We start from the raw sequence: 115343 nt of genomic DNA on the forward strand, positions 1-115343 counted from the left end.
ACTCTCTATAGCATTGATAGTCTCTCTGATATGGGGATATAATCAATATAAATTAAAAAATAAATACGAGATATCTTTATCAAATCAATATCAAAGGTTATTTTACGATGTGAAAAAGCATGTGGAAAACGTTCAGATAGATCTTTCAAAAGCTTTATTGTCGAACTCCAGAGATCAAAATGTTCTTATGCTTTCGCAGATAATGAGTGAATCCAGTTCTGCACAGGATAAGTTATCTCAAATGCCCATAAATCATTCAGATGTGGGCAAAACTGAAAAATTTTTAAGCCAAGTTGCAGACTATAGTTATTATTTGATTCAGACTCATTTAAAGGGAGAGGAACTGACAAGCAAACAAAGAGAAACATTGTTTAACCTTCAGGGAAGTTCCTCAAATTTTAACAAAGAATTATCGGAAGCCCAGAATAAAATTGCCCAATCAATGGAAAATACAACCACAGCTCAGCTTAGTAAAGTTGAAGAAGCCAATCAAAGTGTATTGAATACACAGCTTTTAAACTTGGAAAAGAAAATGGGCAAATCTCCTGAACTCATATATGACGGACCTTTTTCGGAGCAAAATCTTGGGAAAAAGCCTGTAGGGCTTGGGACTAAGAAAGTTACATTAAAAGAAGCCCAGAAAATAGCGACAGATTTTATAGGAGTAAAAAAGGTGGAGGAAATAAGCACCTATGAGAATGGAAAGGACATATCTTTGGTTAAAATTCCATCATATACCTTTAATATTGTTCCCGAAAACACATCGAAGGATAGGGCAATATATATAGGAGTATCTCAAAAGGGAGGAAACGTAGTATGGATGTCGAATCCGAGGGCCGTTTCAAAAGTTAATATATCTATGAAACAAGCGGAACAAAAAGCAGCAGCTTTCTTAAAAGAAAAAGGCATGGAAAATATGGAACCTAATTATTCTTTAAGATATGACGGAGTGGGAATATTTAACTTTGCATATAAGAAGGATGACGTGACTATATACTCGGATTTGATAAAAGTGAGTGTAGCCTTGGATAATGGTGAAATAGTGGGATATGATGCAAATACCTATTTAATGAATCATCAGGAAAGGGATATTCCGGAACCTAAGTTGACTCAAGAAGCTGCCAGGGAAAAAGTTAAAGTTGATTACGATATAGATTCCATCAGATTGGCAATAATACCCAAAGGGAGCAGGGAACCTTTATGCTATGAGTTTAAAGGAAAATATAGAGGCTCGGATTTCATCATTTATATAAATGCAGTAACAGGAGATGAAGAAGAAATACTCCAGATAATTAAAAATGAAAACGGAACTCTTACATTTTAAAATATAACAGTTGTAAATTTCCCCTTTTATTTATAAAATAATATAGAAGGGGGAATTTTATTTATGGACTCAAGACCTATCGGAGTATTTGATTCAGGAATAGGAGGTCTGACAGTATTACAAGAGATAATAGAAAAACTTCCGGGAGAAGATATAATATATTTTGGGGATACGGCCAGAATTCCATATGGATCAAGATCTAAAGAAATAGTTATAAAATATACTTTTCAATGCATTAGATTTCTTTTAAGCAAAAATATCAAAGCTATAGTCATAGCCTGTAATACGGCCAGTGCATTAGCTTTGGAAGAAGCAAAAAAGGTATTTGAAATACCTATGATGGGAGTAATAGAACCGGGCGCCAAAGCAGCAGCAGCTAAAACGAAAAACGGAAGAATAGGAGTTATAGGTACGATAGGAACTATAAACAGCGAATCCTATCAAAAAAAGATTAGAAGGATTCAGCCTTCCGCAGATGTTATAGGGATACCTTGCCCCCTTTTTGTTCCACTGGTAGAAGAAGGATGGGAGGATACGGATGTAGCGCTTATGACAGCAAGAAAATACCTTCTGGAATTGAAAGAACATCATATAGATACTTTAGTAATGGGATGTACCCATTATCCTATATTGAGATATACGATAAATAAGGTGATGGGAGAGGAAGTAACCCTTGTAAATCCTGCTTATGAAACGGCGAAAGTCGTTAAGGACATGTTGAAAGAAATGAATTTTCTTTCGGACAAATATGAAAATGGGAAATATCAGTTCTACGTAAGTGACGATCCCGAGAAATTCATAAGAATAGGAGGTAGTTTCTTAAAAAAGGAAATTTCTTCAGTTCGAAAAATCAATATTGAAATGTTATAGGCACTGAAACAGTGCCTGATTTTTAGCAACAGATGCCTAATTTTAGGCACTAATTAGAAAAATATTTATATAGGAGGGATAGAATGGAAGACTTATTTCTCAAAGAGAATATTTTTAAGATACTTGACTACCTTGAAGAAGGAATTCACATCATAGATAAAAGCGGAAAAATAATATATTATAATAAATTTGCCCAAAAGATAGATGGAATTGATAAAAGCAGTTCTATCGGAAAGCACCTTTTGGAAATATATCCCTCATTAACTCATGACAGCAGTACTCTCCTGAGAGTTATGGAAACAGGGAAACCCATATTTAATGTAGAACAGACATTTTTAAATTATAAGGGTAAAAATATTACCACAATTAATTCCTCCATTCCAATTAAATCAAAAAATAAAATATTGGGGGCATTAGAGATATCCAAGGATATTACTCATGTAAGAAAAATGTCTGAAAAAATCGTAGATTTGGAAAATGAATTATATAATAACGGCAAGGAGAATAAAAGCGCGGCAAAGGGAGGGGCGAAGTATACATTTTCAGATATAATAGGAGAAAGCAAAGAAATGTCGAAACTGAAATCCTATGCTTCAAAGGCGGCTGCAACAGATTCTCCCGTACTCATATACGGAGATACGGGGACGGGAAAGGAGTTGTTTGTTCAAGCTATTCATAACAGCAGCTTGAGAAGATACAAACCCTTTATTGCCCAAAACTGTGCCGCTATTCCCGCAAATTTACTCGAAGGAATATTATTCGGAACTTTAAAGGGAGGATTTACGGGAGCTGAAAACAGACCCGGATTATTTGAACTTGCTGAAGGAGGAACATTATTTTTGGATGAAATAAACTCTATGCCTCTGGAACTTCAATCAAAGCTTTTAAGAGTATTACAGGATTGGACTATAAGGAGAGTGGGAGGAACTAAAGTTATAGATATCAACGTAAGGATAATATCGGCAACTAATGTTCCCCCGGAAGAAGCAGTTAATAATAAGCAGCTGAGGAGAGATTTATATTATAGGCTGAATGTAATAAACTTCGGGATTCCTCCTTTAAGGGATAGAAAAGAGGATATTCCTATTTTGGCAGATCATTTTATTAAAAAATTTAATAAAAAATTCAATCATCGGACTGCCGGAGTATCGAAAGACGTGATGAAAATATTCTATAATTATAAATGGCCCGGAAATGTAAGAGAATTAGAAAATTTAATGGAAGGGATAATGAGCATTTATGATGTAGATCTTATTGATAGGGATAAACTCCCTCCCAAATTTAGAGAAGAAAATACGGTATCGGAGAAAGATTCCCTTCCGGAGATATTGGAAGAGACAGAAAAACGTATAATTACGGAGGCATTGATAAAAAATCAATGGAATATTACATATACAGCTCAGGACCTTAAAATACCACGACAGACTCTTCAATACAAGATAAGTAAATATGATTTGAAGAAACAGATGCCGGAAAACGGGCATATATTTTCACTTATATAAGGAGAAATGGCATATATTCAATGGCATAATATTTGCATTAATAATTTCTGCTGAACTTTTGATTTAACATTATAAGGAGGTAAGAAATTATGAAAAAAGGAAACCCCTATGGTATTCACAGAGTATTGGAACCAAAAGGAGTATTGCCTCAGCCTGCGCTCAAGATCGACAACAATATGGAAATATATGATAATGAAATCCTTATTGATGTTCAAACATTGAATATCGATTCTGCCAGTTTTACTCAAATTGAAAAACAAGCCAACGGAGACGTGGAAGAAATTAAAAAAATAATGAAAGGCATAGTAGCCGAAAGGGGAAAACACCAAAATCCTGTTACGGGCTCCGGGGGTATGTTAATAGGAACTGTAGAGGAAATCGGACCTGCGCTGAAAGACAAAACAGACCTTAAAGTTGGAGATAAGATAGCAACTTTGGTATCTTTATCTTTAACCCCTTTGAGAATTGACGAAATACTGGATGTAAGAAAAGAAATAGATCAAGTGGATATCAAGGGGAAAGCGATTTTATTTGAAAGCGGGATTTATGCCAAAATTAGTAAAGACCTGCCTGAAAATTTAGTTTTATCAGTCCTCGATGTAGCAGGAGCGCCTGCTCAAACGGCAAAACTTGTTAAGCCGGGAGATACGGTGGTAGTACTTGGAGGAACGGGAAAATCAGGGATGCTTTGCTTATATGAAGCAAAGAAAAGAGCGGGAATTACAGGGAAAGTTATATGTATAGGTTCTCGGGATGAGACAATAGAAAGGGCTAAAAAGGCAAATCTTGCGGATGTATATATTAAAGCAAACGCAACGGATGCCATAGAGGTAATGGAAAAAGTATCAAAAGCCACAAATGGGAAAATGGCGGATATAGTGATAAATGTGGTTAATATTCCAAATACCGAGATGTCAAGCATACTATCGGCAAAAGACGACGGAGTGGTATACTTTTTCAGTATGGCAACAAGTTTTACAAAAGCGGCTTTGGGAGCCGAAGGAGTCGGAAAAGATGTAACCATGATAATCGGAAATGGTTATACCAAAGGGCATGCGGAAATTTCTCTTCAGATAATGCGGGAAAGCCCGGTACTTAGAAGAATATTTGAAGAGCTGTACGCTTAAAAGGGGGAGGCTGTATAAATGAGGTCATATAAGGATATTGAATTATGGAAAAATGTAACTTATGAACGGTGGAACGATTGGCATTGGCAGGTAAGAAACAGGATTACTACTGTAGAGGAATTGAAAAAAATTGTTAATATCACAGATCAGGAAGCAGATGATATAAACCAGGTACTGAAAAAATTCAGAATGGGAATTACTCCTTATTATGCATCCCTTATGGATCCTGAAGATCCCGGATGTCCTGTTAGAAAGCAGGCGATTCCCACTATTTACGAAACTCACTATAGTGAAGCCGATATGGTAGACCCTCTTCATGAAGAAGGGGATTCTCCGGTGCCGGGTCTTACTCATAGGTATCCGGACAGGGTATTGTTTCTCATAACGGATCAATGTTCTATGTACTGCAGACATTGTACCAGAAGAAGATTTGCAGGACAGCATGATATGGGAGCTCCCTTGGACAGAATAGATAGGGGCATAGAATATATAAGGGATACTCCTCAGGTAAGAGACGTGCTTCTTTCGGGCGGAGACTGCCTTTTGGTGGAGGACGACAGGCTTGAATATATTATCAGGAAATTAAGGGAGATTCCTCATGTTGAAATAATAAGGCTGGGGACCCGTACGCCTGTAGTCATGCCGATGAGGATTACCGATGATTTGGTTAATATGCTTAAGAAGTACCATCCGATATGGTTAAATACTCATTTTAATCACCCGAAGGAAATTACTCCCGAAGCGGCGGAGGCCTGTAGAAAATTAGCTGACGGGGGGATACCTCTCGGAAATCAATCGGTACTTTTAAGGGGAATAAACGATTCTCCCGAAATTATGATGAAATTAGTGCACGAACTTGTTAAAATAAGAGTTAGACCTTATTATATTTATCAATGTGACTTATCCATGGGCATTGAACATTTCAGGACGAAAGTATCAAAAGGACTGGAAATAATGGAATCATTAAGAGGTCATACTTCAGGTTATGCAGTACCTACTTTTGTAGTCGATGCTCCGGGAGGGGGAGGAAAAATTCCCGTTATGCCTCAATATTTAATCAGCATGAGTCCTACAAAGGTTGTTCTCAGAAACTATGAGGGAGTAATCACTACTTATACGGAACCTCAATATATTGAAGAGCCTTCTTCTTGTCATGAAGGTAAACATCTCTCTGGAGTAGCCGGGATACTTGAGGGAGAAGAAATCAAATCCCTTGAACCAACCAAAATGGAAAGAAGGGATAGAGCAGCATTAAGAAAAAGTAAAAAATAAAAAGCGGTAGAAAAGAGGTATTTTCATGTCTCTGATAGATCTCATCAAGGATAAATACAAAACAATATCGATAGTTGGAATGGCAAAAAATACAGGAAAAACGGTTACCATGAATCATATTCTCTTTGAGACTTTTGAAAAAGGATTGACGGCGGGAGTTACTTCCACGGGAAGAGATGGGGAAAACTTGGACATTGTTACGGAAACGGAAAAACCCAGAGTATTCTTGGAGGAAGGAACTATAGTGGCTACTACCACAAAAGTCTTGCCCTTGGAAGATGCTAAGGTGGAGATCTTGAAAGTTACGGATTACAGAACTCCTATGGGGTCAATAGTTATAGGGCGTGTGAAGGACAGAGGATATATTCAGATAGCGGGTCCTCAGAGAGTTAATGAAATAAAAGAAGTTTCTCAGATAATGCTAAATTTTGGTGCTGATTTTGTTATAATAGACGGGGCAATAGACAGAAGATCTTCGGCAGCACCTTTTATTTCGGATGGGACTATCCTCTCTACAGGGGCTGTACTCAATAGAGATATGAACAGAGTAATAGAAGAAACTGCCCATGTGGTGAACCTCTTTAATATTCCGCAAATCAGAGACGAAAAACTTTTTGCCTTATCGGAAAGAATTATGAGAGAAGGCAAAGTTTGTTTAATAGATAAAGATTATAATACAAGCTATGTAAATATAAAGACAGCTTTAAACAGTGGAAACATAATAGGGGACAATATAAAAGAATCTACAGAATATATAGTAATCCCAGGAAGTCTAAGTAAGAATACAATAGAAGAAATGCTTATAAATACAAGAAAATATAAAGACGTAAAAATTATAATCAAGGATGGAACCAAAGTTTTTATATCCCCCAAGGACTGGCTTAGGTTTATACATTACGGGGTTAAAATCGAAGTGATGTATAAAATTAACCTTCTGGCAATTACAGCAAACCCTTATTCTCCAAAGGGATATTATTTTGATCCGGAAAAATTCTTATATAAACTGAAAAAATATATAAAAGATATTCCAATATATGATTTGGTCTTAAGGGGGGATTAAAATGGAATTTATGGATAAATATACGGAAGAAAGCTTGGACTTTTTATATATATTAAAAAGAATAGATGTTCTTACTCCTTACGGAAAAATTTACAGAGATCGGATTAGACCTTATGTTTCAGGACAGGAAGAAGAATTAAAAGAAGAATTGGAGAAAGTGGAAAAAATTTTGGGTTATCTGAAACACAGAAAATTTTACCATGAGATTAAAAATATACTTATTCATGTTAAAGATTTGAGAAATTCTGTGGAAAGAGCAGCAGAAGGCAGCGTTCTTACAGAAATAGAACTCTTTGAAATAAAAATTTTTGTGTTGCTGATAAAGGATTTAGATGATTTTTTAAATAAGTATGAAGTGGAAACATGGGATGATATAAAAATCGAAAGAATGGAAGAATTGGAATATTTGTTGGATCCCGAAAAAACGGGTATTCCTACTTTTTACATCTATGATTCTTATTCTGAAGAGCTTTTGAAAATAAGAAAAGAAAAGAAAGGTATTGAAAAGGAAATAAAAATAAAAAAATCAACCCTAAAAGACAAAATTAAGAAAGATATAGGTTTAAACTTTCGTCCCGACGGAACGATAACAGTTCAAAGGGATGATGAAGAAACAGTTCAAAAGCTACAAGCTCACCCTTATCTGTCCCGTGTTTCCGAAACATATTTGACTATTAAATTCTCCGTAAAATCTACGGAAGAAATAGTATTTCTTGACAGAAAACTTTTCTTTATAAAAGAGAAGGAAGAAGAAGAAGAATATAAAATCATAGAGATGCTGACTCAAAAAATAGCATCAAATAAAAAGAAAATTTTTAGGAATATGGCATCAATAGGGAAACTTGATTTCCTCTTAGGGAAAGCCCATTTTGCAGAAAAAATAAACGGAGTAAAACCTGTCATACTTCATGAACACATGATCCTTATCGAAGAGGGAAGACATCCGAAAGTAGAAGAAAACTTAAGAGAGAGAGAATTAAAATTTACTCCTGTAACAATTTCCATAAAAGAAGGAGTATCCTGTATTACAGGGGCTAATATGGGAGGGAAAACTGTAAGCCTTAAGCTTGTAGGATTATTGTGCGCAATGGCCCAATACGGGCTCTTTGTCCCTGCCGAAAAGATGGAGATAGGGCTTAATAACTTTATAAATGCATCTATCGGAGATATGCAGTCTACTGATAGAGGTCTGAGTACTTTTGGCTCTGAGATACAAATGGTAAAAGAGGCAGTAAAACAATCAAAAAATAAAGGACTTATACTTATAGACGAATTGGCAAGAGGAACGAATCCGGAAGAAGGATTTGCCATATCAAAAGCTGTAGTAAATTATTTAAAAGATAAAAATTCGATTACCTTAATTACTACTCACTACGATAATATAGCAAATATGGAGGATATAGGACATCTTCAAGTAGTAGGTCTTTCAAATATAGATTTTGAGAAATTAAAAATTACTTTGGAAAATTATGATGGAACGGATTTGATAAATAAATATATGGATTATAGATTAATAGAAGTGAAAAATAAAAAAGAAGTTCCCAGAGATGCTTTAAATATAGCAAGGCTTATGGGATTAGATGAGGATATTATTAAAGAAGCGGAGAAAATATTGGAATTATAAGGGAGGTTGTATAGCGGTGATAAGTAAACTAAACCTTAATCCTGAAATCATTGATAGTGCAAGAAATTCCGCAAGGAATATTGCCGAAGATGTCCAGAGCTTTATAGATGTTCATACCACCGTATCTACAGAAAGAACTGTAGCAAGGCTTATGGGAATAGACGGGATTGACGAAATTGAAAAACCACTTCCCAATGTAATAGTGGATAATATTGGAGAAGGAGGAGGGTTGAGAAGAGGTGCGGCTTATTGGATAGGTAATGCTATGCTGAATACCGGTGATAATCCCCAGACTATTGCGGAAAGGATTTCAAAAGGAGAATTGGATATTACCAGAATTCCTATGGCATCTGAAGAGAAAATCAGAGATACCGTATTTTTGGTAGCACGAGAAACAGTTGAAAGGATAAGAAAAAATCGGAAACAAAGAGAAAGATATTTAAAGGAATTGGGAGAAGGAACTCAGCCTTATATATATGTAATAGTTGCTACGGGAAATATATATGAGGATATTATACAAGCTAAGGCAGCGGCAAAACAGGGGGCAGACATTATAGCAGTCATCAGAACTACGGGACAAAGCCTTCTTGATTATGTGCCTTATGGGCCTACAACAGAAGGATTTGGCGGGACATATGCTACTCAGGCAAATTTTAAGCTTATGAGAAAAGCCTTAGATGAAGTAGGAGAAGAAATAGGAAGATACATAAGGCTTTGTAATTACTGTTCCGGACTTTGTATGCCGGAAATTGCAGCCATGGGGGCTATTGAGAGGCTTGATGTGATGCTCAATGATGCTCTGTATGGAATACTTTTTAGAGATATAAATATGCAGAGAACTTTGGTAGATCAGTTCTTCTCGAGAGTAATCAACGGATTTTCGGGAGTAATCATAAATACCGGGGAAGATAATTATCTTACGACAGACGACGCCGTAGAAGCGGCCCATACCGTATTGGCATCTCAGCTTATAAATGAACAGTTTGCACTGAAAGCCGGCCTTCCAGAAGAACAAATGGGGCTTGGTCATGCTTTTGAAATGGATCCTTATTTAAAAGACGGCTTTCTCTTGGAATTGGCTCAGGCTCAAATGGCACGGGAGATATTTCCCGATGCGCCTTTAAAATATATGCCTCCTACGAAATATATGACGGGAAATATATTCAGAGGACATGTTCAGGATGCAATGTTTAATATGATTTCCATAATGACTCATCAGGGTATCCAGCTCCTGGGAATGATGACGGAAGCCATTCATACTCCCCATCTTCACGACAGATTTTTGGCAATAGAAAATGCTAAATATATATTTAATAATGCCAAGGATCTGGGAGACGAAATAACCTTCAAAGAAAACGGTATAATAATGAGCAGAGCGCAAGAGGTATTGGCAAAGGCAGAGAAACTTTTAAAACAAATAGAAAAAGAGGGGCTTTACTCCACAATAGAACAGGGGAAATTCGGCGGAGTCAAGAGATCAAGAACGGGCGGTAAAGGCCTTGAAGGCGTGACAACAAAAGATTCGGGGTATTTCAATCCCTTTATCTCTTTAATGCTTGGAGGTGACAGGAAATGACGGGAGTTGCGAAAGTTGATTTGACAAAAGTAAGACCCTATGGAGATACGATGGATGACGGCATGATCCAATTAGGGTTTACATTACCTGTTCCCGACGGAGATGAAGCCGTGGAGGCGGCAAAGCAGTTGGTAAAAAAGATGGGCGTTAATGAACCCAATGTAGTTCATCATGCGGATTTGGGCGTAGGATATACCTATTTTGTAGTATACGGCAAGTGCCAGCATACGGTAGATTATTCAAAGATAGAAGTTCCCAAAATAGATGTGGAAGTGATGTCAAAAGAACAAGTGGAACGATATATTAAGGACAATATAAAGAGGAAAATCGTTATAGTAGGGGCATGTACGGGAACAGATGCTCATACCGTAGGAATAGATGCGATAATGAATATGAAGGGATACAATCATCATTTTGGACTGGAAAGATATGAGGGGATAGAAGCAATAAACATGGGCAGCCAAGTTCCCAACGAAGACCTTATAGCAAAGGCCATAGAAACAAATGCCGATGCCATACTTGTTTCTCAGGTGGTAACTCAAAAAGACGTTCACATTCCAAATTTAACTCAGCTCGTAGAGCTTCTTGAAGCCGAGGGAATAAGAGATAAAGTAATATTGGTATGCGGAGGCCCGAGGATTTCTCACGAACTTGCAAAGGAATTAGGTTATGACGCAGGCTTTGGCTCCGGCAGCTATGCGGAAGATGTAGCCAGCTTTGTAGTCACGGAAATAGTAAACAGAAAGTTGGTAGAAGCTTAATAATCGCAGGGACGGTTCTTTTTGTTTGAAAAATCAAACAAAAAGAACCGTCCCTGCGATTTTTCTATTCTATGTCGTCACTTACAAATTTCCATGTTTTGCCGTAATCCGAAGAAATATAATGTATAAGTGTATAAATAGGATCTCCGTTTCCGTTATTGTTTTGAAGTCTGACGGGCAGTACTCCGTTTTTTCCGTTAAAAACAGGCGATAGGGCAGTGGCATAATCTGTGGTTGACTTATATATATCGGGGATTAAAATATCACATTTTGTCCAAGTCTTTCCTGCGTCATCAGTGCGCAGAAGAACCGGGTCCGGAGTATCGTAGCCGTCGTAACGGAAGGAGAGAAAGCCGATTTTATCATTGATAAAGAAGGCGCCTGTAACTACTCGCGGATAGACCTCATTGGTATTGCCGATTTCATGCCATGTTTTTCCGCCGTCAGAAGTCAAAAATATATGATTTTTTTCATTTCCCATGGCTGGGCCGCTTACGGTAACAAGGTATCCGTCATTCTGGGTTGTAAAACCAATAAATTCCGGTGAATATACCGATTCTCCCAAAACAGAGTAGGGGTTCCATGTCTTTCCCATATTATCGCTTGTGAGTACTTGGATTTGTGATTCTTCTTCTCCGTTTCTATAGGCGATAGCGGTTTTTTCTTCCGATACATAGAATGCGGCTTCATATTCTTTAATTTCAGAGGCCAAAGGTACCTTAGATTTATCTTTACCGTTGTGATATGAAACGGTCACATTTCCATTATCATCAACAGAATAGGAATTACTTTCATCCAGCAGTCCTATGTTATCAATGGTCTTTTTGTTGTCCGGTGTAGGAGATCTGCCTAAGACACACTCAGCGGTCAAAAATATTAAAATAAATAAACTCAATTTTTTCAAATTGTTCTCTCCTTACTTATTGAAATTTTTATATTTTTTATTTATAAACCCATAACCCTTTTGACTATTATTTTATATAATTTGATTATAAAAGTAGTTACATCTCGGTTACAAATGAGTTACAAATCTGTATAAACAAATCCTTCAGGGAAAATATTTTTGTGCCGATAAAAATAGTAGAATATCAAGGAGGTGCTTTTTTTGAAAACCGTTAAAGAAAGAGTTATTGCATTTATAATATTATTTAGTATGATCCTTATAATGGTTCCTCGGAAAACGGAAGCAAAAGGATATACGAATAATATTGATGTAGGATTGGCAGGAATGGGGATATCGGTGGAAGGTAAAAAAATATCAACTACCAAAGAACCCTTTATATATGAAGGAGAAATATGGGTACCCTTAGGAGAAGTTGGGAAAGGGTTGGAAATGAGGGTGACTTTCAGTTCTAATCATCGAACCGTATACCTGAATTCAAATGGAAAATTAAATACATCTGAAAATTCAAAAGAACTTTCATCCTTTATAAAGGGATATGAAATAGAAAATAAAGAGAAAAGAGTCAAGAATATAGATAAGGAATTGGAAAGCATTGAAAATGATAAGAAATATATATCGGAAGATGAATTTCCCGTAATTAAAACGGAAAAAAATATTTCCGTTTATTTTGGGGATGTGTCTGTAATATTGGACGGAAGAAATCTGAAATTTGACAAAGAACCTTTAATATATAATGATGATGTTTATGTGCCGATAATTTCTATTGCCGGTTTTCTTTACATAACTCCAAGCTATAACCCTGAAGCAAATACTTTGGAAATAGATTCAAACGGAGTACTTATAAATAAAAAAATATATTCCTCATTGGATAAGCTTTCTGTATTCAGAAACAGCAGAGACATTGCCCTTGATATGAAACTTGTGGAAATGGAAGAAAGAAAGTGGGTAGCAGAAGGGCTGGGTATTCCCTATAAGAATATATCAACCGTGGAAACACTTCAGAGTTATTTAAATAACTATATGTATAAATTAGGTAATATATCTCCTACAATTAAAGTGGAGAAAACAATGGGAAAATGGCTTTATGTGGCAGTATCCTTTCCTCAAAATCAAAATTCCAATTGGAACAAACTTCAGAGAAGAGATGTGGAGAATTGGATTTGGGATTTGTATTCAATTATAAATAATCTTTACCGGGAAAGTCCTTATGTGTACGGAGTTATAAGAAACCCCTATTATGATGAGTATTCTTCTTCCGTCTACAAAAATTACGTTATGTTTGAAACTACGGAAGACAATATAGATTTTGATTTTTCCAAGAGTAATCTGAAAAAGGATTACAGAGTGGATATATCTTATTTGGTAGATGCATTGATAAGAAACCTTGAAAAATATAAGAAAATTGAATTTTCCTATGATGGGAATATGAATGAGAATGAAGTGAATTTGGAAATTACTCCTAATTCCGATGATATGTACTCTTGGAAGGTATCCGATAAGATTGCTTATCTGAAAAGGCTTAATTCCGAAATATCAAAAGTGAAATCCGGATTGATCGTCAACGGGAAAATAATATTTTCCGATGAAGATAAAGAGCCTATAAGGTTTTCTATAGAAGACGGGAAAATAATATCGGAAGACTTATTGAGAGAAACAGAAGAATATTTAAACAGTAATTACGGAAGTTTTGACTATAAAGATTATTCATATAATCTAAACTACAGTATTTATCAGGAGGATTCCGAAAACTTGAGACTTGTGGCAGAAGGAGATTTTTCCCTTCAGGATAAAGGATGGAAGAGCTATGAAGAGAAACTATCGGGAAGGATGAAAATCGAAGTAGAGAATGCCATCAGCTATACTATGTCCTTATGGGCAAGAAATATATTTACAGAAGTATATGACAATGAAATGAACCCTATAGATCAAATTGATATATACAACAAAACCGTAGGACCCGTATATGCTAATCCCTCTGAAGGAGAAATAGAAAAAGGCACGAAGGTATACCTTTATACGGACACATCGGATGCACGTATATTCTATACATTAGATGGCAGCGAACCAAACACGGGCAGCTCTCTATACACAGCCCCTATAGAAGTAACACGGGATCTGGAAATAAGAGCATTTGGTTGGAGAGACGGGTATGGTTCAGGCCCCATATCTTCCTTTGAATATAAAATTGAAAAAGAAGAATAGATATTAAAGTAAAGCAGGACTTATATAAAAAGATCCTGCTTTACTTTTTTAATCTGAATTATTAGGTATTCCGGTACAAAAATTCTGAATAATATGATAAAATATATATAAAGAAATAATAATGCGAATGGAGGATGATGTATTTGGAGATGTTAAGCCCAATGCTTGATTTTGTCTTCAAGGCTTTATTCGGGAAAGAAGATAATACAAGCAAAAAATTATTGATATCCCTGTTAAATGACATATTCGTCAATGCGGGAGAGGACAGGATAACGAGCATAACATATTTAAATCCATTCAACTATAGGGACTTTATGAATGATAAATTATCTATATTGGACATAAAGGCAAAGACGGAAAAAGAAGAACTGATAAACGTAGAAGTACAGGTTAAAAATGATTATAATTATAGAAAAAGGATATTATATTATTGGTCGAAAATCTATGGGGAAACAATAAAGAAATCGGAAGATTATTCTACTTTAAAGAAAACAATATCCGTGAACATAACGGATTATAATGCTATTCCGGAAAGTAAAAAACTTCACAGCAGTTTTAAAATATTGGAAAAGGACGAATATTTTCCGCTGACGGAAGACCTTCAGATTCACTTTGTGGAATTACCCAAATTAAAACAAAAAGAAATAAAAGAATTAAGCGGAATAGAATTATGGGCGGAATTTTTAAAGGAAGCGGGTAAAGAAGGAAGCGAAAAGAAAATAAAAGAATTGATGGAAAGGAGTGAGATCATGAAAGACGCAGTAGAAAACTTAGGGAAAATAAGTGAAGACGATAGAATGAGAGAAATAGCATGGGCAAGGGAAAAAGCAAGATTAGATGAAATATCAAGGATTAAATATGCGGAAAGGAAAGCGACAGAACAAGGTATGGAGAAAGGTATGGAGAAAGGTATGGAGAAAGGTATGGAGAAAGGTATGGAGAAAGGCATGAAGGAAGGAATGGAAAAAGGAATAGAAAAAGGCTTATTGCTTGGAAAGAAAAAGATAGCCCAAAATCTGCTGAAGTTGGGCCTTAGTCCGGAGAAAGCAGCAGAAGCAGCGGAACTTTCAATAGAAGAAATAATGGAACTTAAAAGAGAAATAGAAAAATAAAATGGTATAGTATAATAAGGAGGGAAAATACATCGCCTTCCTTATTTTTTTTATTCTTTTTATGTATTATAATATTAAAGTAGTATAAAGTTAATATTTGAGCCATTTTGTCGATATAAATTACATAACTTATAAAATAACGGAGAGGTGAAGCTGATGAGAAGGAAGAAGATTAAGGCTGTAATTACATATATTATACTATGGTGCATGCTCTTTAACGGAGTTATATTTGATACTCCCAAATCCTACGGAGCAGGTGAAAAAAAATTAACGTTGACAAATGTTTATGAAGGATTCAGCCGAACTGAAAAGAGAATAGAAATAGAAGATCCGGCTATGACAGATTTTCAGAACAAAAAAGTTCAGATAAGAATTGATGAGGGCTGGAAATCTCCAAAGAATACTCTCATAGTAGGTCAGACTATCATTCAGGCGGAACTTGAACCTATATGGGATATTACAGACGTAATGGTTCAGGGTACAGTTCCCGAAGGCGATCCGCCTCAAAATAAAGATAAAGAAATCAAATACAGCGGTATACATGAATCAGGTATTCCCGAAATCTTAAATGTGGATAAACCAATAGTTAAGACAAACGAAGCCATAATACTTAACGGAAAAGATAACATCGGACAATTGACAAGCGGAGACTATAAAATAACAGTAGGAGGAATAGAAGCCAAAGCAACATCTGTCGGTACCAATCAGGTTAAGTTGGAGCCCGCTTCGGGACAGTTTCCCAGAGGAATAAGAAATATTGTAGTTTCAAAATCCGAAACGGCAGGAGAAGGAAGCAATACGTATGTCTTGGAAACATCGTTTATATACAAAAATGCTGTAAGAATAGTAGGAGAACTGGGAATAGACGGCATATCCATGTTTCCGACCATGGGGGAACCGAACTCAAGAGTCACCTTTTCAAGAAAAAATTTCCCCAACATTGACGGATATGATATATACTTTATCAAGGATTTAAACGACCAAAAAAGTTTTAATCAAAACAATATGATGAAGAATATAAGCATTACTCAATCTCAGGATGAAAGCAAGGATTCTACCATAACGGCCAATGTACCTCAGGTAAATTCAGGCCCTTATTACGTAGTATTTACAAACAAGGATTCCTTGAAAAACGGCATAGAGAGTATGTATGTTCTGCCCCAAAAATTTCAGGTAGTCACCATATCTCAGAAGCCGACAATAGACAGTATACAGCCAAACAGAGCGCCTTCCATGACACCTACTACGGTTCAGATAGAAGGAAATTATTTCGTGAACCACAATATTCCCGGATTTACTCCGGATAATAACGGTCCGACTATTGCCGATGTAGACGAGGGAGACAAACAGGTGGTTATCGATTATGGTTCGGGTAAACTGGAAATACCTGACGAGTCGGGAACGATAAAGGAATATAACGTATCGGTGAAAAGAACGATTGAAGTTGATATAGGAAGGGTACTGGGTTTTGAATCGGGAGGATTTAAAGCCGAGCTTGGAAACTCCTCGGACCCCAATACTTTTAAAATAAGAACGGAGACATTTACCCTTGATCAAACTCAGGTTGAAGATGCAATCGTAAGAGTACAGACCAATATAACGGGTGAATTTAATGCTACAATGGAACAGGAAGTTACGGTCAAAGACGGATTTACATACTATCCTCCTTCGGAGACGCCAAAAGTCAGCGAAGTAGTGCCTAACATTATTCCTATTGAAGAAGACAGCGGAGGATTTTATCTGGACAATACAATGGAAAGACTCCTTTTATCCGTTGAAGGAAGTAATTTTCTTGTTACGAGATACACTGACCCGGCAGACGGCACAGAAAAAATCAATTATCCCAAAGTTACAATCGGAGGGGTAATCATAAATCCCAATGATAACAGATTAGCAAGCGAATACAAACCATATAAATTTGAAGTGCTGAATAACGGGAAATTGGTTGACGGAACATTGGGAAATGAAATAGGAAACAGAATACTTATAGAACTTAAAGCAGGGTCTGAAGGCTTTAAGGTGGAAAACAAAGACAGCAGAAACGTAAATATAAGAAATCCCATCAGGCAGAGCAGCCAGCATGGAGTTACAGATTGGATATTTGAAGATAAAGTTAAATTTGAACTCATAGACAAAAATAATTTTCCTGTTATAGAAAGTGTTACTCCCAGCCTTGTTTCCATAGACGGAGGAGAAAATGTAGTTGTCAAAGGTTCAAATTTCAGGCCCGGTGCAAAAGTGTATATTGAAAACAAACTGGTTCCGGGAGTAACCATTTCGGGAGATACAAAGACGATTACGTTCAAGGCGCCGAAAGGTTCAAGAGCCGGAGAAACCTTACTTCAGATAGTAAATCCCGAAGGAGGATTGGCAAGCTACGCCTTTACCTATACCCAGACATATACTGAACCGAAGCTTTCCTATATAAACCCTTCTTCCGGCACGGAGAATACATTGGTTACGGTTAAAGGAGAAAACTTTTTAGCTCCGGACCCCACTGTAGTAATCAATAATATAGACGAAGTGGATGAAGGATTGATATACAGGCTTATCGGGACACGAATACTTATGGACAATCAAGATATAAACCAGTATAACAGAGGAGAACAGAACAGAATAAAACTTACACCCTTCAACGGAGGGAATATATTTGAATATAATGACGTTGAAAATAAGATAGTATTGGGAGAAGGATATGACAGCGTCATACTTTATAACGAAAGTACCAATAAATTTTTTGCCCTGCGCAAAGACGTAAAGAATGATTTCTCCATAGAAGGAGGAGAAGGAATTCTTTATAAAATTACTTATAATAAAAATACAGGAGAATTCAAAGCAAATGATTATGTAATCACACAAGAAGACGGGAAAATATCCTTTAACAGTTTAGAGCTTCAGGCTTATACCCCCTATCTTATCAGAGACGGGAAAATAGTAGGAAATAATGTGAGGTTTATAGATTCGAATACCCTTACCTTTAAAGTGCCGAATCTGTCAAATTCCCCTTGGACAGGAGAGGGCTATTATAATGTAACGGTAGTCAATCCGGACACAAAGAAGCAAACCATAAATAAAGGATTTTACTATTTTGCCGCGTCCGCTACAAAGCCGGTTATAGCCGACGTAGTACCTGATACTGGACCTGATTCCGGAGGAAACATCATCACTTTGATTGGTCCGTCGAAAGATCCTTCCGATCCTAATGATAAAAATATAGGTTTTTCGGATATAGGCTCGGATAAGACAAAGATATTTATAGGGGGGCAGAGAGTGCCTGCCGAAGATATAACCATTTCTCCCGACGGAAGAGAGATGAAATTAAAAGTTCCCCCTACGATTGAAAACATAAAGGAAAAGGGAACGGACAGGATTACGGTGCCTATAGTAGCGGTTAACCCTGACGGGGGAACATTCAGCATATCCTATGAAAACCCTCTGATAGTAAATGATAACGGAGTAGAAAAGATCATCAGAGGATATACTTACGTCGTTCCCACCAGCCATCCTAAGATATCGGAAGTAGTTCCCAAGGAAGGTTCAACGGCGGGAGGATATATAGTAGAAATATTCGGTTCCGATTTCAGGAACTTTAAGATAGTAAAAGATGAAGACGGAAAAGAAGAAAGAATCTCTGCCTCAACGGATAAGGAAAAATCCAGGTACAATGATTCCTACGAAAGATTGACGGATCCTTTGTATCCAAAGGTATACTTCGGTTCAAAGGAAGCAGACTTAGTTGAGTTCAGCTCAGGTTATCTGCAGGTAGTGGTTCCTCCGAATAATTCGGGCTCCACGGATTTATATGTAGTCAACAACGATGCCGGAATTTCAGATAAAGCCCAATTCAATTACCTGACATCCGCGATATCCGTTTCCGCCATAGTTCCCAATGTGGGGATAAAAAACGGAGGACAGAAAATAGATATTCACGGTTCGGGATTTGAAGTAGGAAAGGTGTCCTTAGTTGAAAAGGACAATCCGGATAAAATAACAGAAAAACAACTGCCCTTAGTTGTATTCGGAACCAGAACAAATGAGAATATTCCGAGAGAAAGCGAAAACAGCGGAGTTATTCGTTCGTCACGGGCAACGGTAAAATTGGACGGCGGATTGGAAGTTAAATATGATGCTGTAAACAGTACTCTTGATATGAAAATAGAAGAGAACAAAAAAGTTTATTCCTTTACCTACAATAACTATAACGGAGAAAAGATATTTATAAATACCAATAACTTCAAAACCGATGAGGGAGTTTATTACCCCCATGAAGAACTTATAAAAGCAGAAGTAAAGGATAACAGACTATTGGCAGAAGGGGGTTATGCTCCTGACGGAGAATACAGAAACAAAACTCAGATATCGGTTACTACACCTTGTTACTATACAGTAGGTCAGGTTCCCGTATTTGTCGTAAATCCTGACGGAGCCAAAGGCGGCGGAACTTTTGAATACAAAAATCCCAACAGTGTTCCTGCAATTACTAATGTCACAAGAGACAGCAGGAACCCTGTGGAAGAATACAGAGAAGAAATAGGCGGAAACGCGAAGATATTGAAAGTGAATTATAACGGGGGAAGTATAATCAGCGTTTACGGTACTGACTTCAGAGAAGGGGCAGTTATTAAAGTATCCAATCTTCTTACCATAGGAGAAGGAAATATAGATTATTCTCTTCCCACTAAGTTATCTTTTGTCATCCCGGCTGTACCTGAAACGGAAGTAGGAAAGCTTTACAGGGTAGTGGTGGAGAACAAAGACGGCGGAGTTGCTTCTTCAGACACCTTAAATCCTCCTATATTCATAGAATTTACTAAAGGTGAGACAAACCCCGTAGTAAACACGATCACACCGGATAAAGGGCCGGCGACGGGAGGTACGAAAGTAGAAATTACGGGAGACGACTTCCGAAAGACCATGGAAGGATACGAAGGAGAAAGCATCAAAGTATATTTCGGAGAAAAAGAAGTAGATGAAGGCAATATAAAATTTATAGATTATCAACACCTTGAAGTTACGGCACCGTCAAGTGAAAAACTGGGCAATGTCTCTGTAAGAGTTGAAAACCCTGACGGATCATTGACTTCGGGAGATATTTCCTTTACTTATATAAGCAAGCCCACCATATCAACAGTCAGTCCTAACAAAATATTTACCAACGATACCGATACGGAAGTTACAATTACGGGAAATATGTTTCAATCGGGAGCAAAGGTAATCGTAGGAGGAAAGATTTTAGATAAAGATGATTTGACAAAAGATATGGAAGTCACCGGAGAGGGAATCATAGGAGTGGATTCCACAGGTAAAAACAGGGAAGTATATGTAGTAGGCGGAATACCGGCAGCTTCCGTTACAGTTGAGGGGGACAAGGTATTGAAGGTGAAATTCCAAGAAGCTGCCGATTTGGAGAATACTCACCTGATAATAGTAAACCCAGACGGCGGAGTTTCGGACCCTTACGACAGGTTTACTTATGAAAAGCCTATACCATTAAAACCCTTTGTACTGGAAGGCATACCCGGATACGAGTCCACAGTCAAACTTATATGGTCGAAGTCCGACGAAGATATTTTAAACAAAGCCACTCGATACGAAATATACGGAAAAGAAGACGGAGATGCGGAATATGCTTTAGTGGGAGATACGACGGAAGCGGAATTCTTAGTCAAGGGATTAAAAGTTAATACGTCATATACCTTCATGGTAAGGGCTTTGAACCAATACGGAGGGGCAATAGATTTTGCAACGGTTAAAGTGAAAACTTTAACTTTACATGAGGATGAAAAACTTAAAGAAAAAGAAGAACAGCTTGAAAAGGAAAAAAAGGAACTTGAAGAGAAAGGCAAAGAAGAAATTTCAAACGGCAGCCTCCTAAGGATTGTGGGTTCGGATGAAATAAGAGGAGGAGTAGGTTCGATAGATCTCTCCTTATCTAAATACAAAAATTTAAATAAATTTACTATAGCGGTACCTTTATCACTGGCAAGGAACGATTCCCAAATTACCATTAAAGACGGCACATTAAACCTTATGATTAATCCAAAGGCAATGTATACCCTTGAAGTGAGCAAGAAAGATAAGGGAGACGAGGACTCCTATGTAAGGATAAATATTGTAAGGGCAAATGAATCCCATGTTCCGAGGAATAAAAAAGCCGCATCCAAGTCCTACGATATATCCTTTGATTTTCAGTATGGCAAGGATATTTTAGAGATAAATACATTGATGAAAAGCGGAAAGATAAATATGAATCTTAATGCTGCCGGCTATTCAAATGCGAGAAATGTGTACATGGCAGTACTGGACAAAAATACAGGACAGTATGTAAAAAATACGGAAAGCGGGAGTATAAAGGAAGAAGGAAAATATATTCTCCTGTGCGACAGATAAAAAGAAGGGAGGGAAGGCATCTGCCTGAATATTTATGAACAAAAGATTAATATCAACAGTAATTTTTATACTATTAATAATGACATGTATCAGCACGGCCTTTGCCGTGTCTACCGTGTCCGGCACAATTCAATATATAGACTTAAAAAACAATTCCGTCACCGTCTTGGATTTTCAAAACAATATCCACCGGGCTTATATTGATAAAAACACGGATATCCTTACGGAGGGGAAAGAATCGGGTCTTAAGGATTTGTACTTCGGCCAGTATGTGGAGGTGTCATTATCGGGAAACAGGGCATTAAAGATAAATGCATCTTTACAAATAGAACCGGACAGACAGGGTTATATTGTTCCCGGAAGCAGGTTCAGACGGGGAGAGGTTTTTTCCATAGACAACAAGTCCATTGAAATCAAAGGAGAAAGGGGAAGAGAAAAATATGCCCTGACATCTTCCACCGAGGTATATAAAAAAGGAGAAGAAACAGGGCTGTCAAGGATCAAAGAAGGGGATAAGGTACTTCTTACCTTTGACGATATATATTCTTCAAACGTTTCTCAGATATCAATAGAAGATGAAGAAAAGCATATAGAAGGAGTACTGAAAGGGAAAATTGAATTCTTAGATGAAAACAAGAAGGACATCCAGTTAAATGAAGTCAGCATCTATAACAACGGAAAATGGGACAAGAATTCATCCTACAGCCTGAAATTAAAAATTCAAAACGATGAAATCTACTATAAAGGAGAAAAGATTTCTCTCAAAAGCTTAAAAGCAAAGGGGAAAAAGGAAGTATACATTGCCTTTGAAAAGAGCTTCGGGGAGATGACCGCATCTAAGCTTTTAGTAAAAGAAGGCTCTTCCTTCCAATATACGGACAAGATAAAAAGCATAGAATACGGAACAGGGAGAATGGTAGTGGATAACAATTCGCTGTATTTCAACCAGGGAACCATAGCAATCAAGGACAACAGGCTTATAGATCCTTTGAACATGAACAGGGGGCAGGACGTGTCCCTTTACGGAGAATTTTCTTCAGGGAATAAATTGACGTCTCTGGTATTCGTTCAGGGAACAGGGATACTGAACGACAGGGCTGATGATACCAAGATATTGGTGTACAGAGGAAAGATAGAGGATATATATGACTATCAGGTGAAAATAGGAAATATCAACTACAGGCTTGATTATATGCTTCTTGATGACAACAGATGGAAGGAAATGTCCGAAGGAGAAAGGTTCACCGTTACGGAAGATACGTATATATATGACAGTGATTTGAGGCTTACCGTTCCAACGGACGGATTTATTTCTTCCCGATATATAGATTTAAATGATGTTGAAGATAAAACATTGAGAGACAGAATCAAAAACAACTTCTATAAAGGGAAAATCGCTTATTTTGTTGTTAAGGAATCACCTTACGGCAAAGAAGTGCTTGGAATGAACATCACTCCTCAATTATCTCAATACAGACAAAATGTTACCTTGGATTATTCCTCCATAGGAGAAATAAAGAGTGTGGATTATGACAATAACACCATTAAGATAACCAAGATGAAAAATTACAATACCCTGAACAATCAATGGGAAAGTACGTCGGATGAAAGTATAAGCCTGAATAAAACATTGGTTCTTCTCAATGATAAACCGCTGAAAAATGATGAATTGTACAAGCTCAGCGAAAAAAATACGGTATATATAATCAGAAACAAATCAACTTCTCAGGACGGAGTATATGTCCTTCTGGTAGAAGATTAAAGAAAGGGAAAGACAATGAAAAAAATTATATCTGTTATATCCATAATACTGATTATCATCATTCCTCTTCAGTCCTTTGCCATCAATGTCCCGGGCTACGAAGGGGGAATACAAAATGAAAACACCTATAAGGAAGTCATATTTGTTACGGGAGAACCTATAGTCATGGAAGGCACTCTCACTGTAAAGACAAAGGAAAAGGACAATACGATAAGCGAGCAGTATACATATAAACTTAAAAATATTGCCAAAGATGCGGAGCTTTCGCGAACAATCAAAATGACGGAAACATTAACTTCAAACGGAGGTCAGACATCTTCCTCCAAAACATTGGACTCCTATAAGGAAACAATAGAAATAGGAGATAAAAAATATGAAGCCAAAGATGATGCTTACCAGTGGAATCAGGGAAGTATATCCACCGATACTCCTTTGAACAGCTATTATGCGGGAGACTGGTCGGGAAGGAAGACATATGTGGTGGATAAAAGCAACGAAGTAGTCAATGTGGAAACCACGGGAAGTCTTGTGGGGTACGACAGCCCTTGGTCAGCAACGGAAACCCAGACAGTTCATATGACGGTAAATTATGAAAACAAAGAAGCAGCCGGCATTAAGTGGGGAGGAAGCGCAACAATCGAAACCTCCTACAACAGAACAAAGGATTATGCCTACGGGGAAAATCCGGTAAAACAGATAAGTTTTTCGGGAGGATACAGGATCACCGAAAAGGAGGAGAATGTCCTGAAATATTCCTATGATCTTCCCAATATCAAAAATAATGCCGTATCTAAAGGGAGAAATACAGGAACAAACAGCTTCTCCCTTGATACGAACCCCATTATCACGAGGCTTAACATACCCGAAGTGAGAGATGTAGAAGGGCATCCTTATGAAGATGCAATTCTTCTTCTTGCCAGTATGGGAGCTTTTCCCTTAAACAGTACTTCCTTAGGACCCGATTCACCCATGAGCAGGGGAGAATTTGCCAAGGCCATATGCCTCTCCATGGGAGTTGAACCTGAAAAGGAAGAAGAAACCACTTCATCAAGAAGAAAGAAAAATCAGGCTGTAAAAGTTCCCACTTATACGGATGTGGGGAAAACTCACACCTATTATCCTTATATTGAAGGGGTAACCAAAAGAGGAATAATGGAAGGCGTGGGGAAGGGCAGATTTGATCCCAACAGAGCTCTTACAAAAGCAGAAGCGACAACCATCATCATAAGGCTTCTGGGATTTAAAAGCCTTGCACCCATTGGAAATTACTATACAGGATATACCGATGATAAAAATATTCCTTTATGGGCAAAAGATTCTATTTATGTAGCGAAAGAACTTGGTATAATAGAAAGAGGAGGATATTTTTACCCCAACAAAGAAATAACCAAAGGAGAAGCAGCAGAACTATTGGTTAATTTCATCAACTATCTTCAAAACAATTTGAAATATGATTACAGGGAAAATATACTCAACAATTAAAAGCCTAAGGGGGAATTTTTATGACACAAAGGAAGTTTTTCAGGAGGTTTACGGCACTTGCACTGGTGCTATTTATTTTCATCATTCAGTTACCTTCCTTTGGACAAGCGGCTGATTTTCAGTATAACACTGAGTATCTGCAGGAAGTAGAGGAATTTATTAAGGAATACTATCTTCACGACGTAACGGACGAACAGCTTATGAAGGGGGCAGTAAAGGGCCTTTTCTATAATCTCGACGATTACAGCGAATATTATACAAAGGATGAGTTCGATAAACTCATAGAAGACGTAAGCGGGAGTTTTGTAGGCATAGGTATTTATATGGGGGATGATAACGGCCATGTAACCGTATTTTCTCCCATCAAAGACGGACCGGCCTATAAGGCGGGATTGAAAGCCGGAGATATAATAGTTTCCGTTGACGGAAAAGATGTGACTTCCTATTCTTCGGCGGATGTCTCCGATTTAATAAGAGGAAAGATTGGAACAAAAGTTAAGCTGGGGATAAAAAGAAATGATTCAAAGGATACATTATATTTTAATATCACGAGAGACGAAGTAAAAGTAAACCCCGTTTCTTATGATACCGTAAATAAGTCGTTAGGTTATTTGAATATTTCTCAATTTAATGATTATACGGTAGAAAATGTAGATAAAGCATTAAATTATTTTGACCAGCACTCCATAAAAAACTTGATAATCGATTTAAGAAACAATCCCGGAGGGTCGGTGGACCAGGTAGTAGATGTTTTAAAAAAATTTATTCCGGCAGGAAGCATAGTTCATATAAAATATAAAGACGGAACAATCCGGACTTATTCTTCGTCTTTGAAAACTCCGAAATATAAGCTGGCCGTACTGATAAATGAGAACTCTGCCAGCGCATCGGAAATCTTTGCGGGTGCGGTTAAAGACAGAAAAGCCGGGACTCTGGTAGGGGTTACTACTTACGGCAAAGGAGTGGTTCAGGAAATAATTCCTTTGGATAACGGAGACGGGATCAAACTCACTATTGCGGAATATTTAACGCCGAACAAAATATCAATCGACGGAAAGGGAATAACTCCGGACATAGTAGTGAAGAACACGGATCCGACAAAGGATTTACAGATGGAAAAAGCAATATCTTTATTCAAATAAAATTTCCTGTATTTTACTTGTAATTTACTTGTAACATAATTGTAATGGTATTTTTAAATTAACTGATATATAATATATATCATGAAGGGTTAAGATATAAGATCAATAAAAATCTTATATTACAATTTAATTACATTAGTATCAATATAGTTGACCTGTAAAAGGGATGATGCTATAATACTCTATAGAATGCAAGTCTCATTAAGATTTTGCAATCTATAAATTTTACAATAATTAAACATATATTAAAAGGAGGTCTTTGAAAAATGAAGAAAACCCTATCTTTACTGTTGGTACTGGCAATGGTGCTAACAAGCTTCACAGCCGTTTTCGCAGCTGATGAAACTGAAAAAACTCCGGGTGAAATATTGGAACAAATAGGAGTTTTGAAAGGAAATACGGAAGGCGGCTTGATGCTGGACAAAGAAGTTTCAAGACGAGACATGGTAGTTTTACTTAGCCGTTTATTAGGCCAAGAAGACGAGGCAAAGAATTTCTCAGGTGATACAACGTTCAAGGATGTAAAAGATACAACCGACCCTGACTATGATTCTTACTATGTATCATATATAGCATGGGCACAAGCTAACAAACTTACAAACGGTGTTGACGAATCAGGAGAAGTTTTCAGTCCTAAGAGATCACAAACAGAACAAGAAGTTTTGGCTTACTTATTGAGAGCTCTTGGCTACGGATTTGACGAAGTTAAATGGGAAGACGTAGTAGCTAAAGCAGCTGAACTTAAATTAATTGATGACGCCAAAGCAGATTACAGCAAAGCAGCAACAAGAGAAGTATTAGCAAAATTATCATTACAAGCTCTTAAGACAAAAGTTAAAGATTCAGACAAAACTTTAGCAGAAAAATTAGAGATTACATTACCGGAAGCAGCAAAATTGGAAGTTAAAGAAGTTAAAGCTGACAATTTGAAAGAAATCAAAGTTGTATTCAACAAATCAGTTGATGAAGAATCAGCAGTTGATGAAAATAATTATGAGACGGATGCTGGAAATATAGCAGATATAAACTATTCAGCAGATGATCACACAGCTACTATATTATTAGATGAAGCTATGAAGAATAAAGAAGAATATGAGTTAACTATTGACGGAGTTAAAGATGCTAAGACTGTTCTTGATGTTACAAAGGACTTTACAGTAGCTGACAATGCTATACCGGAAGTAGTAGATGTAGTGGGACTTGGAACTAAGGCAGTTAAAGTAGTTATGTCAGAACCTGTTGATGGAGCTAAGGCAACTAACTTTAAACTTGATGGTAAATCAGCTTACGGTTCAGTTGAAGTAGCAGCAGGCAGAGATATAATTCTTAAGACATATTCAGATGTATCGGTTGGAGACCATGAATTGACAGTTAGCGGATTAAAAGATTTTGCTGGTTTCAAATTGGTAGAATCCAAACATTCATTCACTGTAGTAGAAGATAAGGATGCTCCGACAGTAACAGAAACAAGAGCAACTCTTGAAAAAGTAGTTGTTACTTTCAGCGAAGACATAGACACAGTTTCAAAGAACAATGTATATTGGAAGAATGGTTCAACAAAGAACTATGCTGACAGCGCAAAGAGATTAGCTGGAAATAAATTCGAGTTTACTTTTGAAGGCAATAAGGGACTTCCTGTATATGAAACTACTCTTTATATAGAAGGAGTTAAAGACTATTCAGGAAACAAAATGGCAACAACAGAAGTAGTTGTTAAAGCTTCAATCGATGAAACGAGACCTACAGTTAGAAAAGTTGAAGTAAAAAGTAGCGGAAAAGTTATAGTTGTTACATTCAGTAAATCAGTAAATACAAGCAGTTCAAAGGATGAAAAAGGTAGTGCATTAAATAGGGATAATTACAAAATTACCGATTCGGATGATAATAAACAAACTATTAGTGATATAACTAATCCGAAAAAAGACAATAAGACAATTGAAATTGAACTTGGAACAGCTTTGAAATCAAGTAAGGATTATACTATAAAGATTTCGGGAATCAAAGATAACAATAAATATCCAAACTACATGGTTGATTATTCAGAAACATTATCAGCAACTGAATACAATGCACCTAAGCTTGCGCGTGTATCAGTAAAGCAAGAAGATGAAAAAGATGAAAGAACGTTTAAGGTTTCATTATATTTTGACAAAGCTATGGATTTAGCAACATTGTCGGATCCTGCCAACTATTTGATAGCTACAAAAAAAGCTGGTGCAAGTGATGATACTGCTACTAATAAATTGCTTTCAAAATTTGATGATTATGATGTAGATATTAAAGATTCTGATGGAAAGATAGTTTTATTGACTATCGTTACTGATAAGGATGATGATTTAGCTGTAGCAGGAGTCGCTGGATTAGGAATTAAAGGAAGCAACGGAAAAGAAATATCAAATTATGGCAGAATTGTACCTGATACAGAGGGTGAAGAGTTTGTATTAAAAACTGCAAAAGCAACTGATAGAGATGAAGTTGAGTTAGTATTTAATTTAGAAGTAGGAGAAGCTCCAACATCTGCTTTTTCAGTAACAGGAGTAGGAATTGAAGATGTTGATGTAGATGGGGATACAGTAACAATAAAACTTTCAAGTGATTTGGATGCTGATGTAACTAATAAGTTATCAATAACTAAGAGTAAAGTATTAGCATATGATGGAACTGAACTAATAGCTACGACTGGTCAAGATCTAACTGACTTAGAGTTAAAAGATGAAGTTTCTCCAAAGATAAAAGCAGCTGATATCTTGAAAGAGGATGTAGTTGGAACTACAATAAAGATAACTGTAACATTTGATGAAAAATTAGGGACATATGCTTCTAATTGGGATGATGATTTAAGTGTTAAAGCAATAAACGGTGGAAAAGATATAACATTTACAGGAGAACCAGTTCTAGATAGTGGTAACCCTACTAATAAATTAAAATTAACTGTAGATCTTACACAAGAAAATCTTAAAAATATAGATAAAACTGCATTTGAAGTATCAACAGAAGATGCAAGATATATAGAAGATGCTCATCAAAATGTAGCGGCAGATTCATCTGCAAGAACAGGGATATTTGAAGGAATCCAGGATAGAGTTAAAAATGGAGGTAATGAAGCAGCAGCAGAGGCCGCAGTGAAAGCATTAGAGGTAGCAGCAGAGAAAGACTTAACAGCTAAAGAAAACTTAGAAGCAGCAGAAAAAGCAGTTACTGATGCAAAAGTAGCAGTAGATAAGGTTAGTGATACAACTGTAAAAGCAGGTTTGAATGCAAGAATAGTTGTTGCAGAAAATAAAGTAAAAGAAGCTAGAACAAAATTTGACGATGAGTTAGCAGTTGCTGCAGCTAGAACAACAGTTGAGAAAGCAACATATGCTAAGGCACCAAATACAGTAATCAATGAAGACTTAGCAAAAACATACGTTGATGACATAATAAAAGGATTAGATCTAAAGGGTGTAACATATGAAATAAACAAAGTAGGCTTTACTGCACCGACAGTAGGAGGAGATGGAAGTTATATATTTAATGTAAAACTTTCAAAAGGTGTAGCAACAGTTACAACTAATAACATTACGTTAGAAATTACTGCTCAATAATAAAAGTGCGAAATGTTGCTCTATAAGTCAAGATGACGAAATGAGCGGAAGATGAAAATACATACAGGGACGGTTTTTTAACCGCCCCTGTATGTTTATCATCATCTAACTATTTTACCAATCCGACAGGTGAAACCCCTGTCCCAACTCAACAGCTTATCATACACAAATCACACACGGGGACGGTTCTTCTGTGTTGTTTTGAAAATTGACATTTTAGGATTTTAAGTATGATTCCTTTTATGTGATAAAAAATAGAGTTGGTGTCTGATCCCCCTGCACAGGTTTTAAGCCTGCTTTTCTTAAAATCTGTGAAGCCAGGTAAGGTCGTAATCCGTGGAATTCGGATGTGGGACTCCTTAAAAGACTGTCACGGTAAACATTATGCTAATCCATGTTGATGCGGTTTATAAAAAGTAGTTCATACTGTTAAAATATCGGCGTGCTTTGAGCTTGGTATGAACCTGTGAAATTGAAATATTTCATAAGGCTTAGGCACAATTAAAGCTGTTAAACCTAAGTAAAGTAAATCGTTAGTGGATGCCTAAAACAGTCAAAAAAAAAGGGATAGGTAAAACGGAACATTTGATGCTGTATATAGGGAGGGAGAGCAGCCCGAAGATATATATACAGGCTCAGCGGATTCATAGTAGCGATGACCTCTTGCCGTTATTACCGTATTGGCAACAACACGGGAGGAGAAAACAAGAGCAGCCAAGGAATCCAGTCGGCAGAAAGGGATTGAAGAATAAAATAATTTTTTTTTAACCTTCGTCCGGAAAAACGTGGAATAACAGGAATCCAATGTAGGACTTAGGAACTATAAACCATTAGGACCAACTAATTCTTCCCAATCCCCTAATGTCGATAGAACGCCGTATGCGGTGAAAGCCGCACGTACGGTGTGGACCAAGCGAAATCCGTAAGGATAGCAAGGGATAGCGTACCGGTAGAGAAATTTACATTAACTTTAGATGGAGAAGGTTTATCATCAACTCCAATTGCTGGAGAGATTGAAAAAAATACAGAAGTGACAATAAAAGTGAAAGTTCCGGAAAATAATGAAATAGATACATTTACGGTTGGCGGAGTAGATAAAAAATCTGAATTAGTTAATAATGAATACAAGTTCAATATTATTTCAGATACAACAGTAGAAGTAACATATAAAGAAATACCATTGGGAATTAAGACAGTAGAAAAATTAGAGAATAATGATATTGAAGGATTATCTGAAAATGAAAGCATAACGGTAAATTATCAAGAGTCACAAAATAAAATAGTCATAGGAGGCACCATTCCCAAATATTCACAAAGCATTTTGGGGCATGACACAAACAGTAATTTGTTTGGAATTAAAATAACTCTAAATAGTGTTAATAAAGAAACAGCAGCATGCAAAATAGTAGGGACTAAAGCTAACACTTATCCAGCAGAAGATAACTGGATAGATGATCCAGCGGGGAATTACTTCTATTTTGTGGGAGCAGTGAAGGATACCAGTAGTACTTTTACAATTACTATTGACAATGATGGTGATTGGGATAATACCAAAGATGATCAAGTCAGTTATAATATTGTAATTGCATCTAATACTACAATAGAATAAGTAACATGGGGACATTTTCAAAGAGGACGGAGGACGTGGGGACGTTTCACTTGTCTGCATAGTTCATCTGCCTAAGTGATAAAGTATTTTCTCTGCCAACAATTGCGATAATTGTCGGCAGAGATTTTTTTACTTTATTATAATTTAAAAAATCAATAAAAATAAATTGAAAATTATAATTATTATGATATTATTATACAAGAACATATGTTTTATATAATAATCGATAAGGGGGATTAATTTGAAAACCAAGATTACGTATCATGCCAAAGATGTATTATTTAAATCTTTAAGTGAAGTATATAAGGATCAGGCTTTGACATCTTATGGGCTGGACTTTCCCAAAATAGTAAGGATGCTTCCCAATGAATTTCCACAGGTTAAAGCAGATGAAAAGAAGGCAGACAGCGTATTTCTATTGGAAGATGATTCTGTTTTATTATTAGAATATGAAAGCAACAATAGAATTAAAGAAAATTTTGTAAAATACGGAGAATATATAATAAGAATAATTAATAGGTATTATAGGGAATCAAGGGAAATAAAGACAGTAAATATGGCAGTAATATATGCAAGCGATATAGTAGAAGCTGAAAATAAAATAAGTTTTGGAAGTTTGAGTATAGGTGTTCAGTCGGTGTTTATGAAAAATTTTGACGGGGAATTGGCATTAAGGAATATTCATGATAAAATAAAATCAGGATAAGAGTTGACGAACGAAGAAATAATAAGGCTTATACTCCTACCATTGATGAAGAGCAAAAAGAAAAGGCAGGAAATAATAGAGGAGAGTATGGACTTAGCAAAGAATATAAAAAGACGGAAAGAAGCAGCTGGCGGTAATAGCGGGATTGTTGACGGTGACTGACAAATTTATAGATGAGGAATATGCTAAAAATATAAGGGAGTGGTTGAGAATGACGAAAGTAGAGAAGATATACGAAGAAGAAAAGCAAAAACTTATTGAAGAGAAAGAAAAGGAAAAACAAAAACTTCTTAAAGAAAAGGAAAAAGAGAAGACATTGGAAATAGCAAAAAATTTATTGGATGTTTTAGTACCTGAACAAATAGCGAAAAAAACAGGGCTGACATTAGATGAGGTTTTAAAACTAAAAAATTTATAAGACAAAAGAGATAGTTATTTTTGGAGGACGAGAATGTAGTTAATTTTGTGCGAATATGAATAATCTGGTAAAATAGAATAAAGGTAATCGGGAAAAGTAGGGTGTGGATTGCCACCTCATTTCACAAACGGAAGGAGGTGGTAGGTATGATGAATACATATCAAGCAATATCATTAATGATTATGTTTGGCATGTTCGTTATATCACTAATCTCCTTAATAGTTAGCCTAAAGGATAACATTAAGAGAAAAAAATAGCCACCCTGCTGACACCAGGGTGGTAAAATTTTTTTAAACACTTTGGTGGCAACCGCACCGTTGCGGTGCCGATTACCTTATTAACATTATACCATAAATATATAAAAAGTAAACATATGTATTTAAATTTTACACTTGGGACGTGGGGACGTTTCGGGACCAGTGAAAAAGCTTGGATTCAAAAATATTAATGAATTTAGGGACTTTTTAAAACAATTATAAAGAATAAGCGGGACAAGGGAACAGATTTTTTGTCCCAATCAGACTTTTTGAATCCCAATGTATAAGCAATAGGAATAATCCATCTGTTCATATAGGGAAACATTTTTATATCGGCAGTTATTACAATCGCTGGCATAGATTTTTTTGTACGACATGAAGGGACAATTTGAAGTAGACCGGTATATGTAGGGGTGTATATTTGGTAATTATAATAAACATAAAAGGCATATAAGCATATAATTATATAGCAAGAAATATACCCTTGAAGAGGAATGAGAAAATTGTGATTATCCCTGAGAGGCTGATAAAAGAAAGAATGGGGAAGTTAAAATCTTAAATAAATCGACGATACGAGGGGATGATTTGAGATCGCTTCAGGCAGAAAGAGAACCGCTGCAAAACTAATTTACTCTGTTAGTTTTGTGGGCGGTCCCTATTGTTGTATTAAGAATAAAGAAACAAATTTCATGGAAATAGGAGTGCCTTCTACGGGTACCCGTTCTGCTTTTAATATAAGAATACCGGGTTCAACTATATAATTGCTTTTCGGCTGTATTACTCCATTTATGAAAAGGTTCAAATAAGAAATTTGCTGAGGATCAAGGATTCCTCTGTTGCCATACACGGTTAATTCGTCTGTATTTGTATAAACTTTTTTTCCAGATGCAAGAGTGTTATACTGATAAGTTTCCGCTTTCATAAGCCGATTATTTTCTCCCTTTATTTTTAAATACTGAAGGATAATCGGCACACCTTCCCGAGGGATATCTTCTGTTTTTAGTGTCAAGAGACCTGGTTCTAATGCGTAGTTAATCTCGGGCTGCAATACCCCATTAATAAAAAGATTAAAAAAGGAGACTTCATTTGGATTAGGAATTCCTTCATCGGTAAATTCTCTTTTTATTCCGTCTGAATTAGTATTATATTGATTGTTTTCCGCGCTGATAATCTTATTGTCTTTACTGTTAAAGGATCCGGCGACCTCTGCCGTTAGTACAACCGTAGTACCGGAATTTAAAGTCCCGATATTCCAGATAATTTGGCTGTTTTGTTGGAAAGCAGTACCTTGAGTAAGGCTGATAATATTAAGGTCAACTAAATTATCTAAAAACAAAGTATCTGTCATAACAACATTACTTACGGGAACATGATTGTCATTAGATACACAAATTTCTATTCTCCACATATTGATGGCATTATTACTGACTTCTAAAGGCCCTGATGTGATATACTTTTTGATGGTTAAATTATCAAATTCAATGGGGTACTGGTCATTATTACCGAACCTTGCCGGTTTTCTATGAACATATAAATTATCCTGCAATGGATAAAAGTTAGGAAAATTCTTAAATTGAAAAATATCACAGCTTGAACTTTCTATAAATTCCCGACAGCAAGGAGGCTCTTGACAGATTCCGAAGTTAGGTATTAATAGCTGAACCTTTCCTACTGCTTTAATAATAAGCACAGCACCTACTGAGAAGTTTAATTGATTATTAAATATAATAGGGGTATCTAAAAGTTTTGAGCTGGTTTCTACTGCAATATCAAATGAAAACTTATCTCTTGCTTCCGGTATAAACATGATAATATCATTAACTATATCGGGTAGATATCCTCTTATTATATCCTTATTCATAGTAGTAATTTGAAATGGTATTCTCAATAGAAATTGAACTCTCTTGAAATTTGGCCTATTATTTATATCAGTTATTTTTAGAGTACCTTCTATAATAAATCCCGGCTTAAATGTAATACTTCCGAATTTACTATTGCCTATATCTGTTTTTATACATTCAAAGCAATCTTTCTGTTGATATTGAGAATAAACCTTGTTGGCAATAATACATGTATTTTTTAAATTATGTATATAATCTAAAACTTTTATTGATGCTCCGGAAGATATATCTGATAGTATATAGGTATCTGAATTTGAATTTAAAACTGATACAATGGCTCTGCCAAGAGAACGTAACCCGGGAGTATTGAAAAGGCCTTTGATTTCAAAAGTGGCCGTTAATGTCCTGCCGGGGGGAAGTTCTTCAATATTCCAAATAATAACGTTGTGGTATATGGAGATATTTCCTGAAGATACAAACAGAGTATTGATATTGTCAAATTTATCAAACAGGATATAATCTGTTACAATGATATTTTTTAAAACGTCATTTGTTAAATTGGTAACCTTCAGAGAAAAATTCCACCTCATAAATTTACCTAAAAAGGCAACTAAAGGTCTATTTAAGATGGATTTTTGCAGCAGCAATTGTTTTTTTACCGGTTTTTCAGATGAAATTACCATGATTTGAATATCCTGCGAAGGTCCCGCAAATATTTTACCGGAAGGCATATTTCCGATTGCCGAAGCGGTGTCTAAATTTCTGAATCCGTCTATAGCAAATGAGCCGATAATATTTGCTACCAAAATGGAAATTTCCGATTTTTTCAGTGTACTGATTTTCCAGAGAATTTTATCGCCTGATAAGGAAGCATTTCCGTGAGATATGCTGATAATTTTAATATTACTGATATTTTCAATAAGCAAAGTATCTGTCACAAGGATATCCGATATAGCACCGCCGCTAAGATTGGTTATCTTTATTTCCACTCTCCAGGTGCTGATTTTTCCGATATTTATTTTTATCGGGCCTGACGTAATGGTTTTAGTAATATCCAATCCTTTAACAACTTCGATTGAGTTTCCGGAAACAATATCGGATATTATACTTCCTAAAGAATTATTGCCGGTTGATAGGCCACGACTAATGAATCGAATGCCGTCAGCTTTAAAAAAACCTTTTATTTTAAAACTTACAGTGGCAGATTCTGATGTATTCAGAACATCTACATTCCAAATAATCGTTTCATCATTTATAATAATATTACCTTGAGACGGAGGAGAGTTTTTTATGTTTAAAACAGAATCTATCAGAATATTATCTGTCACAACAATATTGTTAATCGTCGTATTTCCTATATTGCTTATTACTATTGCAAATTCCCAAGTGGCTGTATGGCCTATGGGAACAGATGTGGGGCCGGATATAATAATTTTTTCTAACTTCAGATAAGGCTGTAAAGTTTCTCTGATATTAATATTTTTATCCGATATAGGGCCAGCGGATATATGTCCATAAGGTAAGATGCCTTCAGCTATAGCAGAATTAAGATTAGCCGACCATTCCTCTTTAATGGTAACAAAGGTGATGATAATAGAGACATCTTTCGAAGGAATATCTTCTGTTTTCAGCAGGAGCAGTCCCTTTTCAATTTCATAGTTAGTCTTTGGCTGTAATACTCCGTTAATAAACAAGTCAAAGTAAGAAACATCATTAGGATCGAGGATACCCCTGTCTCCATATTCTATTAATTCATCATCATTTGTATAAGTCCTCTTTATACCGTCAGACAATGCGTTATATTGATAAATACCGGCATCCAGTAGTTTTTCCTTATACGGATATCGGGTGTTTTTATTTTTTAAATGAGGAGTAATCTTAGAAAGTTTATCTTTGGACATAACTATCACTCCCAGAATGAATATATTTTCCTTCAATTATTCTATGCTTATAACAAAAAGGATGTGCCAATAGGCACATCCTCGAATATATTTATTAAGTTGTTATTGTAGTTGTAGAAGTAGAAATTGGATTGAAGTTATTTACAGTTAAGGTAATTGGTGTACCAACAGGGATTGTAGATGCTTGATTAATGACAACTTGAGAACCGTCGGTACTAACTGTAAACAAACTGGATTGTTGTAATACACCATTTATAAATAACAGATAATATCCATTATCTGTAGATACAGTTGTCAGATTACCAGTCATGATATTGCCGGCATCGTCTGTGAATTGAGTAGCCGGAATAGTGAGTACATCATCAGTTCTTTCATCTTCCCTTAATTCATAAAAGTATTTGCTGATTTCCGGATTAATATCAACATCTGTTGTAGTGACAGCACTCATCACTAATTTTAATAATTTTGTAGCCATTATTTGTCCTCCTTTTTATTGGATTTTAAACCTGTTTACATAGTAATATATTAGACAAGTTTTTAATTTGTTACTTATTTGAACTGTATTTATACTTTTTTACGGCTGCCTTTATCATCTCCCTCTACTTCTTATATATAAAATAAAACGAAATTTTACTATTGTAATTTAAAAAAAGTGATTGAAATTAAAAAATAAATTTTAAATATTGAAACCCAAAGATGATTTTGTATACAAGAATGCAGTTACTATGTGTATATTGCAAATTGGAGAATTGTCAGGATATTTATCAGATGATTTTAAAAACAAATATGATGGAGTATCATGGAGAAACATTAAGGGAATGCGAAATGTTGTAGCACATAATTACGGAAGTTTGGATGCACAACAAAGGCCCCGCATTATACCGCAAACCTTTTAAGGTTTATTTACAATATTTTAATTATAAAATCATTTTATATTAAATATAATATCCATAGAAATATTTGTGAAAAGTTTTCCTTTAGTATATAATATAAATATATACAATATGAGGCGGGGAGAGGTGAATATCTGTGACCAACGAAGAGTTTCAGGAGATAGTCCTACAGGAGCTGAAAAGCTTAAGAGAAGGCCAGAATAGCTTAGAGGGAAGGCAGAAAAACTTAGAAGAAAGTCAGAAGGACTTAATAGAAGGACAGAAGACCTTACTTGAAGGCCAGATAAGGTTGGAAGAGCGGCAGACAAGATTGGAAGAAGGCCAGACGAAGTTGGAAGAGCGGCAGACAAGACTTGAAGAAGGCCAGACGAAGTTGGAAGAGCGACAGACAAGACTTGAAGAAAGACAGGGTAACTTAGAAGAGGAGATAAAAGATATCAAGAGGGACTTAAAAGCTGTAATCGATCAAACCGCTGATTTAACTGAATTTAGAGAAGAAGCAAATAAAAAGCTTGATTTTTTAATTGAAGATAACAGATCCATACATGAAATTTTAGGCGAACATGAAATTTCAATCAGAACTTTACGAAGAAGGCCTGTGGTTTAATAAAAGCCCTTTGAATTTGAGGATTTCCCAAATTCAAAGGGCTTTTATGTTAAGTTACAATATGCGTATAAACTTCTTCTTAACATATGAAAATGATATTGTATTATTCCCGATGTTATGATAATATTAATATCGATGATAATGATAATCATTATCGACGTGTTAATATAACGTTAATTATAAAATTAAGGGGAGGTGAAATAATTATTATCTTAACGTTATGTTAAACCATTATGTTAAGGAGGAGATAATTTGATCAATAGAGCAGTTAAGCAAATATTGATATTTACATTGGTTTTCTCAATGATATTTACAGGTGTGATTCCTGGAATTGTAAATAATACGGTGAGAGCGGAAGAAACCGAAGCGGTATCCGATGAACAAGAGAAAAATATAATACCCGGGGAAGAAAAAACGGGAGAAGATACGTCTGAAAAAGAAGATGAAGTTAATCAGGAAGAAGAGAATAATTTGCCGGAAGAATCCGAAGAAGAAAATGCGGAACCTTCCGAGAAATTAACGGCAGACATTATAAATTTGAGCCTTGGAGGAAAAGGCTACAGCACAACTATGGCAGAAGCCGTGGAATACGCTCAGGATCAGGGAGTCCTTGTAGTTGCTGCTGCAGGAAATGAAGGAGAAGATGCTTCAAGATATTATCCCGCAGGACTTCCGGGAGTTTTAACTGCAGGTGCTGTGGACAGAAGCGGGAATATAACAAGTTTCTCCAATATAGGCAGCAGAGTTGATATATTTGCTCCCGGGGTGGATATTGTATCCACATCTATAAAGGGAAGCGGAACAATGGGTAATGATGAAAAAGGATATTATGAAAAAGCAAATGGCACTTCTTTTTCTTCGCCATATACGGCAGGAGTGGCGGCAGTTTATAAGATCAAAAATCCCGATGCAAGTGCTGGTCAGATAATAGAAGTTATCAAGAATTCGGCCGTTCAAGGTAAAAAGTGTATAAAACTGAATATGTACAATGCTGTTGTTTTAGGGGAAAGTCATGAAAGCTACATACAGTTTCTTACTCCTAAGAAGGATAGCTATATATCGGATGTTGTAGAGATTAAGGCCCGAATTATAAAGAATTCCGACCAGATAGGGAAAGTAGGATTTTATTTGGATTCTGTCTCGGATAAAAATAAGATTGCCGAAATAGAAAATGACGGGAATAAAGAAATATATGAATACGAGTGGAATACAGAAAAAGTGGAAGAAGGCAAACATAATATAATAGCCGTTGTTTATGATACTGCCGGCGATATAAAAAATAAAGTGGAAACATCAATATATGTTATAAACGAAGTAAATTCCGGCTTGATATTGAAAGTAAAAGATCCAAGGGGAAATGTAGCTGTAAACGCACAAATACAGCTATATGATAAAAAAACCGAAGACGAAAAGGAAAGCTATGAGGAAATATGGGAAGGAACAACGGACGATCAAGGTCTGGTTCGTATACCGAATACTATAATAGACGATATGACTAAATATTATGTTCTTATAAATGGAGTATTTGATTTTGAAGGGTCCCCTGCGGGAAGTACTTTGTTTATTTACAGAAGAGAAGTGGAGGGGCCGAATACTGTTGAAATAAATGGGGAAGGCACTGTCCCAGTCAAATTCAATATAAACGACAAGAAAGGTGATACTATTTCCGAAGCACAGTATTATGCTACTGCAGTTGATGAAAACGGGTTAAAAATAGGAAGTACAAGTTCCTTAAATTCTAAGACATATAATTCCCCTACCATTTATATGGATAAGGGAAAATATGATTTGTTTGCATACAGCAAAACCGACAACGAGACATATTTCTTAAGTGAATTTGGAAAGAACATAGATAATTCGGACAAGGAACTGATATTTGACGGAAAGAAAACAGGGTCCGTTTCTTTGGATTTGAATTATCCTGAAAATATAGAAGTGGTAAACAGTTATCTGTATTTGTACAATAAGTATACTGAAGCCTCCATAGGAATATCCGCAGATGAAGAAATTGCAGGGAAGGATATATTGGTATCTGCGGGAGATTATAGCTATACAACTGAAATTGAGATAAAGGTTCCCGGCTATGATACCAATTGGGTTTATGTATTTGACAGCTTGGGAGATTCGAAGAATATAAAGGAAAATATGGATAATAAGATAACTCTCGGCGGAAATATTAAATTGGATGTTTATGAACTTGATAAGGATACCATGAAGAATTATGTTGAAGGAATAGGCGGAACTTTTAACGAATCCGATATTAAATATTCCGAAAGAGACGGAGTAAAGGTATACAAAATTCCGAGGGGTTACAATATGGAATATACGAAACACAGATTTACGGATGAAAATAATAACGGACTGGTGGCTATATATAAGGGAAGTCTCGGAGAAGATTCCGTAAATATATATGGAAATGTTCAGGCTTCAAGTTTGGAAGAAGTAAATCCGTATTATTGTATAACGAGGCTTTCGGACGGATATCAACCTTATAACATGGCATTTAATTTGTTCTATCAATATGCTTTCTGGTATATCGGAAATCCTGCCTTGACCGTAGGGGAATATGATGTTGATTTAATTCTTGAAAAAAACCCTCTGGCCGAAAACGGAATCAAAGGCCACATGATTCAGAATATATATGATGAAGATGTCAAGGTATTGAAGTTAAAAGACGAAAAGGGAAATGTCCTTAAGCCTTATACTTGGATATACAGGTTGGAAAAAGACGAGGAAGGCAATAGTTATTGGGAACAAAGCTACGGATTGTGGTGCGATAGGACCGGCAAGGATATTGGCGCCATAGTTATAGATTCCGGTACGAAACTTTCGGAAAAGAAAGACGGGAATATGGCGGTATTTTATTACACGGATGAAAAAACGGATAAGAATGTGTTTATATTTAGAACCTTTACGACTTTGGATGAATTGGAAAAGAACATGACTATAAATATAGAAGACCTTCAACTGGTCAGATTCAATCCGGTGGACAGCAAGGGCCACAAACTTGATGCTATGGATTTAAGCCAAAGTATAATAATCGAAAATGATAATTTGGCAATTCCTTTTAGCCATAACATAGATATGTTATATACGGACGGAATTTATATGGAACCGGGAGAATATGGGTTTAACGGCATATATATTACTCCAAAGGATAATGGGGGCAAATACAACTGTTATTATTTAATTAACACGGGTGTAGATATAACAAAGGATGGGAAAAACAATGAAGTAAAATTGGACGGATCAAATACCGCCAAGATAAACGTAGAAGTGGATAAAGGAAAATATGAAAGCATAAGAGGCATACAGCTTTTGCCATTTAACAAATATCAGTACAGCATCAGTGAGGCCCAGCTTCAAGGAAATGTATTCTATGTTTCTGCTGGAATTAAATATGATGATGTCAAATTGGTATACGTGTTAGGTGATCCTGAAGATTCTTCTTATCTTTGGAATTACTTTGTTGACAAGGATGATTGGAAGGGAAAAGAATTTAAAAAAGGTGAAGAATATACTTTGAATTATGGGGCCAAGCTCAATTCTTCAATCAAATTGAATAAGAATCTGATAAATACGGGAGACAGCATATCGGGGATATCGAGTATTACTGACCAGTACGGCAATAGAATAAGCCAAGTGGAAGTGACTTCAAATCCCTATTGGATAATGGATTCGGAGAATACGTCTGATTATAATCAAGTATATACTTATCTTCCGAACGGGAAGGTATCCATAGTACCATATCAGTTTAAAGATGATGTTTATGGAATTAATCATGATGACGACAGCTCATTTGAAATAAGGCATGTAAATCCTCATTTGAAGGTATATAAATTAACCGAAGGCAAAGAACAAACGGTACTTAATGAAGCTAAAGAAGAATATTACAACGGATTTAATGAAAGCACTAAAAACATGACACTCGGAGAATACAGGGCAGAATTATCATTAGTACGGGGCCTGACGGAATTATTTCTACGGGAAGCAAAGACGGCTTGTTTACTATAGCTAAAAAGGAAATAACCCCTCCGACAGACGACGATGACGACAACGACAATAATGACGATAATGATAGTGGCAAAAAAGAAAGCAAGGACGGAAGTCCATCTAATACTCAAACAGCGGAGAATAAAGAAATTACATCTGATCAAACTTCGGTCGAATTGCTAAACGGCGAAATTAAGATGAAATTTGATAAGGGACTTTTAGGTGAGAAGGCTAAGGTATCGGCAAGCGTAATAGATGAGAAAAATGTATCTGTTCCTAAGGCACAAGATATGGAAAAATTGAGTTTGGCGGGAAAGATATACAAAATTGATTCCTCTGTTAATAAGTTTGACAATCATATTTCCCTAACTTTGAAATATGATAAGGAAAAAGTGAAGGATGTAAATAAATTGGGGATATATCGATATGATGAGAAGGATAAACAATGGATATATGCAGGCGGAAAGGTAAGCTCCGACGGAACAGGAATAACGGCCGAAATAGAGAACTTCGGCATATATGCGGTTATGGAATATGAGAAAACATTTAAAGATATACAAAATCATTGGGCTAAGGAAGATATAGAGATATTGGCATCCAAGCATATAGTGGAGGGAACAGGAGAGGATTTCCTTCCAAATGAGAAGATAACAAGAAAGGAATTTGCGGTATTGTTGTCAAGGGCACTTAGAGTTAAAGGTACGGATTTGGATAATAGCAAATTTACGGATGTTTCCTCAGATGAATGGTATGCACCTTATATAAACGGGGTATATGAAGCGGGGATAATAAAGGGTACGGATGAAAATAAATTTGAACCTGACAAAGAGATAACGAGGGAACAAATGATAACAATGATAATGAGATGCTATAACAATCTTACAAATAGTGATTACAATGAGATGATGGCAACATCTCAACTGAGGTTTAAAGATGAGGAAACCATAAGTGAGTGGGCATATCAGGCGGCTGTAATAGGAAATTCTTTGGGGATTGTAAAAGGAAAAGAAGGAGAAGTGTTTGCTCCGAAGGATACTGCAACAACACGCAGGGACGGTTCTTCTGTGTTAAAAACACAGAAGAACCGTCCCCGCGTGTTTAAATTAATTTTTATTTAAATAAAAATTAATTCTTGAAATACCATTTCATAAGATATATAATATTTATGAAATGGTATTTCAAGAATTGGGGGTATAAAATGTTGATAAAAGAAATGATTTCTAAATTATCTCCTTCAGAGAAAAAAGTTGCGGAATATATAATGGCAAATCCGGAGGAATCGTTAAAGCTCAGCGTTGAACAACTGTCCAAGGCTTGCGGGACAAGCGGAGCCACCGTAGTAAGATTTTGCAAGACTATGGGTTTGAACAGTTTTCAAAATTTAAAGTTAAGGATTTGTTCCGATTTGAACAAGGAAAACGATCTATTTTATACTGATATAGTTCCTGACGAGAAAAAAGAAGTGATTGTAAAGAAAATCACCGATAACAACATAAAGGCAATAGTGGATACAAGTAACACAATCGACATGAATGAACTTGAAAAAGCTGTTGAAGCAATAAAAAAGGCGGATAGGATAGTTTTCTTCGGAGTCGGGGCTTCTTATATAGTTACAGAAGATGCGGCCCAGAAATTTTTAAGAATAGGCAAAAATTGTTTTTCACCTTCGGAAACTCAACTGGCGGCAGCCATAATAGGTACTTTAAAGGAGAATGATTTGGTGTTTGGAGTATCCTTTTCAGGAGAGACGGAAGAAGTTTTGGGGATATTGAATCTTGCAAGGAATAAGAATCTGAAAACAATATCTTTAACCCAGTTAGGTAAATCAAAGGTGGCAAATGCGGGAGATATAAAATTATTTACGGCACCTTCCATTGAAGCTCCCCTCAGAAGTGCCGCCACATCTTCAAGGATGGCCCAACTCCATGTAATAGATATTTTGTTTATGTGCGTAGCTGCTTCGGATTTTGATGAAACAATTAATTCCCTTGAAAAAACGAAAGAATCTATCCGTTCCCTTAAGAATATGACATACAAAAAAATTAAATGAAGAGGGACGCTGAATAATAAAGATGTTTTGATATTAGGATTGGTTCAGAGAAAGATAAATATAATACGAAAGGTGATGATAAAGGAAAATAATAGCATTTAAAGAACTACGGGAAATTGTTTCTTAAAAAAAAGACAGGAGGGAGAAAATTTTGGAATTATCACTTATGCAGATTCTTTTAATAAGCTTATATGCTTTTATTTCAGATGTTGACGGACTTACCTTCCAGATGGGATTGTCAAATGCCATCTTTGCAGGAGCTTTTACCGGAATTGTTGTCGGAGACATTAAACTTGGACTGGCTATCGGTGCTACTTTGCAGTTAATGGGACTTGGAGTGGCAACTTATGGAGGAGCTTCCGTACCTAATTATAAAGCTGCCGCTATGTTGGGGACTGCTTTTGCTGCCATAACAGGGCAAAGTATTGAATTTGCCATTGGTATTGCTGTTCCCGTTGGTATATTGCTTACACATATGGGAACTTTGGTAAGATTCGTAAATGTATTTTTCCAACATAAAGCGGAAAAATATGCGGATGAAGCAAACCTGACGGGAGTTTCGAGGTCTAATGCTCTCTGTTGCCTTACTTGGGGTTTCGGAGCTGCTATTCCCGTATTTTTAGGATTATATTTTGGCAGTGAGGTTGTAGGGTTTGTAACGGATAAAATACCGGTATGGCTTCTAACCGGACTGAAAGTATCCGGAAAAATACTTCCTGCGATGGGTATTGCCATTTTGATGAGATATCTTCCTCTTAAAAAGTTTTACCCATTTATGATTTTGGGTTTTGCCATAGCCGCATTTTTAAACGTAAGTTTAGTCGGCGTAGCAATAATAGGATTTGCTATAGCGGCAATATGGCTGATGATTAAAAACCAGGGGCTGCAAGTTCAATCCCAGGATGAAGGAGGAGATATTGATGACTGACAGTACACAGATAAAGAAAATAGATAAAAGCGATATGAGAAAAGTATATTGGAGACAGTTATTCGGTATTCAGGTAGGATGGAATTATGAGAAAATGATGGGATTAGGTTATTGTTACAGTATGATACCCGTAATTAAGAAATTGTATAATACAAAGGAGAAGATATCGGAAGCATTAAAACTACATCTTCAATTCTTTAATACAAATCCCACAATGGCACCTTTTATTCTCGGGGCTGATATAGCTTTGGAAGAAAAAATGGGTTTGGAAAATAAGGATGCCGTTAACAGTATGAAAATAGGTCTTATGGGACCTTTTGCAGGAATAGGGGATACCATATTTGTGGCGATTTATAGGGCTATAGTTTTCAGTATAAGTGCTTACCTTGCATTGGAAGGCAATATCTTCGGAGCAATTTTTCCTATAATAACGGCTGTTGCTATGTGGTGGGTAAAATATAAGTTTTTGTGGATAGGCTATCACCAAGGACAGAAAATTGCTTCGGGATTTTCAAATTCTCTTCAAAGACTGAATGAAGCAGCTACCATACTGGGATTGATCGTAATAGGAGCCCTTATACCTTCCGTTATAACCGTCGGTGTTCCTTATGTATATAAGAGAGGGGAAGTTACGATGGAACTTCAAGGTATGCTTGATAAGATCATGCCTTCTATGGTTCCTGTAGCGGTTGTATTGCTGTCTTACTGGTTATTAGGCAGAAAAAATATGACTTCCACGAAACTTATTTTTATCCTTTTATTCTTGGGAATAATATTGGGAGCATTGAATATCTTAGGATAACAGGGTACGGTCAAAGATCGTGCCCGGCAAATATAGGATGGGGTGGTAGATAATGAGTATAATTCATGTGAGAATTGACGATAGGTTAATTCATGGTCAAGTAGCCGTTGTATGGACGAATACTTTGCAGGCCAGCCGCATAATGGTAGTTAATAATAATGCTGCGGGAGACGATATGCAGAAGAGCATATTGAAAATGGCAACTCCTCCGGGAGTAAAACTTTCGGTACTGTCCGTAGACAAAGCTGTGGACAGGATAAAAGAAGGGAGATACGATTCGGACAGAGTTTTTATGATTCTAAAAAACCCTTCGGATGTATTGGAATTAATAAAAAGAGAAATTGACATAAAAGAAGTTAATGTAGGAAATATGGCGAATAGAGGAGGAACCACTCAAATAAAAAAATCCATAAGCATCTCTGAAGAAGATTTAAAGGCATTCTTGGAACTTAATAAGATGGGGGTTAAATTGACTGCCCGCATGATTCCCAATGAAGGAGAAAATGATTTGATGGATTTTATTAAACAGAAGGGACTTGTATAATATGATTCTTCAGCACAGAATAGATCTTCTTGATGATTATTTGAAAGACTGTATCGATAAAAGGGTGTTTCCGGGAGTTTCCTATGCTGTTGTTACTAAGGATGAATCCCATATAAACTCTCTTGGTTTTTCTCAGATAATGCCGGATAAATTACCTTTGGAACCTAATCCCATATATGATATTGCTTCACTAACTAAGGTAGTGGGAACTGTTTCGGGGATTTTATTTTTAATGGAAGACGGAAAGGTAAGTTTAAGTACTAAAATTAAGGACATTATACCTGAGTTCAAACACGACGATATTACAATTTTGAATTTATTAACCCACACATCAGGTCTTCCGAGTCTTAAAAAATATTATGAGGAATGTAAGGACAAATACGAGCTGATCTATCAGGTTTGCAATGCTGATTTGGTTTACGCTACAGGTTCTAAAGTTGAATATTCCGACTTGGGGTTTATGGTTCTGGGATTTGTTATAGAAAAAACAACAGGATCTCTTGAAAAATTTATTAAGGAAAGATTATTTGTTCCTCTCGGCATGAAGGATACGGGGTTTAACCCCGGAGAAGAAAAGATAAAAAGATGTGCCGCTACTGAAAAAAAGGAAGGACGAGGAATAGTAAAGGGAAAGGTTCATGACGGAAATGCCTATTTTATGGGAGGAATATCGGGACATGCAGGTCTTTTTTCTACTGCAGAAGATCTGTCTCATTTTGTAAAGACGATTATACGGGATGGTTTTTATGAAGAAAAGAATGTATTGAATTATAAAAGTATCAGGCTTATGACTCATTCATTTACTGAAAATTTAAATGAAAGCCGAGGGATGGGATGGCAGATTAACAGAGGTTTTTCTTATTGCGACTTGGCTTCGGAGAATGCCATATATCATACGGGGTTTACAGGGACATCCATATTAATAGATAAAGATTTTGGTTTTGTTCTTCTCACAAACAGGGTACATCCCGATAGAAATAATATGAAGCTGATAGGTTTGAGAAAGATGATAAATAATCTGGCTTCTGCAGCCGTTTCAGTATAAAAGAAGATTATACTTAAGCAAGATATGAAGAAAAATTCAGATTTAGGAGAGATGAAATTTTGAATACGGAAAAGGCGATTACTGAGGAAAGAAATCCTGATACAATGGACATTGATTTGCTTTCTACAGAAGATATGTTAAAAAAAATAAATGATGAAGATAAAAAAGTGGCCTATGCGGTGGAAAGAGAGATTCCCAATATTGCTAAAGCGGTAGATGAAATTGGAAATAGATTACAGAATGGAGGAAGGCTTATATATATAGGAGCAGGAACCAGCGGAAGATTGGGAGTGCTGGATGCTTCCGAATGTCCTCCGACCTTTAGCACCGACCCCCAATTGGTTCAGGGAATAATAGCCGGTGGGGACAGTGCCCTAAGGATTTCTGCTGAAGGGGCCGAAGATGATTATAGTGGAGGGAAGATAGATTTAAAGGATAAAAATATTACTTCAAAGGACGCTATAGTGGGGATTGCTGCCAGCGGGACAACTCCTTATGTTATTGGTGCCCTGGAGTATGCAAAAGGGATAGGGGCTTATACCTCAGGCATATGCTGTATAAAAGAGACTCCTATGAGCCGGTTTACCGATGTTATGATAACTCCCATTGTAGGACCTGAAGCTATAGCCGGTTCTACAAGAATGAAAGCGGGAACGGCACAAAAACTCGTATTAAATATGATTTCAACGGGAGTGATGATAAAACTTGGGAAAGTATGCGGCAACTTAATGGTTAACGTAAAAGCATCAAATAAAAAACTCGTGAAGAGAGCAGAAGGAATAGTTAAGCAGGTAACCGATGCAGATGAAGAATATATACAAAAAGTATTGGAAGAGAATAATTATGACGTGAAACTTGCAATAGTAATGATTCTTGCAAACATAGACAGCAAGGAAGCTCAAAGAATATTAAACAGGGAAGGGAATATAAGAAAAGCATTAAAGTGGAGCAAGTAATTGTATCTAAGAGGATAAAGTTAGGACAGGTACACTGTTTTTTTACCTGTCCTTTATTTATTATATGAGATAAAAAATATTTACAATTGTTTTTTCAATTTTTTTAATGCGGTTGTTTTGGTGTTTATCACAGTCCTATATGATATTTTCAAAATATCGGATATTTCACTTATGCTTTTGTTTTTTATATAATAATAAAAGATTACATCTCTTTGTCTTTTAGTTAATATGCTCATTGCTTTTTTTAAATGTATTTTTTCTTCTTTGTCTAAAATTTTATCTAAGGGAGATTTGTCCATACTTGGAATCAAATCCAACATTTCATCTTCCTCTTCCCCGATATGCTCGTTCAAAGAAAATATTCTTTTTTCCTTATAGTTATCTTTAAGTTTCTTGAGATAATGAAATTTAAGGAGCATCTTTATATATCCTAAAAAATTTACATCTCTTTTTTCATCAAAGCTGTCTATTCCCTTGAGAATTACTTCATATCCCTGCTGGATTAAATCCTCATATTGGGAGAATTTGTTGCAATATCTTCTGATACTTTTTATAATTAAGGGTTTGAGTTTCATTAAAAGTTCTTCTTTTTTATGGTCATTCCCGTCTTTAACTGATTTGAATAATCTTTCTATATATGAACTCATCTTAATTTCCTCCTATGCAGTATTAAGAAGACTTCTTCATTAAGTTATATATTAAGTGATCTCAACATTTGTTCCATATTTATCGAGCAAACGCGAGGGAACACGCGGGGACGGTTCTTCTGTGTCAAAGGCACAGAAGAACCGTCCCCGCGTGTTTGTTGAAACAATATAGGTTTATATGCTAATATATTTTTATATGAACGAATTTAAAATGAAGGTGATTATGTTGCAGGACATGATATTAGCTGTAATAGTTGATTTTTTACTGGGAGATCCGTATAATTTTCCTCATCCGGTGAAATTTATGGGTAAAATTATTTATTATGAGGAAAAGATTGTAAGAAGGTATTTTAAAAGTAATATAGGACTTAAAGTGGGAGGATTTCTTATTGTTATAATAAATATGGGAATAGGTTTTTTTGTTCCTTATTTTTTATTAAAAGTCCTCAGAGGATATAATATGGTTTACCATATCGTTAATATTTACCTTATATATATTTGTATATCTGCTAAGTGTCTTCATATTGAGGCAAAGAAGGTATACGATGCTTTAAGCAGAGGAATAGACGAGGCAAGAGACAGACTCTCCTATATCGTAGGAAGGGATACAAAGAATTTAGATGAAGGGGAAATAATCAGAGCGGATGTGGAGACTGTGGCGGAAAATACTTCCGACGGAATTATAGCGCCTCTTTTTTATATAATGATATTTGGAGCTTCCGGGGGAATGATGTACAAGATGGTGAATACCATGGATTCTATGTTGGGATATAAAAATGAAAAATATAAAGATATAGGATATTTTCCCGCTAAGAATGATGATCTGTTTAATTTGATACCTTCGAGATTATCAGGTATACTTATGTGCATTTCCTCTGTCTTCAGGTTTGATGTGAAAAATGGGTTCAAAATAATGTTTAGGGACAGAAAAAATCATAAAAGTCCCAATAGTGCTTATCCTGAAGGAGCTGCAGCGGGACTCTTGAATATTCAATTAGGGGGAAATAATTATTATTCGGGAGAATTAGTTGAAAAACCTACTATAGGAGATAAAACAAAGGTTTTGGAAAAGAAGGATATAATAAGGACTATAGAAATAATGTATAGAGCAGAAATACTGTTTCTGTTGATTTATATAGTTATAAAAATAGTTTAATAAGAATTGATTCCTAAAAAGGCTTCCATTAAAACATTAAATTAATGAAGCCTTTTTTTAAACCTATTTAGTTCAGATATAAGTTAAAAGAAATATAATTTTTCTATGGGTTAAAAAATATTAGGATTTTATAGTATAAAATGACGATTTTGTTCATTTTTTTGTATCAAAAAAAATTTTTTTCAAAATATTAAATTTTTTTTTGTAAAGAAGAAGGATTTTTTTTAAAGACATAGAATAATAAAAATATTAAAATATTTCACAAAAGAAAATTCATTTCTAATTCACTACTCGTTAAAAAGATTTATATAAAATGCATAAAGAAAATATTTGCCGAATAAAACATAGAGTTGTATGGGTTTAAGGTTATGTTTATATGAACATAACTTTAAACTGTGATTTTAACATTACATAATTATAGACTCATGACATCTTAAGCTAAATTTAATTTGCTTAAAGGATAGATGCCAAATATATAAGAAAGGAGGTTCTAAATAGTAAGGGCAGATATCTTTTAAAATAAAGGGGATTAGGAGTGATTAGAAAAAAATGGGTATTAAGGGAAAAGTAAAAAGAAGAATTGCTATCTCAGTATTCCTTTTAATGGTTCTAAGTTCATTCTCGGCTTTTGCAGAAAATGGTTCTTCTCTTCCGGTTTCTTCCGTGAAGCAAGAGCTAAAAACGGAATCAGTTAATAAGATAGAAGATAACTTTATTGATTCCATTTCTCAGGGGGATTATGCAGAAGCCATAGTTTATATGAAGAGCCAGGTAGACAGTATGGAAGTTGCCAAGGAAGCCGAAACCAAACTTTCATCGGCATTGACTCCATATAAAACTAAAATTGAAACAAGAAAAGCTGTAATCAATGCTTTAAAAGATAATGCAGAAGATACTCAGCAAAAGTTATTGAAGTATTTGGCTCAGGAAGAGGAAAAAGGAAATGTAGCAGAATATAAACCCTATTATATAATCAATGGAGTTTATGTAAAAGCTACAAAAGACGTAATTGAAAATATTTCCTATATGAGTGAAGTAGAGAAAATATATGAAAATAAACTTATCCAATTGGATGAGCCTGAAATTACATCAGGGGAAATTCAGGCAAATGAAGATGGAGTAGAATGGAATATAGAGAAAATAAATGCAGATGCAGCATGGGATCTTGGAGTAGACGGAACCGGAGTTGTTGTAGGAACCATAGATACAGGGGCAACCTGGAATCATCCTGCACTTCAGGCAAAATGGAGAGGATACAATGCTGACGGTACAACAAATCCTGACGGTAACTGGTTTGATCCTATAAACGGAACTACGATGCCTGTTGATGAGCCTACTATTCCTCACGGGACTCATGTTCTGGGGACAATATTAGGTCAGGAACCGGATGGAAGCAACAAAGTAGGAGCAGCACCGGGAGCGAAATGGATAACAGCAAAAGCATTTACTCCTCAGGGAGGATATGATAATGATATATTAGCTGCAGCACAGTGGATGTTGGCACCCGGCGGAGACGCTACAAAAACACCTGATATAATAAACAACTCATGGGGTGGAGGCCCAGGATTAGACGAATGGTTCAGACCTATGGTACAATCTTGGAGAGCAGCTGGAATACTTCCAGTATTCTCAGCAGGGAATCAAGGACAGGGAGAACCTCCTGCACCACCAAGTTCAGTAAGTGCACCGGCAAATTATCCTGAAAGTTTTGCTGTAGGAGCAATAGACATAAATAATCAGAGACCAGATTTTTCAAGAAGAGGCCCGGGGCCATATGATAATTTAAAACCTGAAGTTTCGGCTCCTGGAGTAAACATCCGTTCATCAGTACCAGGGGGATATGAAAGCGGATGGAGTGGAACAAGTATGTCAGCACCGGCAGTTACAGGAACTGCAGCATTGATATTATCAGCAAATAATTCTCTTTCAATAGAAGATGTGGAGAATTTATTGAAGGATACGGCAGTACCATTGGAAGATGCTGATGACTCGGGACATCCTAACAACGGTTACGGATACGGGCTTATAGATGCCTTTGAAGCGGTATCGAGAGTAGCAAGCGGTACTGGAATAATAGAAGGAAAGGTATTGAAAGAAGGAGAAGATTTAGAAAATCCTGTAATAGTTCACGAACAAGAAGTATTTGATGCTTATGTAGGTTCTGATATAGACATAAGTGCACAAATTTCAGACGATGTTTCCATTACTGATGTAGAGCTGCTTGTAAAGGTAACAGGAAGATCATATTGGATAACACTGCCTATGACGAGGACATCAGGAGATTATAAATCCGGAGAATATACGGGAACTATAACTGCCGATATAATAGAACAACCCGGATTCTCATATAAGATAAAAGTAAGGGATTATGACGGAAACGTAGTAGCTACGGATGAATACAATGTAGAAGTTAAATTCGGAGTTGTACCTGATGAATATATAACAGATTTTGAAACTTATCCGTCAGGTTGGATATTAGACGGAGACTGGCAATGGGGAGAACCTGCAGAAGGTATAGGACCTACCCCATTGAGCGGAACTAAACTTATAGGTACAAACTTAAGCGGAAATTATGCCAACAACGGAGATAATTATTTAATATCGGTACCGTTGGATTTAAGAAATCCGGAATTGAATCTTGCACAATTCAGAATAAATCAGTGGTATGATTTAGAAAACAATTATGATAAAGGTTTTGTATATGTAACAAATGATTATGGGGAAACATGGACTCAGGTAGGGCCTACCTACACGGGTACACAAACCGAGTGGAAGGAAATTGTTATAAACTTGAATGAATATATAGGGTCACCTAATCCTGTATTCATAGCTTTCAGGATGACTACAAATGCTTCTGGGCAAAGAGCAGGTTGGTATTTGGATGATGCAAAGCTTATAGCAACTGATGAAGTGGTTCCATCCGCACCGACTAATTTAAATGGTAGATTTATATTGAATACCGTAACATTAAATTGGGATGCAGCACCCGATAATGACATAGCGGGATATAAAGTTTACCGTTCCGATTTAATAGACGGAGAATATATAGCTTTAGGAGAGACTTCAGGAACTTCTTATGGAGATAGGGATATTTTACCGGAGACCACATATTATTATAAAGTTTCATCTTATGATTATGCGGGAAATGAAAGTGAATTATCACTTCCGTTGACTATAGAAGTACCGGCATTGGGAGATTATACTTTCTTGACTGATTTTGAAGCTGATAATGGAGGCTTTACAACCGGCGGAGATAATAATAGCTGGGAGTGGGGAATACCTACATCAGGTCCCGGAGCGGGATTCTATGGTGAAAAAGTTTGGGCTACCAGTCTTGCGGGAACTTACCTCAATTACAGTAATAGCTGGATAGAATCTCCTGAAATTAACTTACCTGCGGACCAAAACAGCGTATTAACTGTTGGACAATGGTATGAATTTGAGAACAATTATGACAAGGCATATATTCAAATATCTCAGAAGAATGGTGAAGAGTGGTCTGAGTGGGCGAATTTGCTTCCAGGAACAGGATATATAACAGGAAGCGGAACTACATGGACTGATTTTGAACTTCCATTGCCTTCTTCATATGCAGGGCAAACAGTTAAAATCAGATTCCTATTGACTACCGATGTTTCTGTTGTGAAAGCAGGTTGGTATATAGATTATGTTATGATTGATTCGTCTGACGAGCCTGCACCGGAAGTAAAACCGGCAGAAAGAAAGAAATTAGGACTTGATGTTGACTTGACTGCTCCAAAGAAAGAAATTGAGGAAAAACCATTCGATCTCAATTTGGAAACGAAACAGTCAGTTAATAATGTAAAATACGAAACTATAAGTGATAATGAAGTTCAATCCATTCCTTCAGTAACAACAGGATTACCTGTTGATGCAGTGGTAACCGTTCTTGAAACAGGAAGAAGTGCAAGGACTAATCCTGTAGACGGAAAGTTCAAATTGAAACATGCTGTTAATGAAGGGGACGACACATGGACATTAAGAGCAGAAGCTTATGGATTCTATCCTGCAGAAGCTCAGGTTCATTTGGAAGAAGATCAAACAGTTAAGAATAACTTCGTATTGGAAGAAATGCCTAAAGGAACTATAGTAGGAAGAGTATTTGATAGATATTCTCACGATCCGGCACCATTTGCAACTATAAGAGTTAAAGAAGATCCGAATGTACCGGTTGTTACTGCCGATGAAAACGGAGAGTTTACAATACCGAACGTATACGTTGGAGATTATACTCTTAAGGTAATAGCAGACGGATTTGAACCGGGAGAAGTAAGCGTAACAGTAGCAGGAAATGAAACTACCGAGATAGAGGTACCGTTGAAGAGATTCGTAGGCTATGAAGAAGAAATAGTTTACGATGACGGAACGGCAGAAAATGCTCTTGTATTAAATGCAGCAGGTAACGGTTTGGCAATAAGAGTGACTCCGTCTCAATACGGAAAAGTAAAAGGAGCAAACATATTCTTCTGGGGAACCGACTGGCCAAGTCCGGGAGGAAATCAAATAGGAGTAACCTTGTATGATACTGATGAGAACGGAAATCCTGTAAAACTTGATATTCAGCCTAAGATGGTTGATATAGTAAGAGGAGAATGGAACTATATTGATTTATCGGAATTTGGATTCTCAACGGACAGAGATTTCTTTGTAGCAACTTATCAGGCTGTAATAGGAACTTCTTCACCTGGAACAGGAATAGATGAAGCAAGCCCCTATGCAGACAGATCATATCTGTATGTAGGAGATACATTCAGTCCTTTAGCAGATGAAGATATAGCCGGCGGATTGATGATAAGAGCAAGAATGGAATATTCCGTTGACACTCCTGAAATCACTAATTTGGAAGATGTTAACTATATAAATACCGATACCATATTAGTAGAAGGAAGAGTAACAGCAGACGGAAAAGTAAACATATATGCAAATGGAGTTAAAATTGACGAAGTAAATGCTGTAAATAAGGTATTTTCGAAGGAAGTAACCTTGACCGAAGATGAAAGTGTAATTACGGCAACTTCGGAAATGGACGGCAGAGAAACCGAACCATCAGCAGGAAAGACCGTAATAAAAGATAAAGTTGCACCGGAATTGATAATTACGGCACCGGCAGATGGGTTAATAACAAATGAAAGAGTAGTGGATATAGTAGGAACTGTTACAGATGCTCATTTCGGAAGATTGGAAATAAACGGGAAGGTTGTTCCGGTTGTAGAAGGAGCTTTCCATTCTGAAGAGATAATCCATGAAGGGGAAAATATATTCAACGTAAAAGCATATGACTTGGCAGGCAATATTATCGAAAGCTCAATAAGAGTTATCGTTAGAAACGAACTGCCCGTTATAACTGATTTGGAACCTTCGGAAGATGTTAATCTGACAGAAGGAGAGACTCTTACCGTAAGCTTCAGAAGCGAAGCAGGCGGAGCAGGATATTTCAGAGTAGCATTCCCAAGCGGAATTTCAACTCAAAGCAGTATGATTCCAATGGAAGAAGTAGAAGAGGGATACTATGTAGGAACATGGACAGCACCGGATGTAAGAGCAGGCGGGCTTATAGTTGAAGTTGAATTTACAGATATCGCAGGAAATAAGATATCCGCTACGGCAGACGGAAGAGTTAATATAGGAGAAGATGAAGAAGAAGGTATAGTAGATTTAGAACCATCACAGGATGTTACATTAGAATGGGGAGAAACATTGACCGTAAGCTTCAGAAGCGGAGAAGGAGGAGCAGCATCCTTCAGAATGGCTTTCCCAGGCTATAATGTTAATAAATCGGTTATGGTTTCCATGAGAGAAGTATCACCGGGGTATTATGAGGGGACATGGACAGCTCCTAATAATACGGTAGTGAGCGGTATATTAGTAGAAGTAACATATACCGGTACTGACGGAACTACATTAACTGCTACTGCAAATGGTAGAGTTAATGTAGTTGCACCTGACGGAGGAGCAGGAAATCCGTTGAAACCTGTGAAACCCGGGCAACCGATAAAACCCACATTACCAAGTAATCCAACTAATCCTATAAATCCTGTAGAACCTAAGGATATATTTTAAGTAGTCAATTCAGGAAAGGGCGAGAAATTTTTTCTCTGCCCTTTCTTTTTCTTATAACTGATCTCTATATTTTATGTTATAATTATTTTTAGTTGAAGGAGGGGTTTAAGATTGCATCAATATAGTGGAAAACTTATTGTACATACAGGATCAATGTTTTCGGGAAAAACATCAAATTTGGAAAATGATGTAAAACGATTTAAGATTGCAGGATATAATACTGTCGCTTTTAAACCTGCTATAGAAAACAGATATTCTGAAAGCCAAATAGTTACTCATGACCATACATCTATAAATGCTATTTCGGTAAAAAACATTGAGGAAATAAATGAATATTTAAGTGAATTTAATCCTAATGTGATTGCGATAGATGAGATTCAATTTTTAGGCGGAAAGATAGACGATATAGTAGAGAGCATAAATGGGTTTTTAAAAAAAGGGATTACGGTAGTTGTGGCAGGATTGGACATGGACTATACGGGGAAACCCTTTGAAATTGTCAAGGAATTAATGCCCATATCGGATTATCTTTATAAACATCATGCCGTCTGTGTAAAATGCGGAGGCGATGCGTGGATAAGCCATAGAAAATCCGGAGGAAAAGAAAGAATAAAGATAGGTGCTGACAAAGATTATGAACCCTTATGTCGAAAGTGTTTTTTGAGGGAAAAATAACTTAGCAATATGGCTAAGTTATTTTTTTATTGTTTTTTTCCCGGGAAATATGTAGAAACATAAAATAAAATTTATATAAAAATTTACATTTAATTAACATACCAATTATAATTTTAAGAGGATTTTTGTTTTTATTGTAGAAATATTTAGATATCAAAAGGGAGGGGATTTAGTGATGAGTTTAAAAGGTAGAAAAGTTTTCAGTTTGATGTTGGTCTTTATGCTAATTGTAGGAATATTTATAACACCCGGTTATAATTCCTATGCTGAGGAGTCAAAGATTACGGACATAACAGTGGTTCATACAAATGATACTCATGGAAGAGTGGAACCAGGGGATAACGATGGTATGGGCTTTGCAAGAATTGCCGCAAAGGTTAAAGAATTAAGAGAACAAAATCAAAATTTGATACTTCTTGATGCAGGAGATACTCTTCATGGACTGCCAATAGCTACGTTGTCAGAGGGAGAATCCATAATTAAATTGATGAATGAAATGGGTTATGATACTATGGCTTTGGGAAATCATGATTTCAACTATGGATATGACAGAATTGAAGAACTTTCTAAAATCGCTAATTTTTCAATGTTGGGAGCAAATATAGAGAAAAAGGACGGTTCACCTAAACCATTAAAGGATTATATTATAAAAGAGGTGAATGGTATTAAAATAGGGATATTCGGGTTAAGCACTCCCGAAACTAAATATAAAGCAAACCCTGTTTATACTGAAGAAATAAATATCTTAGATCCTGTTGAAGTCGGGAAAGAAATAGTTAAAGAATTAAAAGAACAAAATGTAAATATGATTATAGCGGTAACACATCTGGGAATAGATAAATCCAGTGTTGATACAAGCGAAAAGCTGGCGAAAGAAGTAGACGGAATAGATTTAATAGTGGACGGTCACAGCCACAGCGAATTGAAAGAAGGACTTCAGGTTAATAACACCCTGATTGTTCAAACGGGAGAATACGATAAAAATCTTGGAATAGTTAATTTGGAATTTACCGATGGAAAGTTGACTAAAAAAGAAGCAACTTTGTTTCCTAAAGAAGAAGGAATGAAATTAGAACCGGATAAACAAGTACAAGCTATAATTGATGAAATAAACGAGGAAAATGAACCTATTCTTAAAGAAGTAATAGGAAAAACAACGGTTCTTCTTGACGGAGAAAGGGAAACAAATAGGACTCAAGAAACTAATTTGGGAAATTTGATGACAGATGCAATGCTTGATGTAAGCGGGGCTGATGTTGCCTTGACTAACGGAGGAGGAATAAGGGCGACTATCAATATAGGAGATATTACACGGGGAGATACGGTTAAAACTTTTCCATTCGGCAATTATTTAGTAGTTAAAGAAGTACAGGGGAAAGATATAGTTGCTGCTTTAGAGAATGGAGTTTCCGCTTATCCTGAAACTCTCGGAGGTTTTCCTCAAGTGGCCGGAATGACTTTCAAGTTTGATCCGTCAAAGGAAATCGGGCATAGAGTATGGGAAGTAAATATAAATGGCAAACCCATAGATCCGGACAAGACATATACTTTGGCTACTAACGATTTCATGGCAGCAGGCGGAGATCAGTATGTAATGTTTAAAGATAAGAAAAATGTAGGGGAATTTGAAGCGCTTAATGAAATATTGGTTAATTATATTAAAAAATCAGGAGAAATATCGCCTGAAGTGGAGGGCAGAATAGTAGCTGAAAAAGAACCGGCAATAGAAGAGGCACCGACAGAAAGGCCTATTTTAAAAGTAGAAGCTTATACGGTTAAACCAGGTGATGTGCTGTGGAGGATAGCAAAATCTTTCGGGAAAACATGGCAGGAACTTGCTGAATATAATAAGCTAAAGAATCCCCATTTAATATTTCCGGGGCAAAAAATATTGATACCGGTTAACTAAAAACCTAATTTTCAATCAAAAAGGCGTAAACTTTGACATTAAGTTTAAAGTTTATGCCTTTTTTGAAATTCATTTAAGCAGGATTTCTCTATGAGTTATAAAATGATTTTTTATTTTTGGATATGTTATCGGATATTTCATCTATTTTTTTATCTAATTCTATTATATGATCAGAGATTGTAATAATGTCCGGATCTGTAATTTCTCCTTTTTTTACTTTCTCATAAGAAATTGCTCCTAATGATGCTATAAATTTTTGTTTTTCACTTTCAAATTTTGCCTTCTTGAGTTTCAGGATAGTAACTTCTTTAAATTTTTTAATCTGCTCATGGGTAGATGGCTCATAAGGAGATTCCGTTTTTGTATTCATCAGATCACTTCCTTTACTTTTATATTATTATTATCGATAAGTTTTAGTATTTAAATTACATTATTTACATAGTAAAGGAATAATAGTAGTATGTTACTATTTAATAACGATAATTTGTGGTTCTTAATACCTATTCCAAAAATAAATTGAAAATTTATTCAAATTTTAAAAAATCATTGAAAGAAATACTTCCTTGTGATAAAATTAAAATATAAGTAAATATTAAACGTATTTCCTCTGATTAACTTATTATTTTTATAAAGGACAAAATTTGACCAAGTATTAAATTTTTGTAACATCAATTGCATAAAAATAAATTGTAGGTATATTTATAAGAAGAAAACGTCACCACCATTTCCCAAATAATTGAATATATAACCTTTTAATTTGAATATATATTCTTAAATTCAATTGTAAAAGCTATAAAAACAGAGAAAAGACGTTTGACAGAGATATTTCCGTAATATATAATCAAGCTGTAAATTTTACATCTATCGACAAAATTTATTAAGAATAACTTATAAATGGAGGGGACAATTTTGGAAAATAAATCTTTACACATTACTTCTGAGATTGGAAAATTGAAGTCAGTTTTACTTCACAGGCCCGGGAAAGAATTGGAAAATCTGACTCCCGATCTTTTGGAGAGATTATTGTTTGATGATATTCCATATTTAAAAATTGCTCAAGAGGAACACGATGCATTTGCTAAAACTTTAAGAGATAACGGAGTTGAAGTTCTTTATCTTGCTGAATTGGCCGCAGAGTCTCTGTATGATGAAAAGATTAAACTCAATTTTGTAAATCAGTTTATAGATGAAGCTAATATTGAAAGTGAAGGGTTAAAAGAGGCTTTAGGGGAATATCTGTATACATTTTCCAATAAGGAAATGGTTGATAAAATGATGGCTGGAATCAGAAAGGATGAAGTACCGAAGTATAAGAGAACATCTCTTTCCGATATGATTGATGATTCTTATCCCTTCATATGTGACCCGCTTCCAAATTTATATTTTACAAGGGATCCGGCTGCAACTATAGGAAATGGAGTCACTTTGAATCATATGAGAACCCAAACCAGAAACAGGGAAACTATATTTACAAAATATATCTTTGAACATCATCCTAAATTTAAGGATATGAATATTCCTTTTTGGTATAACAGAAACGAAACTACTTCATTGGAAGGGGGAGATGAGCTGATATTAAATGAAAAAACATTAGCTATAGGTATTTCTCAAAGAACTGATGCTCGCTCCATTGAAAAGGTTTCTAAAAAGCTTTTCAATTCCAATACTACTTTTGAAAGAGTGCTGGCATTCCATATTCCGAAGAAGAGAGCTTTTATGCATTTGGACACTGTGTTTACTATGGTAGATTATGATAAATTTACTGTTCATCCCGGAATCGAAGGGCCTTTAACGGTATACGAAATAACAAAAGATGAGAAATCGGAAAATGGGCTGAAAGTAAATAAAGAAAACGGTACCCTTGAACAGATATTGACTAAATATTTGAACAGAAAAATTACTCTTATAAGATGTGGCGGTGGGGATCCGATAAATGCAGCCAGGGAACAATGGAATGACGGTTCCAATACTTTGGCTATTGCACCGGGAGAAGTTGTGGTTTATTCAAGAAATTATATAACCAATGAACTTCTTGATAAATATGGAATTAAACTTCATATTGTTCCGTCTTGCGAACTTTCTCGAGGCAGAGGGGGTCCAAGATGTATGAGTATGCCCCTTATAAGAGAAGATATATAATAAAAATATATAAAGGAGAGATGCTATTGTGTCGTTTAATTTAAGGAACAGGAGTTTTTTGACTTTAATGGATTTTTCTCAAAAAGAAATCCAATATATGCTTGACTTGGCTAAGGATTTAAAGAAAGCTAAATATACTGGTACAGAACAGCCGAAGTTAAAAGGGAAGAATGTTGTACTGCTATTTGAGAAGGACTCGACGAGAACTCGTTGTTCATTCCAAGTTGCGGCTCAGGACCAAGGAGCTTATGTAACTTATTTGGGGCCAACAGGAAGCCAAATGGGTAAGAAAGAGTCTATCCCTGATACTGCAAGAGTTTTAGGAAGAATGTATGATGGAATTGAATACAGAGGATTTTCTCAGAAAACCGTTGAAGATTTGGCAAAATATTCAGGAGTTCCGGTATGGAACGGACTTACAGATGCCGATCATCCAACCCAAGTATTGGCGGATTTTATGACTGCTCAGGAACATTTGAACAAACCTTATAATAAAATGATATTTGTATACTCAGGAGACGGACGAAATAATGTAGCCAATGCTCTAATGATTGGCGCTGCCAAAATGGGAATGGATTTCAGAATAGTATCACCGAAGAAACTATTCCCCGCAGAGGATTTACTGAACAAGTGCAGAGAAGTAGCCAAGGAAAGCGGCGGAAAGATAACTATAACCGACAATGTAGCCGAAGGAGTAAAGAATGCAGACGTTCTTTACACAGATGTTTGGGTATCGATGGGAGAACCTGATGAAGTATGGGGAGAAAGGATAAAATTATTAAAGCCCTATCAGGTAAATTCCGAGATGATTAAACTGACAGGAAACGAAAAAGTAATATTTGAACATTGTCTTCCTTCATTCCATGATTTGAAGACCAAAGTCGGGAAAGAAATACATGAAAAGTTCGGTCTAAATGAAATGGAAGTTACAGATGAAGTATTTGAAGGAAAACATTCAGTTGTATTTGACGAAGCAGAAAACAGACTTCATACAATAAAAGCTGTTATGGTAGCTACATTAGGAGACTAATATAAATATATAATTGAAATAGATTATTGCAGCAGGAGGTAATATTGATGAAAGTAGTAGTAGCACTGGGAGGAAATGCACTGCAGGCAGAGGGTGTGCCGGCAGCAGCAGAAACCCAGCTAAAAGTAGTAAGAGACACAGCGGTTTATTTAGTTGACATGATTGAAAAAGGAAATGAAATCATAATAGCCCATGGAAATGGGCCTCAAGTAGGAAGGATAGTAATTCAGAATGAATATGCAGCCCAAGTTACACCCGCTATGCCCTTTGACGTATGCGGAGCTATGAGCCAGGGAATGATAGGCTATCATATTCAGCAAGCACTAAGAGATGAATTAGTAAAAAGAGGAATAAAAAAACCTGTTGCAACAATAGTTACTCAGGTTGTAGTAGATAAGAACGATAAAGGATTTCAAAATCCGACTAAACCAATAGGTCCTTTTTACAAAGAAGAAGAAGCCAAAAAGATAATTAAAGAAAAAGGCTACGCAATGGTTGAAGACGCAGGAAGAGGTTACAGGAGAGTTGTAGCATCTCCCAAGCCCGAAAAAATAGTAGAAATAGAAACGATAAGGAGACTTGTAGAAAGCGGACAAGTAGTAATTACAGTAGGAGGCGGAGGGATACCCGTAATAGAAAAAGATGATAATACCCTTGAAGGAGTAGCAGCAGTAATAGATAAGGATTTCGCATCAGAAAAACTTGCAGAGGATTTAGACGTAGAAGTGCTGATGATCCTGACAGCAGTAGACAGAGTAGCAATAAACTTTGGCAAACCGAATCAAAAAGACCTGTCAACCATGACAGTAGAAGAAGCGCAGAGATATATTGAAGAAAAACAATTTGCCCCGGGAAGCATGCTTCCGAAAGTTCAGGCGGCAGTAAAATTTGTTAAATCAAAACCGGGTAGGAAATCCATAATAGCATCCCTCGGGAAAGCAAAAGAGGCATTGGTAGGGAAAAGCGGTACTATAATAAAATAAGGATATGAAAAGCAGGTTAGCATAAAATTACAGTATGGAAATAGAATATATTTATATATATAATTGAAAAGAAGATATCATCCTATTAAAATATATGTTGTCAAAACAAATAAATTAAAGAAAGGATGATATCTTTTTATGTATAATAATATAGAACATTTCATCATTATCAATTTCAGCAGCTAAATCAGAAGTTATAAATGCAGTACACTATGCTTTCTGTGGAAATTTTAGCTACATAAAATGAAAGGTGATTGAATGGTAAATAAACGAAATAAAAGCATTATATATATAGTGTTGTGCTTTATAATATTAGTATTTGTTATAAAATTTATTAGATCAATAAAAACTGACAAAAGTATCAATGACATCTTAAATAGATGGCAACCGGATATTCAGCTAAGCAACTATGTTGTTAAAGATTATACGAAGAGTAAATCGGGATGGTATGGTGAAAGATTAACAATTATTACTTTAGAAAGTAAATCTGCTTTGAAAGATGAAGAATATAAAACCAAGACTCCGCCATCAGGGTTTATTGATGATGTTTTAAATGTTCAGGAACAATTCGGAATATATAAAATTTCTAGCTATGAACTGATGAATTTAAAAGGATGGGAAAAACGTATTAAAAAAAAGTACTCTAATTCAGCGGAACAATATAATGATGAATTTTATATGGTCATTGATATTAATGGTAATAAAAAAGGAAAATATTATGAGAAAGTTTATTTAATTGAAAATTTAAATGTTCTTGATATGGAAAGATATAGGAATTAATTTTATAAAATAGAAAATTAGAAGTTTATAAACAATTAAGGGATAGTGGCCAACTAATAAAATTTTTGCAAAATGAATTATTTTACTCTAAGATTTCTTTTAAAAATCGAAATATCTCATAAAATATAATGAAACTGAATTAATCAGGAGAAAGTTGCCTCCTGCTTTTTTTTATGATATTCTATTAATAGTAATGTTAAAAAGGAGAATCTGTAATAAGTGTAGGGCGGGAAATGTTTGTGGAAGGAGTACGGCATATTATGTTAAATAAATATTTGGAAATTGAGGAAGAAGTACAATATGCATTGGATAATAATAAGCCTATAGTTGCCTTGGAATCTACCATAATATCTCATGGGATGCCCTATCCTCAAAATGTGGAGACGGCATTGGAATTGGAAAGGATAATAAAAGATAGGGGAGCAGTTCCTGCAACTATTGCTATATTGGAAGGGAAACTGAAAGTAGGTCTGACGGAAGATGAAATAGAATATTTTGGGAAGTCAAGAAAAATACTGAAGGTAAGCAGAAGTGATATTCCTTATGTTGTTTCCGAAAAGCTTGACGGAGCCACTACTGTAGCAGCCACAATGATTATATCCAATCTTGCGGGGATTAAAGTATTTGCCACAGGAGGAATAGGTGGGGTTCACAGAGGGGCCGGAAGAACTTTTGATATTTCGGCGGATTTGCAGGAATTAGCGAAAACCAATGTTGCAGTTGTGTGCGCAGGGGTAAAGTCCATTCTTGATATAGGTTTAACTCTTGAATATCTTGAAACATACGGAGTTCCCGTTATAGGATTTAAGACAGAGGAATTTCCTGCGTTTTTTACAAGAAAGAGCGGCTTTGGAGTAGATTATACAGTAGACGATGAAAAGGAATTAGCGAATATTATTAAAACAAAATGGAATTTAGGACTTCAGGGAGGAGTAGTAATAGGTAATCCGATTCCCGAAAAGTATGAAATGAATTACATAAGGATTAACAGAGCTATAGAGAAGGCATTGAAAGAAGCGGAGATAAACGGAATAAAAGGTAAAGAGGTAACTCCGTTTCTTCTTTCCAAAGTGAAGGAGGAAACAGGGGGAGACAGTTTGAAGTCAAATATTCAGCTGGTATACAATAACGGAAGAGTAGCGGCTGATTTAGCGGTAAATTTGCTTTAGCTTGGAAAATTTTAATTTTAAAGAGACCTGTGCACTAACTATTTAGTGTTACAGGTCTTTTTTTTAAAATAAAGTAATCATTAGACAAGGTGTATAGAGAATATATATTTAAAGAAATCAAAAATCCTGTTTATTTAATAGATTAACAGTTTAAATTGACAAATTATTAAAATCACAATATACTCTTTATTAAGAATATTTAATAAAATGAAATAATTCTTCTTAGTTTGAACTATAGTAAAATTATTTTTAATTTTTTGTAAGACATGTCGGAAGGACGTGTCTGTAATTATCTTTAAGAAGGAGGAGTAAAATGTTAAAAAAAATTTTAATTTTAGTATTAGTGGTAACATTATTATCGACATCCCTTCTTGGCTGCTCTAATTCCTCGGATGAGAAAAATGATGGGGCTTCGGATTCAGGTTCGGATGTTATTAAGATAGGAGTCTTTGAACCGATGACAGGAGGAAACGCAGCTGGGGGAGAGATGACGGTAGAGGGAATAAAGCTTGCGAATGAAATGAGAGGGGAAGTTTTAGGCAAAAAAGTAAAATTGGTTGTTGTGGATAATAAAAGCGATAAAGTAGAAGCCGCAAACGCTGCTTCAAGGTTGATTGAAAAGGATAAAGTGGCAGCAATTATAGGAAGTTACGGTAGTTCTTTGTCAATGGCTGCAGGAGATATAGTTAAGAATGCTAAGGTACCTGCGGTAGGCTGTTCACCGACCAATCCTTTAGTCACGTTGAACAATGATTATTATTTCAGAGTATGTTTTATCGATCCCTTCCAAGGAACGGTAATGGCAAATTATGCATTTAAGGAATTGGGTGCTAAAAAAGCGGCAATTATTCAGGATGTAACTCAGGATTATTCGGTAGGATTAAGTAAGTATTTTGTTGATGCGTTTAAGAAACTTACAGGAGATGATAACAGTATAGTAGACGTTACTTCATATAATTCGGGAGATCAGGACTTTTCAGCTCAGCTTACAAATGTTAAGGGATTAAATCCTGACGTAATATTTGCTCCCGGAAACTATGGGGAATCGGCTCTTTTAATTAAACAGGCAAGAGATCTCGGAATAACAATACCTATTCTCGGAGGAGATACATGGGAAGCTCCGGAATTTATTCAAATCGGTAGGAAAGCTGTTGAGGGAGCGGTATTTAGTACTCACTTTACTGCCGAAGCACCTGTAACCGAAATGTCTACTAAATTTTTAGAGGCTTATAAAAATAAATATAATAAAGATGCCAATGCTTTCTCGGCATTAGGGTTTGATGCTTATATGGTTATTCTTGATGCTATAGAGAGGGCAAATTCCACTGATCCCGAAAAAATAAGGGATGCTATAGCATCGACCAAAGATTTTGTCGGAGCTACAGGAAATATAACTCTTGACGAAAACGGAGATGCAGTAAAGAGTGCGGTTATTAAAAAAGTATCAAATGGAGAATTTAAGTATTTGACCACGGTAGAACCATAACAACTATACTGGGGGAAGTAAATATGAATATGAGTATTCAAGATTTTTTACAGCATTTAACTAACGGAATATCCTTAGGCAGTTTATATGCATTGATATCTATAGGATATACAATGGTATATGGAATATTAAGACTTATAAATTTTGCTCATGGAGATATATTTATGCTTGGGGCGTATATAACTTATTATGGCCTTGTATTTACGTCTATACCCTGGTGGCTTGTATTTATTTTATCTGCCGTGATAACAGGATTATTGGGCGTTTTATTGGAGAGAGCCGCATATAAACCCCTTAGAAATTCGCCGAGAATTACGGTCCTTATATCTGCTATAGGAGCATCGTTCTTCTTAGAGAATTTAGGGACTGTAGTATTTGGAGGCAGACCTAAGGCTTTTCCTACCCCTTCAATATTTAACTCAGTAGTACGAATAGGGGGAGTATCTATAGTAGGAGTTACTTTCATTATCCCTGCAATTACAATCGTTCTTCTCATTTTGCTCAACTATTTTACAAAGAGGACTAAGACAGGAATGGCAATGAGAGCTCTATCTAAGGATTATGAAGCGGCAAGCCTTATGGGTATTGATATCAACAAGATTATATCTGTAACTTTTTTAATAGGGTCTTTTCTTGCAGCAGTAGGAGGAATTATGTGGGGAACCAAATTCCCTCAGTTAATGCCGCTAATGGGAATGATGCCCGGGATTAAATGTTTCATTGCAGCAGTAATAGGAGGAATCGGAAATATTACAGGGGCAGTAATAGGAGGTTTCATTTTAGGATTGGGCGAAATAATGATTGTGGCATTTCTTCCGGGGCTTACAGGGTACAGGGACGCTTTTTCCTTTGTATTCCTTATAATAATACTTCTTCTTAAGCCTACAGGTCTTATGGGAGAAAATATGACGGAGAAGGTGTAGCCTATGAAATATAAGAAAAAGTATAAGAAAAAATCTAATTCAATTTTATATATATGTATATTTTTAGTAATTTTATATATATTGAATAAAACTCTTGACCCTTATAAATTAAGAATACTGAATCTGTGCGGTATATATGTAGTATTGGGATTAAGCTTGAACCTTATTAACGGATTTACGGGACTTTTTTCCTTAGGTCATGCAGGATTTATGGCAATAGGCGCTTATACTACGGCTCTGCTTACTATGCCTCCCGCTATGAAGGAAATGAATTTTTTCATGCAGCCGATAGTACCATTTTTGGCGAATGTAGAATGGCCTTTTCTGCAGGCTCTTCTTATGGGAGGATTGGTATCCGCAATGATGGGATTTTTTATAGGGGCACCTGTTTTAAAGTTGACAGATGATTATTTGGCGATTGCAACTTTAGGATTTGCTGAAATAATTCGTGTTGTGTTTACAAATTTGCAGGGTATAACCAACGGAGCTTTAGGATTAAAGGGGATTCCCGCAACCACTAATGTATGGTGGAGTTGGGGAATGGCAATTCTTACTATATTATTGTTGAAATATTTGATGAAGGGAAGCTATGGAATAGCATTTAAATCCATCAAAGATGATGAAATAGCAGCTCAGGCAATGGGGATAAATCTTTTTAAACACAAAATTATGTCTTTTACTATAGGATCTTTTCTTGCAGGAATAGGAGGAGGGCTTTTAGGAAATCTTCTTGGGACTATTGACCCAAATATGTTCAGGTTTCCCCTTACATTTAATATCCTTCTGATAGTAGTGCTGGGAGGTCTCGGAAGCATTAAGGGAACTACTGTTGCAGCTGTCATTATTACAATTATGATGGAAGCATTGAGATTTTTGGATGAATCTATAAATTTAGGCTTTGTAAGCTTTGAAGGAATACCTGGGATGAGAATGGTTGTTTTCTCAGTACTCTTGATGGCAGTAGTAATATTCCGAAAAGAAGGACTGTTAAAAGAGAGCTAATAAAGGATGTGAATGATTATGCTTAAAATAGATAATGTGACTGTAAAATTTGGGGGACTTACGGCTGTCAACAGTTTTAAACTTGAACTGACAAAGGGTGAGATTGTAGGGCTTATAGGTCCCAACGGGGCAGGGAAAACTACTGTATTTAATGTAATCACGGGAGTGTATAAACCGACAGAGGGTAAAATTACTTTTATTAAGGATAAATCGAAAATCAATATTACCGGGTTGAGGCCGGATCAGATATCAAAACTGGGAATTTGCAGAACATTCCAGAATATAAGATTGTTTAAAGACCTTACTGTCCTTGAAAATGTATTTGTAGGGAATCATTTGAGAATTAAATCAAATATATTTTCGTCCATTCTAAGATTACCTAACTATACCAGAGAAGAAAGGGAAATGTATGAAAAATCTATGTACCTTCTTGAACGGGTTGGGCTTACGAAGGAAAAGGATGAAAAAGCCTATTCTCTGCCCTATGGAAAACAAAGAAGGCTTGAAATCGCAAGAGCCCTGGCTACGAATCCTTCGATACTTCTTCTTGATGAACCTGCAGCGGGGATGAATCCTCAGGAGACTAAAGAATTGATGAAGTTTATCGAGAGCATTAAAGATGAATTTGATTTAACTATATTTCTTATTGAACATCATATGGAGGTTGTTATGGGGATATGTAAAAGAATACTTGTCCTTGACTATGGCATTTCTATAGCCGAAGGCAGTCCTCGGGAAATTCAAAATAATCCTAAAGTTGTTCAGGCTTATTTGGGGGTGGAATAATGCTGTCGGTAAAGGATCTTCATGTAAGTTATGGTGGAATTAGGGCCTTAAGGGGAATAAACATAAATATTGAACAGAATAAAATAGTTACCTTAATCGGAGCCAATGGCGCGGGAAAGTCATCTGCTTTGAGAGCTGTCATGGGGCTTGTAAAAGCCGAAAAAGGAAGTATAAAATATGATGACCGTGAACTCTTAGGAAAAAGTACTAAAAATATAGTTAAAATGGGGATATCTCTTGTTCCGGAAGGGAGAAAGGTATTTTCAAACTTGACTGTTGAAGAGAATTTGATTTTAGGAGCATATACAAGAAACGATAAAGAAACGATTAAAAAGGATATTGAAAGACAGTATGAACTGTTTCCAAGACTTAAGGAGAGATCCTGGCAGAAAGCAGGAACCCTTTCCGGCGGGGAACAGCAAATGCTTGCCGTAGCAAGGGGACTTATGATAAGGCCCAAACTATTGATGATGGACGAACCTTCCTTAGGCCTTGCTCCTTTATTGGTGAAAGATATTTTTGAAATAATAAAGGAAATTCACAGACAAGGAAATACCATTTTACTTGTAGAACAGAATGCTAAAAAAGCATTGGAAATTGCAGACTATGGATATGTTCTCGAGACGGGGCAATTGATATTGGAAGGAGAAGGAAAAGAGCTTCTTAACAACCCTAAAGTACAGGAAGCTTATTTGGGAGAAATGAAAAATTAATTTTTATATAAAAAAATATTATATAGCAAAGGGGGTGATAAAATCATTCATAAATTTGTCATAAATAATATTGTAACAAATGTTGATGAGTATTTGACAAAAGTGTTATATTATTAGATAATAATTTTGTCGATATAATATTATAATAGGTATATTTATAAGGTTTTTTGTTTAAATTTATCAATATTTAGTTTTTAAAATTAATACTATAAAGAATATGGGAGTGATTGTGACATGTATAAACAAGAATTAACATTACAAAATGAAGCGGGGCTCCATGCAAGACCTGCAAGTTTGTTTGTAAGGGAATCAGCAAAGTATAAATCTGAAATATTGGTGGAGAAAGACGGAAAAGAGTATAAAGCTAAAAGTATAATGAGTATACTCAATATGGGAGCTTTTAAAGGAGACAGGATTACAGTTAAGGCTGATGGACCTGACGAAAGAGAAGCAGTTGAAGGGCTGGCAAAGCTTGTAAACGGTAAATTCGGCGAGTAAAAATTTGATAATTTGGGGCCTAACAATTTATTTGTTGGAAAATTAATAATTCCGCTGTTTATTTTCTATCTGATGAGACCTTTGGAAAGGATGAAAACATGACAAGAAAAGAGAAGATTTATAATGCGTTGGTATTGCTTTCAGAAAATATAACCATTGAAAAGATAAAAAAAGGCTTTAAAGGTTATGAGGCTGAAGAAATCGCGGAAATGACGAATATAGACAGATCAAATGTCAGCAGAGAACTAAACTGTTTGATTAAAGAAGGAAAGATTATTAAAATTACAGGAAGGCCTGTTTATTTTATGGACAGGCATATTGTTGAAGATCTATTCAACAAGAATTTTTCAACAAATACGATTTTCAGTTCCTATGATGATTTTATGAATGTTATTTCGAATAAGGATAATAATAAAGATTCAAAGGATCCTTTCAGCAACATGATTGGCTCAAAGGGGAGTTTGGAATTAGCGATTAAGCAGGCTAAGGCGGCGGTGCTTTATCCTCCTAAAGGACTTCATACTTTGATTACAGGACCTACAGGAGTAGGGAAGACTACTTTTGCGGAAATGATGTATAAGTACGCTCTGTCCGTAAGAAAAATAAAGGAAGATGCTCAGCTTGTTGTATTTAATTGTGCAGAATACGCAGAAAATCCACAGCTTGTTTTGTCTCAGCTTTTTGGACATGTAAAAGGTGCTTTTACAGGTGCGGAAAAGGATAAAGAAGGATTGATAGAAAGAGCAAAGGGAGGCATAATACTGCTGGATGAAGTCCATAGATTGACTCCTGAAGGGCAGGAAATGCTTTTTATACTGATGGATAAGAATAAATACCGCAGACTGGGAGAAACCGAAACTTTCAGAGAGGCAAATGTTTTGATAATAGGTGCGACAACGGAGGATATCAATTCGGCTCTTTTGAAAACCTTTTTAAGAAGGATCCCAATGCTCATAAATCTACCGTCTTTGTCCCAAAGACCTATATCTGAAAGATATGAGCTTATAAAATGCTTTTTTAAAGAAGAAGTAAGGAATGTTCAAGTTCCCATAAAGGTCTATAAAAATGTAATGGAAGCTCTTTTGTTATATGATTGCCATGGGAATATAGGACAACTAAAAGCGGATATACAGCTTTTATGTGCCAGGGGATTCTTGGAATACAAAACCTTTGGCAAGAATGAAATAGAGATTGATACTCCTATACTTCCCGATTATATTTACAATGGTTTTCTTAATGGAGAAAAAAGAAGAAACGAAATAGTAAATTTAATGGAATTTGGAGCAGACAATTTTAGTATATTCACGGATTATGAAAAAGAAAAATTTGCTTTAATAGATAATTATCAGATATCGGATAATTTATATCAAAGATTAGCCGAAAAATACAACAAATATCTGGAAGATGGCTATTCATTAGAAGATGTAAATAAGATATTGAGTTCCGAAGTAGAGGAGTATCTAAAAAATTTATTAAACAAATCCGATACGGAAAAGGGAATTCCGGACAAAGAAGAATTGTTCAAGATAGTGAGCCCGAGAGTATACAATGCTGTTAAAGATGCAGCGAGTGTTGCCGAACAAAAATTGAATAGAAAAATCAAGGATAATATTATTATAGGTTTAGCCCTTCACTTTAGTGCATTAATAGAAAAAATTCAAAACGGTAACTTGGATTACAGTGAAGATGTTGAGCAGATAACACTAAATAATCCCCAAGAGTTTAAAATAGCGAAGATAATGACAAAAATAGTTGGAGAGGAGTTAAATATCAATATTCCTTTTCAGGAAGCAGGATTTTTAACTATGTTTTTGGCGACTCTTTCCCAGAGCAGCGGCAGCAGAAAGAAGATTGGCTGCATAGTATTATCTCATGGCGACAGTACTGCCACAAGTATAGCAAAAGTAGTTAATGAACTTCTTGGTGTAAATGTTTGCAGAGCCATAGATATGCCTTTAGATGCAAAGGTCAAAGATATCTTGGGAAAAACTGCAGAGATGGTGAGAAATATAGATGAGGGTAAGGGAGTTGTTCTTCTGGTGGATATGGGAAGCTTAACTGCGTTTTCTGAGATAATAACCCAAAAAACCGGAATAAACACCTATTCTTTTGAAATGGTTTCCACCCCTTTAGCTTTAGAAGTTGTAAGAAAGTGTATGACTCCCGATATGACTTTGAAAAAGCTTATAAAAGAAATGGATTCGGTCTGTCCCTATATCGGCAGAAATGTAGTGGATAATATAGTGGAAGAATTAAATGCTCAGCAGGAAGTTGTTATAACCGTATGTATATCGGGAAAGGGATGCGCGATTAAAATAGCAAATTTAATAGAAAATAACATGCCTATCATCAAGGATAAGAAAATAGAGCTGATTCCTATTGGAATGAGCGAATTTAATGAATGCGTAAGGGAATTGAATAACAAATCCAAGAGAATATTGGCCATAGTGGGTTCTTTAAATCCGGAGGCCGGTATTCCGTTTATCCCTGTGGATGAAATAATAGTAGGCGAAGGCTTAGAAAAATTAAACAAAATAGTACTGGAAGATAAACATTCCGAAAATAAAAACATACAAACCTATTACTCTGATGGAGAGAAAGTAGTTATTGAAAATGAGAAGGATATTTATATAAAAATTTTGGAAAGAACCTTAACGTTCTTAAATCCTGTTAAGGCCTACGATATAGTTAAACAGACTTTTGACTATATAATAGATAAACAAAATATTGAAGCAGATGACAGTATGAAAATCGGCTATATTATTCATTGCAGTTGTATGATTGAAAGGCTGTTAATAGATAGTCCCCTTGTATATAAAAATGTAAGAAAATTAATACAGAAAGAAAGGAAAGATTATGAAATTATCAAACAGTCAATGAAAATCATAGAACAATATTTTGGGCTAATAATTCCTGACACAGAAATAGGTTATATAATAGATTTATTTGACACACATAAGAAAACGTTGGCATAGATATTCTACCATAAAATTTTGAATATAAATATATTTTAAACATTAACACAGAAGCCCCTAATTTAGAATCCTCTTTTATTAACTGAGGGTTCTAAATTTATTTTTTGTGTATTTTATCCCTTTTCTTAAGGGAGTCTTTAATTGACATACAAATTGGTATTAAAATTGCAATTATAATCTGTAAAATCAAAAATCTAATTAATTTTTATAGCATTGGAAAGGCGGGAAGACATGATAGGGATTTTAATAGTTACTCATGGAAATTTTAGTGTGGAATTGCTTAAGAGTGCGGAGCTGATAGTGGGGAAACAGGAAAAGATAAACACTATAAGCTTTAATTACGGAGATAATGTTGAAGTATTACAAAAGGAAATATATCAAAATATAATTTCTTTAGATGAAGGAGATGGAACTCTTGTATTAACCGATGTTTTTGGGGGCAGTCCGTCGAATGCTACTCTATTAAATATGAAGAATTTAGAATTTAGGGCGTTGTCGGGAGTTAATTTGCCTATGCTTTTAGAGCTTTTCTGTTTGAGGGACGAATGTAATGATATCGATATTGTAGCGGAAAAGGTTTTTGATGCAGGGAAGGAAGGTATTAAAGATTTAAACGGAATTATGGCCAGAAGTTAATTTTATATAGAATATTGCAAAGGGGGATTGAATCATAAATTTACTATATTAAATTGATGCTGTTTAAATTAAATGGAAAGGGAGCGGAATATTTATGGCAAATATTGTATTAACAAGGATTGATGATCGTTTAATTCATGGACAAGTAATGACCGCATGGGTTAAACAAACTAAGGCTACAAGAATAATAATTATAGACGATGTCGTCGCAAAGGATGATTTCATGAAAAAAGTGCTTACGATGGCAGCACCACCGGGGATATCTGTCAGCGTTTATAATATCAAAGAGGCAGCAGATGATCTTAAAAATTTTCAGGATTCAAATGGAAGAATAGTAATATTGGCAAAGGTACCCGAAAGCGTAGAAAGAGTTATTAACGAAGGTGTAGACATAAATGAAATCATTGTTGGAGGAATGGGAGCTGCGCCTGGCAGAAAAAAGCTTTATAAAAATGTATCTATTTCAGAATCAGAAAAGGAAACTTTTTTAAGACTTCTGAAAAACGGAGTTAAAGTAACTATTCAGATTGTTCCTGATGAACGCCCAATGCCTATAGAAAAGGCTTTTAAATAAATAGGGCAAAATAAAAAGGAGGGATAATTTATGCAAATCAGCATCTTTCAGGCTATCTTAATCGGACTTGTCTATTATCTTGGAAATTCAACATGGTTGTTTGGAGTAGGCTATTATACTATGTACAGACCTTTAGTAAATGGATTTTTCGTAGGATTAATACTAGGAAACCCTGTTTTGGGTACAATGATAGGAGCTACCATAAACTTGATGTACCTTGGCTTTATATCCGCAGGGGGAGCACTTCCGGGGGATCCGTGCCTGGCAGGCACTTTGGGTACGGCTATAGCGATAGCATCGGGAATAGAACCGGAAGCGGCTGTAGCGTTGGCTGTCCCTATAGGATTGTTAGGGACATTGATTTGGTATGCGAAAATGACTGTAAATGCACTTTTCGTTCATAAAGCCGATCAGTATGCGGAGGAAGGAAATACTAAAGGAATAGCCTTTATGGATATAGTTCCGCCTCAAATATTCTTGTTTATCATAACTTTCTTTCCGGTATTCTTCGCGGCCTTATATGGTCCGACAGCTATAAAATCGGCAATTGATTTCTTGGGTGCAAACGTATTAAATTGTTTAATTGTAATAGGTGGAATGATGCCTGCTTTGGGAATTGCAATGAACTTAAAAGCTATCTTTAAAGGAGATAATAGGGTATTTTATTTTCTCGGATTTTTACTGACAGTATATTTAAAATTAGACATTATAGCTGTAGGATTGTTTGGAGTTGTATTGACTTTCATCTATATGAAATTAAAGAAAGGGGGAAACGAAGTTGTCAGATAACACTTTAAATAGCCAAGATATGAAAAGAAAACAAGTTACAAAGAAGGATTTAAAGAAATCTTGGATAAGATGGATGATGTTTTCCCATTCCTGTTATAACTATGAAAGAATGCAGTCCTTAGGATTTGCTCATTCAATGAATCCAATAATTGAAAGACTTTATGATAAGAAAGAGGACAAGGCATCAGCTTTAAAAAGGCATTTAGCATTTTTTAATACAGAACCAAATGTAGGTACAATGGTTCATGGGATAACAATAGCTATGGAAGAGGAAAGAGCAAATGGAGTGGGAGAAATATCTGATGAAGCGATAAATTCCGTTAAAACCGGACTAATGGGACCATTAGCCGGAATAGGAGATACAATAACTCAGGGAGTAATAACTCCTATACTTCTTGCTCTCGGAATTGGTATAGCAAAAGACGGGAATTTGATGGGTCCGATTTTATATACGGTACTTATATCTGCAATAATCATATGGATAAGCTATACCCTTTGGATGAGAGGATATAAATTAGGTAAAAGTGCAGTAGAACAAATATTGGGAGAAGGAATATTCAATAATGTTATTGAAGGAGCAGGAATTTTAGGATGTACTGTAATAGGTGCTCTTACCGGGAAATATGTAACTTTGTCGACTTCCGTGGTAATGAAGATAGGAGAAGGACAGGTAGCTCTTCAAGCAGACCTTTTTGATAAGATTATGCCGGGATTATTGCCTCTATTGCTAACTTTGGGTGTATATAAGTTACTTGAAAAGGGCAAAAGTCCAATAAAAATAATGCTTTATCTTATATTAATTGGAGCAGTGGGAAGTTTAATAAAAATATTTTAGCATATAGGAGGTAACAAGATGAAAAGAAGACTGAATAATATATTCAAAAGTGATGGCAGGGCCGTAGTTTTAGCTATGGACCATGGTAATGGCATGAGTGTTCTTCCGGAGCTGAATAATCCGGGAGAAATCATTAAAAAAGCTGTTGCCGGAGGAATAGACGCTTTACTGACAAGCTATGGCATAGCAACTACTTTTCAGAAAGAAATAGGCAATATCGGTTTAATTTTGAGAGCAGACGGAGGAACATCCCAATTAGCTAAATCGACAGATAAAAGTATGGAAATAATTTATCAGGTGGAAAATGCTATAAAAATCGGAGCAGATTCAATGCTGGCAATGGGATTTCCGGGAGCGTCAAATGAAGACATAACTCTAAAGGGTTTAGCAAAACTCATAAACGAAGCCAATAAATATAACTTACCTATTGGAGCGGAAATGCTTCCGCGAGGATTTGAACCCGCAGAAGATTCCAGGACAGGAGACAATTTGGCTTTTGCCTGCAGAATAGGAGCAGAATTAGGTGCCGATTATATTAAAACCGCTTATTCGGGAGACAAGGAATCCTTTAAAAAGGTAGTAGAAGGTTGTTATAAACCGGTATTAGTTCTTGGCGGAGGAGTTTCAAAGAAAGAAAAAGATTTGTTCCAAATGATTAAGGACTCATTGGAAGCAGGAGCAAGCGGTGTGATAATAGGCCGAAATATTTGGAAACATCCGAATCCGGATAAAATATGTGCTGCAATAGCCGCTATTGTTCACGAAAATGTTACAGTAGAAAAAGCAGTAAAAATGATATAAAAAAGAAGGGGATCCGCAAGATTCCCTTCATGATCTGGTAATATTATAAATTATTTTTAGGAGATTAATCAATGATTGTAAAATCTAAAATAGGAATGGGAGAATCATTATCCTTAGTGTCTGCAGTTTCTTATGCATTATCAAACGTAGTTCAGGCATGGACCATGGCAGAGGCTCCTCTATACGTGGGAGTTGCCCTTAAATCTTTACCTATCTGGATAATTGCTACTATAATTTATATAAAAGGAAAACATGGTGAGAATACAGAGTTTAAAAGGGAGAAGATTTCTCTAAACGCTTTTTTGTTTCTTATTCTCCTTGGTATTTTTTTTCACGTGTTAGGAAATGCCACTTTGATTTCAGCATTGAAATATGGAGGAGTAATTATTTCAACACCTATAATGGGAACTCAGGCAATATGGATTTCAATATTGGCTTATTTTTTCCTAAGGGAAATAATAAATATTCCTATGATTATAGGAATGGTAATTAGTGTATTAGGAACAGTTGTATTAACCTTAGGTAAAAGTAGTTCCAATATATATATTGAAAATTTAAATTTATCGATAATTCTATCTTTAATTACTGCAGTAAGTTTCGCAATAGGAGGATTAATTCAAAGATATTTGCTTACAAGAGAGAAATTGTCGGAGTGGACCGTAATGTTTTACAGTTTGACGTCAGCTCAATTGATACTTTTTGTATTAGTAATTCTTAATGGAAATATGAATTTCTATTTTACAGTTGGTCTGCTTACATTTTTAAAGCTAATGCTAACCGGTATATTTTGTGCCGTAGCAATTATAGCTTTGACAAAGGCTATGGTCTTTACACAAGCAGCCATTGTGACAACAATTGGTTCTCTGCAGACTGCCATAGCACCATTGCTGGCCGCAATTTTTTTGAAAGAGGAAATAAACGGCTTAATGATATTTGGGATTTTGTTGATAATGGCCGGTGTGTATATAGTTCAAAGGAAGAGAGCAGTTTAAGGCGGGAGGTAAATATGGATAATGAAAAGTTTATACTCTTAACATTGGAGGAAAATATAGAAGTCTTAGAAAAAACTAAAAGTACTCTTTCCAAAGACATAATGGGGTTAATAAATGAATTTGAAGAAACATTTGAAAGAGGAAATAAAGTGTTTGTCTTTGGAAATGGCGGATGTGCAGGAGTTGCCCAGCAGATGGCATCGGCGTTTATAGGAAGGTTTAAATCGGGAAAGCCAAGTAGGCCGGTAATTTCTCTTTCTTCAGATGCTTCATTGATTACGGCACTATGTAATGATTATGGGTTTGAAAATATTTATAAAAAACAGGTTGAGGTTTACGTAAAAGAAGGAGATTTGGTTATATGATTGACAGCAAGCGGAAATTCTTTGAATGTATTAAATGCTGTGGAAAAAGCTAAGGAAATTGGAGCGAAAACTCTTGGGATCACCGGAGAAAGCGGCGGCAGGTTAAAAGATATATGCCACTGTATAATAAGGATACCCAGCGGTAATCCCACATTTATAGAGGATATTATGGCAGAGATTAATTCAATATTATGTAAAACAATTGATTGATTTCTAATTGACGAGGAGGTAATTTTATTATGGAAAAAATGAAAGCAGCGGTTATAACCGGTAAGAAAAAGGCAGAGATACTGGAAATAAAAAAACCTCAGCCAGGCAAAGGCGAAGTTTTAGTAAATATTAAGGCCAATGCTTTATGTACTTGGGAACAAAGAGCTTTTTTAGGAGTAATTGATATGAAGCTTCCTTTTCTTGGAGGGCATGAAATAAGTGGCGTTGTTGAAGAAATTGGAGAAGGAATAGATGAAAAAGAATATAAAATAGGTCAGAAAGTTGCGGTCAGAGCTTTATATTCATGCGGAAGCTGTTATTACTGCAGACAAGGAGAAGAAAATTTATGTATAGGAAAACCGGGCAAAGATCCAAACAAGGAAATCTGGGGCCCAGGCGGACTGGGAGAATATTTGGTTGCCACTCCGAGAGAATTATTTAAACTTCCTGATGATTTACCTTTCGAATATGGAGCATTTACTGAACCCTTGGCTTGCGTAGTAAACAGTGTTGAACGAAGCAAAATAGAACTTGGAAATGATGTGGTTATTATAGGAGCAGGCATAATGGGATTGCTTCATGTGATGGTAAGCAAATTAAAGGGAGCAAGAACAATAGTAAGCGAACCGGATGAAAACAGAAGAAAATTAGCAAAAGAAATTGGAGCAGACATAACGTTTGATCCGACTAAAGAGGATTTAATAGAAAAGGTTAAGAGCTTAACAGAAGGAAGAGGAGCAGATGTGGTATTTAATACTACTGCAATTGCCGCAGTTGCTGGACAAGCAATAAAAGCGACGGGCAAATCGGGCAGAGTCATAATGTACAGTTCTATTCATCCGGATAAGCCTATAGAAGTGAGTCCTAATTGGATTCATAGCACACAGGTAGAAATTATAGGAGCTGTAAGTCCGACTATTGAATCTTTCCAAACATCATCAATATTATTGTCCAAGAAACTGATAAATCCGGAAAAATTAATCTCCGCTAAGTATCCTTTAGAGGAAGCCCAAAAAGCATTTGAACATGCTGTTAGACCGGATTCTTACAGAATAATAGTTACTCAGGAATAAAAAGGATTGTAAGATTAGATGAAGAAATTCATCTAATCTTACAAAAATAAAAAACAGACTACTATATATTTTATTATATATATAAATAAAATAAAAGGATTAAATGATGAGGTGGAGTCATGAATTTTAAAACTTTTAATAGCGCCAATACTATTTTGGGAGAAAATGCTTTAAAATATCTGAACGATATTGAAGAAAAACGCATTGCAATTGTAATGGGAGGAAGAAGTCAACAGAATATAATAGATGATATAATCAGTGATTTAAAAAAATCAGGGAAAGAAAGCAAAGTAGTTGCTAATATAAAAAATGAACCCTCTATGGGTGACATTGTCCAACCCTTAAAGAACGTGATGAATTTTAAACCGGATTGTATATTAGCTTTAGGTGGCGGCTCGGTAATTGACAGTGCTAAGGCTTTATGGATATTTTATGAATACCCGGACCTTAAGTGGGAAGATGTTCTTTTACCAAATCCGGTACCGGTTTTAGGGAATAAGGCAAGATTAATAGCAGTCCCGACTACAAGTGGAACCGGTTCGGAAACTACATCTTGTGCTGTAATGGTAGAGGAAGAAATTCAAGAGAAGAGGTTAATAATAAGTCAAAATATTATACCTTCTTTATGTATATTGGATGATGAGCTGGTATGTACTATGCCTAATCATGTAGCCGCAAACAGCGGAATGGATGCATTCACTCATTCTCTTGAGGCCGGAGTCAATAAAGCAAATAATCCCTTAGTTCAAAGAATTGCATTAACTGCTATTTTAGATATATTTAAATATCTTCCAATATCGGTCAATGAAAATCCGGGAACGGAAAAATTTAAGGAAGCAAGGGGAAGAATCCAGTTGGCTTCTTATTTGTCAGGAGTAGCTATAAATAATTCAGGAACAGGACTTGCTCATACTTTTGATCAAATAGGGCCGAAACTTAATATACCCCATGGATTGACCTGTGCAGTACTTCTACCTTATACAGTAGAGTTTATTGGAGATCATCCCTTCTATAAAGAATTAGGGGAAATTTTCGGATATAAGGAAGGACCGGAAAGCAGCGGAAAATTCTTATCTGAAAAGATAATAGAATTAAATAAATCCATTGGAATACCGGAATGCTTCGGCAAGATGAATATAAATGAAAAAGATTATTTAGAAGCCATGAAAGAAGCAGTTTATTCGGGAATGAATTCAGGCGGACTGGGATTTGCCCCAAAGATCCCAACTTATGATGAAGCGGAACTGTTCATGTCAGAAGCTTATTATGGAAGGAGATGATCCAATGCTAAATTTTAATTATTCTATACCTACAAAGATTTTTTTCGGTAATGGTCAGATTAAAGTCTTGGGAAAAGAAATAAAAAAATACGGAACAAAGGTACTTTTGGTATATGGAGGAGAAAGCATAAAGAAAAACGGTGTCTATGACGAAGTTATAGATCAATTAAAGGGAGAGGATATACCGTTCTGGGAACTAAATGGTGTAAAACCTAATCCGAGAATAGACAGCGTCAGAGAAGGCATAAAAATCTGCAGAGAAAATAAGATAGATTTTTTACTTCCGGTAGGAGGGGGAAGCATAATAGATTGTGCTAAGACTATAGGAGCAGGGTATTATTACGATGGAGATCCTTGGGATCTTGTAATAGGGAAGGGAAAAATAGAAAAGGTACTTCCTATAGGTACAGTGTCGACTATAGCTGCTACCGGTTCGGAAATGGATAATTACGCCGTAATAAGTAATTTGGAAACTAATCAAAAATTAGGTTTGTTTCATGATAATATGTTTCCGAAGTTTTCAATATTGGACCCTGCTTATACTTTTACGGTATCACAGAGGCAGACAGCAGCAGGAACGGCCGATATAATGAGCCATATATTTGAAGTTTATTTCAGCAGAACGGAAGGAGCATATTTACAGGACAGAATGGCGGAAGCTATTTTAAAGACTTGCATTAAATATGGAATAGTGGCAGTAAAGGAACCGAAAAACTATGAAGCAAGGGCAAATCTCATGTGGTCTTCAAGTCTTGCCATAAATGGGCTTTTAAGCTATGGAAAGGAGTCTATGTGGAGCGTTCATCCTATACAACATGAATTAAGTGCTTATTATGATATTACTCATGGGATAGGCCTGGCGATACTTACACCTTATTGGATGGAGTATGTTTTAAATGATGAAACTGTTGATAAATTTGCTGAATATGGAATAAATGTATGGGATATTGATAAAGAAAATGATAAATATGGGATAGCCCGTGGGGCAATAGAGAAAACCAGAGAATATTTCATTTCTTTAGGGCTTCCGTCTACATTAAGAGAGGTAGGAATAGGAGAAGAAAATTTGGAGAATATGGCCAAAAAAGCTACAGATTATCAAGGAGGTACAATAGGTTCCTTTGTTCCGTTAAATTATGAAGATACTTTGGAAATATATAGAAGAGCACTATAATAACTAAATAAAGTTGAATATGCCAAGGAGACGTTTGTGTGAAATCCCACCCCTTTTAAAACGTTCCCTTGGCTTTTTTAATTTTTTTATTGATATAAATTGAAAATTTTCTGTTTTTCTCCTGTTATATTAGGGTATATTATTAAAAATAGGACTGTTTTTGAATTTTTAAATATCAAAAAAGTTGGTGAAATAAATGAGTTGATGTTATATAATTATAAAAAAGGCTTCTATTGAAGCACATAAATTAAGGAAGTCTTTCTTGAAATCCATTTACGGAAAATATAAATTAATGAAAATAGGATTTTCCTATGGATTATAAAAAGGGGAGTGATTGGTTTGAAAAGGGTAATTAGCTTTACTATCATTTTGGTTTTGATTTTTTCCGTAAGCCTGAATGTGTTTGCTGATATGAAAGATGTGTTGGACGACCATTGGTGTAATAATGAAATCGAAGAAACTTTCGTGGAAATATATTTTCCTTATTTAGTAGAAAATAACTATGAAAAATTAGATCCCGACAAACCTATGGAGAAAGATGATTTTATATCTTCATTTAAGCTTCTGCTCAAAGATTATGGATATACATATAAGGAATTAAAGACAGAAAATGACATGAGTAGAAGGAATGTTGCTTATATTATAGCACAAGAGCTTGTATACAATAAAATACTTCAGCAAGACAATGAAGGTAAAACGCCTTTTAAGGACGTGAACAATTTAACTGATGAAGAAAGATATTCTGTTTACACATTATATGATAAGGGAATAATGAACGGCAGGTCAAAAGATGTTTTCAATCCGGATGGCAGTGTTACTCAGGCAGAATGCATCATATTGCTTCAGAGAGTGAAAGGAGTGTTGGTACCTATGAGAGGTATTCCATTTAAGATTATTTCCTCATATCAAAGCTATAATGGCTCGGAATCCGTAAAGGTAAAAGAACTTGAAGATAAGGTGGAAGTTACATTGATAAAGACATTTCCTACTCCCGGATATTCTATGACTGTAAACAAAATAGTAGAAGAAAATGAAGGAGTATTTCGCATAGAATTAGCTGTTAAACCGCCAAAAGCAGGTGCAGTTGTTCCGCAGGTCATTGTTTATAATACTATAGTTATAGAAATTGATAAAAAGGATATAGGGGATCCTCCTTACAATTTTAAAGTAGCAAACGGAATTACCGAAACGGCTTTTGGTAAAAGCAAATTAGTTAAATATTAAAATTTGTGACGTATAAACAGTTTTATGTTTTTTAATAATAAGTTTTAAAAAAAAGGTCAAATACATACTTTTATGTATGTTATGGCCTTTTAATATTGGATCGGGGGTCAAAAAAGTGAGAGGCACCAAAAAAGCAGCAAAGTCAGCAGCAATTATTGCCATATTTACTCTTATAAGTAAATTTTTAGGTTTTATAAGGGAAATGATCGTGGCTTCTAAATTTGGGTCCGGATGGGAAACAGATACATACGTTGTATCCATGACAGCAACAGTTATAATCATGAGTATTGTAGGGGATGCATTGGATACTACCTTGATACCCATTTTTTCTGAAATAGAGGGGAAAATGGGCAGAAAAGAAAAACTTAAGTACATGAACAATGTGGTAAATGTCATTTTTTTTATAACCATAATCCTTGCAGTTGTAGGATATTTTTTATCCCCTTTTACTATTAGTATACTTGCAAAAGGATTTAAAGGGGAACAATTTGACCTTGCGGTAAAACTTAATCGGATAGGAGTCCCAATAATAATATTTTTAGGACTTAATTATGTGTATTCGGGATTTCTTCAATCCGACGAAAAGTTTTTTGCTCCCGCAGCCAATGGCATTCCTTTTAATATTATATATATTATATTTTTATTTTTATTTTCTTATAAATTCGGAATAGAAGGGCTTATGGCAACAGGGATTATAGCCATATTTGTTCAATGGTTAGTCCTTGTGCCTTCAACTAAGAAATCAGGATACAAATGGTCCTTTCAATTTGATTTAAAGGATAAGTACCTTTATAAATCTATTATTTTAACAATACCCGTGCTGATAGGTTCGTCTATAGATCAGATAAATACTATTGTTAATAAGACTTTAGCTTCAAGTCTCAGGGCCGGAAGCATTTCAGCCTTGAACTATGCATCAAGGGTTAGCGACATATTTGTAAGCGCTTTTGCAGTGGCAATAGCTACGGCAGTTTTTCCTATGCTTTCAAATGCTTTTAATAACGGAAAGATGAAAGAGGTAAAGGAAATAATGGCCGAAGGAATAAATATAATTATTATAATTACGGTTCCGTCAACCATAGGAATAATAATATTTGCTCAGCCGGCAGTAAAATTGTTTTTCCAGAGGGGAGCATTTGGCGAAAGGGCAACTTTGATGACTTCTCAGGCCCTTGTGTGTTATTCTTTCGGACTACTGGGTTTATCTTTGAGAACTATGGCGACGAGAGTATACTATTCCCTGCAGGATATGATTACCCCTATGATTAATGGAATGGTTTCCGTGGGATTGAATATTATCTTGAACCTTATACTTATAAAATATATGGCTCATTCCGGACTTGCCTTATCTGCAAGTATTTCTGCAACCGTTACTTCCATACTTTTATTTTTTCAACTTAGAAGGAAGATAGGGAGAATTGGACTTACACGATATTTTACATGTTTTGTTAAAGTCTTTTTAGCATCTGTTATTATGGGAGTTGCATCCTGGGGAATATATTCAGGATTGGGGAAATTTGTTTCAGATACAACGATGTCTCAATTTCTTCGCCTCTTTTTATCAGTGGGAATGGCGATAATTGTATATATGATATTGTGCACAGTATTAAAAGTCAGTGAAATGAAAACATTGATTAACAGATTAAAAAACAGATAAATGGAGTTGCATTTTTGGCTTTAGTATAATATAATAAATATAAATCATTAAATCCGAGTAAAAGACTATGAATTGGTAAGTAGAATGTTTAAACCATTATAGAGAGGGTTTCATTGGTGGAAGAAATCCATGGAATTTGCATTTGAAGTGCACCAAGGAGTTTTTAACCGAAGAATAAGTAGGCTTAAACGGTATTTCCCGTTATAGAAATAGGGTATGAATGTGCCCGAAAGAGATGGATTTGTTCTAAACAGAGTGGAACCGTGAAAGTGAACCTTTTGCCTCTGAATTATATGGAGGGAGAGGTTTTTTTATTTTAATTTTAGAGGAGTGAGAATTATGCTGCTAATAGATGAAGCAAAAAATATATTGAACAAAGATCCGGCGGCCAAAAATTTATTTGAAGTAATAATATGTTATCCTTCACTTTATGCTATTGTTATGTATCATATTGCACATAAACTGTATTTGAAAAAGAGATATATACTGGCTAATATGATTTCCAAAAAGGCAAGGAGAAAAACCGGGATTGAGATCCATCCGGGGGCTAAAATAGGGAATGGACTTTTTATAGATCATGGAATGGGAGTAGTAATAGGAGAAACTGCCGAAGTGGGGAATAATGTGACGATGTATCACGGAGCTACTCTGGGGGCGACGGGAAATGAAAAGGAAATAAAAAGGCATCCTACGGTAGAAGATGATGTGATGATTGGAGCGGGAGCTAAGATATTGGGGCCTATTGTCATAGGGAAGGGTTCTAAAATAGGCGCAAATGCGGTGGTATTAAAAGATGTACCTCCCTATTCAACGGTGGTTGGAATTCCGGGGAGAATAGTTAAGAGAAATAAAATAAAAGTGAGAGAGGTCACTAATATAGGATTTCTTAAAGATGAAGAAGATACATGCGAGTATATAATTTAATTATAGGTTTAGTTACAAATTTCCTTTTATATTTTAAAAAAGTATAAAAGGAAATTTTTTTGTGACAATTATGACAATTATATATATAATGCAAGTTTATTTGATAAACTATACTTAATAATATACTTAAGGAGGATGAAATGAATAGAATAATAAAACAGAAATTGAATTTAAAGGAAGTATCATCTGAAGACTTAAATGCTGCCTTAGAAAAGGTAGGAAAAGATATGGTATATAATTATTTCTTATTTGGAAATGATGTAACATACGAAATTTTTTTAGAAGACTTGAAAAAGAGGTTAAACTTGACGAAATAAGATAAAAATAACGCTAAGGTTTCAATCGGTATTTTTTTTATTGAACAATTTAATTGTATAGGTGATTTTCTTTATAGTTTCGGGAGAGAGTTTGTCAAGCTCATAAAACAAATTTTCAAGAGCTGAATTCTTCTTGCAATATGTTTCTTCGTCTTCTTTTATAATTATATTAAAATTTCTTATATTTGTCTTTCCAAAAAGATAATCTATAGAAACATTAAAATAATCAGCTATTTTAATAATGAGTTTTTCGTCGTTGGGAAATCTTAACCCGTTTTCATAGTTGCCCACAGATTGCCTGCTGATATTAAGTATTTTGGCTAACTCAACCTGAGATAAACCCTTTTCGTCTCTTAAATTTTTTAGTCTGTCGCAAAAAGCCATAAAATTCACCTCAAAACCATATTACCATGGGAAATGATAGTATTGAACTATATGCAACAAAAAGAAGATATTGTTGATTATATAGATATAATTGTATATAATAAAATATTGAATGAGACAAAAAGGAGGGAAAATATGGAATGCTTAGTTAGTGAACTGATAAAAGATGATATAGATATAGAAGGAGTATCGGAAGATGAAATAGTTTCCGCTTTAGAAATAGTAGGAAGGGATTTGGTATATAATAATTTTATATTTGGTAAGGATGTGACCTATAAGGAGTTCTTAGAAAGATTGAATATATATGTAGATATAATAAAAAAATGCAAAATGGCGGCACATCAAAAATAAGCCACGATATTATAAATATGTGGCTTATTTTTCTATTTGATTTATTTAGCCGATGTTGCTGTAGCCAAGTTGGCTTCCAGTCTTTCAACCAATAATTTGTATTGATTTTTAATTTCCTCAGGTAAAGTATCGAATTTTTCAAACCATGCGGCCTGATCTTTTATTTCCTTATCCCAAGCCTCCTTATTGATACTTAAGAGACTCTCGAGGGTTTTTTCCGAAAGTTTGTTTTCAATTCCGGATATATTGATATCTTTTGCCTTCGGAAGATATCCGATAGGGGATTTTATAGCGTCCACCTTTCCTTTACATCGATTGAGAATCCAAAGAAGTACTCGGAAATTGTCTCTGAATCCAGGCCATATGAAATTACCTTCATCGTCGGTACGGAACCAATTTACATTGAATATAAGAGGAGGTTTACTTATCCTTTTACCCATTTCCAACCAGTGAGAAAAATAATTTCCCATATTGTATCCACAGAAAGGAAGCATAGCCATAGGATCTCTTCTTACGACTCCTACGTCTCCTGTACTTGCCGCAGTCGTTTCCGAAGCCATAGTTGCGCCGACAAATACTCCATGTTCCCAATCAAAGGATTGATATACCAACGGGGCGGTTTTGGCACGCCTTCCTCCAAATATTATTGCAGAGATCGGGACTCCTTTGGGATTTTGCCATTCGGGAGAAATACACGGACATTGCTTCGCGGGGGCAGTAAATCTTGAATTTGGATGAGCGCCCTTTTCTCCGCTTTCCGGCGACCAAGGATTTCCTTTCCAATCGGTGGCTTTTTCGGGAGCAGAAAGATTTATTCCTTCCCACCAGACATCTTTGTCTTCGGTAAGAACCACATTGGTAAATATGGTATTCTTTTTTATGGTCATCATTGCATTTGGATTTGATTTCATACTTGTTCCGGGAACAACTCCGAAAAATCCAGCTTCAGGATTGACAGCCCATAGTCTCCCGTCTTCTCCGATTCTCATCCATGCGATATCATCTCCCACAGTCCAAACCTTATATCCCTTAAATATGTCAGGGGGAATGAGCATTGCGAGATTTGTTTTTCCGCAGGCACTCGGAAAAGCTGCTGCTATATATGAAATTTCTCCTTGAGGATTTTCTATTCCCATAATAAGCATATGTTCTGCCATCCATCCTTCATGATAACCTATATAACTTCCAATGCGAAGAGCAAAACATTTTTTCCCTAATAAAGCATTTCCTCCATAATCCGAGCCTATACTCCAAATGGTTTTATCTTCGGGGAAATGACAGATATAACGATTTTGTGGATCTAAATTTCCTTTTGAATGAAGTCCTTTAACAAAATCAGGCGAATTCTTCAAGGTATCCATTGCAATACTTCCGGTTTTTGTCATTATTTCCATGCTTAAAACAACATATTTACTGTCTGTTAATTCTATTCCCACTTTGCTGAAGGGAGAGTCGGAAGGGCCCATCAAATACGGTATAACATACATAGTTCTACCTTCCATGGAATTTCTAAATAAGTTTGTTAATTTTTTATAAGCTTCTTCGGAATCCATCCAATTATTTGTAGGGCCTACATCTTTTTTTGATTTTGTGCATATGAATGTACATTTTTCAACACGGGCAACATCATTGATGTCAGATCTATGATAATAGCAACCTGGAAGTTTGTCTTGATTAAGTTCAATCAATTCTCCGCTTTTTAAACACTCATTTATTAAACGCTTTCTTTGGGATATAGAGCCATCTATCCATACAATATCCTTTGGATTTGCTAATGCAGCCATTTCCTTAACCCAATTATCAACTTCATTGTTAGAATACATTGAAACATCCCCCTTATTGATTATCTTATTATTTATTATATCACATTTCAGAAATAGTATATACTATATAATGGAAGCTTCTTTCCATATCAAATTCTAACACATGAAACTAAATGTTAAAAGCATCAAAAAAATTGAAATTTAAAATTTTTTAATATAAAAGATGGGTAAATTGTAGGCAAGAAAGGCATTGACAAGTCGAAAATAATAAACTATTCTTAATATAAATATTAAAAAGAATTAAGATTGTCAAAATTTATGTGGAGGTTCATGTCAGCAATATAGACATTTTTCTTAGGAGAGGATATAAATATGAATACATATCTTGTTTCATTCGGTGAAACTCTCAGAAAAATAAGGAAGAAATTATCACTAACTCAAAATAATGTCTCGGAGTTATCAGGAATAAATATTGAAACCATCAGAAGAATTGAAGGCGGCAAGGTTATACCGAAATTTGAAACCCTGGACCTTTTATCATCTATATATAAAACAGACTTGAATACTCTGTTTTTAAAATACAGAGTATATAATTATTCTTATTTTTATGAAATTAAAAACAGATTAGAGACAAAATTTGATGCAAATGATTTTGATACAATGAATAACGAGCTTAAAGAGTTAAATACACTTTTAAACTATATACATAACATATATTATAAGAATCTTATCACACAGCTAAGCCTCATTACCGAAGCTGCTATTTTATATAATGATAAGGGTGATGATAGTAATGAAGTTTTTGATAAATTGATTAAAGCAATGAAAATAACCAACCCAAAATTTAATTTAAGTAATTATAAATCACTTGTATATTCTTCCATGGAAATAAGAATACTCATGAATATTTCTTCCGTATTATATTTATCGGATAATAAAGAAAAACACCGTGAAATGATGGAATTCTGTTTTAAAGCGGCAGATTCCAATGATGAGGTATATCCTAAAATATGTTGGAATTTGGCAAGAATTTGTGTAAAAGACAAGGATTTTAAAAAAGCTTTGGAATTTTCTTCTGCAGGTATTAAGGCTTGTCAAAAATCAAGGAATCTAAATAATTTAGACGTGTTATATTATGTAAAAGGAGTTGCCGAATATATTTTGAATAAAAAAGAATACATCGAATCCTTTAATACTTCCATTATTTTATGCGAAGCTTTCGGACATGATAAACTTAAAAATATTATAATGAATGACTATGAGGATATATCTGACATTGAAAAAATTTTCTGACAGATTTTTTATAACCCGGCTTTTGCGTCAGAAGTAAGAAATAGTCTGCATCCTGTGTAAATATTAGGGTTCAGGCTGTTTTTTATTGTGTAGCTGTGGTGTAATCTGAAACCGTAAATGAAATTAATTGTTCCAGATTATTTTGGTTAAAAAGTAGTTGTAAAATTATGAAAATACCGCTTCAAAGTGGGTTGTTCTTTTTATACCCGATTATTATCATATTAATTAAACGGAAGATTAAAGGAATCGGAACTAATAGTATGGTATTGAAATTGACGAATATGTCGAATTTTGTAACAATTCTCACATTATAAATTATAGCAAAATATGAATTCAAAATCATCCACGAAAATCAGGTTAAAACTACAAAATATATTTATACATTAACAAAAAGAGAATAATAGAAAAATAAAAATTTAATTTTTGAATGAAATTGACGCAAGATTTTCTCTTTTAAAATAATTGTGAATTATATCCAGCTTATTATATGTATATACACCTAAAAAGAGAGAGTCTGGTCATTTCAATATATAAAAATGCAGTATTTATAAGAACTGCAAAGAGTTGTGTGATAAGTTAATTAGGCTGAAACGAAAGGAGGTATGTTGGATTAATATAATAAATGGTTTTCAAGAAATAGAATCAAGGGGGAAGTGAAATAATGAAGCTAAGAAAAAAAGTACTTGTCCTGTTTTTAATACTCATGGTTGTAGCATCGACGATGACCGATGCCTTACAGAGTTGGGCATGGGCATCTGAAATGAAAGAAGATGCTTCTCAGAGTTCGATACAGGAATCCGAAACGAAAGAAGATGCTCCGCAGAGTTTGCCAGGGGTGTCTAAAACGAAAGAAGATGTTTCAAAGGGTTTACCGGGGACGTCTGAAACGAAAGAAGATACTTTACAGAATGTAACACAAGGGTCCGGAACCGAAGATGATCCTATTATAGTTCCCTTTACGGACACTGTGAATATGGAAGGCGTGGATAAAGAAATTACTATCGGAGCCGACGACCTGATTTTGGCGGATAATTCCGATGAAATTCCTTTTTCCGATACCGGATATAAAGATGATGACATAGTAACGGTTATCGTGGAACTGGAGAGTAAGCCTTTGGTTGACTATATGATCAGTGATTCGGGGACAAGCAACATTAAAACATTTGCTGCTTCATCAAATGGTAAGAACATAGAAAATGATATTCTTGCCGAACATGAGAATATACGAGACCAAATCAAATCCATTAATGGTGTAAAAAAATCCCTTACCGCATCTTCCGAAGGATATGATTATACGACTGTTCTGAACGGTTTTTCTATGAAGATGCGTTACGGCGATATCGAGAAAGCCATGGAAATTTCTGGAGTGAAAAACATCTTTGTGGCTGCTACTTTTGCGTTGCCTAAGACTGACTTTGAAGAATATACTCCGTCTATGGCAGACAGTGTAGGTACGATTGGGGCAGATGATGTTTGGAATGTGGGATATAAAGGTGAAGGAACTGCAGTAGCTATTTTGGATACGGGGCTTGATACAGACCATGAAGCCTTTATGACTATGCCCGAAGAAGTCAAGTATACAGAAGATGAAATTAACGAATTAGTGGAAAGAGAGTCGCTGCCCGGGGGTTATGTTAATGCCAAGGTTCCGTATGGTTATGATTATGCTGACGGAGACACGAATGTTATCGGTGATATTGATCATGGTACCCATGTGGCCGGTACGATTGCAGGTGACTGTGAAAATTTGCAGGGTGTTGCACCTAAGGCTCAGCTGATGATCATGAAAGTATTCGGAGATGGTTCCGGCAGCACTTCTGATGATATTATTTTGGCAGGTTTGGATGATGCAGTTAAACTTGGAGCGGATTCCATCAACATGAGCCTTGGCTCCGGAGCGGGTTTTTCCGAAAGAAGAGATTCGACAATTGATGATGCCTACTCTCGCTGTGATGAGGCCGGCATCAATTTGATGATTGCAGCAGGCAATGATTATTCCAGTGCTTATGGGAATCAGTACGGCAACAGTCTGCCTATAGCGAACAACCCTGATAGTGCTATGGTCGGAAGTCCGTCTACCTCCTTTGCGGCATTGTCCGTTGCCAGTGTGCAAAATGTTAAATCCATTTATAAATATTTTATATTGGGAATTGGTGAGATAGATAATGATACCGAAAGTTTGGATAATATTGATAAAGTAGAAGAATCACAAAATCCTGTAGGACCTGAAAATCCAACAGAACCAGAAAATCCCGTAGAACCTGAGAATCCAGCAGAACCAGAGAATCCTACAGAACCAGAGAATCCTACAGAACCAGAGAATCCGGCAGAACCAGAAAATCCCGCAGAAGCAGAAAGTTCGGTGGCATCAGAAAATCCGGTAGATCCAGAGAACCCTGTAGAACCGGAAAATCCTGTAGAACCGGAAAATCCAGCGGAACCGGAAAATCCGGCAGAACCGGAGAATCCTGTAGAACCGGAGAATCCTGTTGAACCTGAAAGTCCAGTAGAACCGGAAAATTCTATAGTACCGGAGAATCATTATTATTCTGAATATGAGGACTATGCTAACGAAGAAAATCATATGCCTTATAGTGATGCTGTAAATGCCAATACTAATGCAAGATACGATGCAGCGGAAGCATTATGCGGCGATGAAAATACTTATACCAATGCATATGTGGTAGTTCCCGGATTTGGTGATGTCGGGGATTATGACGAAATTGATGTTACAGGAAAGATTGCACTGGTACAGCGTGGCGGTGATAACATGACCTTTGCCACCAAGGCTGATAATGCCAAAGCAGCCGGTGCGGTTGCCATAATAATATATAACAATGTTTCCGGCTCGTTAACTCCAGGCGTTACGGAAGATCCTGCTATACCTATGGTTGGTATTTCCAAGAATGACGGTCAGAAATTTATCGATTCAGAAAACAAGACGATTACTTTTGGAAAGGGTTGGAGTGACAAATTTGAAGCTGACGATGCTAATGATCCGTCTTCTTTCTCAAGTTGGGGACCGGCACCGGATCTTACTTTGAAACCTGAAATTGCAGCTCCCGGCGGCAATATCCGTTCTTCTGTTATCGGCGGCGGATATGACACAATGAGCGGGACATCCATGGCTACTCCGCATATGGCAGGTATGGGAGCTTTAGTGCGTCAGTACCTCATGGAAGACCGTGAAATTACGGATAGCGATGAGCTTCATGGGCTAACTGATACATTGCTTATGAGTACCGCCGTTCCCACTATTGATGATGAAGGAAATGAGTATTCACCTCGTAAACAAGGTGCCGGCATAGCAAATGTGTACAATGCTGTTACTACTAAAGCATATATTACTGTTCCCGGCAGTGACCGTCCTAAAATTGAAATGGGAGAAAGTGACGAAGGTGTATACACATTAAGATTTGAAGTAAAAAATCTTTCTAATGAAGAACTTGAATATACTATTAATGTTGTTTCTCTAATGGAAGATATAACTGAACAAGATGGTGTGAAATTTATAGATCAGAACTCTAAACGCTTAGAGGAAGGCATAAATTATGATGTAGATGGAGATAAAACTGTTACTGTACCTGCTGATGGTACGGCTGAAGTTGAGCTCACGCTTACACTAAGTGAGGAAATGCGTAATTATATCGACGAGAACTTTGAAAACGGAAATTATGTTGAAGGTTACGTGTATTTAACTCCTACTGCTGAAGACGGAGTAAAACTTACTGTTCCTTATATGGGATTCTATGGAGATTGGGAACAAGCTCCCGCTTTTGAAGTCAATCCTGGAGGAGATTATCTGCTTACTCCTACATTATTTGCTACCTATAGTACATCAGCCGGCGGAGGATATTACCTCGGTCAAAATGCCGATGGAACCTTTGATTATAGCAAGTTGGCATTTTCACCGAAGCTTAATGGTGCACAGAATTTGGCGACAGTAGTGTCTCTGAGAAGAAACCTTCAGAATTTTTCTCTGGAAATTACCGATCCCGCAAAAAACGATAAAATATGGGGCATCGGCAATGATAGCGTACGTAAAACATATTATTATGCTGCTGCGGGACAATTTACTACTGTGAATATTTTGGAACAAGGCTGGAACGGTCGTTATTACAATGAAGAAACAGAGCAGTATGACGGAGATTATGCTCCTGTCGGTCATGACTATGAATATACTTTTTCCGGTGAAGTGGGACAGGCCGGTGAGGAAGGAAAACAGGAAGAAAAATATACCTTCTATCTTGACGGAGAGAAACCGACAATGAGCGATTTCCGGCTTTACACTGATGATGAAGACAAGTTATGGTTGGAATTCCGAGTAACGGATGATCATTATGTCCGTAAAGTTGATGTGAGTGACGGAAACAACAAGGTGCTGCTTACCGGCAAAATTGATGAATTCAAGGATATTGACGAACAAGGTGCTGTTACATTAGTTTCCTTTGACCTGACAGGCATAGGCAAGTTCCTTGCCGAGTACGGCCTGAATCCCGGTCGCTTGAAATTGATTGTCTATGATTATGCCTTAAACAGTGGCAGCGTTTATATAGACATAGGCCCTCAGAGCATTTTGTTGGAGGACACATCGGTAGAAGTAGGGGAAAACAAGCAGCTTAGTATAACAATTCTTCCTGAACGTATGGCAGATTCGCCTATCACATGGACTTCTTCCGATGAAAGTGTGGCTACCGTAGATGAAAACGGCGTAGTCACCGGTATTAAAGATGGAACAGCGGTTATTACCGCAACGGCTCAGTCAAGCTTAAGCAATACCTGTACTGTGACTGTGGGAAAAGGCGGTGGAGGCGAGGAACCTGGAAACAACTTTGGAGAAGCTCCTTATCTGAACGAATCCTTTGAGTTTGAAGGACTTTGGTATAAAGTTACGGGTCCCGACAGCGTGCAGCTTCTTGTGGACCCAACTCGTCCCAATGATTATTCCACAAGTTATCCTTCGTTGGAAGGGGAAGTAACTATTCCCGAAACGGTTACTTATAAAGAAACCGATTTTAAGGTTACTACTATAGGTAGTAATGCATTTTACATGAACAGTAACATTACTTCCGTAAAGCTTCCTAATACAATATGGAATATCGGACACTATGCATTTTATACGTGCAGTAATCTTTCAGATATGCCTTTACCGGATAGTATAGAAAAAATTGATGATTCTGCATTTTATTATTGTGCTAAATTGAATACCAACATACCATCTCAGGTAAAAACAATAGGGAAAAATGCTTTTAGTGGAACTGGTCTGACCTCGGTTAAGCTGCCGGAAGGATTGAAAAGTACGGGAGAAAGTGCTTTCTTCAACTGTATGAATCTTGAAAGTGTTAATATTCCGGCATCATTGGCAGAGGTTGGTAAACTGCTATATGGTAATTGTACTAAACTCAATAATGTGAAAATTGCTAAGGGTGTAACGAAAATCCCAATTTATTGCTTCTATGGAGATACTGGTTTAAAAAGTATTGATATTCCTGAAGGTGTTAAAGAAGTAGAATTTGGGGCTTTCTACTCAGCAGGCCTAACATCTATAGAACTTCCCGAATCATGCAAGGTTATCGGTGAGTTTGCTTATGCCGGTTTGTTAAACTGTCCTAACATTATCGTTCCTGACACGGTGGAATATGTTGGGGCTCGAGCTTTTTATTGGTGTTGGAACTTGGAATCCGTCGTATTTGGTTCCGGTGTTACTTACGTAGGGCCCGGGGTACTGACCGGTGCACTTATGGCTGATGATTCCGATATAGTTCCTGTGGTTCGCAGCAATTCTGCCGGTATAGCCTTGAGACGAAGCGGTTTTATAGGAAAGATTGTAAATGAGGATGGCAGTCCCTTTACCTTCTATTCCGGTTCTGAATTTATATTAGACGGTATTACCTATACTCCTATATCTGAGGACGAAGTTATGGTAACAGGATATGACGAAAATATCGTATCTGACATTGTCAGAATACCGGAAACAGTTACGTGCGAAGGAGACGGACTGACCTATACGGTAACGGCAATTGATGACAGAGTATTTTTCCAAAAATACAATATAAATGAAATTTACCTGCCGAATACTATTACCTATATGGGAGAACGTGCTTTTGACCAGCTTCATGCGCTCAGTTACATCAACATTCCTGAAAATCTCACTACCGTTAATAACTCCTTATCGTATTTGGGTTGGGATAACTTAGTGAACGGAGAATGGGAAGAAGATACATTGACTATCCCCTCCGGTTTAAAAAATTGGGGTTCAGCTTCTTTTGCAGGTAATAGATATAAATATTTAAATGTGGCGGAAGGTGTTGAAAGCATCGGATTATATGCATTTTCATTTAATGTATTACTTGAATCCGTTACCTTGCCGTCAACACTTAAAACAATAGATAATTATGCATTCCAAGGCTGCTCGGAATTAAAGGAAATTGAACTGCCAGAAGGTGTGGAATCCATTGGAGCCGGAGCGTTCTCAGGTGTCCCCATGGACAGTGTTGATATTCCGAATTCGGTTACCTATATTGGTAATGATGGATTTAAAGGACAAATTTATGACTCCGATCAAAAGAAATTCGTTCCTTTAGGGCCTACTGAAGTAAATATCGGCAGTGGTTTGAACTCTACGGGTTGGAGCGCTTTCCGTTCAGATGCGGAAATTAAAGTAGTTTTAAACAGTCAGAGAAATATGCTGGTTGCATTCAATGACCTTGAAAATATTCCGACTATTTGTTGGGACGGAAAAACGGATATCCTATCAAATGATGGTTCTGTTATTCCGAAGGGAGAAACAGTTAGAGTAAGCAAAAATGTGACCATAAAAGGAAAACTCAAGGTTGAAGGTACCTTAATCATACCCGAAGGCTACTATGTGGTAGTTAAGGGAGGAATTATTGACAACCAAGGTACTATTGAAGGTGAGGAACGTATAGTAGACGAGCTTCCTACTCCTGAAAAACCTGACAAAACAGAATTAGCTGAAAAGATAGAATATGCCGAAGGATTAAATGAAAGCAAATATACTCAAAAATCCTGGGCAGTTTTAAAAGCTGCATTGGATAAAGCAATAGAAGTTAATGAGAATGAACAAGCAAGTCAAGAAGAAATAGATGAAGCTTTGGGGACTCTGATAAAGGCGATAAATGGATTGGAAAGAAAAGACGAACCCGACGAACCTGACGAACCAGATAAGCCAGATAAGCCTGATAAACCGAGCAATCCAGGCAATCCGGGAACTCCGAGTATTCCTACTAATCCTGAAAAGCCAACGCCTGAAGAAGATAACAAAGATAAAGAAGATACAAATTTAAATCCCGCTTCTGATTATACGGATTTGAACAGCAATATGTGGTATTACGAAGCTGTCAGCTTTATGCTGGAGAAAGGCTATATGAACGGTATTTCCGAAACGGAATTCTCTCCTGCAGGGACTTTGACCAGAGCACAGCTTGTTACGATTTTGTATCGTATTGCCGGCTCTCCCGAAGCAGAGGGCAAGAATTCCTTTAAGGATGTTCCGTCCGGTAATTGGTACAGTACTGCGGTGAACTGGGCGACTGCAAACGGAATCGTCAACGGTTTTGAAGACTCGACATTCCGACCGAATGATGCGGTGACACGAGAACAGATTGCCGTAATCCTATATCGAAGCAACAACAGTCCTGAGAGCAATTTCGCACTGGACAAATTTGGAGATGCAGACCAGATTTCAGATTATGCATTAGCTGCAATGAGATGGGCAGCGGAACAGGGTCTAATCTCAGGTGACGAAAACGGTATGCTCAACCCGAAGGACAATGCCAGCAGAGCGGAGATTGCCACTATCTTTATGAGATATCTTAATAAATAGTTTTTAATGTCTTTTATATAAGGGAGTGTCGCAAAACTACTGAATAAGTAGTTAGCGATACTCCCTTTTTTTCGTAAATTAAAAAACCAACCATAAAAATTGACTGATATTAATTGTAATTTATATATCAAAATATTCTATATTTTTTCAAAATAATACATCGTTCATCAATTAAAAACATTCTTCTGCATTTTTATACATTATCATCTAAGAATTTTTTCTAAATAAAAAAATGATTCAACATAATATTTAAACTTTTTATATTAATAAAATATAGTTGTTGACTACTTTATGCTATGGAGTTATAATATTATAAAAAGATAATTTACTTTCCCTGAATAATTTATTTTTATAATTCCAAAACGATATAAATGCATAACATTATAATAAATATGAATATTTATAATATCCGGGAAAGTATTTTTTTATAACCCACAGGGAAATTATAATATATATTAGTGTGAATTTTCCGTAAAGTGGGCTTCAAAAAAAGAAGGGAGGGAATATTTTTAAATTAAACTAAACAGAAGGGGGTTTACCAATGAGTGGAAAGAGAAGGATTTTATCAGTATTTTTGGTTTTAATACTGATAATTGGGATTGGGAACATTTCTTTTGCACAGTTAAGCGATATTGAATCCCATTGGGCAAAGGATGAAATTCTTAAATTGATCGAAGAAAAAATCATATTAGGGTATCCGGACGGAACATATAAACCGGATAAAACCATCTCCCGGGGAGAACTGTATATTATCGTAAACCGTATATTAAACTTAAATGCAGAAAATGTTCAAAATCCTGATGAACCGATTAACAGAGGAGAAGCAGTTAAAGTATTGGGACAAGCTTTTAGAATTAAAAATGATGATAGTAACATAAAACTTGGGTTTAGCGATGAGGATGGGATATCTGAGGATTTGGCTGATTATTTAAAGGGAATGAAGGAAGGCAAATATATTTCCGGATATACCGACGGCAGTTTTAAACCTGAGAATATTATTACAAGAGCAGAAATTGCAAAGGTGATTAATAACATGTGTGAAAAGATATACGGTTCTGCTCAGGTATATACCGGTACGGTAAATGGGAATATGATAGTAAACGGCAGTGAAATTAATTTAAAAGATGCAGTCGTTAAAGGGGATCTTTATATTGCCGGTGTCAACAGTTTTAAAGGGGAAAATATAAAGGTTGAAGGACGTGTAATTATTCTTGGGGGAACAAAAGGCACAGTTGTTTTCACAAATTCGACTATATCCAAAATCATTGTGGATAGAGAGGGAGTAAATTTAGAACTTAAGGGCACGAATATAAAGGAATTAGAGGTATTATCCAAAAACGTTGCAGTAAAAAGTGATTCAAAGATAGAGAACTTAATAGCCGGAGAGGACGTAACCGTTAACGGCTCGGTGATAAAAAAAGGACAAACTCTGCCTAAAGCAGCTCCCGCACCTGTAAATCAAGGAGGAGGCAATTCCGGCGGAGGAAACTCAGGCGGCGGAAACAATTCCGGCGGAGAAGATGAACCTTCAAAACCGGAAGAAAAGAAGATAGAGGCTGAATTTTATGAATCCAGAGTAAGACATATTGGAAAGGTATCTGTTAGTGTTAAAGGAATAAAAAAGGCAGAACAATTCTCTGTAAAGTTCAGATATTTTGATGGAAGTGAAGAAACGGTTGGGCCTGTAAATATTGGGAATACGACGGAGGATATATATTATAATAAAGATAGTAAATATAAGACCGTAGATATTGAGATATACGGTAAAAATGGTGAGTTGTTGGATAAATCAAGTAGAGAACTAAACGTTCATGAATTTGGTGGATGGTAAAAAAAGGGGGATTTCCATGAAAAATATTAAAAAAATATTGTCAATTCTTCTTGTATTGGTAATGGTGGTACCTGCTTTTGCTTTTGCGGAGAATGAAATCCAAAGTCAGGATGTTGTAAGCTCCGAAGAGACAGTTGTTGAAAAGGATAAAAAAGTTCCGGCAGAGATGTATAAAGCAGGAATTGACAAAGATAAAAAGGTTGAGGAAACTGGAGAAAAAGGCGACAAAGATGTAAGGGTAATTGTAGAGGTTAAAGATGACCCTGCTGTAGTACGCGCTACGGACAAGGGAAAGAGATTTGAAGAAATGGGAGAGAAAGAGAAGAAGGAAATAGAAAAGAGTATAATTTCTTCTCAAGATAAAGTAATAAAAGCCATCGAAGATAAGATAGATTTTGAAGATAAGGATGCCGCAAAAAAAGAAATGCCGAGGTTTACTACGGCATTCAACGGATTTGCCGGATTTGTAAAGGAAAGTGATATAAAGAGTATCAAAGAAACTCCGGGAGTTAAAAACGTATATATTTCCCAAGAATATGAAAGACCACAACCGGATATGAACAATTCCGGAGGTATGGTTAAAGCCGGAGAAACTTGGGATCTGGGATATAAAGGGGAAGGAACGGTTATAGCGATTATTGATACAGGAGTTGACCCAAGGCATCACGACATGGTATTGAGTGATGAGACTACACCGAAACTTGATGAAGGAACGGTGGGAGGGCTTATATCTGATAACGGACTTAAAGGAAGATATTTCACCGAAAAAGTTCCTTACGGATATAATTACTATGATGAAAATGATGAGATATTGGATTTGGGAGCTGGAGCTTCCCAACATGGTATGCATGTGGCAGGAACCGCAGGTGCCAACGGAGATCCTGAAAACGGCGGAATCAAAGGAATAGCGCCGGAATCACAGCTTCTTGCAATGAAGGTATTCAGTAACGACCCTTCTTATGCAACTACTTATGATGATATATATCTTGAAGCTATAGATGAAGCCATAAAACTTGGAGCAGACGTATTGAATATGAGTTTAGGCTCCGCAGCTTCATTTTATGTACCGGAAAGTGCTGTAGATTCGGCTATCACCAATGCTGTCAATAACGGAATAGTATGTTCCATATCCGCAGGGAATTCGGGATATATAAGCTACGGATACGATAACCCCATAAAGTCAAATCCCGACATAGGAGTTGTAGGCGCGCCGAGTCTTTCAAAGGATTCGATATCGGTTGCTTCCGTTGAGAACTTAAAGATGACGGCTCCCTATTTGTTCTATGAAACAGAAGGAGAAGAAGACCAATCTCTTCCTGATGATTCGGTTATAGTGGGAGAAAATGCTTACAGCGGAACTTTTTTGGATGACAATACTGCTGCACAGAAAATAGTTGTAGAAGCAGCAAGAGCTGATGAAACTAAAGTTTATTATAAAGACGATGGACTGTTGTATACCATTTATGGGGAAGAAAATATTAAAGATTATGATGGAGAAGATATTGTAACGTATTATGATAATCCTAAGATGCCTGGTACTGGTGTACCTAAAAACGTCCTAAAAGCTGCCCAAGGGGATTACTCTGTAAAGGGATTGCAAAAATCCAATGCTGTTCAGACATCCGAAAGCAGTATAGTTAAGATTGCCATGATGGTTGCCGGAAATATAAATCCTGTAGATGTATTCGGAGATAACAAAGTTGAATATGTTGACTGCGGTTTTGGATTGCCCGAAGATTTTGAAGGCAAGGATTTGGAGGGAAAAGTTGCTCTTGTTATACGTGGTCAAAATCCTTTTACGGAGAAAATAACTAATGCTCAAAATGCCGGAGCTGAGGGAATCATAGTTTACAACCATGCAACAGGCGGAGAAGATTTGGTAAGCATGATGACACCGGCAAATCAGACAATTCCTGCCGTATTTATAGGAAACAGCGGAGGAACCGCTCTTGCTGAATTGGCAGATAAGAGAATTCAGTTTACTAATGAAGTAATGAGTGTTCCTAATCCTGTGGGAGGGCAGATGTCCGATTTCACTTCCTGGGGAACGACTCCTACTCTTGAGATAAAACCTGAGATTACAGCTCCTGGGGGACAGATCTATTCAACCCTTCAGGATAACAAGTATGGGACTATGAGCGGAACAAGTATGGCAGCACCTCATGTGTCGGGAGGTTCCGCATTGGTTAGACAGTATATATCGGAAAATTATGAAGGATTGTCTTTAGGGGAACAGACAAGACTTGCGAAGGTACTTCTTATGAATACGGCAGAGCCTTTGATAGATGAATATGATGCTGTTTATTCACCGAGAAGGCAGGGAGCAGGGTTAATGAACCTATACGGAGCGGTATCAACTCCTGTTGCTGTAACAGATGCTTCAACAAATGAAGCAAAGGTTGAACTGAAGGACTTTGACAGTGAAAACTTCTCTATGACCTTAAGAGCAACCAATTTGTCTGATGATGAAGTAACTTATAGAGTGGATACAAGTGTATTGACCGATGAAATACTGAATTATCAAGGTACGGAATATAACCTTTTAGGAACAGTGGAGATGGATGCAGTAGTAGATGCTCCGGGGACTGTAACTGTACCTGCTAACGGTTCAACGGAATTTACGATAAACGTTGATTTCTCAGAAGACCAGAATGCATACAGAAACATGTTCGTAGAAGGATTTGTAACCCTAACAGAAGTAACGGATACTCATCCGACTCTTAGTGTACCCTATGTGGGATTCTACGGGGATTGGACCGAACCGAGCATAATAGACGGGTTTGAAGATTTAGGAGAAATCCCGTTCTATGGGATGTCAGGCATGGTAGATACGGAGACTTATTTCATGGTTCCGGGAAAAGCTGCTATAAGTCCGGGAACAGAAATGGGTGAGATGAATGGCACGGATACTGTAACGCCTGTGATTTCATTCCTGAGGAATGCGGAAAAAGTAGAGTATAATATTTTGAAAGAGAATGGAACTAAATTAACGACGATTAAATCTGAAAATTTCGTAAGAAAGACTTATATAGACGGAGGCGTAAATCCCGAATATTCCTTCAGCCTTGACAGGATTTGGAACGGAATAGCAAGGGGAGGAATAGTTGGAGACGGGCTTTACTATTATCAGATAAAATCCAAGCTGCAGAATACCGATGAATGGCAGGAGAAAAACATTCCTGTATATGTGGATACGGCAGCACCTGTAATCAAAGAGATTTCTTACAGCGAAACTACAGGAAATATAAGATTTAAAGCAGAAGATGCTACGTCAGGCTTCAGAGGATATACCGTATGGATTGACGGACAACAGGCGGTAGAATTTACCCCAGTGGAGGAAGGACAGGATGCATATGAATGTCCGATAGGAGAATTAATAAGAGGAAAAAATAATCCTTTGGTACAGATAGTTGCCTTTGACTATGCTCTTAACGGAGCAATAGGTTCGATTGCTTTGGACCATCAGACTCCCGAAATATATATAACTTATCCGGCTTTGCTTAATGTATATAAGAACAGCGAAATAACGGTTACGGGAGCGGTATTTAATGTAACGAATCCGACAGTCACGCTTAACGGGGAAGAAGCGGACGAAGTAAGGTGGAATGAGAATGTTGTCGTAACAAACCCGGATACGGGAGAAATTGAAAAAACCGGCCCGGGATATGAATACAGCAAAGCTATGACTTTTGAAGACGGTTATAATTCAGTACAGGTTGAGGCTGTTTCTTCAGGAGGAGGAAGATTGTCCATTTCAAGATATTTCTATGTGGATACTAATCCTCCGGAATTAAACGTAACTATTGAAGACAGAGACCCGAGTTCCGACACTGTAAATCTGACAATTAATATGGCAGATAACTTCCCATATTTAAGGTTACTTGTATGGGGAAGTGAAGAATTCTATCGTAATGGAATGGAAGATTTGGCGGATAATGTAGTTCCTATAAACGAAACTACTACTGTAGCTATTGAAGGATTAGAGGTCGGAGATAATGTTATTCCGATAGAATTAACAGATTATGCCGGCCATGTAACTGAACAAACGATAACGATTACGAGGACGGAAGAAGGAACGGAAGGCGAAGCGGTAAGTGACGTGAAAGGTGTAATAGATTTAATCAATAAGATACCCGAAGCAGGGAAGATTACTTTGGAAGATAAAGCTACTGTTGAATCGGCAAGATCAGCTTATAATGCATTGAGTACCGAAGATCAAAAATTGGTGGAAAACATAAATGTATTGATAAATGCCGAATCCATAATCGAAAAATTGGAAGCTCCGGAAGCAGAACTTCCTTCGGAGCCTGAGCTTCCATAAAGGCAAAGATAAAGAGGAGCGTAACAAAATAAATTTATAATAGCAGTTTACACAAACATTTTCTGAAATAGACAGAAAAAGGCCCGAAAAAGCGTTGATAAGCGTTATTTCGGGCTTTCTTTTTATGCAATTTTAATTTTTTATTTAATTACCTTCTGGATTTTAGATTTAAGATTCCTTTGTGTTTTTTTATGTTAAAAATAAAGATGGTTAAAATATAATCATAGATTACAAAACATATTTCAGCTAATACAATTAAATAAGGAGTGCCTATTTTTCCTTGTACCGGAACTGATATAAAAAATTTGGATATAATATATAATAAGAATAAAGACAGGCTGAAATAAAGGGTTTTAATTAATATTTCAACGGGTAATTTTTTTATTCTTTCTATTCGGTTTTTAATAATTCCGTAGGGTCCGAAAAAAATTAAGTATGATATGGTGCTTCCCCGTATTCCCGACAGAAATAAACTTAAAAAAAATGTGGAAATAAATACGTATACTCCTCCTTTCGTCCCTAAGAGTATTATTGCTGTGGGAATTAAAAAGGATGAAACCATAAGAAAAAATATTTTATTGAAGGCTAAGCTGCTGCCTAAATATATGAATATTACGCCTAAAGCCGTCAATATTCCTCCATATGATATAAATTTGCTTCTGTCCTTTACATGCATCTTATAAAATCTCCCCCCATAGATTCACATAAGCAATCCATACAATACAAAGTTGTACACATCTGACAAAGGTCATTGTTGCCTCTCTGGCCGTAAGGCTGTCTGTAATTGTTATTTGCCGTGTTCAGCAGTTCAAAAGCCCTTCTGTATTCCATATTGCTCGGTTCCATTGAATAGGCAGTCTGGAAATTACTGTATGCTCCGTCATACCAGCCTTTTCTTTGATATAAAGCTCCCGTTAAAAAATACCACTCTGCATTCCTGCTGTTTATACTGTTTAATTTTTCTTCAGCTTCTTTAAGGCGGCTTCCTTGGATATCCATTCTGATTTCTCTGAAGAGTTGAGTATCGTTTGTGTATTCTTTCTTATTTGAATATCCGTTATTATTTTTATTCTCCATAAGGTAATCATATGCTTCATTAATTTCCCTCATTTTTTCTTCCGCCAGATCTTTAAGAGGGTTATTGGAATATTTATCAGGATGATATTTTTTGCACAGTTCTATATAGGCCTTTTTTATTTCTTCTTCGCTTGCTCCTTCTTTTATATTTAATACTTCATATGGATTTTTCATTTTTTTCCTCCTTATCGTTTTTCTTTTTTAAAAATACCCGGTCCATTTTTTCTAAAAGTCCAAAAGTGAATATGTTATACAGTATATCTTGATTTTTATATAGAGGAAGAGTGTCTAAGGTTTCCGCACATTCCCTTCCGTAAGATGTTAATACGAAATTTATTCTGTCTTCAATTTTTTCTCCGTTCATCACGCTGTTAATAGCGTTGAATTTATTTTCCTTTATATCTTTTTCCAAATCATCAAAAGCATCAATTATATAGATCCATCTTCCTAAATTATATCCTAAATTATATATTTTTTCATAATTATCTTTTTTGCCCACATAAGAAGTAAGCAACAATGCCGTCAGTTCTCCGAAGGGATGGCTTAATTCGTCTAAATTTGAGGAATTGCCTTTACTTTCGGCAGCATACAGCTCGTTTAATTTGTCGGCAATCATATTTTCTACATTTTGATATTCAGCGGGAATTTTTTTAAGGTATCTTTTTAAAATCGGTGAAAGAAATTTCCCTCTAAGAGAATTTTCATCCTTTATATCATCCAATATCTTATAGTAAGTCAAGGCAATATTTATAGAAGCGGCGTAGTTCAAAGCGTCATTGTTTATTACGAATATTCGCTTTTTTATCGGATGAAGTATACAATTATTTTTTGTATATTGAGGTTCATCCTTATTGAAAGCATCAAGAAATATCGCCATAAATACTACATCATAGTTTAAAGAAATCCTTATAATATTTCCGTAATTATCCTTCAGAACCTTGCATAATCCACAATAATATCCCTTTATTTTTTCATAATCCTTTATTTTAAGTTCCATTTTATATGGGGTTACATATCCAAACATTGTATTCTCCTTAAATATTTAATCAATTTAAATATAACATATAAGGGTTAAGGCTTCAATTACAAAGTTTGGGATAGTTGAAATAAAGATTGAATTTTGGTATAGTCATCTATAAGTAATAGAATGATAAATGGGTAAGAATATTAGTAAGGTTAATATAAGGAGGAACTTTTTATGGCGGAAATCGATTCTGAAAGAATAGAGAATATCAGGAATAATAATTTAAAATATCGGGTGAAATTGCCTGACGGAGCTTTAGTGCCGAGATTAGGTCAAGGAACTTGGCATCTGGGAGAAAATCCGGCAAGGAGAAAAAGTGAAATAGAAACTTTAAAATTTGGGGTAGAATTAGGAATGACATTAATTGATACCGCAGAAATGTATGGAAACGGAAGTTCTGAGATTCTGGTAGGGGAGGCAATAAAGGGAATAAGGGATAAGTTATTTATCGTGTCAAAAGTATATCCTCATAATGCAGGATTAAAAAATATTTTTAGAAGCTGCGAAAATAGTTTGAAAAGGCTGAATACGGATCACCTGGACCTTTATCTTCTCCATTGGAGGGGAAGTATTCCCTTGGAAGAGACAATTGAAGGAATGGAAAAACTGATTAAGGAAGGAAAAATTTTAAGATGGGGTGTATCCAATTTTGATATAGACGATATGAAGGAATTGTTTAAATTGGGGAATGGGGAGCATTGTACAACTAATCAGGTACTATACCATTTAGGATCAAGAGGGATAGAATATGATCTTTTAAGTTGGCAGGAAGAAAACCATATGCCTATAATGGCCTATTGTCCTATGGCAAAGGCAGGAGAATTAAGAAGAGGATTGACCGAAAATTCTACGGTTCGGGATATTGCAGCAAAATATGGAGTAAAGCCTCTGCAGATTCTTTTAGCTTGGTGTATGCGCAGTAATAATGTAATAGCAATACCTAAATCGTCTACTAAAGAGCATGTATTGGAAAATGCCCAGTCAAATTTCGTTGAACTTACTGAAGAGGACCTTCAGCAATTAGATACTTTTTTTCCAAAACCACATAAGAAGGTACCCCTTGATATTGTGTAGAAAAGGGACAAATAAAAATCCTCTGAAGATTTTTCTTCAGAGGATTTTTATTAGAAGTCCCTATCTGTATAATATTCTCCTGATTCTATTAGGACATTTCCATCTTTGTCCATTATATATTGAGGAGTGTCTTTGATAGCAATTGAATAAACGGATTCTTGAGACGAATCCCTATCTATGGTTATAAGGACTATACTGGGATCGGAAGATTTCAGACTTGTTGTATAATCTCTTTCGCTTAATACATATCCGTCACTAAGTCTTGTGATCTCTAAGTCTCTTCTGAATAATGCTGCAGATTCGCTGTCCAATGATTCCGTGAAAGGAAGTTCGATTTTGTTGCTGCTTGACACATTCAGATAACCGTCATTTTCTTCAACACGAGGAGAAACTTTATCCAATATATATACTCTTCCACCTTCTACTCCCGTGTCTATGAATGTCTCCATATCGTTATCGCTTTTAATTCTTAATGCGCTTGATGATATGGTGGTTTCATCTCTGAAATTCAATCTTAAAGTTACTATATCTGATCCATCGCATATCACATCATCTATTGTTCCTTCAGATATGGAGAAATCATCAGGGCTTGCAGATATAATAGGCTGATTAAACCTTATTTTTATAATATCCGAGTCTTCAAGTACTGCTTGTTTACCCGGAATGTTATTGTAATAATCCTTTGCTCTTGCTTTTCCAGAGCTGCTGTATTCAAAGTTTAAATTCACTACGTCCGGATCAAGGAAATTTCCTTTAAGATCTTTTAATCTCGATATTTGAAGTCCTGTTAGATTTCCTGATGTACCTATTTTTACTTCTTTTCCGTCTATAGTATCGGGAAGAGTAACAAGAACTGTTTGATTGTCATTTATTAATGAAAATTCGGTATCCTTCGGCATATAAATCTGTTTTCCGTTAAAGGTAATAAGATAATTTGAAGGATCATCCACTGTTGCCATATCCATTTCCTTTGAGAATTTCAGCATTATCTGGTTTGCTACTCCCGAATAGCTTTCAACTTTCGGCCTTATAAGGTCGGGTGCTTCTATTGTAGTAGTATAGGTTTTTATCACATTTTTCAATGCGGTGGTATCCTCAACGTCCTGAATGGTTAATGTATTGCTTCCTATTGGCAGCGGATTAAACAGGTTTATAACATATTCTCTGCCGGAACCGGATATATTCTTAATGCTTATATTTTTTCCGTCCTTATCCTTTAAGATATAATAAGTTCTGTTCCCTGCGTTGACATTTTTACTGAAATAAACCTTTATGGATTTTCCATCTTCTTCAAGGAATACACTTACTACTTCCGGAGGAGTCTTATCTATTACCGGAGTTACTTTTATTTCTTCATCCTTCAACTTGTTTCCCGAGTAATCTCCCACTGAGGTGATATATAAAGTTGTTTCATAATTTGGAAGTTTATTTGAGGAAAAATCAAGGATTACTTCATTATCTACTACTTTTACATCTGAAGGATATTTTTTTGAAGATCCGGATTTCCAATAAAAATTGGTTTTACTTACGGTAGAGGGATCTATATCCTCATCGAAAGTAATTATTACTTCTTCCAATGTTGCTCTTTTTTCTGTGATAGCAGGAGGCTCATCATCCGTTATTATATCAAAGGGAACATCCTCGTTTACGGATTTATATCCTGCGAAATCATACAATTCAGATGTAGTCAGAACATGCTGACCTTCTTCAAGGGCGTTGGAAGTCGAATAATAGGTAAGAGTCACAACCCTGTCGTTTAATTCTGCTTTTCCTACAAAACTTTTATCATCAATTTTAAAATTTGAAGCTTTGACACTTTTTAATGGCTCAGAGAAGTATATTTTGATACCCTTATTTCCGAGCTGATTTACAGATTCTACAGAAGGTATGGAATTATCGGCTGCGGTAAAAGCAGTATCTTTTATTGACAATTCTTCTCCTTTAGCAGATTTTATTTTATATGCTGCTACTTTATAATCTTTATTGTTGGTCATAGGATTTTCAAGAGTTAAAACAATATCCTTATTATCATTGTAAAGTTTTACATTTTTAATTTTTCCGCCATTAGTGGAAAAATTGCTTAAAAATAGGGAAGATTCCTTATCAATGGCTTTTGAAAAGGAAAGGGTTATTTCTTTCAAATTATCTGCTTTTGCTCCAGCAAACTCAAAAGGGATATCTTCGATTGTAAAATCTTCATATTTTGTATAATAACGGCCGTTTGTAAATCTATAGCTCCAGTTTCCGCTTTCCAATCCGGGGACGGTTACGGAAAATCTTCCGTCGGATTTTAATGATATATCAACACTTTTTTCCTCGGAAGTCATGGTATCGGAGGCAGGTTTTAGCTGGAGTTTTAGGGAATCGGCTCCCTTAGCTTTCCCTTCTATTGTTATTGTATCTTTGTCTATAGTCGGCGAAGCGGTTACGGTGAATATGTCGGGAAGAGTAATGTCCAAACTTTCGGCCAAAGTCGAACTGCTTCCCTTTCTCGTAAGGTTGAGAGCATTAATTGTCATTGCAGACATTAATCCACGGCTTAAACTTTCCGTTGAAGTAGTAATCAAATTTTCCATAAGCCCAAGTCCTGCAGCTATGGTAGGCACGTTATCCCAATTTTGTGCTTCTTCCTCATATCCCAATGCTCTTAAGAGTATTGTTTGAAATTGTTGTACTGTTACAGGCTTATCAAATCCGAAAGTACCGTCGGCATTTCCTACGATAAGTTTCTTTTCAACAGACCAGGCTATATATGGTTTATAAAAATTATTGTTTACATCCTTGAAAGTAATATCTCCTTTGTGTTTTTTTGCAGTGTTTTCCTGCTTATAAAGTCTTGATATCAATACTACTAAGTCTTGCCTTTTTAAATTATCCTCAAGCATTAAATCTCCTTTTTCATTCCCTGTAAGTACTCCTGCGGATTTGAGGATTTCTCCCGATTGCTCGTATAGATCATCTGTGGAAGAATCGCCATATACAGGAGAAAAAGATAAAACTATAAGTAAGGCTGCTAAGAATATTGATAAATATTTTTTCATTAACAGACATCTCCTTTCTCTTTGATTTCAATTTAATTATACTATAAAATAGGCCTTTGAAATATTACAATTGAGTGACAGATTAATTGACATATTATTTTTAATGATATAAAATACTATAGTTATAGTATAAAATTACGAGGAGGTAAATGATGAGATGCCGACGAAATATATATTTGTTACAGGAGGAGTTGTTTCTTCCTTGGGCAAGGGGATTACGGCAGCAAGTCTGGGACGATTGCTTAAAAGCAGGGGCCTGAAGGTAACTATTCAGAAGTTTGATCCTTATATAAACGTAGATCCGGGAACAATGAGTCCTTATCAGCATGGAGAGGTTTTTGTAACGGACGACGGTACGGAAACTGATTTGGACTTGGGACATTATGAGAGATTTATAGATATAAGCTTAAATAAAAACAGCAATGTGACTACAGGTAAGATATATTGGTCTGTGATAAATAAGGAAAGAAAAGGAGAATATTTAGGAAGAACTGTCCAGGTTATACCTCATATTACTAATGAAATAAAGGAGAAAATCAGAGCTGCAGCTAAAAATGAAGAAGTGGATGTAGTAATCACCGAAATAGGTGGTACTGTAGGAGATATTGAAAGTTTACCTTTCTTGGAAGCTATAAGACAATTTAAGGGTGAAATTGGAGGAGAGAACGTTATGTATCTCCATGTTACCTTGGTTCCCTATCTTTCAAAAGCAGGGGAATTAAAAACTAAGCCCACCCAGCACAGCGTAAAGGAATTAAGAGGTATCGGCATCCAGCCTGATGTTCTTATTTTAAGAACGGAAAAACCCATTTCTAAAGAAATGAAAGAGAAAATAGCTCTTTTTTGTAATTTAAAGCCAAGAGAAGTTATTCAGAATATTGATACCGATATTATATATGAACTTCCTTTGATGCTCGAAAAAGAAGGCCTTTCTCAACTGGTTATAGAACGTTTGGGACTCAAATGCGGCAAACTTGATATGGAAGATTGGAAGGATATTGTTAAAAGAGCAAAAAATCTAAAGGGAAAAGTAAGGATAGCTCTCGTAGGTAAGTATGTGGAGCTTAAGGATGCATATTTATCTGTCGCGGAAGCATTAAGACACGGAGGTATAGCTAACGGAGTTGAAGTAGAGATAAATTGGGTTCATTCCGAACATGTAAATGAGGACAATTGTGAGGAATTGCTTAAAGATTCCGACGGAATACTTGTACCGGGAGGATTCGGAGATAGAGGAATTGATGGAAAAATTTATGCGGCAAAATATGCGAGAGAACATAATGTACCTTATTTGGGAATATGCTTAGGAATGCAGATGGCTGTAGTTGAATTTGCACGAGATGTGTTGAAACTCAAAGGCGCTCACAGCTCCGAATTAGACCCGAATACTCCTTATCCTGTTATAGATCTGATGCCGGAACAGAGAAATATAGATTCCCTGGGAGGAACCATGAGATTGGGAGCATATCCATGTAAATTAGTTAAATCCACAAAGGCAATGGACGCTTATGGAGATGAATTGATATATGAAAGGCACAGACACAGATATGAATTCAACAATGAATTCAGAGATAAAATGGTAGAAAATGGGCTTGTTATAAGCGGAACTTCTCCTGATGGGAGATTGGTGGAGATAGTAGAACTCAAAGCTCACCCTTGGTTTGTGGCCGTTCAATTTCATCCTGAATTTAAATCAAGGCCTAATAAATGCCATCCTTTGTTTAGAGATTTTATTAAAGCTTCTAAGGAAAATTCTCATAGAGATAATTAAGAAAATATTCTTTTGTTGAAGGAAATATATCTTCCATGAAGAAATATATGATATAGGAGAGTTTGTAAGGTATATTTTATGAAAGGGAGGGTGTTATTTTAATGAAGAAGAATATTATTGCGCTAATATTAGTTTTGAGCATATCTTTAATTTCTGTTCCCAATACCGCCTTCGGGGATATGATGTTTACCGATGTAAATGAAGGATATTGGGCAGAGAAATATATTGACACAATGGTTAACGTAGGAATTATGAGTGGGTACGACGACGGTACTTTTAGACCTAACGATAAAGTAAATAAAGTACAAGCTGTAGTGATGATTTCAAAACTTCTTTATGTCGGCCAAAGTGAAATTACGTCGGCACGAGAAAAATACGAAGAATTTCTAAAGAATTATAACCTTACTGAAGATGAAAAGAACAATATGTCGGTAATTATGGATAAAGGAATTGTAAGCAAAGATATTGTAGAAAAGGAGTTTTTCAGTAACGGGGCTCCAAAAACCGCATCAAAATTGGAAGTATGCCTGTATCTTGTAAGAGCTATGGGAATTGAAGGCCAGACAAGCGGAAGAATTTTTAAATTATCTTATAAGGATGCGGAAACCATACCTGTTAATGCCAGACCTTATATCGACCTTCTTATAGAAAAGGGAATAATCGATAAGGAAGGGGATGCAGGGGGGAAATTTAATCCCAATCAGGAGATAACAAGAGGAGTTTTGGCTAAGATGCTATATCTTGCCTATAATGAAATGAATAACGGCAATATAAATGTGACTCCGGGGAATAATTCCGAAATTCAGAACGACGATAGCGGAATCAGCGGAACCGTAGTTGAAAATACAGGAGAATTTCTTATAATTGATACGGGGAATAAGAAGGATTCTTACGAATTTACTTCTAATACTTTAATTATGCTGGATGGCAAAACCGGAACCAAAGATGATATTAAAAGAGGAATGGTAGTAAAAATTACCGCATCTGCCGGAAATAAATTGGATTCCGTAAAGAACGAAAGTACTGATGAGTCATTGTCAGGGACTATAAAATCCATTGATTTAGGTGCTTCTCCCAGTATGGTTGTTGAATATAAAGATGATTCCGGAAATACCAAGTCTCAGACTTTTTACTTATCTAATGATACAAAGGTATCCTTAGACGGAAAAGAAGGATTTTTGTATTCATTGGAAGAAGGAGATTTAGTTGATATTCATGTATTGAATAATTTGGTTGTAGGTATTTCGGCTGAAACCAAATCAGGAACCGTAAAGGGAATACTTAAAGATGAAAAATTTGAGGATGGTTTTCAAATAACGGTGGAAAGAGATGACGAGTCACTGCTTGAATATACTGTGGAAGATAATGCCTCAATAAAAAGAAACTCTGTCAGTGCAAATATCAGTGAATTAAGAAGAGGAGACGAGATTAATATTTCTCTGACCTATGGAAAAGTTACAGGAATAGATGCTAAATCCGTAAAAGGAGAAAATGAAGGAACAATAAGTGAAATATTGATAAAAGAAGAACCTCAAATTACTATAGTTAATTCAGAGGGAGAAAAAATTACTTATTATGTTTCCAAGGACGTTTCCGTCAATATTGAGGATAAATTAAGTGAAATATATGATTTAAGATTAGGCTATCATGCCAAATTGGTTTTGGAAAGCGATGAAATTATATCGGTGGACGTAGACGAGAAAACTTTGAATAATGAATATATGGGAGAAGTTGAATATATAAATGCCGACGCAGGATTTTTAAGAATTAAAATAAACGGCAGCCAAGAATCTCTAAATGTTAATTTATCTTCTAATATTTCAATTAAGGATATGGACGGAAAGTCTGTGAGTATAAACGACATAACCGGAGGAGATAAGGTTCTTGTGAAAGGTTATATGGACAAGGGATATTTTGTAGCGGACAAAATAGTATTGGCAAAATAAAGGTTTAAAGGGAGTTTAAAAAATACCTCAAAAATGCTTTTATTTCAACATTTTTGAGGTATTTTTTATTCCGTTCTTATTGCTTCCAAAGCGCTTAAATTCATTGCTTTTTTAGCTGGGTAATATCCGGACATCAATCCTACCAAAGCCGAAAATCCCATAGCTGCAAATATCAGCCATATGGGGATGATGCTTATACGGGTGTCGGCGCTTGCCCCCATATTGTTTTGAAGAAAATTTATTCCTACTTTATTGATTATAATTGACAGCACTTCACTTAATACTATTCCTACGGTTCCCCCCAAGAGGCCTATCATTCCTGCCTCAAAGAGGAATAATTTTTTGATATCCCTTAAAGATGCGCCTATTACTTTCATGACCCCGATTTCTTTTGTCCTTTCATATATGGACATGATCATTGTATTGGCGATTCCTATTGCCGCTACAAGAAGTGATACGGCGCCTATTCCTCCAAGGACTGCTTGAATGATAACTGAAGTCTTGTTTAAACTCTCAAGAGCGTCCGACAAACTCCATGCCTCATATCCCATATCCTTAATTTTTTGCTGTACTTCCTGAACTTTGCTTATATCTTCAACCTTTACGAGGATCGTCTGATATTCGTTCCCGTTTGTTTGTGTTTTATTTCCTTCGGCTTTATTTTTTTCTTTTATTAATTTTTTAACTTGTTCAATGGGCATATATACGTTATAGTCGGTATCGTAAGAACCTTCCTGAAGAATTCCCACGGTTTTTACTTTATAAGTTTTGTAATTTACTTTCTTTTCTCCATCCTGGTTTTTCAAAGACGATTCATTCGGATTTCTTTTCCTTCCGTAGTTCATATCAAATGTCATTATAATCTTATCGTTCATCAGATCTATTTCCGGCTCCTTGTTGGGGCCTCTTCGCCTTCGTGAGTTTTCATCATAAAAGGTATGTTTCATTCCTCCTCCGAATATTAATACATCTTGGTCTCCGGTTTGAAACAGTCTTCCTTCTCCGATTTTAAAGTCAAATTCTTTCATCGAACTGGGGTCTATACCTTTTAACGACATATAAGTACTATACTTTCCGTCTACTAATTTTATTTGATCTTCTACAATGGGTGTAACTGCCGTTACATCAGGAATATTCTTAAATTCAGCCAAACTTTCTTCATTCAGTTTTTTCTCTGTACTTGAACTTGATGAGCTGACTGAAACTCCGCCGTCATAATACATCTCATTGTAGCCTTGGCTTACCGTAATAATGTTTACACTTCCCATCTGTTTTATCTGATTATTAAAGGCTTCTCTCATCCCGAATCCTAAGCTCAGCATAACTATTATGGAGCTGGTTCCTATGATTACTCCTAAAACCGTCAGAAAAGTTCTTAATTTTCTCCTCCATAAATTTCTTATTCCCATGGAAACCAAATCTAAACTATTCATCTATTGACATAGCCTTCTCTTTCTTTTTCTTTCTCCAGATTTTAATTACGATTATTGCTAATATTATAGGTATGACTATTGCCCAGAATTTTGCTGTTTTAAATATATTCTTGCTTTGCTTTTCTTGAGGAGGTAATT

The 115343-nt window shown here is 35.9% G+C and carries 83 protein-coding genes and 1 other annotated feature (2 of these 84 cut by a window edge); of the genes, 70 read left to right on the forward strand and 13 right to left on the reverse strand.

Features of this window, described 5'->3' with window-relative positions; genetic code table 11:
* From ypeB to PP176A_RS05890, 9 genes are all read left to right on the forward strand, one after another.
* Positions 1-1324, forward strand: the 3' portion of a protein-coding gene (ypeB, locus tag PP176A_RS05850) for a germination protein YpeB (RefSeq protein WP_071139525.1). Its footprint begins 38 nt before the window's first position; only the last 1324 of its 1362 coding nucleotides appear in the window; its start codon lies off the left edge, out of view; it ends in the stop codon at positions 1322-1324.
* Positions 1325-1387: 63 nt separating this feature from the next.
* A complete protein-coding gene (gene murI, locus PP176A_RS05855; RefSeq protein WP_071139526.1) occupies positions 1388-2194 on the forward strand; it encodes a glutamate racemase in 807 nt (268 codons plus the stop codon).
* A gap of 83 nt (positions 2195-2277) precedes the next feature.
* Positions 2278-3696, forward strand: a complete 1419-nt coding sequence (locus PP176A_RS05860) for a sigma-54 interaction domain-containing protein (RefSeq protein ID WP_071139527.1) — start codon at positions 2278-2280, stop codon at positions 3694-3696.
* Positions 3697-3785: 89 nt separating this feature from the next.
* Positions 3786-4823, forward strand: a complete 1038-nt coding sequence (locus PP176A_RS05865) for an L-erythro-3,5-diaminohexanoate dehydrogenase (RefSeq protein ID WP_071139528.1) — start codon at positions 3786-3788, stop codon at positions 4821-4823.
* Positions 4824-4841: 18 nt separating this feature from the next.
* Complete coding sequence (ablA, locus tag PP176A_RS05870) at positions 4842-6095, forward strand: lysine 2,3-aminomutase (RefSeq protein ID WP_071139529.1); 1254 nt, start codon at positions 4842-4844, stop codon at positions 6093-6095.
* A 25-nt stretch (positions 6096-6120) separates the two neighbouring features.
* Positions 6121-7155, forward strand: a complete 1035-nt coding sequence (locus tag PP176A_RS05875; protein ID WP_071139530.1) for a lysine 5,6-aminomutase reactivase subunit KamB — start codon at positions 6121-6123, stop codon at positions 7153-7155.
* Position 7156: 1 nt separating this feature from the next.
* Positions 7157-8779 (forward strand): lysine 5,6-aminomutase reactivase ATPase KamC, encoded by a 1623-nt coding sequence (locus PP176A_RS05880; protein ID WP_071139531.1) that lies wholly within the window; start codon positions 7157-7159, stop codon positions 8777-8779.
* A gap of 16 nt (positions 8780-8795) precedes the next feature.
* On the forward strand, positions 8796-10355 hold the full coding sequence (locus PP176A_RS05885) for a lysine 5,6-aminomutase subunit alpha (RefSeq protein WP_071139605.1): 1560 nt from the start codon (positions 8796-8798) through the stop codon (positions 10353-10355).
* Complete coding sequence (locus tag PP176A_RS05890; protein ID WP_071139532.1) at positions 10352-11116, forward strand: lysine 5,6-aminomutase subunit beta; 765 nt, start codon at positions 10352-10354, stop codon at positions 11114-11116. The genes PP176A_RS05885 and PP176A_RS05890 overlap by 4 nt, the downstream gene beginning before the upstream one ends.
* A gap of 64 nt (positions 11117-11180) precedes the next feature.
* Here the strand turns inward: PP176A_RS05890 and PP176A_RS05895 are convergent, their stop codons facing one another.
* A complete protein-coding gene (locus PP176A_RS05895; RefSeq protein WP_071139533.1) occupies positions 11181-12020 on the reverse strand; it encodes a WD40/YVTN/BNR-like repeat-containing protein in 840 nt (279 codons plus the stop codon).
* A 201-nt stretch (positions 12021-12221) separates the two neighbouring features.
* Between PP176A_RS05895 and PP176A_RS05900 the strand changes: the two genes are divergently transcribed.
* The 12 genes from PP176A_RS05900 to PP176A_RS16740 all read left to right on the forward strand — a co-directional run bounded on the left by PP176A_RS05900 (position 12222) and on the right by PP176A_RS16740 (position 32687).
* Positions 12222-14222, forward strand: coding sequence for a chitobiase/beta-hexosaminidase C-terminal domain-containing protein (locus tag PP176A_RS05900; protein ID WP_071139534.1), 2001 nt, complete (start codon positions 12222-12224; stop codon positions 14220-14222).
* A 149-nt stretch (positions 14223-14371) separates the two neighbouring features.
* Positions 14372-15334, forward strand: a complete 963-nt coding sequence (locus PP176A_RS05905) for an Rpn family recombination-promoting nuclease/putative transposase (protein WP_234958852.1) — start codon at positions 14372-14374, stop codon at positions 15332-15334.
* Positions 15335-15490: 156 nt separating this feature from the next.
* Entirely contained in the window at positions 15491-21724 is a 6234-nt protein-coding gene (locus tag PP176A_RS05910) for an IPT/TIG domain-containing protein (protein ID WP_071139536.1), read from the forward strand.
* A 34-nt stretch (positions 21725-21758) separates the two neighbouring features.
* On the forward strand, positions 21759-23486 hold the full coding sequence (locus PP176A_RS05915; RefSeq protein ID WP_071139537.1) for a hypothetical protein: 1728 nt from the start codon (positions 21759-21761) through the stop codon (positions 23484-23486).
* 15 nt (positions 23487-23501) lie between these two features.
* Positions 23502-24968 carry an S-layer homology domain-containing protein gene (locus PP176A_RS05920; RefSeq protein WP_071139538.1) on the forward strand — a complete coding sequence of 489 codons (1467 nt, stop codon included), beginning with the start codon at positions 23502-23504 and terminating at the stop codon, positions 24966-24968.
* Between the two features lie 20 nt (positions 24969-24988).
* Positions 24989-26110 carry a S41 family peptidase gene (locus PP176A_RS05925; protein ID WP_071139539.1) on the forward strand — a complete coding sequence of 374 codons (1122 nt, stop codon included), beginning with the start codon at positions 24989-24991 and terminating at the stop codon, positions 26108-26110.
* 266 nt (positions 26111-26376) lie between these two features.
* Positions 26377-29697, forward strand: a complete 3321-nt coding sequence (locus tag PP176A_RS16185) for an Ig-like domain-containing protein (protein ID WP_071139540.1) — start codon at positions 26377-26379, stop codon at positions 29695-29697.
* A gap of 904 nt (positions 29698-30601) precedes the next feature.
* Complete coding sequence (locus tag PP176A_RS05935) at positions 30602-31306, forward strand: hypothetical protein (protein WP_071139541.1); 705 nt, start codon at positions 30602-30604, stop codon at positions 31304-31306.
* Positions 31307-31547: 241 nt separating this feature from the next.
* Positions 31548-32012 carry a hypothetical protein gene (locus PP176A_RS16375; protein WP_143037649.1) on the forward strand — a complete coding sequence of 155 codons (465 nt, stop codon included), beginning with the start codon at positions 31548-31550 and terminating at the stop codon, positions 32010-32012.
* Between the two features lie 3 nt (positions 32013-32015).
* The gene (locus tag PP176A_RS16380) at positions 32016-32174 is read left to right on the forward strand and encodes a hypothetical protein (protein WP_200796055.1); all 159 of its coding nucleotides are present in this window, start codon (positions 32016-32018) and stop codon (positions 32172-32174) included.
* A complete protein-coding gene (locus tag PP176A_RS16385; protein WP_143037650.1) occupies positions 32167-32430 on the forward strand; it encodes a hypothetical protein in 264 nt (87 codons plus the stop codon). Before PP176A_RS16380 ends, PP176A_RS16385 begins: the two co-directional genes overlap by 8 nt.
* 149 nt (positions 32431-32579) lie before the next feature.
* Positions 32580-32687 carry a putative holin-like toxin gene (locus PP176A_RS16740; protein WP_373419507.1) on the forward strand — a complete coding sequence of 36 codons (108 nt, stop codon included), beginning with the start codon at positions 32580-32582 and terminating at the stop codon, positions 32685-32687.
* 655 nt (positions 32688-33342) lie between these two features.
* On the opposite strand, the gene PP176A_RS05950 is transcribed toward PP176A_RS16740, so the two are convergent.
* Both PP176A_RS05950 and PP176A_RS05955 read right to left on the reverse strand, forming a co-directional pair.
* Positions 33343-36429, reverse strand: coding sequence for a DUF4183 domain-containing protein (locus tag PP176A_RS05950; protein WP_083381818.1), 3087 nt, complete (start codon positions 36427-36429; stop codon positions 33343-33345).
* A 94-nt stretch (positions 36430-36523) separates the two neighbouring features.
* On the reverse strand, positions 36524-36904 hold the full coding sequence (locus tag PP176A_RS05955; RefSeq protein ID WP_071139543.1) for a DUF4183 domain-containing protein: 381 nt from the start codon (positions 36902-36904) through the stop codon (positions 36524-36526).
* Between the two features lie 208 nt (positions 36905-37112).
* Between PP176A_RS05955 and PP176A_RS15845 the strand changes: the two genes are divergently transcribed.
* The 10 genes from PP176A_RS15845 to murQ all read left to right on the forward strand — a co-directional run bounded on the left by PP176A_RS15845 (position 37113) and on the right by murQ (position 48247).
* Positions 37113-37325: a HepT-like ribonuclease domain-containing protein gene (locus tag PP176A_RS15845; RefSeq protein ID WP_255401623.1), complete on the forward strand. Its 213-nt coding sequence runs from the start codon at positions 37113-37115 to the stop codon at positions 37323-37325.
* A 133-nt stretch (positions 37326-37458) separates the two neighbouring features.
* Positions 37459-37929, forward strand: coding sequence for a hypothetical protein (locus PP176A_RS05960; protein WP_071139544.1), 471 nt, complete (start codon positions 37459-37461; stop codon positions 37927-37929).
* Between the two features lie 252 nt (positions 37930-38181).
* Positions 38182-41943 (forward strand): S8 family peptidase, encoded by a 3762-nt coding sequence (locus tag PP176A_RS05965; protein WP_071139545.1) that lies wholly within the window; start codon positions 38182-38184, stop codon positions 41941-41943.
* The gene (locus PP176A_RS05970) at positions 41931-43040 is read left to right on the forward strand and encodes an S-layer homology domain-containing protein (protein ID WP_071139546.1); all 1110 of its coding nucleotides are present in this window, start codon (positions 41931-41933) and stop codon (positions 43038-43040) included. Before PP176A_RS05965 ends, PP176A_RS05970 begins: the two co-directional genes overlap by 13 nt.
* 80 nt (positions 43041-43120) lie before the next feature.
* Entirely contained in the window at positions 43121-43972 is an 852-nt protein-coding gene (locus PP176A_RS05975; protein ID WP_071139547.1) for a MurR/RpiR family transcriptional regulator, read from the forward strand.
* A gap of 151 nt (positions 43973-44123) precedes the next feature.
* Entirely contained in the window at positions 44124-44900 is a 777-nt protein-coding gene (locus PP176A_RS05980; RefSeq protein ID WP_071139548.1) for a PTS mannose/fructose/sorbose/N-acetylgalactosamine transporter subunit IIC, read from the forward strand.
* Positions 44893-45702 (forward strand): PTS system mannose/fructose/sorbose family transporter subunit IID, encoded by an 810-nt coding sequence (locus PP176A_RS05985; protein WP_071139549.1) that lies wholly within the window; start codon positions 44893-44895, stop codon positions 45700-45702. Before PP176A_RS05980 ends, PP176A_RS05985 begins: the two co-directional genes overlap by 8 nt.
* Positions 45703-45754: 52 nt before the next feature.
* Complete coding sequence (locus PP176A_RS05990) at positions 45755-46246, forward strand: PTS system mannose/fructose/N-acetylgalactosamine-transporter subunit IIB (RefSeq protein ID WP_071139550.1); 492 nt, start codon at positions 45755-45757, stop codon at positions 46244-46246.
* Between the two features lies 1 nt (position 46247).
* Positions 46248-47291 (forward strand): serine hydrolase domain-containing protein, encoded by a 1044-nt coding sequence (locus PP176A_RS05995; RefSeq protein ID WP_071139551.1) that lies wholly within the window; start codon positions 46248-46250, stop codon positions 47289-47291.
* A 59-nt stretch (positions 47292-47350) separates the two neighbouring features.
* Complete coding sequence (gene murQ / locus PP176A_RS06000) at positions 47351-48247, forward strand: N-acetylmuramic acid 6-phosphate etherase (RefSeq protein ID WP_083381821.1); 897 nt, start codon at positions 47351-47353, stop codon at positions 48245-48247.
* An 80-nt stretch (positions 48248-48327) separates the two neighbouring features.
* Here the strand turns inward: murQ and PP176A_RS06005 are convergent, their stop codons facing one another.
* Complete coding sequence (locus PP176A_RS06005) at positions 48328-48894, reverse strand: sigma-70 family RNA polymerase sigma factor (protein ID WP_071139552.1); 567 nt, start codon at positions 48892-48894, stop codon at positions 48328-48330.
* A 223-nt stretch (positions 48895-49117) separates the two neighbouring features.
* On the opposite strand from PP176A_RS06005, the gene cbiB reads away from it, so the two are divergent.
* The 4 genes from cbiB to PP176A_RS06025 all read left to right on the forward strand — a co-directional run bounded on the left by cbiB (position 49118) and on the right by PP176A_RS06025 (position 58715).
* Positions 49118-50050, forward strand: coding sequence for an adenosylcobinamide-phosphate synthase CbiB (gene cbiB, locus PP176A_RS06010; RefSeq protein ID WP_234958834.1), 933 nt, complete (start codon positions 49118-49120; stop codon positions 50048-50050).
* 549 nt (positions 50051-50599) lie between these two features.
* Positions 50600-56131 carry a S8 family serine peptidase gene (locus PP176A_RS06015; RefSeq protein WP_071139553.1) on the forward strand — a complete coding sequence of 1844 codons (5532 nt, stop codon included), beginning with the start codon at positions 50600-50602 and terminating at the stop codon, positions 56129-56131.
* A gap of 111 nt (positions 56132-56242) precedes the next feature.
* Entirely contained in the window at positions 56243-56806 is a 564-nt protein-coding gene (locus tag PP176A_RS06020; RefSeq protein WP_071139554.1) for a thymidine kinase, read from the forward strand.
* 175 nt (positions 56807-56981) lie between these two features.
* Entirely contained in the window at positions 56982-58715 is a 1734-nt protein-coding gene (locus PP176A_RS06025; RefSeq protein ID WP_071139609.1) for a 5'-nucleotidase C-terminal domain-containing protein, read from the forward strand.
* Between the two features lie 88 nt (positions 58716-58803).
* On the opposite strand, the gene PP176A_RS06030 is transcribed toward PP176A_RS06025, so the two are convergent.
* Positions 58804-59085 carry a hypothetical protein gene (locus PP176A_RS06030; RefSeq protein WP_071139555.1) on the reverse strand — a complete coding sequence of 94 codons (282 nt, stop codon included), beginning with the start codon at positions 59083-59085 and terminating at the stop codon, positions 58804-58806.
* Between the two features lie 524 nt (positions 59086-59609).
* Here PP176A_RS06030 and arcA point away from each other — a divergent pair.
* From arcA to PP176A_RS16195, 27 genes are all read left to right on the forward strand, one after another.
* Positions 59610-60854 (forward strand): arginine deiminase, encoded by a 1245-nt coding sequence (arcA, locus tag PP176A_RS06035; RefSeq protein ID WP_200796057.1) that lies wholly within the window; start codon positions 59610-59612, stop codon positions 60852-60854.
* A 28-nt stretch (positions 60855-60882) separates the two neighbouring features.
* Positions 60883-61884: an ornithine carbamoyltransferase gene (gene argF, locus PP176A_RS06040; RefSeq protein ID WP_083381822.1), complete on the forward strand. Its 1002-nt coding sequence runs from the start codon at positions 60883-60885 to the stop codon at positions 61882-61884.
* A 44-nt stretch (positions 61885-61928) separates the two neighbouring features.
* The gene (arcC, locus tag PP176A_RS06045; RefSeq protein WP_234958840.1) at positions 61929-62867 is read left to right on the forward strand and encodes a carbamate kinase; all 939 of its coding nucleotides are present in this window, start codon (positions 61929-61931) and stop codon (positions 62865-62867) included.
* A gap of 258 nt (positions 62868-63125) precedes the next feature.
* Positions 63126-63647, forward strand: a complete 522-nt coding sequence (locus tag PP176A_RS06050) for a hypothetical protein (protein ID WP_071139557.1) — start codon at positions 63126-63128, stop codon at positions 63645-63647.
* 260 nt (positions 63648-63907) lie between these two features.
* On the forward strand, positions 63908-64816 hold the full coding sequence (locus PP176A_RS06055; protein ID WP_071139558.1) for a pseudouridine-5'-phosphate glycosidase: 909 nt from the start codon (positions 63908-63910) through the stop codon (positions 64814-64816).
* 313 nt (positions 64817-65129) lie between these two features.
* A complete protein-coding gene (locus PP176A_RS06060) occupies positions 65130-66302 on the forward strand; it encodes an ABC transporter substrate-binding protein (protein WP_071139559.1) in 1173 nt (390 codons plus the stop codon).
* Positions 66303-66325: 23 nt separating this feature from the next.
* Positions 66326-67225 (forward strand): branched-chain amino acid ABC transporter permease, encoded by a 900-nt coding sequence (locus tag PP176A_RS06065; protein WP_234958842.1) that lies wholly within the window; start codon positions 66326-66328, stop codon positions 67223-67225.
* 3 nt (positions 67226-67228) lie between these two features.
* A complete protein-coding gene (locus tag PP176A_RS06070; protein ID WP_071139560.1) occupies positions 67229-68227 on the forward strand; it encodes a branched-chain amino acid ABC transporter permease in 999 nt (332 codons plus the stop codon).
* 18 nt (positions 68228-68245) lie between these two features.
* Positions 68246-69013, forward strand: coding sequence for an ABC transporter ATP-binding protein (locus tag PP176A_RS06075; protein WP_255401624.1), 768 nt, complete (start codon positions 68246-68248; stop codon positions 69011-69013).
* Positions 69013-69726: an ABC transporter ATP-binding protein gene (locus tag PP176A_RS06080; protein WP_071139562.1), complete on the forward strand. Its 714-nt coding sequence runs from the start codon at positions 69013-69015 to the stop codon at positions 69724-69726. The genes PP176A_RS06075 and PP176A_RS06080 overlap by 1 nt, the downstream gene beginning before the upstream one ends.
* 234 nt (positions 69727-69960) lie before the next feature.
* Entirely contained in the window at positions 69961-70224 is a 264-nt protein-coding gene (locus PP176A_RS06085; protein WP_071139563.1) for an HPr family phosphocarrier protein, read from the forward strand.
* 98 nt (positions 70225-70322) lie between these two features.
* The gene (locus PP176A_RS06090; RefSeq protein ID WP_071139564.1) at positions 70323-73199 is read left to right on the forward strand and encodes a sigma 54-interacting transcriptional regulator; all 2877 of its coding nucleotides are present in this window, start codon (positions 70323-70325) and stop codon (positions 73197-73199) included.
* A gap of 231 nt (positions 73200-73430) precedes the next feature.
* Positions 73431-73835, forward strand: coding sequence for a PTS sugar transporter subunit IIA (locus tag PP176A_RS06095; RefSeq protein ID WP_071139565.1), 405 nt, complete (start codon positions 73431-73433; stop codon positions 73833-73835).
* A 94-nt stretch (positions 73836-73929) separates the two neighbouring features.
* Positions 73930-74409: a PTS system mannose/fructose/N-acetylgalactosamine-transporter subunit IIB gene (locus PP176A_RS06100; RefSeq protein ID WP_071139566.1), complete on the forward strand. Its 480-nt coding sequence runs from the start codon at positions 73930-73932 to the stop codon at positions 74407-74409.
* 30 nt (positions 74410-74439) lie between these two features.
* A complete protein-coding gene (locus PP176A_RS06105; protein WP_071139567.1) occupies positions 74440-75198 on the forward strand; it encodes a PTS mannose/fructose/sorbose/N-acetylgalactosamine transporter subunit IIC in 759 nt (252 codons plus the stop codon).
* Positions 75188-76033, forward strand: a complete 846-nt coding sequence (locus tag PP176A_RS06110) for a PTS system mannose/fructose/sorbose family transporter subunit IID (protein ID WP_200796059.1) — start codon at positions 75188-75190, stop codon at positions 76031-76033. Before PP176A_RS06105 ends, PP176A_RS06110 begins: the two co-directional genes overlap by 11 nt.
* 18 nt (positions 76034-76051) lie before the next feature.
* On the forward strand, positions 76052-76834 hold the full coding sequence (locus PP176A_RS06115) for a class I fructose-bisphosphate aldolase (protein ID WP_071139568.1): 783 nt from the start codon (positions 76052-76054) through the stop codon (positions 76832-76834).
* 71 nt (positions 76835-76905) lie between these two features.
* Positions 76906-77826 carry a DMT family transporter gene (locus PP176A_RS06120; RefSeq protein ID WP_071139569.1) on the forward strand — a complete coding sequence of 307 codons (921 nt, stop codon included), beginning with the start codon at positions 76906-76908 and terminating at the stop codon, positions 77824-77826.
* Positions 77827-77840: 14 nt separating this feature from the next.
* Positions 77841-78191 (forward strand): D-sedoheptulose-7-phosphate isomerase, encoded by a 351-nt coding sequence (locus PP176A_RS15850; protein ID WP_083381823.1) that lies wholly within the window; start codon positions 77841-77843, stop codon positions 78189-78191.
* Complete coding sequence (locus tag PP176A_RS15855) at positions 78192-78401, forward strand: SIS domain-containing protein (RefSeq protein WP_083381824.1); 210 nt, start codon at positions 78192-78194, stop codon at positions 78399-78401. It begins immediately after the preceding gene.
* A 29-nt stretch (positions 78402-78430) separates the two neighbouring features.
* Complete coding sequence (locus PP176A_RS06130; protein ID WP_234958844.1) at positions 78431-79474, forward strand: zinc-dependent alcohol dehydrogenase; 1044 nt, start codon at positions 78431-78433, stop codon at positions 79472-79474.
* A 119-nt stretch (positions 79475-79593) separates the two neighbouring features.
* Positions 79594-80754, forward strand: coding sequence for an iron-containing alcohol dehydrogenase (locus tag PP176A_RS06135; RefSeq protein WP_071139570.1), 1161 nt, complete (start codon positions 79594-79596; stop codon positions 80752-80754).
* Positions 80755-80758: 4 nt separating this feature from the next.
* Entirely contained in the window at positions 80759-81928 is a 1170-nt protein-coding gene (locus PP176A_RS06140) for an iron-containing alcohol dehydrogenase (RefSeq protein WP_071139571.1), read from the forward strand.
* A 339-nt stretch (positions 81929-82267) separates the two neighbouring features.
* The gene (locus PP176A_RS06145; protein WP_071139572.1) at positions 82268-83152 is read left to right on the forward strand and encodes an S-layer homology domain-containing protein; all 885 of its coding nucleotides are present in this window, start codon (positions 82268-82270) and stop codon (positions 83150-83152) included.
* A gap of 115 nt (positions 83153-83267) precedes the next feature.
* Entirely contained in the window at positions 83268-84809 is a 1542-nt protein-coding gene (gene murJ / locus PP176A_RS06150) for a murein biosynthesis integral membrane protein MurJ (RefSeq protein WP_234958849.1), read from the forward strand.
* Positions 84810-84867: 58 nt separating this feature from the next.
* Positions 84868-85098, forward strand: a binding site (T-box leader).
* A 50-nt stretch (positions 85099-85148) separates the two neighbouring features.
* The gene (gene epsC, locus PP176A_RS06155; protein ID WP_071139574.1) at positions 85149-85733 is read left to right on the forward strand and encodes a serine O-acetyltransferase EpsC; all 585 of its coding nucleotides are present in this window, start codon (positions 85149-85151) and stop codon (positions 85731-85733) included.
* A gap of 140 nt (positions 85734-85873) precedes the next feature.
* On the forward strand, positions 85874-86050 hold the full coding sequence (locus PP176A_RS16195; protein WP_159429042.1) for a hypothetical protein: 177 nt from the start codon (positions 85874-85876) through the stop codon (positions 86048-86050).
* A gap of 21 nt (positions 86051-86071) precedes the next feature.
* On the opposite strand, the gene PP176A_RS06160 is transcribed toward PP176A_RS16195, so the two are convergent.
* Positions 86072-86434, reverse strand: a complete 363-nt coding sequence (locus PP176A_RS06160; protein ID WP_071139575.1) for a helix-turn-helix domain-containing protein — start codon at positions 86432-86434, stop codon at positions 86072-86074.
* A 135-nt stretch (positions 86435-86569) separates the two neighbouring features.
* Between PP176A_RS06160 and PP176A_RS06165 the strand changes: the two genes are divergently transcribed.
* Positions 86570-86785, forward strand: coding sequence for a hypothetical protein (locus PP176A_RS06165; RefSeq protein ID WP_159429043.1), 216 nt, complete (start codon positions 86570-86572; stop codon positions 86783-86785).
* 41 nt (positions 86786-86826) lie between these two features.
* On the opposite strand, the gene PP176A_RS06170 is transcribed toward PP176A_RS06165, so the two are convergent.
* Positions 86827-88608 carry a phosphoenolpyruvate carboxykinase (GTP) gene (locus PP176A_RS06170; protein WP_071139577.1) on the reverse strand — a complete coding sequence of 594 codons (1782 nt, stop codon included), beginning with the start codon at positions 88606-88608 and terminating at the stop codon, positions 86827-86829.
* A gap of 312 nt (positions 88609-88920) precedes the next feature.
* Here PP176A_RS06170 and PP176A_RS06175 point away from each other — a divergent pair, with 312 nt between their 5' ends.
* The 4 genes from PP176A_RS06175 (at position 88921) to PP176A_RS06190 (ending at position 103839) form a co-directional block, all read left to right on the forward strand.
* Entirely contained in the window at positions 88921-89841 is a 921-nt protein-coding gene (locus PP176A_RS06175) for a helix-turn-helix domain-containing protein (RefSeq protein WP_071139578.1), read from the forward strand.
* A gap of 661 nt (positions 89842-90502) precedes the next feature.
* A complete protein-coding gene (locus PP176A_RS06180) occupies positions 90503-97687 on the forward strand; it encodes a leucine-rich repeat protein (RefSeq protein ID WP_071139579.1) in 7185 nt (2394 codons plus the stop codon).
* A gap of 541 nt (positions 97688-98228) precedes the next feature.
* Positions 98229-99518, forward strand: coding sequence for an S-layer homology domain-containing protein (locus PP176A_RS06185; RefSeq protein WP_071139580.1), 1290 nt, complete (start codon positions 98229-98231; stop codon positions 99516-99518).
* A gap of 16 nt (positions 99519-99534) precedes the next feature.
* Positions 99535-103839 carry a S8 family serine peptidase gene (locus PP176A_RS06190; protein WP_071139581.1) on the forward strand — a complete coding sequence of 1435 codons (4305 nt, stop codon included), beginning with the start codon at positions 99535-99537 and terminating at the stop codon, positions 103837-103839.
* A 148-nt stretch (positions 103840-103987) separates the two neighbouring features.
* Here the strand turns inward: PP176A_RS06190 and PP176A_RS16200 are convergent, their stop codons facing one another.
* The 3 genes from PP176A_RS16200 to PP176A_RS06205 are packed head-to-tail and all read right to left on the reverse strand — an operon-like array spanning position 103988 to position 105940.
* The gene (locus tag PP176A_RS16200; RefSeq protein ID WP_071139582.1) at positions 103988-104515 is read right to left on the reverse strand and encodes a hypothetical protein; all 528 of its coding nucleotides are present in this window, start codon (positions 104513-104515) and stop codon (positions 103988-103990) included.
* Positions 104506-105090 (reverse strand): J domain-containing protein, encoded by a 585-nt coding sequence (locus PP176A_RS06200; RefSeq protein ID WP_071139583.1) that lies wholly within the window; start codon positions 105088-105090, stop codon positions 104506-104508. The genes PP176A_RS16200 and PP176A_RS06200 overlap by 10 nt, the downstream gene beginning before the upstream one ends.
* Entirely contained in the window at positions 105074-105940 is an 867-nt protein-coding gene (locus tag PP176A_RS06205) for a DUF5685 family protein (protein WP_071139584.1), read from the reverse strand. The genes PP176A_RS06200 and PP176A_RS06205 overlap by 17 nt, the downstream gene beginning before the upstream one ends.
* 174 nt (positions 105941-106114) lie before the next feature.
* Here PP176A_RS06205 and PP176A_RS06210 point away from each other — a divergent pair, with 174 nt between their 5' ends.
* Entirely contained in the window at positions 106115-107014 is a 900-nt protein-coding gene (locus tag PP176A_RS06210) for an aldo/keto reductase (RefSeq protein WP_071139585.1), read from the forward strand.
* A 50-nt stretch (positions 107015-107064) separates the two neighbouring features.
* Here the strand turns inward: PP176A_RS06210 and PP176A_RS06215 are convergent, their stop codons facing one another.
* Complete coding sequence (locus PP176A_RS06215) at positions 107065-110055, reverse strand: Ig-like domain-containing protein (protein WP_071139586.1); 2991 nt, start codon at positions 110053-110055, stop codon at positions 107065-107067.
* Positions 110056-110212: 157 nt separating this feature from the next.
* Between PP176A_RS06215 and PP176A_RS06220 the strand changes: the two genes are divergently transcribed.
* Both PP176A_RS06220 and PP176A_RS06225 read left to right on the forward strand, forming a co-directional pair.
* The gene (locus PP176A_RS06220) at positions 110213-111826 is read left to right on the forward strand and encodes a CTP synthase (protein ID WP_071139587.1); all 1614 of its coding nucleotides are present in this window, start codon (positions 110213-110215) and stop codon (positions 111824-111826) included.
* Between the two features lie 101 nt (positions 111827-111927).
* Positions 111928-113772: an S-layer homology domain-containing protein gene (locus tag PP176A_RS06225; protein WP_071139588.1), complete on the forward strand. Its 1845-nt coding sequence runs from the start codon at positions 111928-111930 to the stop codon at positions 113770-113772.
* A gap of 65 nt (positions 113773-113837) precedes the next feature.
* Here the strand turns inward: PP176A_RS06225 and PP176A_RS06230 are convergent, their stop codons facing one another.
* Together PP176A_RS06230 and PP176A_RS06235 are read right to left on the reverse strand one after the other, a co-directional pair.
* Complete coding sequence (locus PP176A_RS06230) at positions 113838-115205, reverse strand: ABC transporter permease (RefSeq protein WP_071139589.1); 1368 nt, start codon at positions 115203-115205, stop codon at positions 113838-113840.
* Positions 115198-115343, reverse strand: partial view of a COG1361 S-layer family protein gene (locus PP176A_RS06235; protein WP_071139590.1) — the 3' portion only. The gene runs 1894 nt beyond the window's last position; the window shows 146 of its 2040 coding nt (coding positions 1895-2040); the start codon falls outside the window, past its right edge — the gene reads right to left on this strand; the stop codon is at positions 115198-115200. The genes PP176A_RS06230 and PP176A_RS06235 overlap by 8 nt, the downstream gene beginning before the upstream one ends.

Source organism: Sporanaerobacter sp. PP17-6a, from assembly GCF_900095615.1.
In the GTDB taxonomy this organism is placed as follows: domain Bacteria; phylum Bacillota; class Clostridia; order Tissierellales; family Acidilutibacteraceae; genus Acidilutibacter; species Acidilutibacter cellobiosedens.

Bases quoted from the DNA above. Each gene is read 5' to 3' on its own strand.
- murI (WP_071139526.1), top strand. From the start codon at position 1,388: ATGGACTCAAGACCTATCGGAGTATTTGATTCAGGAATAGGAGGTCTG.
- PP176A_RS05860 (WP_071139527.1), top strand. From the start codon at position 2,278: ATGGAAGACTTATTTCTCAAAGAGAATATTTTTAAGATACTTGACTAC.
- PP176A_RS05865 (WP_071139528.1), top strand. From the start codon at position 3,786: ATGAAAAAAGGAAACCCCTATGGTATTCACAGAGTATTGGAACCAAAA.
- ablA (WP_071139529.1), top strand. From the start codon at position 4,842: ATGAGGTCATATAAGGATATTGAATTATGGAAAAATGTAACTTATGAA.
- PP176A_RS05875 (WP_071139530.1), top strand. From the start codon at position 6,121: ATGTCTCTGATAGATCTCATCAAGGATAAATACAAAACAATATCGATA.
- PP176A_RS05880 (WP_071139531.1), top strand. From the start codon at position 7,157: ATGGAATTTATGGATAAATATACGGAAGAAAGCTTGGACTTTTTATAT.
- PP176A_RS05890 (WP_071139532.1), top strand. From the start codon at position 10,352: ATGACGGGAGTTGCGAAAGTTGATTTGACAAAAGTAAGACCCTATGGA.
- PP176A_RS05905 (WP_234958852.1), top strand. From the start codon at position 14,372: ATGTTAAGCCCAATGCTTGATTTTGTCTTCAAGGCTTTATTCGGGAAA.
- PP176A_RS05910 (WP_071139536.1), top strand. From the start codon at position 15,491: ATGAGAAGGAAGAAGATTAAGGCTGTAATTACATATATTATACTATGG.
- PP176A_RS05915 (WP_071139537.1), top strand. From the start codon at position 21,759: ATGAACAAAAGATTAATATCAACAGTAATTTTTATACTATTAATAATG.
- PP176A_RS05920 (WP_071139538.1), top strand. From the start codon at position 23,502: ATGAAAAAAATTATATCTGTTATATCCATAATACTGATTATCATCATT.
- PP176A_RS05925 (WP_071139539.1), top strand. From the start codon at position 24,989: ATGACACAAAGGAAGTTTTTCAGGAGGTTTACGGCACTTGCACTGGTG.
- PP176A_RS16185 (WP_071139540.1), top strand. From the start codon at position 26,377: ATGAAGAAAACCCTATCTTTACTGTTGGTACTGGCAATGGTGCTAACA.
- PP176A_RS16740 (WP_373419507.1), top strand. From the start codon at position 32,580: ATGAATACATATCAAGCAATATCATTAATGATTATGTTTGGCATGTTC.
- PP176A_RS05950 (WP_083381818.1), bottom strand. From the start codon at position 36,429: ATGTCCAAAGATAAACTTTCTAAGATTACTCCTCATTTAAAAAATAAA.
- PP176A_RS05955 (WP_071139543.1), bottom strand. From the start codon at position 36,904: ATGGCTACAAAATTATTAAAATTAGTGATGAGTGCTGTCACTACAACA.
- PP176A_RS05975 (WP_071139547.1), top strand. From the start codon at position 43,121: ATGTTGATAAAAGAAATGATTTCTAAATTATCTCCTTCAGAGAAAAAA.
- PP176A_RS05985 (WP_071139549.1), top strand. From the start codon at position 44,893: ATGACTGACAGTACACAGATAAAGAAAATAGATAAAAGCGATATGAGA.
- PP176A_RS05990 (WP_071139550.1), top strand. From the start codon at position 45,755: ATGAGTATAATTCATGTGAGAATTGACGATAGGTTAATTCATGGTCAA.
- PP176A_RS05995 (WP_071139551.1), top strand. From the start codon at position 46,248: ATGATTCTTCAGCACAGAATAGATCTTCTTGATGATTATTTGAAAGAC.
- PP176A_RS06005 (WP_071139552.1), bottom strand. From the start codon at position 48,894: ATGAGTTCATATATAGAAAGATTATTCAAATCAGTTAAAGACGGGAAT.
- cbiB (WP_234958834.1), top strand. From the start codon at position 49,118: ATGTTGCAGGACATGATATTAGCTGTAATAGTTGATTTTTTACTGGGA.
- PP176A_RS06015 (WP_071139553.1), top strand. From the start codon at position 50,600: ATGGGTATTAAGGGAAAAGTAAAAAGAAGAATTGCTATCTCAGTATTC.
- PP176A_RS06025 (WP_071139609.1), top strand. From the start codon at position 56,982: ATGAGTTTAAAAGGTAGAAAAGTTTTCAGTTTGATGTTGGTCTTTATG.
- PP176A_RS06030 (WP_071139555.1), bottom strand. From the start codon at position 59,085: ATGAATACAAAAACGGAATCTCCTTATGAGCCATCTACCCATGAGCAG.
- arcA (WP_200796057.1), top strand. From the start codon at position 59,610: ATGGAGGGGACAATTTTGGAAAATAAATCTTTACACATTACTTCTGAG.
- PP176A_RS06050 (WP_071139557.1), top strand. From the start codon at position 63,126: ATGGTAAATAAACGAAATAAAAGCATTATATATATAGTGTTGTGCTTT.
- PP176A_RS06055 (WP_071139558.1), top strand. From the start codon at position 63,908: ATGTTAAATAAATATTTGGAAATTGAGGAAGAAGTACAATATGCATTG.
- PP176A_RS06060 (WP_071139559.1), top strand. From the start codon at position 65,130: ATGTTAAAAAAAATTTTAATTTTAGTATTAGTGGTAACATTATTATCG.
- PP176A_RS06065 (WP_234958842.1), top strand. From the start codon at position 66,326: ATGAATATGAGTATTCAAGATTTTTTACAGCATTTAACTAACGGAATA.
- PP176A_RS06070 (WP_071139560.1), top strand. From the start codon at position 67,229: ATGAAATATAAGAAAAAGTATAAGAAAAAATCTAATTCAATTTTATAT.
- PP176A_RS06075 (WP_255401624.1), top strand. From the start codon at position 68,246: ATGCTTAAAATAGATAATGTGACTGTAAAATTTGGGGGACTTACGGCT.
- PP176A_RS06080 (WP_071139562.1), top strand. From the start codon at position 69,013: ATGCTGTCGGTAAAGGATCTTCATGTAAGTTATGGTGGAATTAGGGCC.
- PP176A_RS06085 (WP_071139563.1), top strand. From the start codon at position 69,961: ATGTATAAACAAGAATTAACATTACAAAATGAAGCGGGGCTCCATGCA.
- PP176A_RS06090 (WP_071139564.1), top strand. From the start codon at position 70,323: ATGACAAGAAAAGAGAAGATTTATAATGCGTTGGTATTGCTTTCAGAA.
- PP176A_RS06095 (WP_071139565.1), top strand. From the start codon at position 73,431: ATGATAGGGATTTTAATAGTTACTCATGGAAATTTTAGTGTGGAATTG.
- PP176A_RS06100 (WP_071139566.1), top strand. From the start codon at position 73,930: ATGGCAAATATTGTATTAACAAGGATTGATGATCGTTTAATTCATGGA.
- PP176A_RS06105 (WP_071139567.1), top strand. From the start codon at position 74,440: ATGCAAATCAGCATCTTTCAGGCTATCTTAATCGGACTTGTCTATTAT.
- PP176A_RS06115 (WP_071139568.1), top strand. From the start codon at position 76,052: ATGAAAAGAAGACTGAATAATATATTCAAAAGTGATGGCAGGGCCGTA.
- PP176A_RS06120 (WP_071139569.1), top strand. From the start codon at position 76,906: ATGATTGTAAAATCTAAAATAGGAATGGGAGAATCATTATCCTTAGTG.
- PP176A_RS15850 (WP_083381823.1), top strand. From the start codon at position 77,841: ATGGATAATGAAAAGTTTATACTCTTAACATTGGAGGAAAATATAGAA.
- PP176A_RS06130 (WP_234958844.1), top strand. From the start codon at position 78,431: ATGGAAAAAATGAAAGCAGCGGTTATAACCGGTAAGAAAAAGGCAGAG.
- PP176A_RS06135 (WP_071139570.1), top strand. From the start codon at position 79,594: ATGAATTTTAAAACTTTTAATAGCGCCAATACTATTTTGGGAGAAAAT.
- PP176A_RS06140 (WP_071139571.1), top strand. From the start codon at position 80,759: ATGCTAAATTTTAATTATTCTATACCTACAAAGATTTTTTTCGGTAAT.
- epsC (WP_071139574.1), top strand. From the start codon at position 85,149: ATGCTGCTAATAGATGAAGCAAAAAATATATTGAACAAAGATCCGGCG.
- PP176A_RS16195 (WP_159429042.1), top strand. From the start codon at position 85,874: ATGAATAGAATAATAAAACAGAAATTGAATTTAAAGGAAGTATCATCT.
- PP176A_RS06160 (WP_071139575.1), bottom strand. From the start codon at position 86,434: ATGGCTTTTTGCGACAGACTAAAAAATTTAAGAGACGAAAAGGGTTTA.
- PP176A_RS06165 (WP_159429043.1), top strand. From the start codon at position 86,570: ATGGAATGCTTAGTTAGTGAACTGATAAAAGATGATATAGATATAGAA.
- PP176A_RS06170 (WP_071139577.1), bottom strand. From the start codon at position 88,608: ATGTATTCTAACAATGAAGTTGATAATTGGGTTAAGGAAATGGCTGCA.
- PP176A_RS06175 (WP_071139578.1), top strand. From the start codon at position 88,921: ATGAATACATATCTTGTTTCATTCGGTGAAACTCTCAGAAAAATAAGG.
- PP176A_RS06180 (WP_071139579.1), top strand. From the start codon at position 90,503: ATGAAGCTAAGAAAAAAAGTACTTGTCCTGTTTTTAATACTCATGGTT.
- PP176A_RS06185 (WP_071139580.1), top strand. From the start codon at position 98,229: ATGAGTGGAAAGAGAAGGATTTTATCAGTATTTTTGGTTTTAATACTG.
- PP176A_RS06190 (WP_071139581.1), top strand. From the start codon at position 99,535: ATGAAAAATATTAAAAAAATATTGTCAATTCTTCTTGTATTGGTAATG.
- PP176A_RS16200 (WP_071139582.1), bottom strand. From the start codon at position 104,515: ATGCATGTAAAGGACAGAAGCAAATTTATATCATATGGAGGAATATTG.
- PP176A_RS06200 (WP_071139583.1), bottom strand. From the start codon at position 105,090: ATGAAAAATCCATATGAAGTATTAAATATAAAAGAAGGAGCAAGCGAA.
- PP176A_RS06205 (WP_071139584.1), bottom strand. From the start codon at position 105,940: ATGTTTGGATATGTAACCCCATATAAAATGGAACTTAAAATAAAGGAT.
- PP176A_RS06210 (WP_071139585.1), top strand. From the start codon at position 106,115: ATGGCGGAAATCGATTCTGAAAGAATAGAGAATATCAGGAATAATAAT.
- PP176A_RS06215 (WP_071139586.1), bottom strand. From the start codon at position 110,055: ATGAAAAAATATTTATCAATATTCTTAGCAGCCTTACTTATAGTTTTA.
- PP176A_RS06220 (WP_071139587.1), top strand. From the start codon at position 110,213: ATGCCGACGAAATATATATTTGTTACAGGAGGAGTTGTTTCTTCCTTG.
- PP176A_RS06225 (WP_071139588.1), top strand. From the start codon at position 111,928: ATGAAGAAGAATATTATTGCGCTAATATTAGTTTTGAGCATATCTTTA.
- PP176A_RS06230 (WP_071139589.1), bottom strand. From the start codon at position 115,205: ATGAATAGTTTAGATTTGGTTTCCATGGGAATAAGAAATTTATGGAGG.